General features: G+C 42.4%; 121 protein-coding genes, 1 tRNA gene, 2 pseudogenes, 1 CRISPR repeat array and 1 riboswitch (1 of these 126 only partly in view). Of the genes and pseudogenes, 67 read left to right on the plus strand and 57 right to left on the minus strand.

Going from position 1 to position 111,810, the window contains the following annotated elements; all coding sequences use genetic code 11:
- A pseudogene (locus NF859_RS08625) lies at positions 1-134 on the plus strand (IS6 family transposase); the annotation flags it as partial.
- Here NF859_RS08625 and NF859_RS08630 read toward each other — a convergent pair.
- The 4 genes from NF859_RS08630 to NF859_RS08645 all read right to left on the minus strand — a co-directional run bounded on the left by NF859_RS08630 (position 131) and on the right by NF859_RS08645 (position 3,173).
- A complete protein-coding gene (locus NF859_RS08630; RefSeq protein WP_252743886.1) occupies positions 131-292 on the minus strand; it encodes a hypothetical protein in 162 nt (53 codons plus the stop codon). The pseudogene NF859_RS08625 and the gene NF859_RS08630 overlap by 4 nt on opposite strands.
- Before the next feature lie 117 nt (positions 293-409).
- Positions 410-1,534, minus strand: a complete 1,125-nt coding sequence (locus NF859_RS08635) for a cation:proton antiporter (RefSeq protein WP_252743887.1) — start codon at positions 1,532-1,534, stop codon at positions 410-412.
- Between the two features lies 1 nt (position 1,535).
- Entirely contained in the window at positions 1,536-2,678 is a 1,143-nt protein-coding gene (locus tag NF859_RS08640) for a cation:proton antiporter (protein ID WP_252743888.1), read from the minus strand.
- A gap of 18 nt (positions 2,679-2,696) precedes the next feature.
- Positions 2,697-3,173 (minus strand): CBS domain-containing protein, encoded by a 477-nt coding sequence (locus NF859_RS08645; RefSeq protein ID WP_087036512.1) that lies wholly within the window; start codon positions 3,171-3,173, stop codon positions 2,697-2,699.
- Between the two features lie 263 nt (positions 3,174-3,436).
- Between NF859_RS08645 and NF859_RS08650 the strand changes: the two genes are divergently transcribed.
- Together NF859_RS08650 and ttuA are read left to right on the plus strand one after the other, a co-directional pair.
- Complete coding sequence (locus tag NF859_RS08650) at positions 3,437-4,891, plus strand: NAD(P)/FAD-dependent oxidoreductase (RefSeq protein ID WP_252743889.1); 1,455 nt, start codon at positions 3,437-3,439, stop codon at positions 4,889-4,891.
- 47 nt (positions 4,892-4,938) lie between these two features.
- The gene (ttuA, locus tag NF859_RS08655) at positions 4,939-5,871 is read left to right on the plus strand and encodes a tRNA-5-methyluridine(54) 2-sulfurtransferase (RefSeq protein WP_252743890.1); all 933 of its coding nucleotides are present in this window, start codon (positions 4,939-4,941) and stop codon (positions 5,869-5,871) included.
- Between the two features lie 52 nt (positions 5,872-5,923).
- Here ttuA and jtg read toward each other — a convergent pair whose 3' ends face one another.
- The 3 genes from jtg to NF859_RS08670 all read right to left on the minus strand — a co-directional run bounded on the left by jtg (position 5,924) and on the right by NF859_RS08670 (position 9,296).
- The gene (jtg, locus tag NF859_RS08660; RefSeq protein WP_252743891.1) at positions 5,924-7,903 is read right to left on the minus strand and encodes a 4-alpha-glucanotransferase; all 1,980 of its coding nucleotides are present in this window, start codon (positions 7,901-7,903) and stop codon (positions 5,924-5,926) included.
- 102 nt (positions 7,904-8,005) lie between these two features.
- Positions 8,006-8,626: a diacylglycerol/polyprenol kinase family protein gene (locus NF859_RS08665; RefSeq protein WP_252743892.1), complete on the minus strand. Its 621-nt coding sequence runs from the start codon at positions 8,624-8,626 to the stop codon at positions 8,006-8,008.
- Entirely contained in the window at positions 8,604-9,296 is a 693-nt protein-coding gene (locus NF859_RS08670) for an HAD family hydrolase (RefSeq protein ID WP_252743893.1), read from the minus strand. The genes NF859_RS08665 and NF859_RS08670 overlap by 23 nt, the downstream gene beginning before the upstream one ends.
- A 77-nt stretch (positions 9,297-9,373) precedes the next feature.
- Between NF859_RS08670 and NF859_RS08675 the strand changes: the two genes are divergently transcribed.
- From NF859_RS08675 to mfnA, 3 genes are read left to right on the plus strand one after another with little or no spacing between them, the layout of a single operon-like run.
- A complete protein-coding gene (locus NF859_RS08675; RefSeq protein ID WP_252743894.1) occupies positions 9,374-9,619 on the plus strand; it encodes a TIGR00304 family membrane protein in 246 nt (81 codons plus the stop codon).
- A gap of 1 nt (position 9,620) precedes the next feature.
- Positions 9,621-10,799, plus strand: coding sequence for a cation:proton antiporter (locus tag NF859_RS08680; protein WP_252743895.1), 1,179 nt, complete (start codon positions 9,621-9,623; stop codon positions 10,797-10,799).
- A gap of 44 nt (positions 10,800-10,843) precedes the next feature.
- Entirely contained in the window at positions 10,844-12,001 is a 1,158-nt protein-coding gene (mfnA, locus tag NF859_RS08685; protein ID WP_252743896.1) for a tyrosine decarboxylase MfnA, read from the plus strand.
- A 39-nt stretch (positions 12,002-12,040) separates the two neighbouring features.
- On the opposite strand, the gene NF859_RS08690 is transcribed toward mfnA, so the two are convergent.
- From NF859_RS08690 to NF859_RS08730, 9 genes are all read right to left on the minus strand, one after another.
- Positions 12,041-12,205 carry a hypothetical protein gene (locus NF859_RS08690; protein WP_252743897.1) on the minus strand — a complete coding sequence of 55 codons (165 nt, stop codon included), beginning with the start codon at positions 12,203-12,205 and terminating at the stop codon, positions 12,041-12,043.
- A 205-nt stretch (positions 12,206-12,410) separates the two neighbouring features.
- Positions 12,411-13,667: a CRISPR direct-repeat array (repeat unit 30 nt; unit sequence CTTTCAATTCTTTTAAAGTCTTATTGGAAC).
- A gap of 474 nt (positions 13,668-14,141) precedes the next feature.
- Complete coding sequence (locus NF859_RS08695) at positions 14,142-15,482, minus strand: bifunctional hydroxymethylpyrimidine kinase/phosphomethylpyrimidine kinase (RefSeq protein WP_252743898.1); 1,341 nt, start codon at positions 15,480-15,482, stop codon at positions 14,142-14,144.
- A complete protein-coding gene (thiW, locus tag NF859_RS08700; RefSeq protein WP_252743899.1) occupies positions 15,479-15,964 on the minus strand; it encodes an energy coupling factor transporter S component ThiW in 486 nt (161 codons plus the stop codon). The genes NF859_RS08695 and thiW overlap by 4 nt, the downstream gene beginning before the upstream one ends.
- A complete protein-coding gene (thiE, locus tag NF859_RS08705) occupies positions 15,961-16,584 on the minus strand; it encodes a thiamine phosphate synthase (protein WP_252743900.1) in 624 nt (207 codons plus the stop codon). The genes thiW and thiE overlap by 4 nt, the downstream gene beginning before the upstream one ends.
- Positions 16,574-17,374 (minus strand): hydroxyethylthiazole kinase, encoded by an 801-nt coding sequence (gene thiM / locus NF859_RS08710; RefSeq protein ID WP_252743901.1) that lies wholly within the window; start codon positions 17,372-17,374, stop codon positions 16,574-16,576. Before thiM ends, thiE begins: the two co-directional genes overlap by 11 nt.
- Before the next feature lie 5 nt (positions 17,375-17,379).
- Entirely contained in the window at positions 17,380-18,657 is a 1,278-nt protein-coding gene (gene cytX, locus NF859_RS08715; RefSeq protein WP_252743902.1) for a putative hydroxymethylpyrimidine transporter CytX, read from the minus strand.
- Between the two features lie 125 nt (positions 18,658-18,782).
- A complete protein-coding gene (locus tag NF859_RS08720) occupies positions 18,783-19,784 on the minus strand; it encodes a TIGR01177 family methyltransferase (protein ID WP_252743903.1) in 1,002 nt (333 codons plus the stop codon).
- A gap of 24 nt (positions 19,785-19,808) precedes the next feature.
- Positions 19,809-21,050, minus strand: a complete 1,242-nt coding sequence (locus NF859_RS08725; protein WP_252743904.1) for an MFS transporter — start codon at positions 21,048-21,050, stop codon at positions 19,809-19,811.
- Positions 21,051-21,062: 12 nt separating this feature from the next.
- Positions 21,063-21,803, minus strand: coding sequence for an ATPase (locus NF859_RS08730; protein WP_252743905.1), 741 nt, complete (start codon positions 21,801-21,803; stop codon positions 21,063-21,065).
- Positions 21,804-21,934: 131 nt separating this feature from the next.
- On the opposite strand from NF859_RS08730, the gene NF859_RS08735 reads away from it, so the two are divergent.
- From NF859_RS08735 to NF859_RS08805, 15 genes are all read left to right on the plus strand, one after another.
- Positions 21,935-22,612 carry an ACT domain-containing protein gene (locus NF859_RS08735; RefSeq protein ID WP_252743906.1) on the plus strand — a complete coding sequence of 226 codons (678 nt, stop codon included), beginning with the start codon at positions 21,935-21,937 and terminating at the stop codon, positions 22,610-22,612.
- Between the two features lie 78 nt (positions 22,613-22,690).
- Positions 22,691-23,941 carry an argininosuccinate synthase gene (locus NF859_RS08740; protein WP_353936096.1) on the plus strand — a complete coding sequence of 417 codons (1,251 nt, stop codon included), beginning with the start codon at positions 22,691-22,693 and terminating at the stop codon, positions 23,939-23,941.
- Between the two features lie 8 nt (positions 23,942-23,949).
- A complete protein-coding gene (gene argH / locus NF859_RS08745; RefSeq protein WP_252743907.1) occupies positions 23,950-25,320 on the plus strand; it encodes an argininosuccinate lyase in 1,371 nt (456 codons plus the stop codon).
- On the plus strand, positions 25,317-26,438 hold the full coding sequence (carA, locus tag NF859_RS08750) for a glutamine-hydrolyzing carbamoyl-phosphate synthase small subunit (RefSeq protein ID WP_252743908.1): 1,122 nt from the start codon (positions 25,317-25,319) through the stop codon (positions 26,436-26,438). The genes argH and carA overlap by 4 nt, the downstream gene beginning before the upstream one ends.
- On the plus strand, positions 26,419-29,601 hold the full coding sequence (gene carB, locus NF859_RS08755) for a carbamoyl-phosphate synthase (glutamine-hydrolyzing) large subunit (protein ID WP_252743909.1): 3,183 nt from the start codon (positions 26,419-26,421) through the stop codon (positions 29,599-29,601). The genes carA and carB overlap by 20 nt, the downstream gene beginning before the upstream one ends.
- Positions 29,602-29,851: 250 nt before the next feature.
- A complete protein-coding gene (gene lysS / locus NF859_RS08760; protein ID WP_252744040.1) occupies positions 29,852-30,940 on the plus strand; it encodes a homocitrate synthase in 1,089 nt (362 codons plus the stop codon).
- Positions 30,937-32,091, plus strand: a complete 1,155-nt coding sequence (locus NF859_RS08765) for a 3-isopropylmalate dehydratase large subunit (protein ID WP_252743910.1) — start codon at positions 30,937-30,939, stop codon at positions 32,089-32,091. The genes lysS and NF859_RS08765 overlap by 4 nt, the downstream gene beginning before the upstream one ends.
- The gene (locus NF859_RS08770) at positions 32,088-32,567 is read left to right on the plus strand and encodes a 3-isopropylmalate dehydratase small subunit (protein ID WP_252743911.1); all 480 of its coding nucleotides are present in this window, start codon (positions 32,088-32,090) and stop codon (positions 32,565-32,567) included. The genes NF859_RS08765 and NF859_RS08770 overlap by 4 nt, the downstream gene beginning before the upstream one ends.
- The gene (locus NF859_RS08775) at positions 32,555-33,598 is read left to right on the plus strand and encodes an isocitrate/isopropylmalate family dehydrogenase (protein ID WP_252743912.1); all 1,044 of its coding nucleotides are present in this window, start codon (positions 32,555-32,557) and stop codon (positions 33,596-33,598) included. Before NF859_RS08770 ends, NF859_RS08775 begins: the two co-directional genes overlap by 13 nt.
- Before the next feature lie 93 nt (positions 33,599-33,691).
- A complete protein-coding gene (gene lysW / locus NF859_RS08780; protein WP_252743913.1) occupies positions 33,692-33,853 on the plus strand; it encodes a lysine biosynthesis protein LysW in 162 nt (53 codons plus the stop codon).
- A 33-nt stretch (positions 33,854-33,886) separates the two neighbouring features.
- On the plus strand, positions 33,887-34,708 hold the full coding sequence (lysX, locus tag NF859_RS08785) for a lysine biosynthesis protein LysX (protein ID WP_252743914.1): 822 nt from the start codon (positions 33,887-33,889) through the stop codon (positions 34,706-34,708).
- Complete coding sequence (gene argC, locus NF859_RS08790) at positions 34,705-35,697, plus strand: N-acetyl-gamma-glutamyl-phosphate reductase (protein ID WP_252743915.1); 993 nt, start codon at positions 34,705-34,707, stop codon at positions 35,695-35,697. Before lysX ends, argC begins: the two co-directional genes overlap by 4 nt.
- A gap of 14 nt (positions 35,698-35,711) precedes the next feature.
- Positions 35,712-36,440 (plus strand): [LysW]-aminoadipate/[LysW]-glutamate kinase, encoded by a 729-nt coding sequence (locus NF859_RS08795; RefSeq protein ID WP_252743916.1) that lies wholly within the window; start codon positions 35,712-35,714, stop codon positions 36,438-36,440.
- A 5-nt stretch (positions 36,441-36,445) separates the two neighbouring features.
- On the plus strand, positions 36,446-37,534 hold the full coding sequence (locus NF859_RS08800) for an acetylornithine/succinylornithine family transaminase (protein WP_252744041.1): 1,089 nt from the start codon (positions 36,446-36,448) through the stop codon (positions 37,532-37,534).
- Positions 37,521-38,504, plus strand: coding sequence for a [LysW]-lysine hydrolase (locus NF859_RS08805; protein WP_252743917.1), 984 nt, complete (start codon positions 37,521-37,523; stop codon positions 38,502-38,504). Before NF859_RS08800 ends, NF859_RS08805 begins: the two co-directional genes overlap by 14 nt.
- On the opposite strand, the gene NF859_RS08810 is transcribed toward NF859_RS08805, so the two are convergent.
- Genes NF859_RS08810 through NF859_RS08855 form a run of 10 tightly spaced genes read right to left on the minus strand, consistent with a single transcriptional unit; the run spans position 38,490 to position 46,026 of the window.
- Positions 38,490-39,215: an HAD family hydrolase gene (locus tag NF859_RS08810; RefSeq protein WP_252743918.1), complete on the minus strand. Its 726-nt coding sequence runs from the start codon at positions 39,213-39,215 to the stop codon at positions 38,490-38,492. The genes NF859_RS08805 and NF859_RS08810 overlap by 15 nt on opposite strands.
- On the minus strand, positions 39,199-40,215 hold the full coding sequence (hisC, locus tag NF859_RS08815; RefSeq protein ID WP_252743919.1) for a histidinol-phosphate transaminase: 1,017 nt from the start codon (positions 40,213-40,215) through the stop codon (positions 39,199-39,201). Before hisC ends, NF859_RS08810 begins: the two co-directional genes overlap by 17 nt.
- Positions 40,212-40,838: a bifunctional phosphoribosyl-AMP cyclohydrolase/phosphoribosyl-ATP diphosphatase HisIE gene (gene hisIE, locus NF859_RS08820; RefSeq protein WP_252743920.1), complete on the minus strand. Its 627-nt coding sequence runs from the start codon at positions 40,836-40,838 to the stop codon at positions 40,212-40,214. The genes hisC and hisIE overlap by 4 nt, the downstream gene beginning before the upstream one ends.
- 6 nt (positions 40,839-40,844) lie before the next feature.
- Positions 40,845-41,600, minus strand: coding sequence for an imidazole glycerol phosphate synthase subunit HisF (gene hisF / locus NF859_RS08825; protein ID WP_252743921.1), 756 nt, complete (start codon positions 41,598-41,600; stop codon positions 40,845-40,847).
- A complete protein-coding gene (gene hisA, locus NF859_RS08830) occupies positions 41,594-42,283 on the minus strand; it encodes a 1-(5-phosphoribosyl)-5-((5-phosphoribosylamino)methylideneamino)imidazole-4-carboxamide isomerase (RefSeq protein ID WP_252743922.1) in 690 nt (229 codons plus the stop codon). Before hisA ends, hisF begins: the two co-directional genes overlap by 7 nt.
- Before the next feature lies 1 nt (position 42,284).
- Complete coding sequence (gene hisH / locus NF859_RS08835) at positions 42,285-42,869, minus strand: imidazole glycerol phosphate synthase subunit HisH (protein WP_252744042.1); 585 nt, start codon at positions 42,867-42,869, stop codon at positions 42,285-42,287.
- A complete protein-coding gene (gene hisB, locus NF859_RS08840; RefSeq protein ID WP_252743923.1) occupies positions 42,866-43,402 on the minus strand; it encodes an imidazoleglycerol-phosphate dehydratase HisB in 537 nt (178 codons plus the stop codon). Before hisB ends, hisH begins: the two co-directional genes overlap by 4 nt.
- Complete coding sequence (hisD, locus tag NF859_RS08845) at positions 43,399-44,532, minus strand: histidinol dehydrogenase (protein ID WP_252743924.1); 1,134 nt, start codon at positions 44,530-44,532, stop codon at positions 43,399-43,401. The genes hisB and hisD overlap by 4 nt, the downstream gene beginning before the upstream one ends.
- A complete protein-coding gene (gene hisG / locus NF859_RS08850) occupies positions 44,522-45,139 on the minus strand; it encodes an ATP phosphoribosyltransferase (protein ID WP_252743925.1) in 618 nt (205 codons plus the stop codon). Before hisG ends, hisD begins: the two co-directional genes overlap by 11 nt.
- On the minus strand, positions 45,136-46,026 hold the full coding sequence (locus tag NF859_RS08855) for an ATP phosphoribosyltransferase regulatory subunit (RefSeq protein WP_252743926.1): 891 nt from the start codon (positions 46,024-46,026) through the stop codon (positions 45,136-45,138). The genes hisG and NF859_RS08855 overlap by 4 nt, the downstream gene beginning before the upstream one ends.
- A gap of 299 nt (positions 46,027-46,325) precedes the next feature.
- On the opposite strand from NF859_RS08855, the gene NF859_RS08860 reads away from it, so the two are divergent.
- Complete coding sequence (locus tag NF859_RS08860) at positions 46,326-47,081, plus strand: molybdopterin-binding protein (protein WP_252744043.1); 756 nt, start codon at positions 46,326-46,328, stop codon at positions 47,079-47,081.
- Here the strand turns inward: NF859_RS08860 and pyk are convergent.
- The gene (gene pyk, locus NF859_RS08865) at positions 47,078-48,505 is read right to left on the minus strand and encodes a pyruvate kinase (protein WP_252744044.1); all 1,428 of its coding nucleotides are present in this window, start codon (positions 48,503-48,505) and stop codon (positions 47,078-47,080) included. The two genes, NF859_RS08860 and pyk, sit on opposite strands and share 4 nt — an antisense overlap.
- Before the next feature lie 89 nt (positions 48,506-48,594).
- Here pyk and NF859_RS08870 point away from each other — a divergent pair, with 89 nt between their 5' ends.
- A complete protein-coding gene (locus tag NF859_RS08870) occupies positions 48,595-48,795 on the plus strand; it encodes a TIGR04140 family protein (RefSeq protein ID WP_252743927.1) in 201 nt (66 codons plus the stop codon).
- On the opposite strand, the gene NF859_RS08875 is transcribed toward NF859_RS08870, so the two are convergent.
- Together NF859_RS08875 and NF859_RS08880 are read right to left on the minus strand one after the other, a co-directional pair.
- Positions 48,779-48,958 (minus strand): hypothetical protein, encoded by a 180-nt coding sequence (locus tag NF859_RS08875; protein ID WP_252743928.1) that lies wholly within the window; start codon positions 48,956-48,958, stop codon positions 48,779-48,781. The genes NF859_RS08870 and NF859_RS08875 overlap by 17 nt on opposite strands.
- A 119-nt stretch (positions 48,959-49,077) precedes the next feature.
- Positions 49,078-50,130: a radical SAM protein gene (locus NF859_RS08880; protein WP_252743929.1), complete on the minus strand. Its 1,053-nt coding sequence runs from the start codon at positions 50,128-50,130 to the stop codon at positions 49,078-49,080.
- A gap of 261 nt (positions 50,131-50,391) precedes the next feature.
- On the opposite strand from NF859_RS08880, the gene for reads away from it, so the two are divergent.
- Together for and NF859_RS08890 are read left to right on the plus strand one after the other, a co-directional pair.
- The gene (gene for, locus NF859_RS08885) at positions 50,392-52,257 is read left to right on the plus strand and encodes a tungsten-containing formaldehyde ferredoxin oxidoreductase (RefSeq protein WP_252743930.1); all 1,866 of its coding nucleotides are present in this window, start codon (positions 50,392-50,394) and stop codon (positions 52,255-52,257) included.
- A gap of 58 nt (positions 52,258-52,315) precedes the next feature.
- Entirely contained in the window at positions 52,316-52,546 is a 231-nt protein-coding gene (locus NF859_RS08890) for a MoaD/ThiS family protein (protein ID WP_252744045.1), read from the plus strand.
- On the opposite strand, the gene NF859_RS08895 is transcribed toward NF859_RS08890, so the two are convergent.
- From NF859_RS08895 to NF859_RS08905, 3 genes are read right to left on the minus strand one after another with little or no spacing between them, the layout of a single operon-like run.
- On the minus strand, positions 52,533-52,874 hold the full coding sequence (locus tag NF859_RS08895; RefSeq protein ID WP_353936095.1) for a fumarate hydratase: 342 nt from the start codon (positions 52,872-52,874) through the stop codon (positions 52,533-52,535). The two genes, NF859_RS08890 and NF859_RS08895, sit on opposite strands and share 14 nt — an antisense overlap.
- Positions 52,875-52,883: 9 nt before the next feature.
- Positions 52,884-53,534: a glycosyltransferase family 2 protein gene (locus NF859_RS08900; RefSeq protein ID WP_252743931.1), complete on the minus strand. Its 651-nt coding sequence runs from the start codon at positions 53,532-53,534 to the stop codon at positions 52,884-52,886.
- The gene (locus NF859_RS08905) at positions 53,512-54,162 is read right to left on the minus strand and encodes a zinc metalloprotease (RefSeq protein ID WP_252743932.1); all 651 of its coding nucleotides are present in this window, start codon (positions 54,160-54,162) and stop codon (positions 53,512-53,514) included. Before NF859_RS08905 ends, NF859_RS08900 begins: the two co-directional genes overlap by 23 nt.
- 67 nt (positions 54,163-54,229) lie before the next feature.
- Positions 54,230-54,306: riboswitch (Fluoride riboswitch) on the plus strand.
- Positions 54,307-54,329: 23 nt separating this feature from the next.
- Between NF859_RS08905 and NF859_RS08910 the strand changes: the two genes are divergently transcribed.
- The 9 genes from NF859_RS08910 to coaBC all read left to right on the plus strand — a co-directional run bounded on the left by NF859_RS08910 (position 54,330) and on the right by coaBC (position 59,621).
- Entirely contained in the window at positions 54,330-55,175 is an 846-nt protein-coding gene (locus NF859_RS08910) for a prenyltransferase/squalene oxidase repeat-containing protein (RefSeq protein WP_252743933.1), read from the plus strand.
- A gap of 23 nt (positions 55,176-55,198) precedes the next feature.
- Positions 55,199-55,927, plus strand: a complete 729-nt coding sequence (locus NF859_RS08915) for a DUF6062 family protein (protein WP_252743934.1) — start codon at positions 55,199-55,201, stop codon at positions 55,925-55,927.
- 38 nt (positions 55,928-55,965) lie between these two features.
- On the plus strand, positions 55,966-56,187 hold the full coding sequence (locus NF859_RS08920; RefSeq protein ID WP_252743935.1) for a hypothetical protein: 222 nt from the start codon (positions 55,966-55,968) through the stop codon (positions 56,185-56,187).
- On the plus strand, positions 56,184-56,585 hold the full coding sequence (locus NF859_RS08925) for a hypothetical protein (protein ID WP_252743936.1): 402 nt from the start codon (positions 56,184-56,186) through the stop codon (positions 56,583-56,585). The genes NF859_RS08920 and NF859_RS08925 overlap by 4 nt, the downstream gene beginning before the upstream one ends.
- A 4-nt stretch (positions 56,586-56,589) precedes the next feature.
- Positions 56,590-56,934 (plus strand): hypothetical protein, encoded by a 345-nt coding sequence (locus NF859_RS08930; RefSeq protein ID WP_252743937.1) that lies wholly within the window; start codon positions 56,590-56,592, stop codon positions 56,932-56,934.
- Positions 56,931-57,302, plus strand: coding sequence for a fluoride efflux transporter CrcB (crcB, locus tag NF859_RS08935; RefSeq protein WP_252743938.1), 372 nt, complete (start codon positions 56,931-56,933; stop codon positions 57,300-57,302). The genes NF859_RS08930 and crcB overlap by 4 nt, the downstream gene beginning before the upstream one ends.
- A gap of 4 nt (positions 57,303-57,306) precedes the next feature.
- Positions 57,307-57,687 carry a DUF190 domain-containing protein gene (locus NF859_RS08940; RefSeq protein ID WP_087036546.1) on the plus strand — a complete coding sequence of 127 codons (381 nt, stop codon included), beginning with the start codon at positions 57,307-57,309 and terminating at the stop codon, positions 57,685-57,687.
- 95 nt (positions 57,688-57,782) lie between these two features.
- Complete coding sequence (locus NF859_RS08945) at positions 57,783-58,355, plus strand: DUF835 domain-containing protein (RefSeq protein ID WP_252743939.1); 573 nt, start codon at positions 57,783-57,785, stop codon at positions 58,353-58,355.
- Between the two features lie 48 nt (positions 58,356-58,403).
- Positions 58,404-59,621, plus strand: a complete 1,218-nt coding sequence (coaBC, locus tag NF859_RS08950; RefSeq protein ID WP_252744046.1) for a bifunctional phosphopantothenoylcysteine decarboxylase/phosphopantothenate--cysteine ligase CoaBC — start codon at positions 58,404-58,406, stop codon at positions 59,619-59,621.
- Here coaBC and NF859_RS08955 read toward each other — a convergent pair.
- The 3 genes from NF859_RS08955 to NF859_RS08965 are packed head-to-tail and all read right to left on the minus strand — an operon-like array spanning position 59,613 to position 61,957.
- Complete coding sequence (locus tag NF859_RS08955) at positions 59,613-60,302, minus strand: hypothetical protein (RefSeq protein WP_252743940.1); 690 nt, start codon at positions 60,300-60,302, stop codon at positions 59,613-59,615. The genes coaBC and NF859_RS08955 overlap by 9 nt on opposite strands.
- A 1-nt stretch (position 60,303) precedes the next feature.
- Complete coding sequence (locus NF859_RS08960; protein WP_252743941.1) at positions 60,304-60,603, minus strand: NitrOD5 domain-containing protein; 300 nt, start codon at positions 60,601-60,603, stop codon at positions 60,304-60,306.
- Positions 60,596-61,957 (minus strand): DUF7125 family protein, encoded by a 1,362-nt coding sequence (locus NF859_RS08965; protein ID WP_252743942.1) that lies wholly within the window; start codon positions 61,955-61,957, stop codon positions 60,596-60,598. The genes NF859_RS08960 and NF859_RS08965 overlap by 8 nt, the downstream gene beginning before the upstream one ends.
- 126 nt (positions 61,958-62,083) lie before the next feature.
- On the opposite strand from NF859_RS08965, the gene NF859_RS08970 reads away from it, so the two are divergent.
- Entirely contained in the window at positions 62,084-62,842 is a 759-nt protein-coding gene (locus NF859_RS08970; RefSeq protein ID WP_252743943.1) for a hypothetical protein, read from the plus strand.
- Between the two features lie 65 nt (positions 62,843-62,907).
- Positions 62,908-63,585 carry an aspartate/glutamate racemase family protein gene (locus NF859_RS08975; RefSeq protein ID WP_252743944.1) on the plus strand — a complete coding sequence of 226 codons (678 nt, stop codon included), beginning with the start codon at positions 62,908-62,910 and terminating at the stop codon, positions 63,583-63,585.
- Position 63,586: 1 nt separating this feature from the next.
- Here the strand turns inward: NF859_RS08975 and NF859_RS08980 are convergent, their stop codons facing one another.
- The gene (locus tag NF859_RS08980; RefSeq protein WP_252743945.1) at positions 63,587-64,414 is read right to left on the minus strand and encodes a translation initiation factor eIF-2B alpha/beta/delta subunit family protein; all 828 of its coding nucleotides are present in this window, start codon (positions 64,412-64,414) and stop codon (positions 63,587-63,589) included.
- Positions 64,415-64,536: 122 nt separating this feature from the next.
- Between NF859_RS08980 and NF859_RS08985 the strand changes: the two genes are divergently transcribed.
- Complete coding sequence (locus NF859_RS08985; protein ID WP_252743946.1) at positions 64,537-65,220, plus strand: TBP-interacting protein; 684 nt, start codon at positions 64,537-64,539, stop codon at positions 65,218-65,220.
- 50 nt (positions 65,221-65,270) lie between these two features.
- Here NF859_RS08985 and NF859_RS08990 read toward each other — a convergent pair whose 3' ends face one another.
- Positions 65,271-67,145 carry a threonine--tRNA ligase gene (locus NF859_RS08990; protein ID WP_252743947.1) on the minus strand — a complete coding sequence of 625 codons (1,875 nt, stop codon included), beginning with the start codon at positions 67,143-67,145 and terminating at the stop codon, positions 65,271-65,273.
- Between the two features lie 122 nt (positions 67,146-67,267).
- Between NF859_RS08990 and NF859_RS08995 the strand changes: the two genes are divergently transcribed.
- From NF859_RS08995 to NF859_RS09010, 4 genes are read left to right on the plus strand one after another with little or no spacing between them, the layout of a single operon-like run.
- Positions 67,268-67,867, plus strand: coding sequence for an exosome complex RNA-binding protein Csl4 (locus tag NF859_RS08995; RefSeq protein WP_004066829.1), 600 nt, complete (start codon positions 67,268-67,270; stop codon positions 67,865-67,867).
- Positions 67,868-67,877: 10 nt separating this feature from the next.
- Positions 67,878-68,507 (plus strand): DUF2067 family protein, encoded by a 630-nt coding sequence (locus tag NF859_RS09000; protein ID WP_252743948.1) that lies wholly within the window; start codon positions 67,878-67,880, stop codon positions 68,505-68,507.
- Entirely contained in the window at positions 68,497-68,784 is a 288-nt protein-coding gene (locus NF859_RS09005) for a DNA-directed RNA polymerase subunit L (protein ID WP_252743949.1), read from the plus strand. Before NF859_RS09000 ends, NF859_RS09005 begins: the two co-directional genes overlap by 11 nt.
- Before the next feature lie 29 nt (positions 68,785-68,813).
- A complete protein-coding gene (locus NF859_RS09010; protein WP_252743950.1) occupies positions 68,814-69,200 on the plus strand; it encodes a ribonuclease III family protein in 387 nt (128 codons plus the stop codon).
- On the opposite strand, the gene NF859_RS09015 is transcribed toward NF859_RS09010, so the two are convergent.
- Positions 69,197-70,003 carry a sugar phosphate isomerase/epimerase family protein gene (locus tag NF859_RS09015; protein WP_252743951.1) on the minus strand — a complete coding sequence of 269 codons (807 nt, stop codon included), beginning with the start codon at positions 70,001-70,003 and terminating at the stop codon, positions 69,197-69,199. The genes NF859_RS09010 and NF859_RS09015 overlap by 4 nt on opposite strands.
- Before the next feature lie 87 nt (positions 70,004-70,090).
- Between NF859_RS09015 and sppA the strand changes: the two genes are divergently transcribed.
- Genes sppA through NF859_RS09030 form a run of 3 tightly spaced genes read left to right on the plus strand, consistent with a single transcriptional unit; the run spans position 70,091 to position 72,565 of the window.
- Positions 70,091-71,095 carry a signal peptide peptidase SppA gene (sppA, locus tag NF859_RS09020; RefSeq protein ID WP_252743952.1) on the plus strand — a complete coding sequence of 335 codons (1,005 nt, stop codon included), beginning with the start codon at positions 70,091-70,093 and terminating at the stop codon, positions 71,093-71,095.
- A gap of 5 nt (positions 71,096-71,100) precedes the next feature.
- Positions 71,101-71,571 (plus strand): PH1570 family protein, encoded by a 471-nt coding sequence (locus NF859_RS09025; RefSeq protein WP_252743953.1) that lies wholly within the window; start codon positions 71,101-71,103, stop codon positions 71,569-71,571.
- Positions 71,572-71,575: 4 nt separating this feature from the next.
- Entirely contained in the window at positions 71,576-72,565 is a 990-nt protein-coding gene (locus tag NF859_RS09030; protein ID WP_252743954.1) for an AI-2E family transporter, read from the plus strand.
- Here NF859_RS09030 and NF859_RS09035 read toward each other — a convergent pair.
- A complete protein-coding gene (locus tag NF859_RS09035; protein ID WP_087036566.1) occupies positions 72,562-72,909 on the minus strand; it encodes a DUF4870 domain-containing protein in 348 nt (115 codons plus the stop codon). The genes NF859_RS09030 and NF859_RS09035 overlap by 4 nt on opposite strands.
- Positions 72,910-73,112: 203 nt before the next feature.
- Between NF859_RS09035 and NF859_RS09040 the strand changes: the two genes are divergently transcribed.
- The 4 genes from NF859_RS09040 to NF859_RS09055 all read left to right on the plus strand — a co-directional run bounded on the left by NF859_RS09040 (position 73,113) and on the right by NF859_RS09055 (position 76,993).
- Positions 73,113-73,355 carry a FeoA family protein gene (locus tag NF859_RS09040; protein ID WP_143592347.1) on the plus strand — a complete coding sequence of 81 codons (243 nt, stop codon included), beginning with the start codon at positions 73,113-73,115 and terminating at the stop codon, positions 73,353-73,355.
- The gene (gene feoB, locus NF859_RS09045; RefSeq protein ID WP_252743955.1) at positions 73,355-75,400 is read left to right on the plus strand and encodes a ferrous iron transport protein B; all 2,046 of its coding nucleotides are present in this window, start codon (positions 73,355-73,357) and stop codon (positions 75,398-75,400) included. Before NF859_RS09040 ends, feoB begins: the two co-directional genes overlap by 1 nt.
- 12 nt (positions 75,401-75,412) lie before the next feature.
- Positions 75,413-75,670, plus strand: a complete 258-nt coding sequence (locus tag NF859_RS09050) for a helix-turn-helix domain-containing protein (protein ID WP_252743956.1) — start codon at positions 75,413-75,415, stop codon at positions 75,668-75,670.
- Between the two features lie 81 nt (positions 75,671-75,751).
- Positions 75,752-76,993, plus strand: coding sequence for a nucleotidyltransferase family protein (locus NF859_RS09055; RefSeq protein WP_252743957.1), 1,242 nt, complete (start codon positions 75,752-75,754; stop codon positions 76,991-76,993).
- A gap of 15 nt (positions 76,994-77,008) precedes the next feature.
- Here NF859_RS09055 and NF859_RS09060 read toward each other — a convergent pair whose 3' ends face one another.
- A complete protein-coding gene (locus tag NF859_RS09060; RefSeq protein ID WP_252743958.1) occupies positions 77,009-77,806 on the minus strand; it encodes a DNA integrity scanning protein DisA nucleotide-binding domain protein in 798 nt (265 codons plus the stop codon).
- Positions 77,807-77,939: 133 nt separating this feature from the next.
- Here NF859_RS09060 and NF859_RS09065 point away from each other — a divergent pair, with 133 nt between their 5' ends.
- Genes NF859_RS09065 through cyaB form a run of 3 tightly spaced genes read left to right on the plus strand, consistent with a single transcriptional unit; the run spans position 77,940 to position 79,468 of the window.
- The gene (locus NF859_RS09065; RefSeq protein WP_252743959.1) at positions 77,940-78,473 is read left to right on the plus strand and encodes a UbiX family flavin prenyltransferase; all 534 of its coding nucleotides are present in this window, start codon (positions 77,940-77,942) and stop codon (positions 78,471-78,473) included.
- 1 nt (position 78,474) lies between these two features.
- A complete protein-coding gene (locus NF859_RS09070; protein ID WP_087036574.1) occupies positions 78,475-78,957 on the plus strand; it encodes an Lrp/AsnC family transcriptional regulator in 483 nt (160 codons plus the stop codon).
- A gap of 1 nt (position 78,958) precedes the next feature.
- On the plus strand, positions 78,959-79,468 hold the full coding sequence (cyaB, locus tag NF859_RS09075; RefSeq protein WP_252743960.1) for a class IV adenylate cyclase: 510 nt from the start codon (positions 78,959-78,961) through the stop codon (positions 79,466-79,468).
- Here the strand turns inward: cyaB and NF859_RS09080 are convergent.
- Positions 79,461-80,654, minus strand: coding sequence for a redox-regulated ATPase YchF (locus tag NF859_RS09080; protein WP_252743961.1), 1,194 nt, complete (start codon positions 80,652-80,654; stop codon positions 79,461-79,463). The two genes, cyaB and NF859_RS09080, sit on opposite strands and share 8 nt — an antisense overlap.
- A 9-nt stretch (positions 80,655-80,663) precedes the next feature.
- A complete protein-coding gene (locus NF859_RS09085; RefSeq protein ID WP_252743962.1) occupies positions 80,664-81,716 on the minus strand; it encodes an aminopeptidase in 1,053 nt (350 codons plus the stop codon).
- Between the two features lie 128 nt (positions 81,717-81,844).
- Between NF859_RS09085 and NF859_RS09090 the strand changes: the two genes are divergently transcribed.
- From NF859_RS09090 to NF859_RS09105, 4 genes are read left to right on the plus strand one after another with little or no spacing between them, the layout of a single operon-like run.
- Complete coding sequence (locus tag NF859_RS09090) at positions 81,845-82,075, plus strand: LSm family protein (protein WP_004066855.1); 231 nt, start codon at positions 81,845-81,847, stop codon at positions 82,073-82,075.
- 17 nt (positions 82,076-82,092) lie between these two features.
- Entirely contained in the window at positions 82,093-82,281 is a 189-nt protein-coding gene (locus NF859_RS09095) for a 50S ribosomal protein L37e (protein ID WP_004066857.1), read from the plus strand.
- Between the two features lie 54 nt (positions 82,282-82,335).
- On the plus strand, positions 82,336-83,340 hold the full coding sequence (locus NF859_RS09100; RefSeq protein ID WP_252743963.1) for an ABC transporter substrate-binding protein: 1,005 nt from the start codon (positions 82,336-82,338) through the stop codon (positions 83,338-83,340).
- Between the two features lie 60 nt (positions 83,341-83,400).
- On the plus strand, positions 83,401-84,765 hold the full coding sequence (locus tag NF859_RS09105; RefSeq protein WP_252743964.1) for an MATE family efflux transporter: 1,365 nt from the start codon (positions 83,401-83,403) through the stop codon (positions 84,763-84,765).
- Here NF859_RS09105 and NF859_RS09110 read toward each other — a convergent pair whose 3' ends face one another.
- Entirely contained in the window at positions 84,766-85,902 is a 1,137-nt protein-coding gene (locus tag NF859_RS09110) for a tRNA (guanine(10)-N(2))-dimethyltransferase (RefSeq protein WP_252743965.1), read from the minus strand.
- A 31-nt stretch (positions 85,903-85,933) separates the two neighbouring features.
- Entirely contained in the window at positions 85,934-86,197 is a 264-nt protein-coding gene (locus NF859_RS09115; protein ID WP_004066865.1) for a 50S ribosomal protein L35ae, read from the minus strand.
- Between the two features lie 124 nt (positions 86,198-86,321).
- Here NF859_RS09115 and NF859_RS09120 point away from each other — a divergent pair.
- A pseudogene (locus tag NF859_RS09120) lies at positions 86,322-87,024 on the plus strand (IS6 family transposase).
- 56 nt (positions 87,025-87,080) lie between these two features.
- Positions 87,081-88,274: an ADP-ribosylglycohydrolase family protein gene (locus tag NF859_RS09125; RefSeq protein WP_252743966.1), complete on the plus strand. Its 1,194-nt coding sequence runs from the start codon at positions 87,081-87,083 to the stop codon at positions 88,272-88,274.
- Positions 88,275-88,305: 31 nt separating this feature from the next.
- Here the strand turns inward: NF859_RS09125 and NF859_RS09130 are convergent, their stop codons facing one another.
- The 3 genes from NF859_RS09130 to NF859_RS09140 all read right to left on the minus strand — a co-directional run bounded on the left by NF859_RS09130 (position 88,306) and on the right by NF859_RS09140 (position 92,575).
- A complete protein-coding gene (locus NF859_RS09130; RefSeq protein WP_252743967.1) occupies positions 88,306-88,935 on the minus strand; it encodes a hypothetical protein in 630 nt (209 codons plus the stop codon).
- A gap of 24 nt (positions 88,936-88,959) precedes the next feature.
- Positions 88,960-91,965, minus strand: coding sequence for a transglutaminase-like domain-containing protein (locus tag NF859_RS10720; protein WP_252743968.1), 3,006 nt, complete (start codon positions 91,963-91,965; stop codon positions 88,960-88,962).
- 533 nt (positions 91,966-92,498) lie between these two features.
- Positions 92,499-92,575: transfer RNA gene (locus NF859_RS09140), tRNA-Phe, on the minus strand.
- Positions 92,576-92,719: 144 nt separating this feature from the next.
- On the opposite strand from NF859_RS09140, the gene NF859_RS09145 reads away from it, so the two are divergent.
- Both NF859_RS09145 and NF859_RS09150 read left to right on the plus strand, forming a co-directional pair.
- Entirely contained in the window at positions 92,720-93,229 is a 510-nt protein-coding gene (locus NF859_RS09145; protein ID WP_252743969.1) for an Hsp20/alpha crystallin family protein, read from the plus strand.
- A gap of 78 nt (positions 93,230-93,307) precedes the next feature.
- Positions 93,308-95,740, plus strand: a complete 2,433-nt coding sequence (locus NF859_RS09150) for a CDC48 family AAA ATPase (protein WP_252743970.1) — start codon at positions 93,308-93,310, stop codon at positions 95,738-95,740.
- Positions 95,741-95,774: 34 nt separating this feature from the next.
- On the opposite strand, the gene NF859_RS09155 is transcribed toward NF859_RS09150, so the two are convergent.
- Together NF859_RS09155 and pfpI are read right to left on the minus strand one after the other, a co-directional pair.
- Positions 95,775-96,470, minus strand: a complete 696-nt coding sequence (locus tag NF859_RS09155; protein ID WP_252743971.1) for a DUF257 family protein — start codon at positions 96,468-96,470, stop codon at positions 95,775-95,777.
- Positions 96,471-96,861: 391 nt separating this feature from the next.
- Positions 96,862-97,362, minus strand: a complete 501-nt coding sequence (gene pfpI / locus NF859_RS09160) for a deglycase PfpI (RefSeq protein ID WP_004068134.1) — start codon at positions 97,360-97,362, stop codon at positions 96,862-96,864.
- Positions 97,363-97,508: 146 nt separating this feature from the next.
- On the opposite strand from pfpI, the gene NF859_RS09165 reads away from it, so the two are divergent.
- Together NF859_RS09165 and NF859_RS09170 are read left to right on the plus strand one after the other, a co-directional pair.
- The gene (locus tag NF859_RS09165; protein WP_004068133.1) at positions 97,509-97,925 is read left to right on the plus strand and encodes a YhbY family RNA-binding protein; all 417 of its coding nucleotides are present in this window, start codon (positions 97,509-97,511) and stop codon (positions 97,923-97,925) included.
- A gap of 3 nt (positions 97,926-97,928) precedes the next feature.
- Entirely contained in the window at positions 97,929-98,381 is a 453-nt protein-coding gene (locus tag NF859_RS09170; protein WP_004068132.1) for a 30S ribosomal protein S19e, read from the plus strand.
- A gap of 99 nt (positions 98,382-98,480) precedes the next feature.
- Here the strand turns inward: NF859_RS09170 and NF859_RS09175 are convergent, their stop codons facing one another.
- The 4 genes from NF859_RS09175 to NF859_RS09190 are packed head-to-tail and all read right to left on the minus strand — an operon-like array spanning position 98,481 to position 101,490.
- The gene (locus NF859_RS09175) at positions 98,481-99,275 is read right to left on the minus strand and encodes an ABC transporter permease (protein ID WP_252743972.1); all 795 of its coding nucleotides are present in this window, start codon (positions 99,273-99,275) and stop codon (positions 98,481-98,483) included.
- Complete coding sequence (locus NF859_RS09180) at positions 99,259-100,230, minus strand: ABC transporter ATP-binding protein (RefSeq protein WP_252743973.1); 972 nt, start codon at positions 100,228-100,230, stop codon at positions 99,259-99,261. Before NF859_RS09180 ends, NF859_RS09175 begins: the two co-directional genes overlap by 17 nt.
- The gene (locus NF859_RS10725; RefSeq protein ID WP_353936097.1) at positions 100,217-101,338 is read right to left on the minus strand and encodes a radical SAM/SPASM domain-containing protein; all 1,122 of its coding nucleotides are present in this window, start codon (positions 101,336-101,338) and stop codon (positions 100,217-100,219) included. Before NF859_RS10725 ends, NF859_RS09180 begins: the two co-directional genes overlap by 14 nt.
- On the minus strand, positions 101,305-101,490 hold the full coding sequence (locus NF859_RS09190; RefSeq protein ID WP_252743974.1) for an immunoglobulin domain-containing protein: 186 nt from the start codon (positions 101,488-101,490) through the stop codon (positions 101,305-101,307). Before NF859_RS09190 ends, NF859_RS10725 begins: the two co-directional genes overlap by 34 nt.
- Positions 101,491-102,244: 754 nt before the next feature.
- On the opposite strand from NF859_RS09190, the gene NF859_RS09195 reads away from it, so the two are divergent.
- Genes NF859_RS09195 through NF859_RS09205 form a run of 3 tightly spaced genes read left to right on the plus strand, consistent with a single transcriptional unit; the run spans position 102,245 to position 103,808 of the window.
- On the plus strand, positions 102,245-102,583 hold the full coding sequence (locus NF859_RS09195) for a DNA-binding protein (protein ID WP_004068130.1): 339 nt from the start codon (positions 102,245-102,247) through the stop codon (positions 102,581-102,583).
- Positions 102,546-102,860, plus strand: a complete 315-nt coding sequence (locus NF859_RS09200; RefSeq protein WP_048874612.1) for a hypothetical protein — start codon at positions 102,546-102,548, stop codon at positions 102,858-102,860. Before NF859_RS09195 ends, NF859_RS09200 begins: the two co-directional genes overlap by 38 nt.
- 48 nt (positions 102,861-102,908) lie before the next feature.
- Entirely contained in the window at positions 102,909-103,808 is a 900-nt protein-coding gene (locus NF859_RS09205; protein WP_087036594.1) for a transcription initiation factor IIB, read from the plus strand.
- Between the two features lie 24 nt (positions 103,809-103,832).
- Here NF859_RS09205 and fen read toward each other — a convergent pair whose 3' ends face one another.
- A complete protein-coding gene (gene fen / locus NF859_RS09210) occupies positions 103,833-104,855 on the minus strand; it encodes a flap endonuclease-1 (protein ID WP_252743975.1) in 1,023 nt (340 codons plus the stop codon).
- Entirely contained in the window at positions 104,855-105,274 is a 420-nt protein-coding gene (locus NF859_RS09215) for a phosphate-starvation-inducible PsiE family protein (protein WP_252743976.1), read from the minus strand. Before NF859_RS09215 ends, fen begins: the two co-directional genes overlap by 1 nt.
- A gap of 270 nt (positions 105,275-105,544) precedes the next feature.
- Between NF859_RS09215 and acs the strand changes: the two genes are divergently transcribed.
- Positions 105,545-106,933, plus strand: coding sequence for an acetate--CoA ligase alpha subunit (acs, locus tag NF859_RS09220; RefSeq protein ID WP_252743977.1), 1,389 nt, complete (start codon positions 105,545-105,547; stop codon positions 106,931-106,933).
- 40 nt (positions 106,934-106,973) lie between these two features.
- Here acs and rgy read toward each other — a convergent pair whose 3' ends face one another.
- The gene (rgy, locus tag NF859_RS09225; protein WP_252743978.1) at positions 106,974-110,618 is read right to left on the minus strand and encodes a reverse gyrase; all 3,645 of its coding nucleotides are present in this window, start codon (positions 110,616-110,618) and stop codon (positions 106,974-106,976) included.
- Between the two features lie 77 nt (positions 110,619-110,695).
- Here rgy and NF859_RS09230 point away from each other — a divergent pair, with 77 nt between their 5' ends.
- Positions 110,696-111,067 carry a hypothetical protein gene (locus NF859_RS09230; protein WP_252744048.1) on the plus strand — a complete coding sequence of 124 codons (372 nt, stop codon included), beginning with the start codon at positions 110,696-110,698 and terminating at the stop codon, positions 111,065-111,067.
- Here the strand turns inward: NF859_RS09230 and NF859_RS09235 are convergent.
- Positions 111,036-111,575, minus strand: coding sequence for an SWIM zinc finger family protein (locus NF859_RS09235; RefSeq protein WP_252743979.1), 540 nt, complete (start codon positions 111,573-111,575; stop codon positions 111,036-111,038). The two genes, NF859_RS09230 and NF859_RS09235, sit on opposite strands and share 32 nt — an antisense overlap.
- A 117-nt stretch (positions 111,576-111,692) precedes the next feature.
- On the opposite strand from NF859_RS09235, the gene infB reads away from it, so the two are divergent.
- Positions 111,693-111,810: the beginning of a translation initiation factor IF-2 gene (gene infB, locus NF859_RS09240; protein ID WP_252743980.1), read on the plus strand. Its footprint extends 1,676 nt past the window's final position; only the first 118 of its 1,794 coding nucleotides appear in the window; it begins with the start codon at positions 111,693-111,695; its stop codon lies beyond the right edge, outside the window.

The raw sequence follows: 111,810 nt of genomic DNA on the forward strand, positions 1-111,810 counted from the left end.
ACTGGAAAAGAGTTCATAGGTTTGTTTTTCTGTTTGCTTTTTGGTATAATTTTGTCAGAATTCATTCTAGGTTTGGTGGACCTCCGGGTGATGTTACTGAATGGCTTCAGGAGGTGATACCCCAGTTATCCTAACAGTATCCCTTTCGCTTTAGAAAACTCCCGCCATCTTTGTAAAATTTATTAAGGCTCTCGTAAATGAAGTTATTTATCCTCTCCTTATCTCCTATAAGCACTACCAAATCTATCAGCTTTCCTTTTGATATCTCCTCTTTAACGAGCACATATACCATAAAATTCACCTAATAACTTTTTGGTCCTTACTCTATTGTGTAGTTTCTTCAAATATAAATAATTTTCTTTTGAATTTTTAAGGGAATTGGTTTATTGGCTTTCACAAGTCTAATTGATCATCGCTTATACGCCCATTTTAGCAAAGGAGGTGTTGATATAGTTGTTACAAATACCATGAATATTGCTATGGTCAATGCCTCCGGCCCAATAACTCCACTTGAAAGTGCTATAGTCAGCATAGCGAGCTCAACTCCAAGCCTCGGGATCATTCCAATGCCAATTCTCAAAGATGCTTTAAGATCAAAGCCCGCCAAATATGCCCCCATGCCGCATCCTGCTACTTTGCTTGCTATTGCCATAGCAGTGTAGAGAACTGCAAAGAAGCTTGCGTGGAGTATGTAGCTTAGTTCGATTCTCATACCAACTTCAACAAAGAAGAGAGGTATGAACAAAGAATAGCCCAAAATACTTACATGATCCTCAACCTGTTTTCTGTAGCTTGTCTGTCCTATGGTGAGTCCCACCATATACGCCCCTAGGATAGAAGCTAGGTTTAGATGTTCAGCCATATACGCAAAGAGTATCAAAAACACAATCGCAAATGCCGTTGTTGACTCGGGCAAATCTATGCGTGAGATTCTCTTAAAAGCCTTTTCCGCAAATATGGGGCCAAGGTAAAGGAATATCGCCAGAAAACCGCTGACTTCTATAATAATCTCCATAATAGTTCTGTAGTCTATGCTGCCTTCACGTAAGAGTGAGATAATCACAGTAAGAACGAGAATCCCAAGGACGTCATCAACAACCGCAGCTGCCAAGATAGTTGTACCCTCTTTCGTTCTAAGCCTTCTAAGTTCCATTAAGACCCTTACAGTTATGCTAACGCTTGTTGGGGTCATTATTGCACCGTAAAGCAAAGCCTCATGAAACTCTACAAATGGATATGCCGCTAGGAACCCTAATATGAATGCAAAGAGAACTCCAACTCCAGCAACAAAGATGCTTGGCTTTCCGACTCGTCTAAATTCTTGCAGATCACTTTCTATACCCGCAAGGAATAGAAGTAAGAGGACTCCAAGGTTTGAAAACTCTCTAATTATCTCGTTGCTCTCCGCAAAAACCCCTATAATCAGCCCGCCAAGAATCTGACCGAGAACAACTGGTTGCCCAAGTTTTTCAAATACCCATCCGAGGAGCTTTGCGGTAGCCAACATCAGTGCCAACATAATGAGCGTTTCCATGCTACTCCCTCGAGAACACCCACTTCAAGAGTGGGGGAGTTATAAACGTTGTCAATATAACCATCGTAACTGGAATCGAGAATATTCCTTTGTCAAAAACACCCTCGGTAAGGGCAACGTTAGCCATAATCAGTGCAACCTCCATTCTTGGAATCATTCCGACTCCAACTCTGAGGGCCTCTTTAGGTTTAAACTTGGCTATTAATGCGCCTACTCCACATCCTATGATCTTTCCTATTATGGCAATTATTGAATACAGAATTGCAAACATTCCTGCATGCAGGAGAATCCCGATGTCAGTTTTTATTCCGATTCCCACAAGAAAAACAGGAACGAAGAGAGAGTACGAGAGGGTTATCATTCTATCGCTTATTCTCTTTGCCTCATCTGTTTGTGCTATCAATACCCCCGCCAAATACGCCCCAGTTATCCCTGCTATCCTGAACTGCTCGGCTATATATGCAAAAATAAGGGTTAAGGCAAGGGCGAATGCCGTTAAGGTTTCCGGTAAATCGATCCTTTCTGAAAGTAACAGAACTTCCTTAACAACAGGTCTTCCAACAAGCCAGCTCACTATAAAGAACACTGCTATCTCACCAACTAAAATTCCCAAGTCTTCTATGTAAACATGTCCCTTCCTGTGCATGGCAATTAGGGTTGTGAGTACTATAATCCCAAGGACATCATCAACGACAGCACTAGCTAAAATGGCTGTTCCTTCCTTTGTGCGGAGCCTTTTCATTTCCATCAATATACTTGCGGTTAACCCAACACTTGTAGCTGTTAAAACCCCACCTAGGAACAGAGCTTCAGTTCTTCCATATCCGAACCATTCTGATAGGTAATAACCCATCACAAAAGGAACAATAACACCGCCGAGGGCGATAAGAAAAGCAGGCACCCCAACGCTCTTGAATTCTTCAACATCTGTTTCAAGGCCAGCAAGAAAGAGTAGCAAAACCACTCCCATCTCGCTTATTAAGTGAACCCCTTCCGAATAACTCACTATGTTTAGAATAGAGGGACCAATAAGCATTCCTCCAATAAGCTGGCCAAGAGCCCCCGGCATTTTGACTTTCGTTGCCAAATATCCAAACAGTTTAGCAACTATCAGGATCACTGCGAGTTCAAGGAACACGTCCATGCTTTCATCTCCCGCTGATTAAAGCGCAACAATCCTAATAAGTCGGATTATGTCCTTAACTTCCAGCAAGCCATGAACTTTTTTCTTATCGTCTATGACTGGCAGATGATGCTTCCCAGTCTCCGTCATGAGCTTAATAGCGTGCCCAAGGTTGTCATCTACATGAATGGTTATGGGCTTCGTCACCATTATGTCCTCTACCCTGGAGGCGCGGGTTAAAGTGTATTTTTTCAGCAGGCCTAGACCAACGACTGAATATCTTCTCGGTGTTGTAAAAAAGTGCAGAAGGTCTTTCATCGTTATAAACCCTAGGAGTTTCCCATCTTCGTCAACAACTACTGCAGAAGTTTCTTCGCTTGTGAACCTGCCGATTAGAACTGTTAGAGGATCCTCAGGATGAACTGTTAAAAATTCTCTGTCCATAACAAGCTTGACCGGAACTTTAGAGATGTACCTGATGTTGTGGCTTAGTTCCTCTTTTCTTTGAAGCATCATATGGCGCTTTTTACCGACGATTATTGATATCTTTTTATTTTTCGCGTCTTTGGGTTTGCTTGGGAAAGGGTCGTTCACATTTACCCCCTATAATTTTTGTTCACTTTCCACTTAAAATTTTCTCCTAGCTGTAAAGCAGAATCTCTCCACGTGGTTGATATATACATATACAAAGCAAAAATCCAGAGGGAAAAAGCTCTTCTTAACCTTGTATCAGGCAAAAGTTTATAAAGTGGTTATACCCAAATATCGGTAAGGGAAATATGAATTTTGATGAAAGGTTTGATGTTGTTATAATAGGTGCAGGTCCAGCAGGCCTTTTTGCGGCTTACGAGCTTGCAGAAAAAAGCGATTTGAAAATTGCAATTTTTGATGAAGGTGGAGACATAGACCAGAGAACATGCCCAATGGACGAACTCGGCTACTGCATTGAGTGCAAGCCCTGTCATATAATGAGCGGTGTCGGAGGAGCTGGCGGCCTTAGTGATGGAACAATAAATCTAAGACCTGATATTGGAGGAAACTTGACTGACCTTACAAAAGATGAAAACTATTCTTGGCAGCTTGTATGGGAAGTCGACCAGATTTTCATAAGGCATGGTGCGCCCAAGGGAGTTTACAAGGGGAATGAAGACGAAATCAGGGAATGGGAAAGAAGAGCCGCTCAGGCAGGGGTAAAATTCATACCAATAATTCAACGCCATATCGGCTCGGATCATACAAAAGAAGTCATAAAAAGCATTAAAGACTACTTAGAAGCCAAAGGAGTGAAATTTGTCTTATGGACAAAGGTTGAGAAGTTTAGGAAGGGAGAAATCACAGCGAAGAAGGGAAGGGACAAATTCACGGTAAAGTCCAAATACATAATAGTCGCTCCCGGTAGGGGAGGGGCGGAGTGGTTCCATGATGTTGCCCAAAAAATTGGACTAAAAGCCAGACACGGCCCAATAGATGTGGGTGTTAGGGTGGAAGTACCTGCCATAATAATGGAGCCCATAACAAGGATAAACCACGACCCGAAGTTCCACATATACACAGACACATACGATGATTTTGTAAGGACTTTTTGCACCAATCCAAACGGCTTTGTTGTCGAAGAAAAATATGACGGCTACGTTGGTGTAAACGGCCACTCCATGAGGGACAAAAAGAGCAACAATACAAACTTTGCGTTTCTCACAAGGATAGAGCTAACCGAGCCGGTTGAGGATACAACAGCATACGGCAAAAGCATAGCCCAGCTTGCCACGACCATTGGAGGGGGGAGGCCAATACTCCAAAGACTCGGAGACTTGAGAAGGGGGAGAAGGAGCACATGGGGCAGAATTAGGAAGAGTGACGTTGAGCCGACACTGAAGCATGTAACGCCCGGAGATATAGCAATGGCATTGCCCCACAGAGTTGTGACAAACATAATTGAGGGACTTGAGAAGCTTGATAAGGTAATCCCCGGTGTTGCGAGCGACCACACCTTGCTCTACGCACCGGAGATAAAGTACTATGCAATGCAGGTTGAGGTTAATGAGCTCCTTGAAACCAGCATAGAGAACATATTCGCAGCAGGGGATGGGGCTGGGTTGAGCAGGGATATAGTTAATGCGGCAGCCACGGGCATTTTGGCAGCGAGAGGAATATTGATCAAGGAGGGCTTATACACGGAGAAGGACTTCAAAAAACCGGGCAACTGGAAGAAAGTTGTTGAAAGTTTGGAGGCATGAAGGCAAAGATTTAAATTTATCCCTCTTTTTCTCATTTTGGTGAGAGGATGAGGTGCAAGGTTTGTGGAGAGAGGGCGTTTATAAAACTCCATTATCCGAAAATGTATCTTTGCGCTGATCACTTTGTGGAATATTTTGAGAGGAAAGTCAAGAGGACAATTGAGAAATACAAACTGCTCAGGCCGTATGAAAAAGTTCTTGTGGTCATTAGCGGAGGGAAAGACTCTGCCGTTACAGCTTACGTTCTAAAGAAGCTCGGCTACAATGTGGAATGCCTCCATATAAACCTTGGCATAGGGGAATACTCGGAAAAAAGCGAAAAATATGCAAGAGAGCAGTGTAAGCTTATAGGGGCTCCGCTTCACGTGATTAACGTCAGGGAACTTCTCGGAAAGGGCATTGGCGAGGTAAGGACTAGGAGACCAACCTGCTCTTACTGCGGCCTTACGAAGAGGTATCTCTTCAACAAGTTTGCCTACGACAACGGCTTTGATGTCATTGCAACGGGGCATAACCTGGATGATGAGGCGAGCTTTATCTTCTCCAACCTCATGAACTGGAACACAGAGTATCTGGCAAAGCAGGGACCTCTTTTACCGGGGGAGGGGAAGTTTGTAAGAAAGGTCAAGCCCCTTTACGAGCTCACCGAGAGGGAAGTAGTGGCTTATGCCCTTGCAGTCGGATTGGAGTATATAATCGATGAATGCCCCCACGCAAGAGGGGCTACAACAATAGAGTACAAGCAAATTTTAAATGAGCTTGAAGAAAAAAGGCCTGGTACTAAGATAAACTTCGTCAAGGGCTACCTGAGGAAAAGACACTTATTTGAGGCTGAGCTTAAGGAGATAGAGCTCAAGGAATGCAAGGTCTGTGGAATGCCCACCCAGGGGGAAAAATGCTCATTCTGCAGATTCTGGGGCTTGGAAGAGCCTATCAACCTTAGGATAGTAAATACCGATGAAGAAACTTTCGGGCCCTGAGGGGGGTGATGAGGGCCTTCCTATCTGAGGAATAAAGTTAAAAAAGAGAGATTCAGAGCTCCCTAAACTTTATTGTGAACTCTAATTCCTTTTCTATTGGGAAGAGCATGGTATAGCTTACTCCCTGCTGTATGAAGTCCCATCCAGCCTCACTCTGGCTGAGCGTTTTTATCGGGAACTTCCAAATTTTTGCTTCTCTATCGAGTTCTATCCTAACTTTTCCTATGCCGTATGGGTCATTCACTTCAAACTCTTTTGTCCCAAACTCTTCTGGCTTTTCCATGACGCTGTGTACTGCTAGGTTAATCTCAACTCCGAAAAGGGCTTTATATGGTTTTTCAAGCGAGACTCTGTATTTTGCAATGAAGCCGTCTTCCGTTAGCTCTATCTTCTTCTCCACTCTTGCAGGAATCTTCTCTTCTGGATAAACTCCTCCTTCGCGCCACAGCTTTACTCCGTTTTCTATCATTTCATACTCGTAGGGCTGATTTACAAAGTCACCGAGCTCGCGATACTTTACAAGGCGATAGTTGTCGAGGGTTTCCTCTGGTTTGATGAAGTGGTCTTGTAGGATAGCCCTCAGCTGCCAGTCATAGGCAAGCTCCCTCCTTATCTCTTCTGGAATTTGCTTTCCAAGCTCGTGTATGCTTGCAACACCTTCTTCGCTTTCCTCTTCTGGCGTAGCGGCTTCTGGAACTTCATGGTAGTGTTCCCATCTTCTCGGAAGAACATCATTGTAGTTCACGGCCTTTCTCTTGGAGCTTAGTTCAAAAATGCTGCCCCCATAATGGGGCTTTATCGTGGCAATAAATCCATCGTTTTCAACCATAATCTCCGCTCTTCCATCAAAATCAACATCAAGGATTTTGTTTTCTGGCTTTAGGTATCTTTGGGCTTTTATTATGTTCTCCCACACAGTTCTTCTCAAGTGAGGCAGATAAATTCCTCCAAAGACGCCGTGCCAATATGCGTCATTGCACTGTGCTTTGAGAATGTATTTTCTAGCTTCGGGGTTATCTCTCACGGCTTTGCTTACCATGAGCATTCTTTTGTGCATAAAGTTACTCTCCGGATATTTGAAGAAGAAGTTCTTCCATATACCGCCCCTGACAAAGACGCGGTACTTTTCAAACTTCCCCTCTTCCTTTAGCTGTTCTACAAACTCAACAAACAGCTTTGCCTGCTTTGCCGGTAGAGACCATTCGCTCATCTCAAAGTATGATGCTATTGGGAGGTACACAAGTCCTCTTGGAGTGAACTTACTTAAATACTCGCTGTAAGTCATGAGGTTAATCTTTTCGTTGCTTGTAATTGTGTCAAAGAACTCTCTAAGCCATCCTTTTTCATAGACCCATTCATAAGTGCCCGGCCATACTCCGAACTTTTCGCCGTCGTCATGGAACACAGCTACCTTTGAGGGATCATCACTTGCAAGACTCTCTAAATATTCGATGGTCTTCTTAACCGGACGGAAGGGTATCAAATAGCGCAATTTTTCATCTATTGGGAACACTGTTATGACTTCTCCACCGTCTTCCGTATAGTACGGCCAGAAGAGTTCTTCTTTGCTCAATCCAGCACTCATGAAGTGATAATCATCAACGACTACGTACTCTATTCCAGCCTCTCTAAGCGACTTTACCAGTTCCGGCTGCCATACCCTCTCTGTAAGCCACACGCCTTTTGCATCATAGCCGAGCTTTCTTGTGTAATCCTTCAGCATCTCTATCTGAACCAATCTGTCTTCTTTTGGAATGGCCGCTAATACTGGTTCATAAAATCCCGCCACAACGATCTCAAGTTGCCCCCTTTTTATGAGGGATCTAAGAAGATCAAGATAATCTGGTTTGTTTTCTTCAATCCATTCCAAAAGCGGTCCACTAAAGTGAACGTTTACTTTCATCTCTGGGAATTCCTCTAAAATCTCCATAAAAGGCCTGTAAGAGCGGTTATACGCTTCCTCAAACACCCAGCCAAAGTTACCCAGGGGCTGATGATTGTGAATGCCAAATATGAAGTTTATTCTTTCCATTCCTGCACCTCCATAAATCGTTATCACTAAGAGTGATAGTGGGAAAGATATATAAATATTTTATGCTCTCGTATCACTCCTGGTGAATATATTTGCACATTCTCAAAAGACAACCCTTCTGAACAAGTATATTGCAAACGCTACGGCGAGTTGGTTTGAAAAGTTGTCATCTGGGGGCAACTCATAAAATTCTGCCAGCATTCCCGCTAAGGCCCCTATAAAAGCATGAGGAAGGTCTATTAAAAGAAAGAGTATCAAGAAAGCGCTTAAAAAGTAGGCCAAGCTTCCTTCTACGCTTTTTCCGTTTTTAAACCTGTGTTTTCCAAAGGGTTTGCCCACTATCGCTGCAATGGCATCTCCAAGTGTTGCCACCGTTATGGCACCTATGGCTATATCCCTGGGGAAAAAGCAGACTATTATTAATGCTGCAGCTGTGAAGTATATGTGTGCCCCAATCGAGTGCCTCTCATGTTCTCTTGAAATTGCGTCCAGTTCTCGCTCTACGAGAGCTATTACTTCATCTCTGACATAAATCCCGAGTTTTCTCTTTACCTTGTCTCTTAGCTCTTCAACTATCCTAAAAGGTTCCAAGATTAGAAAGACTATTAATGCAAATGCGACAAATCCTATTGCTGCTTTTTGCCCAAATATCAAGTAGATCAATGGGACAGTAAGCCCAGTGAGGTGTAATGCTTTTCTCTTAAGTTCGCTTTTTATGCTCATTCTTTATCACCTCTAATGCCTCTCTGAGATCCTTAACTACATAATCGGCATGCTTTGGCAAGAGTGACTTGAAATAGCCTCTCCTTACGAGAATCGTCGTTGCGCCTATCTCTTTCCCTCCCCTCATGTCTGTATCGTCTCTGTCCCCCACCACATAGATTTCATTCTCCTTGGGGAACCTTTTCTTTGCAAGTATAAAATTATATGGTTCAAGCTTGCTGTGTCCTGTTTCTCCACTTATTATGAGGTGATCAAAGTATTGCTTCAAGTTGAGGTACTCCAGCTTCTTTCTCTGCCACTCAGAGGAAGAATCCGTTACTAAAACAACCTTCGCGTTCATCTCTTTTAAACCCTTTAAAAACTCAACGGCATCGGGATAAAGCTTTAAATTCGAGAAAAATGTTCTATCAACAAGTTCAAACATCTCTCTAAGATCATCTTCCGAGATTTTTTGATAGATCCTCTCCATAAAGTTCTCAACGAGTTCATCTAAATCAAGTAGATGCAGCTCTCTTGACTGCTCCAGCTCTTTGTATCTCTGGGTAAGGATGTATAGGAGTGCCCTGAACTTTCTTTTTCTAATTAAATGGGGTAAGAGCCTTAGAACGCTCCATCTTGCGGCTTCCCATGTGTTGCAGAGGGTATCATCAAGATCAACAATCACAAGCATAAGCTAACTTCCCTCCCCTTTTAATAACTTTAGCGTTAAAGCTTAAAAACTCTAAGCGTAGTTTTCCATGAGGGGCCATGAAGGGAGAGTTACTTTTACTGGCAGGGATGGGATTAATATTCATAGGTTTCATGCTGATATTCATAGGAACTTTAATGGCGGCATCATATGGGGAAGCTGATGTTGAGAGTGGGGGAGTGATAATGATTGGCCCCATCCCGATAGTCTTTGGAACGAGCAGAGGGGCCACCTTGGCAATGATACTCGCAATCTTTCTAATGCTCTTGTGGATAATAGGAGCTTTGCTGAGTAGGAGGGTATGAAGTGGAGTACATCCTCGACCTTTCCATTCTTCTGGTCTTTGCAAAGACGTTGGAGTGGCTTTTCGAAAAGAAAGAAATCCACCCTATAATTGCCCATATACTTACTGGAATGATACTTGGACCGTTTCTTCTCAACGTTATCTCTCCTTCCGAGCCGTTAAAAGTTCTATCCGAGTTTGGCCTTTTGATGATGATGCTTTATATGGGTCTCACGAGCAACTTTTCATCAATTGCCTCCAACAAAGCAAAAGCAATTTCAGTAGCTGGTTTAGGTGTTGCATTTTCATTCCTTTTTGGCTTTTCAACGGTTTACTTCTTTGGAAAGGGCTTAGCTGCTGCTATCTTTGTGGGAGTGACTTTGGGGAATACCGCAATTGAGGTGACAAGCGGGGTATTGCTGAAATCGAGGGTTAGGAAGGAAATCTCATCAATATTGATGGGAGCCGCCTTTGCCGATGACATAATGGCCGTTTATTTAATTGGTATAATAACAGCAATGACAAAAGGCGAGCTTGCACTCTTTCCCCTTGTTATCTTGACGATTAAAATAGCCATATTCATAGCAGCGGTTCTCTTGCTTTCAGAATACATTTTCAAGCGTTCTGCGAGGTTTTACAGTATATTGAGGAACCTCAATATATTCTTTACCTTCACGATAATTCTTACGTTTCTCTTGGCAATAGTGGCGGAAAGAGTTGGCTTGCACCAGATAATCGGCGCTTATCTTGCAGGTTTAACAATAAGCAGGCTCAGGGAAAGGAGGGATCCGCTTGTACTAAGCAAGATAAAGCTTAACGAACTCATTGGAGACCTGCAGGTGGTCCTTACAGAGTTCTTCATACCCCTATTCTTCATTTATGTGGGGTTAATGTTTAATCCATCCCTCAGTGAGCTCAGCATTGCTTTGATAGTCCTTCTTTACCTGGCTGCGGTTTTAGGAAAGCTTCTTGGCTGTGGATTGGGAATGAAGATGTTTGGATTCGATTGGAAATCAGCGACGCTGGTTGGCATTGGTATGGGTGGAAGAGGTAGCTTGGAGCTTGCCATATTAAAGTTCGGGATTGAAGAAGGCCTAATAGACCAGAGCCTCTTTGCCACTGTTGTCATAGTCTCGATGCTAACAGCCATAACCACTCCCCAGTTCTTCAGGCTTTATTTATCCCACATAAGAGGCGAGTAACAAAAGCTTAAATGCTATGCCGATAAGTCTAGACTGGTGGGAGCATGATTCCAAAGGAAGGGATGAGCGAAGAGGAAGTACTTGCTGAACTTGAGGAGAGGCTCAAAATCGACTTGACTTTTAATTCAGGTAAGATTTTAGGATCAATGTGCACTTACCCTCATCCGCTTGCTCAAAAGATAATTCAAAAATATATAGACAGAAACTTAGGCGATCCTGGACTGCACAAAGGGAGCAAGAAGATTGAGGAAGAAGCTGTTCAGATGCTTGGAGAACTTTTGCACCTGAAGAAAGCCTATGGCAACATAGTAAGCGGTGGTACCGAGGCGAATATCTTGGCCGTTAGGGCTTTTCGCAATATATCTGATGTTGAGAATCCCGAATTAATTCTCCCAAAAAGCGCCCACTTCTCTTTTCTAAAGGCGAGTGATCTGCTGAGGGTAAAACTGGTTTGGGCTGAGCTTAATGAGGACTATTCTGTTAATGTTAAAGATGTTGAGAGCAAGATAACCGACAGCACTGTTGGGATAGTTGGAATTGCCGGTACAACCGGGTTAGGTGTTGTGGATGACATCCCTGCTCTTTCAGATATTGCCGTAGATTACGGGATTCCCCTTCACGTTGATGCAGCCTTTGGTGGGTTTGTGATACCCTTCGCAAAAGCTCTAGGTTATGAGTTGCCAGATTTTGATTTCAAGCTCAAAGGTGTACAGAGCGTTACCATAGACCCACATAAAATGGGCATGGCTCCAATTCCAGCTGGTGGGATAGTTTTTAGGAGGAAAAAGTACATGGATGCTATAAATGTTCTAGCGCCATACCTAGCAGGCGGGCAAATATTTCAAGCTACAATAACTGGCACTAGGCCTGGAGCTAATGCAATAGCCGTTTGGGCTCTCTTAAAGCATCTGGGCTTTGAAGGATATAAGAGAGTCGTTAAGGAAGCTATGGAAAATGCATACTGGTTTGCAGAGCAGATAAAGGCTCTAGATGGGGTGTACCTAATAAGGGAGCCAATGTTGAATATAGTTTCCTTCGGCTCCAAGAAGCTTAAGAAACTTGAGGGGGAACTTAAAGCTAGAGGATGGGGAATAAGTGCCCATAGAGGGTACATAAGAATCGTTATGATGCCCCACGTAAAGAGAGAGCACCTTGAGGAGTTTCTAAAGGATCTGAGGGAAATTCTGAGAAAGGTTCTCTAGTTTTGTGTTTTTGTTATTTTTCAAAAATTAAAAAAAGTCTCAAATCCAGCACTGGTGCTCGGGTTTAGTTGTACTATAAAACCTCACAAATTCTCCATGTTCTTTTATCTCGTAAAACCCTTCTGGCAAGTCTTGAAGTAGCTCCTCTAAATTTTCACCCGTCCCAATAATTTCGCCGGTAGACAAGTTCATAAGCTCGTACATTTTGACTACCTCAACTATGAATATTCATCGACAGAATATAAATTTTACGGAATATTTTTCGTCTATATTGGGTATTAACAAGAAATTTTTCCCAATTCATGTGACAAACATTCAAGGTGCGCAGCAGAAGATTGCAGCAAAAGAGCTTTTTGAAGTCTTATTGGAACATGGTATTCTCGTGTTGTTGATGAGCTAAAGAAAATTTCTTTCAATTCTTTTAAAGTCTTATTGGAACAGGCGTGGGGAGTGGTGAGGTTTTTCCTTTTCTTTTTCTTTCAATTCTTTTAAAGTCTTATTGGAACGACGAGTTTGACAACTTTCACTTTAAAGTCCTCAACTTTCAATTCTTTTAAAGTCTTATTGGAACCAAGTGAATACAACGAGTTCAGAAAAATCTTTGATGTTCTTTCAATTCTTTTAAAGTCTTATTGGAACAAGCCCTCAATATCCCTCGCAACAATCACCTCATCCTTCTTTCAATTCTTTTAAAGTCTTATTGGAACGAAAATGAGCGTATTTATCCTGATGAATACAAGCAATTGATAAACTTTCAATTCTTTTAAAGTCTTATTGGAACGGAGTTGGAGAATGATGAAGAATTAACGAAAGTGATACTTTCAATTCTTTTAAAGTCTTATTGGAACCGTTCACTTCCCTTGGGGTTACGCCACTACTCATCCTATCTTTCAATTCTTTTAAAGTCTTATTGGAACATGCTGTGTTTAGTGTGAAACAAATAGATGTGCTCACCTTTCAATTCTTTTAAAGTCTTATTGGAACTAACAATAAATCTTAATGTGAATTGTGAAACTACTAAGTTACTTTCAATTCTTTTAAAGTCTTATTGGAACCGGATGAAATATTTCCCCAGGATGCTACAGGTTTTCAACTTTCAATTCTTTTAAAGTCTTATTGGAACCTAGTTTTGCTATTTGTTGGCTCATTTTTGCTATTTCTCTTTCAATTCTTTTAAAGTCTTATTGGAACTAACCACCAGCCGAACCCAAAAAGATAGTTATAAAGCTCTTTCAATTCTTTTAAAGTCTTATTGGAACGCAACTTTAGTAGTCGAGAGCGGGACTTTTAAGAATGCTTTCAATTCTTTTAAAGTCTTATTGGAACTTATAGAGGAGCGTGATGGCGATGGTTGAAGAGGTTGTCTTTCAATTCTTTTAAAGTCTTATTGGAACGAAGCCTAGGTTTGATATTCTCCCAGAGCTAGACTATTCTTTCAATTCTTTTAAAGTCTTATTGGAACCCGCTTAGAGTACTTACCTCTACAATATCGTACCCGCTCTTTCAATTCTTTTAAAGTCTTATTGGAACCTGTACATGAAAGTCTCAAGCGTATCGATGGAAAAATGCTTTCAATTCTTTTAAAGTCTTATTGGAACACTCGGTTTTTGTTGAGGTATCACATCCTCCTTCGCTACTTTCAATTCTTTTAAAGTCTTATTGGAACAGGGGCGAATTTTCCTCTAAACTCCCTATAAAGTACCTAAAGGGTTTAAATCTTATAAGCTTTTCCTCAAAGGGCCAATAAAACAACCATAAGAAAGCTCGAATCCAAGCCACTAGAAAAGACTTTAAAGCACTCACTCGCCTGAACTTACCACTTTTCTTTCATGCACAAAAATGTTCACAAGACTTCCAGAGACAAAATAAAAGCCAAAATCAAAAACAAGTACATAAAACATCTTTAAATTCAAAAAGGTTAAATTTCCACGAGGAGAGAGCATTAAAGAAGTGTTAGGGATTCCCAGTTCAAAATTCCGAAAAAATTTCGTTACAAAAACCTCAAAATTTTGTAACTCTTCGTCTGATAGTAACTTTTAGTTACTAAAGACTTCCAGAGCAACCTTAGAGCCTTAACATCAAAACTGGCCCACCAGAAGAAAGAAAATCCAAAAAAGGAAAAGCTAAACGTGATACAAGACTATTCGATAAGCATTTTGAGTTTTCTCAATACAACCTCTGGGCTCTCTCCAAATATTAGGATCATTGCCTCTTTGCCCCAGTCTCCGAGATGGTAAATTATGTCGGGCTTGCCGTTTATCCTTTCAATGGCAGTTCTTATTCCCCAGGGAATGGTGCCTCCTTCTTGGGCTTTTATCTCCTCTGGCTCCTCCCTTCTATCGTAGAAAGATACTCTAAGTCCCAAGTTAGAAGCTTTTTTAATCAGCTCTTCGCTGTATTTTAAGTTTAGCACACTTCTGGTTTCGGGGAAGAAGTTCATATAGGTTAAAATAGCCCTTGCCAGATGATCAGAGGCTCCAAATTCCACTCCTCCTACCGGCTTTACAGCACTTCCAAACTTTACTATCCTTCCTTTGACTCCGGCAACATCATCTTTGCTCCTTGCATACAGCCTGGGCAGTGCGTAGACAAAGTTCATGCCCACCTCCGGAACGTGTTGAGGAAGATTTTCAATCGCTACAAGTTCCTTAATGGCATTTCTTAGGGACTCATAAACTCTCCATTTTTCAGCTGGAATTTCTATCCAGGCATTCTGATTAACGGGACAGTGCCCATGACCTATTTTTGCTCCATAATAAATTCCCATTGTGATGAATTCCTTCGCTATTCTAACGGCTTCTTCGAGCTCCTTTCCTTTGGCTAAATTTGCCGCTATTGCTGCAGAGAAAGAACATCCGGTACCATGGGTGCAACCATCAACAAACGGTGCTCTGTATTCCTTGAACTCGCCGTTAAAATAAAACACATCCACAGCTTCACTTAATCCTAGATGTCCTCCTTTAACTATTGCGCCCTCCGCCCCTAGTTCTTCCACTATGATTTTTGCGGCTTTTCTTGCATCTTCAAGGTTTTCAATCCGTATTCCGCTCAGCTTTTCAGCTTCTGGCTTGTTGGGAGTTACAACCTTTGCAAGGGGAATTATCTTCTCAATCAAAGCGTCCATTGCGTCTTCCCTTAACAAGGGCGCTCCACTTTTGGCTATCATTACCGGATCTACCACGAGGGGAAAGCTGTATTTTTTTACCGTTTTTGCAACGGCTTTAATAATCTCAGCATTGCTCAGCATTCCGGTCTTTGCGGCATCAACTCCAATATCATCGGCAACTGCCTCTATTTGCTTTGCAACAACTTCTGGATCAACATCGTGGATTGCCCTTACTTCTTGAGTGTTTTGAGCTGTTACTGAGGTAATTGCAACCAAACCGTGAACACCAAAAGCAGAGAAGGTTTTCAAATCTGCCTCTATTCCGGCTCCCCCTCCACTATCACTGCCGGCAATTGTTAAAGCTTTTCTAATCATTCTATCACCTCCATCTTTCTTAGGGCTTTGAGGGTTAGAAAACCAAGAGTCGTTCCAACAAGGGTGCTGGGAGCAAAGGCTATCCAAAACCACACAACACCTTTATGGACGTTTATAATGGGTCCAAAGAGAAGGGAGCTTAGGGTTCCTCCTATAAAAACAGTTGCAAAGGGCTCGCTAAATGCTGCCCAGTCCTTTTTTACTATTTTATACACCAAACCAACAGTAAAAGCTCCTGGAATTCCACCAGGAATTGAGAATATCGTGCCCACTCCTAGGGACATTCTCAGTATCCCTATGAAAAGTGCCGTTAAAGAGGCCCACCAGGGGCCTAACAGGACTCCCGTTATTACGTTTATAAAGTGCTGGAAAGGAGCGACTTTTGTTGGACCAACTGGAAAAGAAATCGTGCCCAGAATTACTCCCAATGCCGTGAAAATGCCTACATAAGCGAGCTTTTGTGTCTTTGTTTCAGCCTTCATCTGATAACCTCCTCTATAATCTTTCTCATTCTTTCAGTGGCTTCTCTTACGTTTTCTGCCCCCATTATTGCAGATATCACAGCAATCCCATCTACTCCGGCTTTGAGGACTTCCCGGACGTTTTCATGGTTTATGCCCCCTATTGCCACCACGGGAATTTTTACCGACTCCACTATTCTCTTAAGACCATCTATGCCAATAATCTTAACATCTTTCTTTGTAGGAGTAGGAAAGACAGAACCTGCCCCCAAATAGTCTGCCCCCTCCTTTTCTGCTTGCAGGGCTTCTTCCAGACTGTAGACGGAGGCACCTATGATTAGATTGGGTGCTATCTCTTTAGCAATTGAGATGGGCATGTCTTCAGAACCCAGTTGAACTCCATCTGCGTTTGTTGCTAAAGCCACATCTAACCTATCATCCACAAAGTAGAGAGCATCGTATTCCTCTGTGAGCTTCCTTATTTCCTTACCGATCTCTATCATTTCTCTTGTTGAGGCATTTTTTATCCTCAGTTGAATGGAGGTTGCGCCACCCTCTAATGCCTCTTTGACGCTTTCTACCTCTGGTCTTAGCCTCCTATCAGTGATGACATAAAGCTTCAGCTTTTTTCTAAGGTTCAATTTCCCTCACCTTAGCTCTCTCTTTTATGAGCGCTCCATCAATCCTGTAGAGCCAGTCGTAGAGCTTCATGTGAAAGCTTCCCGGATACGGGGATTCTTCAAAGGCTTTCTCTGCGGCAATTTCAAAGGTTGTTAGTCCTGCTATAGATGCTTTCAAGGGTTCTTCAACCGCTAAAAACGCCCCTATTATCGCAGTAGCCATGCATCCAGTTCCCGTCACCCTTCCGAGCATGGGGGTTCCGTTTTCTATAGCGTAAGTTCTCTTGCCATCGCTTACGTAATCCACAGCACCAGTGACTGCTGTCACTGTGTTGAATTCTTCAGCCGCTTTCTCCGCTAAGTCCTTTGCAGCTTCTTTATCATAAACTGCTGAATCTACACCCCTAGTTTTGCCGTGTTCACCTAAAAGAGCTGCTATCTCCCCAAAGTTGCCCCTGACTACGCTTATATCTCCTACCTCCAACAGTTTTAGAGAGGTCTTTGTTCTCAGCTTTGTTGCCCCGGCACCAACGGGATCAAGGATTACAGGCTTTTTGAGCTCCTTGGCTATCTCAACGGCTTTAAACATTGAGTATATCTTATGCTCATCGAGGGTTCCAATGTTTATAACCAGCGCGTCTGCTAGGGCTATCATCTCTTCAAGTTCCTCTATTGCATGGGCCATTACTGGAGATGCTCCTATAGCTAAGAGGGCGTTTGCAGTGGTGTTCATAACGACGTAGTTGGTTATATTGTGCACTAAAGGTTTCTTTTCTCTAAGCTTTTCCAAATCTTTACTAATCCATTCCATTTCTTTCACCTCCCAAACAAATAATACAAAGCACTTACAAGGAGGAATGTTGGGATACTAGAGCCAAGTCTGAAGCCGAGTTCACTTAAAACTGGAATGTGGAGTCCAAAGAGACCTTCTACAGCCAAACCCATGTAGAACGCAAACCCTATCGCCCAGATTATTATTGCCTTTAAGTTGTATCCAGCAAATGGACCGTTTTCATCAAGCAGTTCCTCTGGGACATAGGTTTTCCTTACAAGGAAGTAGTCAGTTACCATTATTGCCGCTAAAGACACAAATGCCCCGCCTATAAGTAGTAGAAAACTTTCATACTGTTCCATTGGGAAAACAAGGGCTAATAGAGTTCCAAGGAAACCAACTAAGAGTACCTGTTTCTTTGCATCTGCTTTAGGTGAGATGTTCTTGTAGGTTATTGCCGCTGAATAGACGTCGAGGAATGTTGTGGTGACCGTAGAGAAGATGACTATCAGCATAGCTGGAATTCCAATGCCGTAAGCTGCTATGATTCCGATTGGATCTCCTTCACCAATTGCCATGTTGGTTAGTGCTCCAACAAAGTAAAACAGGCTTGAGGATATGAAGTAACCTAAATATGTCCCCCAGAAGGCCGAGCTTTTATCCTTGGCAAACCTTGAGTAATCCGCTATTAACGGTGCCCATGAAAGGGGCATCGCTATTACCAGATCTAGGGCAAGCATAATGCCTATTTCTCCAGTTCCGGGTTTGGAAAGGAGCTCCTCTAGAGAAAATCTCTTGAGTGTAACGTATGTGAGCCACAGGCTTAATGCAAGTAAAAGCAAGGCTGCCATTTTTTCAAGCTTTTCCCAGTTCTTTGGCCCTATATACGTCCATCCAGTAACGAGGATGCCTAAGAGGATTACCCAGAGGGCATAGCTTTCAAAACCGAAGACTTTTGACACTGCGTTCATTGCGTTTGCTCCAACTATGAGCATTATTGCCGTCCACCCTATAAGCTGGAGGTAGTTCAAGACCGATGGTAGAATCGAACCTTTAATCCCCAAGGGGGTTCTTGAGAGCACCATAGTTGGCAGCCCTGTTTCCTCACCTTCGAGAGCTATTAGGCCCATTACTGTATTTCCAAGAACGTGTCCGATGATTATTACCAGTATCGCCATGCCAAGTGAAAGTGCTGGAGTTAGCAATGCCCCTGCCCAGAATTCTGCAATGCTTATTCCTGCTCCGAACCATATTGCAAAGATCGTCAAGAGGGTAAACGTCCTTTTACTCTTCTCTACAGGTCTTATATCGTACCCTTCCATGTTTCCACCTCTAGCTTTTAAATCTTCCAAGCGTTTTATAACTTTTTTGTTGAAATTTAAAACCAAGTTGTAAAAGCAAAAAAGAAGAAAAAGAAGAATATGTGGCGGATTTCACGAAAGATGCTTCAGGTGCGCATAACGTAAAAATATCTATCCAGAGAAGAGTGAACTCTCTGGTAGTATTTTTCCAAAACTTCAAACCCAATTTTCTCAGCTACTCTCTCTGCATTAAACTGAGCAGGAAACGCTATGCTTAAGTAGCCGTCAAGAACCTCATATATGCTTGATAAGGCTTTTTCATACAGTTCCTCTCTTTTTCTCCCACCGAGAGTGGCAGAGCTCCCATAGGGTGGATCTGTCGCAACGGTCTCAAAAGTTTTATCAGGAAAGAGCTCTCTAAGTTTCGTAGCGTCTCCTTGCTTTAAAACGTAGTTTTTGACTCCATAATGTTCCAGATTCCTTTTAGCGCCTTCAACCATGTCTCTCCTCAGATCAACTCCATAGACTTTTAGACCCATAAGACCCGCTTCGATAAGGATTCCACCAGTGCCCATAAAAGGATCAAGAACTTCTTTTTTTGCCCTTGCCAGATTAACCATTGCTCTTGCTACTCTTGGAGGCAAAGCTATAGGTTTGTAAAACGGCCTTTGATCAGCTTTTCGTTCATTAAACGACTTTGCTTTAAAAAATCTCTCTCTAATCCCAACCCAAAGCTTTTTCCCACAGTAAACTCTGATTAATGTTTCGGGAGAGCTTAGGTTAACTTTGAACCCTCTTTTTGATATTATTGCCCCCAATTTCCTCTCAACGTTCTCTACTAAATGGGAACAGTTTACCATTGTCTCTCTATCTACTTTAAAAGTTCCCCTGATGTAGTTTTCCCATTTGACATTTTCTGCTTTTGAATACAGCTCCTCTAAGCTTTTAGCAGAGAACAAAAGCTCGCCGTATTCATGTGCTAAGCCAAGTCTGTTGAGGAAGGGAAACGCCTTTTTATCCCCTTTAAGGGCAAGAAAAAGGTAATCTCTTTCTATGATCCTAAACTCTGGACTAGCCATTTCTAGCAACGCCCTAACTTCACCTTGAGCCATCTCTGGAAGATTCCCAAGTATCTCGACGTAGAGCATGTAGACATCTTCTTTTAAGGGCTTTTAAGATTTTGGAATGAGAATTAGAATGAGTGCCAGAGTGAGTGGTATTAACGAAGAGAGGAAGTTAATTTTAAAGCTTATTCCACTTAGATAGCCTCCTATTAAAGGCCCAACAACCCATCCAATGCTCATCATCGTATTTAGCATTCCCATAGCCTGTGCCCTTATCTTATCTTCTGTGTTTAATGCCACATAAGAAGATGAGGCACTAATAAAGGCCGACCATTTTATTCCTGAAAGGATGGAGAGGACTATCATTGGATAAATGGTTGCGATTATGCCATATCCGTAGAACACTATCATGTAGCCCACTAGTGATAAAATGAAGATCTTTTTTGCGCCTTTTTTATCAATGGCTTTCCCTATGAAGGGGGCACCTAATGCTGCTGCCAGAGAGTCAACACCAAAGAGAATTCCAACCCATTGACTCCCAAATCTTTCTTCAAAGTATACAGAGAGCACGGAGTAAACTTGACCAGATGCTACCATTGCAAACAAAACAGACAAGTAAAAGATGCCCAGTTTGCCCTTTAAAAGATTCTTAAAAGCGTTGCCCTCGAAAATAACCCTCTCGCTCTCTCTGCTTTCTTGCGGAATTATTAATCGTTTGGAACGTGAAGGTTGATGGGGAGTTTCCTCTATGAGCATCACAATTCCGGCTGAAACAATTGATATTACAGCTGATATTACAAAAGCGCTTTTGATGCCAAGGAGTTTGACTATCCCACTCCCTAGAAAGTTGCCCAGCATGTACCCTATATTTTCAATGAAGTTAAAGAAACCAAAGGTCGAGCCCACCTTTTCCAGAACCGAAAGCTCGGAAATAAAGGCCGTATGAGCGGGGAAAAGTGAAGAGCCTAAAACTCCCTGAAGAATTCTTATCCCAAGGAGCATGGATGGCGTTGTGGCAAATATTACAAAAAGGTACGCAACACCTGAAGAGAATATTCCAAACGCTATGAACGGCTTTCTTCTTCCAGTTCTATCGGAGAGATATCCAAAAGGATACTGGGCTATGCTAGAGGTTAAATTGAAAGCAACGCTCAAAAGCCCGACAAGAAAAAGCGACCCTCCTAGAATTTTCATGTACACCCCGAGGTATGGAAAGGCTATTCCCCAGCTTACATTTGCCAAGAACATTGAAATTGCAAGAAGAAGGAGGTTTCTTTTTCTCTTTTTTCTTATGGAGATTTTTGCAGTGCGCTCTCTAATGATTTGAAGCAGAGAACGTTCCCGCTTCATGTTCTTACCTCCTCAATTTTTGAGGATGTCTCTGATGAGGGCATTTGCTATCTCTTTGTCTATCGCTCCCGCCCTGAGCTCCCTCAATACCCTCTGAATACCAAAGCGTTTTAAAATCGGCGCACTTTTGGTGGCGTTCTTCCACAGAGGACACCCAAAGCCCAATGCGTATTTTCTGCCAAGTATGCTTATTGCTTCCCTTTTATCGAGGGCTAAAAAGGCTGGAAGGTTCAGCTTTATTAGGTCTCCCTCTTTATAAATTGAAATACTTCCAAAGCTGAGCAGATCTCCGGAGGCTACTATTTTTATTCCATTTTTTCTCGCATAGTTCTTAATCGCTTCCATTATCATTGAATGGCATTTTCCACAGATTGGAGCCCTTTTCTTTATTTGAGAGCTTATGACTTCGGCATAGTTTGGAACTTCAACAAAAACTGCCCCATACCCCTGGGCTCTTAGGAGTATTACATCCCTCATTTGGGGGAGTCTTACCATTACCGGAACTACATCGAACCCTGCCCACCTAAGGATTAAAAACGATGCCGTACTGTCACTACCCATTGAAAAAGCCAAAGCAATTTTTTCTTTGATTTTATCTCTATTAAATTCCTTTCCGTAAAGTCTGTAATAAACGAGGGCTTTTAATCTCTCGTAAGCTTCTTCACTAATCTCTCCCCTAACCCGCTCGAGGGCTTCAAGGCTTTGGTGTAAACGATAGGACTTAACAAAGTCGTCTTTTACTGCTTTTATCATCGTGAATGGGTTTAGGGATATGCTTTTAAAGGATTTCTATACGGGGGAACTTTCGCTTAAAACATCACTAATATGTGCCAAAAAGAAAAAGATTATATAAACTGAAACACTCAATTTTCCTTGGTGAGAACATGGCTGAGGAAAAAGCTAGTATCACCAAGATTGTAAGAGACATCGTATCTTCGAGGCCTGCTATCAAAGAGTGCCTAATTTTGGACATAGTAAATTACAGCGCCCTTGCAAGGCTAATCGTCAAGGAGCTTGAGGAAAAAGGGATAAAGACCTCTGTTGGAGCTGTTAAAATGGCATTAATACGAATTGGGGAAGAAACTAAGGGAGAAAGAACATTTTTTGAGGAGAAAATTAGAAAAGTGATAGCAAAAACCGTCATAGAACTGCAGTCTGACCTAACCGTGATAACCTTTAAAAAAGCACCTTTTTTGAACAGGATTGCTCAAACATTTAAAATAATGGAAAATGCCAGATTTTTCCAGCTCACTCAAGGTGTTGAGACATTCACACTGGTTATCTCAAGTGAAGATGCAGAGGACGTTATTAAAATAATTGGAAACCCCGCTATAGTAGATTTAATCGAAGGGCAAACGGCAATAATCCTAATAAGCCCGGATGATATCATTGAAACACCAGGTTTCGTGGCTTTCGTTACATCAGTTCTCTCTTCGGCTGGGATAAACATCACCCAGGTAATCTCATGCCATAAAGACACAATATTTGTGTTGGATAGAAAAGACGCTCCCAAGGCATATCAAGTTCTTGAAGAGCTGATTCTAAAGATGAGGAGAAGGTAGCAACTCACTTTTCGTTGCATTTGCAACATCTTTTGTATATTTTGAAATATAAGTTACAAAAAATATATAAGCTGTTCTATTCATCTTCGCTTGGTGATTTACGTGAGAGTTGTTTTAGCGTACTCTGGAGGTTTGGATACATCGGTTATCCTTAAGCTGATGCAGGAAAAGCTGAACGCCGAGGTGATAACAGTTACAGTAGATGTTGGGCAAAAGGACGATTTCGAAAAAATTGAAGAGAAAGCCCTGAAATTGGGAGCAGTAAAGCACTATACAATCGACGCAAAGGAAGAGTTTGCCAAGAACTACCTAACTAAGGCTATCAAATTTAATGCCCTTTACGAGGACGCTTATCCACTGGCTACAGCACTTGCAAGGCCGTTAATAGCGGAAAAGATTGTTGAAATAGCTAAAAAAGAAAACGCAGATGCAGTAGCCCACGGTTGCACGGGAAAAGGAAACGATCAAGTAAGGTTTGACCTAGCGGTTAAGGCGCTTTACCCCGAAATTCAGATTGTCGCTCCTGTAAGGGAATGGGGACTAACTAGGGATTGGGAAATGGAATATGCAAAGAAAAATGGAATTCCAGTTAAAGAGAAGATTTACAGCATTGACGAAAATCTTTGGGGCAGGAGTATAGAGGGAGGAATACTGGAAGATCCATCCGAAGAGCCTCCAGAAGAAGTTTTTGAGTGGACTCTTTCACCAGAAAAGTCCCCAGAAAAGCCTGAATATGTGACTATTGAGTTCGAAGAAGGAATTCCAGTGGCATTAAACGGAAAAGAAATGGGTCTCGTTGAACTTATAGAAACTTTAAATCTCTTAGCTGGAAAACACGGTGTTGGCAGGATAGACCACATTGAGGACAGGACAGTTGGGATAAAGAGTAGGGAAGTCTATGAAGCCCCAGCTGCTGTGACCTTAATCAAGGCTCACAAAGACCTTGAAAAGTTTGTTCTTACTAAGTGGGTTCTTGAGTTCAAAGAAATAGTAGACTCCAAGTGGGCTTGGCTTGTTTACAATGGCCTCTGGTTTGAGCCTCTAAGGGAAGCACTTGATGCCTTTGTTGATGCAGTAGAGAAAAATGTTAGTGGTACTGTTAAATTGAAGCTCTACAATGGAAACGCCATTGTTGTTGGAAGGGAGTCACAAAACGCATTATATGACCTTGACTTGGCAACGTATGAGAAATCCAAATACGATCAAAAGCGTGCCATAGGGTTTATCGAGCTCTTTGGAATGCAGAGCGTTTTGGCATACAGTACAGCAAGCAAACATAAGCTAAAGGATTTTGAGAGCAAGAAGGCAGCGGAAAAAGTTGCTAGTTAGGTGGTGCTATGTACAGGAAAAATCTGCTTGGCGATATAGATCCGGGTATTCTTTCCTACATCTCTTCAATGAAGGAGGATAAAGAACTGGTTGAGGAAGTTATTGAGAGCCTAATAGCTCATGTGAAGACTCTGCTCTGCCAAGGTGTCGTACCCCAAGAAAAAGGAGAGAGAATATTGAAGGAATTACAAAGCCTTCTCAAAAACCCCTCGGTGTTGTTTGAAATTGAAGCTGAGGACATCCATGAAGCTATTGAAATTTACCTTAAAGAAAAGTTGAAAGAAGATGAAGGATATTTGGCGCTGGGAAAAAGCAGAAATGACCATGTAGCTTCCGCATTAAGGCTAAAGGCGAAAAAACTTCTAATTGAACAGATAATGAGCCTGATAACTTTTAGGGAAGTACTCTTGGAAAAGGCTAAAGCCCATTTAACCACAGTAATGCCCGCGTTCACCCATCTACAACCAGCACAGCCCTCAACTTTTGCCCACTATCTCTGCTACATAGAGGAAACATTATCAACATACACGAAAGCCCTCTTCTTCGCACTTGAGGTGGTTGATGCTTCACCTCTTGGTGCAGGAGCCGTGGGGGGAACAAGCGTACCTTTGGACAGGAAAAAGCTTGCAGAAGGTTTTTTCGGGGGAATTGTCTTCAACACCATAAACGCAACGAGCAACAGGGATTTCTTGGGAATAGTATGTTCGATTAACGTGAATCTTTCAGTATTCCTTTCAAGAATAGCGGAGGATATGGTGGTCTTTTCAACACCTCAGTTTAACTACTTCAAATTCCCGAGTGAGCATTTAGCAACGAGCAGCATGATGCCTCAAAAGAAGAACCCCGTTACTATGGAGATAGCTAGGGCTTGGGGAGCTGAGAGCATAGGCCATCTCGTGGCATTGCTAACTATCTTGAAAGGTTTGCCAACAGGGTATAATTTGGACATGCAGGAAGCAAACAAGCATGCCTTAAAGATACTAAAAGGAACCCTCACCACCATCAGGATTTTTGTCGATCTTTTCGCTAAAATCGAAGTCAATAATGAGAACTTGCTGAGGGATGCTAGGGTATTTCCCATTTTAGCTACAGACATTGCCGAAAAGATTGCTTTGGAGAGTGGAAGACCGTATAGGGAAGTTTATGGAGAGATAGCAAGGCTCGTGAGGGACTCAAAAAGTACTGAGGAATTCTACAACAAGGTTCGGGAAAAATACGGCATCAAAGTAAGCTTGAAGGAGGGTATTAAAAAACCTGTTGTGGGTTCCCCAAATCCCGAGAAAACCAAAGAGTACATAGGTATTGCAGAAAAAATTATTGAAGATGATTTAAATAAGATAAATGGCTTGCTAAAAGCAATAGAGGGGGATTTTGAGTGAAAGCTTACTTGCTGTTGCAGGATGGAACCATTATAGAGGGTAAAGGTTTTGGAGCTGAAGGGGTTAAGTTTGGGGAAGTTGTTTTCACGACGTCAATGGTTGGTTATCCGGAATCACTAACAGATCCATCTTACAAAGGGCAGATTCTGGTTATGACATATCCATTAATCGGAAACTATGGTGTTCCGAGCAAGAAAATCAAGGAAAACGGAATTCCGGTTCACTATGAATCTGATAAGATTCAAGTTGAAGGATACGTAGTTTCAAAGCTCATGCGGCCAAGCCATTGGGCAAGTGAAATGAGCCTTGAAAAGTGGCTTAAGAAGGAAGGAGTCCCGGGCATAGAAGGGGTGGATACAAGGGCTCTGGTAAAGAAGATTCGAGAGACGGGGGTTATGATGGGAGCCTTGGCGGTGGGTAACTACGAAAAGGAAGAACTTGGAGAGATAATGGAGAAGCTCAGGAGGGTAAATTACGATAAAATGAACTTTGTTGAGGAAGTTACTCCAAAAAAACCAATAATCCACGAACCTAAAGACTATGAAAAAACCGTTGTTGTCATTGACTGCGGGATTAAGTACGGCATACTTAGGGAGCTCTTAAAAAGGAAGTTCAAAGTTATTAGGGTGCCATGCACTTATGATCCCATCCAAGCCTTTGAAGAGTTCGATGCTGAAGGAATACTTCTAAGCAATGGTCCAGGGAATCCATCTGTTTTAGAGGGGTTAATAGCAAAAGCAGAGGCAATAATTGAATACAGCGTGCCCACACTTGGAATATGTTTAGGCAGTCAGATACTGGCCTTGGCTGATGGAGGAGAGATTTACAAGCTTAAATATGGCCATAGGGGGATTAACAAGCCCGTAAAAGATCTAAAAACTAGAAAAGCCTTTGTTACGACTCAAAACCACGGCTACGCTGTAAAGCCCGATAGCTTAAACGAATTTAAGGTGTGGATGATTAATCTAGATGACGGAAGCGTTGAGGGTATTTATCATCCCAATAAGCCTATTATTGCAACTCAGTTCCATCCAGAGGCTTCTCCTGGACCTCTGGACTCTACGTGGGTTTTCGATCTCTTCTCAAAGCTAATTAAAGGTGATTCTCATGGTATCTAAGGTTTTGGTTCTAGGCTCGGGGGCAATAAAAATCGGCGAGGCAGCTGAATTCGACTATAGCGGCAGTCAAGCACTCAAGGCCCTTAGGGAGGAGGGTATTGAGACTATCTTAATCAATCCTAACGTTGCTACAATCCAGACAAGCCATGAACTCGCTGATAAGGTTTATCTCCTGCCGTTAGATGTCAAATTTGTTGAAGAAGTAATAAGGAAGGAGAAACCGGACGGTATCTTGCTAGGATTTGGAGGGCAGAGTGCTCTATCTTTAGGTGTGAAGCTCCATGAGGCTGGTATACTGCAGAAATACGGGGTTGAAGTTCTTGGGACACCTGTGGGAGGCATAGAAAAGGCATTAGATAGGGAAAAGTTCAGAGAAACCATGGTAAAGGCAGGTCTTCCCGTACCACCTAGTGGAGCAGCTAAGAGCATTGAGGAGGCCATTGAAATAGCGGAAAAAATTGGCTTTCCTGTTATTGTTAGGGTGAGCTTTAATCTTGGAGGAAGGGGCTCCTTTATTGCTTGGAACGGAAGGGAATTTGAGAACTACATAATGAGGGCCTTTGCTCAAAGTGAAATAGGCGAAGTATTAGTCGAAAAGTACCTTCACCACTGGAAGGAAATAGAATTCGAAGTTGTGAGGGATAAAAACGGGAACACCATTGCAGTTGCATGCTTGGAGAATGTTGATCCAATGGGAATTCACACTGGTGAATCAATCGTCGTGGCTCCATCTCAAACCCTAACAAACAAGGAGTATCAAATTCTGAGGGATACCGCAATAAAGGTAGCTGAAGCCATAAGTCTTGTGGGTGAGTGCAACGTTCAGCTGGCTTTAAATCCAAATTCTGAGGAATTTTACGTTATAGAGACAAACCCAAGGATGAGTCGTTCATCTGCGTTGGCAAGCAAGGCAACTGGCTATCCCTTAGCGTACATTGCTGCAAAACTCGCCTTAGGGTATACCTTGGATGAACTCCTGAACGGTGTAACTAAAGCCACTACCGCAGCATTTGAGCCGAGCTTGGACTATGTGGTCGTTAAAATACCCCGGTGGGATTTGGAGAAGTTTGACGGCATAAATAAAAGGTTAGGCTCTGAAATGAAGAGTATTGGCGAGGTAATGGCAATAGGAAGAAACCTGCACGAGGCTTTCCAGAAGGCAATTAGAATGGTAGGTATTGGAGACGAGCTTATTGGGGATTATTATGAGGAGAAAGAACCCCTGGGAGATGTCATGGATAAGATAAAAAATCATCGACCTTATATACTCATGCACATAGCTAAGGCACTAAAGCTTGGGGCGACAGCTGATGAAATTCACACTCTAACTGGGATAGACCGCTTTTACCTTTACATAATTGAAGACCTAGTTAGGATAGCAGAGGAGCTAAAAGCCAATCCGACTGAGGAGCTCATAAAGGAGGCCAAAAAGCTCGGCTTCAGTGATAAACAAATAAAGAAGCTAGTCAGCAAAAAGCTAAAGGATTTCAAGAAGCCGAAAATATTCGTAAAACAGATTGATACTCTCGCCGGTGAATTCCCTGCAAAAACGAACTATCTCTATATGACTTATGATGCTCAAGAAAACGATATCCTTCCCGGGGAAAAACCAAAAATCTTAGTCTTAGGTGCTGGGGTGTTTAGAATAGGTGTCTCCGTCGAGTTTGACTGGGCAGTGGTTAACTTTGCAAACGCAGCTAAGAGGAGGGATTATGAGGTAATAGTTCTTAACTACAACCCAGAGACAGTTTCAACCGATTGGGACATTAATGACAAGCTATACTTTGAAGAGATAACGCTCGAGAGGATTATGGACATCTACGCTTTTGAAAAGCCCAAGGGGGTTGTAGCGTTTGCCGGAGGTCAACTTGCTAACTCACTTGCTAAACCCCTTGAGCAGAGCGGGGTTAAGCTTCTGGGGACAAGAGGAACGAACGTAGATATAGCTGAAAACAGGGCAAAGTTTTCTAAACTCTTGGAAGAGCTGGGAATAAAGCAGCCTGCCTGGACAATTGCCAAGAGCGTTAAGGACGTCTTAAAGTTTGCTGAAGAAGTTGGGTATCCGATCATAGTGAGGCCTAGCTACGTTCTAAGCGGAACCGCAATGAAAGTTGCCTATAATGAGGATGAGCTCAGGGCATATCTCTCATTGGCGACGAAAGTGTCTCCAGAGCATCCGGTTGTTATCTCGAAGTTCTTCGATGCTATAGAGGCAGAGATAGATGGGGTCTCAGATGGAAAAAGGGTCATTGGGATTACCTTAGAGCACATAGAGAAAGCAGGGATACATAGCGGGGATTCTACGATGGTAACGCCTTATCGCTATTTAAAGCCCCATCAAGTCGAAAAAATGCAGGAAATAGCCTTAGAACTCGCCATGGCCTTGGGCATTAAGGGCCCATTTAACATACAGTTCCTAGTTAACGACGACGTTTACGTATTGGAACTAAACCTAAGGACGAGCAGGTCGATGCCCTTCTCGAGCAAAGCAAGGGGCATAAACCTAATGGAACTGGCAGCTCAAGCAGTTTTTGACGGAAAGCTCTCTATTGGAGAGGATTATAAATACTATGAAATACCAGCAAAAGCGTTTGCCGTCAAGAGCCCTCAATTCTCGTGGTCTCAGCTTCAAAACGCCTATCCCTTCCTAGGCCCAGAGATGCGCTCTACCGGGGAAGTGGCTGCTCTTGGTAGTGAATTCGAGGATGCACTGCTCAAAAGCTGGCTTTCAGCAAAGCCGAACAAAATGCTCGAAAAGAGTGTGCTGGTTTACGGCTATGGGAAAGAAAAAGACAAGCTGAGTGAAGCTGCTAAAACCCTTAGCTCTCTGGGATACGAAGTATTAACGCTTGAAAGCACTTTAGACATCGAAAAGTCAATAAATGAAGAGAAAGCCGTAGAACTAATGAAAGGCGGCAAGATTGACTTGGTAATGACCTCGGGCTATGCAAAAGACAAGGACTATAAAATTAGGAGGACTGCAGTTGATTTAAACGTTCCAATTGTCTTGGATGCAAACTTGGCTTACGAGCTTTCAAAAGCCTTTGCTTGGGCTAAAGAGAACGACTTTGAGATAAGAGAACTGGGTGAATACTATGGAAAAGTAAGGACGGAAGATACACTGGAACATGTAAAACAGGTAATTCAAGCTTTTGAACTTTGAGTGCCTCTTAGTATTTTTAGTTGTTCTGTTCTTGTTTGGCTTTTGACATTTATCAATTCTCATCTTTTTGTTTCGTAACCTCTCCTTTCAATATCAGAAATTTTTTCGGAAATTTTCGAAAATAATATAAAAATTTTTGCAAAAACATAAGATATCTAAAAGCTTATTCGAGAATGTCGGCATTTTTCCGAAAAATTTATATACCCTTTACCAAACCTATACTCGGTGGTGCCTATTAAGAAGGGTTCAAATTTTAGATTCTACTCTAAGAGAAGGAGAGCAATCAGCAGGAGTCAACTTTAATCCAGAGCAGAGATTGAGGATAGCGGTAGCCTTAGATGAGTTTGGAGTCGATTTTATAGAAGTTGGGCACCCTGCGGTAAGCCAAGACGTGATGGAAGGCATAAGGGCCATAGCAAGCCAGGGACTAAAAGCAAACCTCTTGGCACACTCGAGGGCGATGAAAAGAGATATAGACCTTGTTCTGGATACAGAGGTGGACTGGATAGGAATTTTCTTGTGTGTCTCTAATTCATGCCTGCAAAAGCGATTTAACATAACCCTCGAGCAGGCACTGGAGAGAATTGAGAACACCGTTCTTTACGCCAAGGATCATGGGTTGAAGGTACGCCTTACTCCCGAAGACACCACAAGAACGGAATGGCAGAATCTCGAAAGGGTGCTTAGGCTAGCAAAAGAGATAAACGTTGATAGAGTAAGTGTTGCAGATACAAGTGGAAGTGCTCATCCGCTCTACTTCTATGAGCTCGTTAGGAGAGTAGTTGACTTCGGCATTCCAACAAACCTTCACTGCCACAACGACTTGGGATTAGCTCTAGCAAATGCAATAATGGGAATTGAAGCAGGAGCAACGCTTGTGGATGCTACCATAAATGGGATCGGAGAAAGGACAGGAATAGTAGATTTAGCCCAGATTTCGACCATTCTCTATCACCACTACGGAGTACGCCGCTATAGGCTCGACATGCTCTACGAGCTAAGTCAGTTGATTCAGGAAATCACAGGGATCAGAGTGCAGAACAATTATCCCATAGTTGGCAGAAATGCCTTTATACACAAAGCCGGTTTGCACGTGTCCGCAGTAATCAAAGACCCATTATTTTACGAATTTCTACCGGCAGAACTCTTTGGAAGAAAAAGGGAAATCTACTTGGACAAATACGCAGGAAAAGACTCAATAAGGTTCTACTTGAGGCAGACGGGCATTGAGGATGATAAGCTTGCTGAGAAATTGCTTGGCCTCCTAAAAACCTCACAAGAGCCTTTTACAGTGGAAAGACTCTTTGAAGAGGCAAGAAAAATGAGGGGAATCGAATGACGATAGTGGAAGAGCTGTTAAATGCAAGGGCGGGAGAAACGGTAGTTAGAGAAGTTGACCTAGTATACGCCCACGATGGCACGATGCCCCTTATCATTGAATCCTTCAAAAAAATGTTTACAAGGGTGAAAAAGCCCAATAGGACTTTTATTTTCTTTGATCACGTTTACCCAGCACCAACAACAAAAGTGGCAAACCTGCAGAGGGAAATAAGGGAATTCGCAAGAGAACAGGGGATTAGAGTACTTGAAGGTTATGGCATCTCCCACCAGGTTGTTCCAGAAGAAGGCCTTCTGGATGGGGCAAAGATAGTTATTGGAGCGGACTCCCACACACCAACTTTAGGCGCCTTCGGGGTTTTTGCGATCGGAATGGGGGCGACAGATACAGCTATAGCGCTAGGATTGGGCAAAACGTGGCTGAAAGTTCCAAAAAGCGTTAGGGTGAACTTGGAGGGAACACTCTCAAAATACACAATGGCAATGGACGCTATGCTTCACGTAATTGGACTGCTACGTGACGTAGATATGAACTACAAAGCCTTGGAGTTCTTTGGGGGTTTCGGACTTTCAGTTGACGAAAGAATGACCATAACGAACTTTAGTGTAGAGACGAATGCAAAAACTGCTGTTTTTGATAACGACACATTTGTTGGAGACGGCGAATACGTAAAGGAGATCACAATAGAACTCGACCAGATTGAGCCATTGGTGGCTCTACCCCACCATCCAGGGAACACAGAGAGAGCTAACAGAGTTAGAAGAAAAATTGATCAGGTGTTCATAGGCTCATGCACAAATGGAAGGCTTGAACACCTTAGAAAAGTGGCAGAGGTTCTCAAAGGCGAGCAAGTTAGTGTCAGAACGTTCGTAAGCCCCGCATCAAGGAGGGTCTATTTCCAGATGATACGAGAAGGAATTCTAGAGACGCTCATGGAGGCGGGAGTTACAGTTCTTCCTCCTGGCTGCGGACCATGCTTGGGAAGACACATGGGAGTTGCTGGAGATGGGGAGGTTATTCTAAGTACCACTAACAGGAACTTCAGAGGGAGGATGGGCTCTCCAAATGCTGAGATATACCTCGCCAGTCCTCTTACTGCGGCAGTAAGTGCGATTTATGGGGAAATAACGAATCCGGAGGATGCACTATGAGGGTATGGAAATTTGGGGATAACATCTCCACGGACGAAATAACTCCGGGAAGATATAACCTCACTAAAGACCCGCAAGAGCTTGCAAAAATAGCATTCATAGAAGTTAGGCCGGAGTTTTCCCAAAACGTCAAACCGGGCGATGTAATAGTCGCGGGGAGGAACTTTGGAATTGGCTCTTCCAGAGAGTCAGCTGCTTTGGCCCTAAAGGCCTCTGGGATAAGTGGGATTATAGCGAAGTCCTTTGGAAGAATATTTTACAGAAATTGCATTAATCTAGGTATCCCTCTCCTGATCGGGGACACAGAGTGGCTGAACGATGGAGATGAAATCGAGGTAGACTGGAGAAGCGGGATCGTAAGAAAAGACGATGAATCGAGAAGATTTGAGCCGTTAGATGACTTCCTATTTGCAATAGTTATGGAAGGCGGGATAATAAATTACGTGAGGGGGAGGGATGACTTGTGCATAGAGTAGCGGTAATCAAAGGAGACGGCATTGGCATTGAAGTAACAGAGGCTGCGATGAAAGTCATAGAGGCTGTAACCGACAGGATAGAATTTGTCGAGTTCGAAGGAGGATTTAGAGTATTTGAAAGATACGGAGTTCCAATAAGGGGGGAGGATATAGAAGAGATAAGAAAAATGGACGCTGTACTGTTCGGAGCAACAACGACTCCATTCAACGTTCCAAACTATAAAAGTCTGATTCTAACACTTAGAAAAGAACTAGGGCTCTATGCTAACCTCAGAATAATCCCAGACCTGTGGAATGGCAGGGAGATTTATGTAGTTAGAGAAAACAGCGAAGGCCTTTACTCAGGGATGTTCAGAGCAACGGAGGATAGGGTTATTGATTTCAGAATTATAACGGAGGAAGGTTCAAGGAGAATAGCGAGATTTGCGGTTGAGCTGGCAAAGAATAAAGAAAGCTTCATTACCCTTGTTCATAAAGCCAACGTTCTCATGGGAGATCGCTTTTTCAGGAAGACAGTTATCAGAGAGGCCGAAAAAGAGGGAATTGACGTTAGGGAAAGGCTCGTGGATTCCTTTACAATCGACCTCGTTAGAAACCCATGGAACCATGGGATAATCCTAACAGAGAACCTCTTCGGGGACATTCTCTCAGACTTGGCAGCTATTCATGCGAGAAGCATTGGGGTTATCCCTTCGGGGAACTATGGAATTGACATCGCCCTATTCGAACCCATTCACGGCTCTGCACCAGACATAGCTGGGAAGGGAATAGCGAATCCCATTGGCGCTATCTTAAGCGGTGCCATGCTTCTGGACTATCTGGGCCTAGATGGTTGGAAAATCTGGAATGCCGTGAGAAGTTACGTGAAAGTAGGTAGTCTAACACCTGATTTGGGGGGAGTTGCTATGACAAGGGATGTTGTTGAAGGAGTTATCGAGGAAATTGAGTCTGAAATTGATCCTCTGGAATGGGATGAAGTTTGGACTGATGAGATAAGGATAAGTTTTATTCCGACTATGTTCACGAAATAATGTTGTATTTGCAACATAATTTGAGAATTTAGAAATGAATATTACAAAAAGAATTTAAATCTTTCCAAATGTTAGACAACGGAGGTGTTTGGAATGGTAGAGTGTCCGGTTTGTGGTATGGAAATTGAAGTTGAGGGGGTAGAGTTACACGAGATAGTGGAGTGCTCAACATGCGGCTCAGAGCTTGAGGTAGTTAGCACAGACCCTCTGATACTTGAAGAACTTCCAGAAGTTGAGGAAGACTGGGGAGAGTAATCCTTCGTTTATTTTCTTTTTGGAGGTAAGACAATGAAAATCGGCATAACGTACACCATAATGCGACAAGAAGAAAAAATGCTTAGAGAGAGTGCGAAAGAATTTGGAGAGGTTCTAATGTTGCCCGATAGGGAAACAATATTCCCAGAAATCTTTGATCTAGACGTAGTGATAATAAGAAATGTTAGCCATTTCAAAGCCCTGTACATGGCGAAGCTCTTTGAAGAGGCAGGGATTATAACGGTCAATCCATTTAACATAATACTCGAAGCAGGTGACAAGCTCTTTGCTACTTTGAAGCTCAGCAAAAAAGTTCCCGTTCCAAAGTGGGCAGCTGCATTCGACAAAGAAAGTGCTCTTAAAGCCGTAGAAAAACTCGGTTATCCAGTAGTTACAAAACCGGTTTTTGGAAGCTGGGGGAGGATGGTAAGCAAGATAAACGATAGAGATGCGGCTGAGGCCGTCATAGAGCACAAATCATGGATGGGAAACCCGCTCCATAAGGTTTACTACATCCAAGAATACGTGGAAAAGCCAGGGAGGGACATTAGAAGCCACGTTATTGGTGGGGAATTTGTAACTGCAATATACCGCTATTCGGATCATTGGGTCACCAACACCGCCAGAGGCGGAAAGGCAATCCCGTGTGATGATGAGGAGGTTAAGGAAATTTCCATCAAGGCATGGGAAGCATTCGGTGAAGGCGCCCTTGCGATAGATATTTTTGAAAGCGAGAGAGGTCTGCTAGTAAATGAAGTTAATCCCGCTATGGAGTTCAAAAACGTCGTTAGGGTTACAGGGGTTAATGTTGCCCAAAAAATCGTTGAGTATGCGGTTGAGGTGGCTAAAAAATGATTAAAGCAGCAGTTGTTGGTGCAAGCGGTTATATCGGTGGGGAACTTGTCAGACTCTTAGCAATGCACCCCGAGGTTGAAATAGTAGCAATAACTTCACGAAAACATGCCGGAAAAAAAGTTCATAAAGTTCACCCAAATCTCAGAGGTTTAAATTTGCGCTTTACGGATAAATACAACTTCGATGCGGATGTTATATTTTTAGCAGTTCCTCACGGAGAATCCATGAAGATCATTAACGAATTCCTTGGGGGTGCGAAAATAATTGACCTGAGTGCAGATTTTAGAGTACGTCCGGATCTTTACAGGAAGTACTACGGGGAGCACATGCTCCCAGAGCTTATAGATGAGTTCGTTTACGGGTTGCCTGAGATTCACAGAGAAGAGATCAAAAAAGCTGAGCTGATAGCGAATCCAGGTTGCAATGCTACTGCAGCTATCCTGGCTTTATATCCGTTTAAGGGGTATGTTGACGAGGCAATAGTAGATTTAAAAGTCAGCTCAAGTGCCGGGGGAAGAAGGGAAAATGTCGCAAGCATTCATCCCGAAAGATCCCACGTGGTTAGGGTTTACAAACCGTTCCACCATAGGCATGAAGCCGAGGTAATCCAGGAAACTAATGTAAAAGCTCAATTCACGGTTCACTCCGTTGACTTGGTAAGGGGACTTTTAGCAACAATTCACTTCAAGATGGATACAAGCGAAAAAGAACTCTACAGGAGGTTTTTCCGCTATCTAGGGGAGCCGTTCATAAGAATTGTTAAAGAGAGAGGGGGAATGCAGAGGTTGCCCGATCCAAAGTATGTAATAGGGAGCAATCTCGTAGACATAGGTTTTGTTTATGACGAAGAGAACCAGAGGGTTATACTATTTTCCGCGTTAGACAATCTGATCAAAGGCGGTGCCGGGCAGGCTGTACAAAACATGAACATAGCTTTTGGGTTGGACGAAACAATGGGGCTGAACTATCTGCCAGTGTATCCCATTTGAAAAGGTGAAGAGAAATGAGGGTCGTTAAAATCGGAGGTGCAGTTTTGGATAACCTTGAGCGCTTTGAGAGTGCCATTGTGGGCGACGTAATAGCTCACGGCGGCTCGGATTACGTTAATGAGCTTTCTGAAAAAATGGGGATAGAAGTTACATGGCTTAAAAGTCCTTCTGGGGTGGAATTTAGGTACACCCCAAAGGAGGTCATAGAAGTTTACCTCATGGCCATAATGAAGGCCAATAAAAGGATAGTTTCTTTCCTTCAGAGTCAGGGGATTAACGCTGTGGGGGTAAGTGGGCTTGATTTGGGCCTCATAAAAGCCGAAAGGAAAAAACTTGTTAAGGCTATAATTAACGGAAAAAAAGTTGCTATAAGGGATGATTATTCGGGTATCATTAAAGAGGTTAATGTCGAGGCCTTAAAAGAGCTCATTAGAATCGGAGTTCCTGTTATAGCCCCAATAGCAATGAGTGAAACCTTCGAGCCTTTAAATATAGATGGGGATAAGCTCGCTTATGAAGTAGCTCTAAGCCTAAAGGCAGAGGAGCTTGTGTTTTTGACTGATACAGCGTTCTTAGTTAATGGGGAGATAGTTAGGAGCATTAAGACTAACAAAATTGAAGAGTTCATGCCGTTTGCAGGAGGAGGGATGAAGAGAAAACTGCTAATGGCTAAAAAATCTGTCGAGAGCGGTATTAAAAGAGTGATCATTCAGGGATTTAACGGCAGGACGGTGATTGAATGAAGGAGATGAGCCTTTACAAAAAGAGGCTGAAACTTGTTAGGGGAAAGGGAGTATACGTCTGGGACGAAGAGGGGAATAGATACCTTGACGCTATAGCAGGAATTGGTGTGGCAATACTAGGTCACTCAAACGAAAGGTTGGCAAGTATAATAGCAGAGCAGATGGAGAAGCTTGTGGTTGCAGGTCCAATGTTCAATCACGAGGAAAAAGAAGAAGCCCTCGAGGAGCTTTCAAGGTTTGTCAGTTTTGAGTATGCATACTTCGGAAACTCCGGCACGGAAGCAGTTGAAGCGGCTTTGAAGTTTGCGCGCTTTTACACCGGCAAGAAAGAAATAATTGCGATGACGAAAGCATTTCACGGGAGGACATTTGGCTCTCTAAGTGCGACCTGGAAGAAAAAATATAGAGAAGGCTTTGGACCGCTCGTACCGGGGTTTAAACACATACCTTTCAACAACGTTGAAGCCGCAAAAGAAGCAATAACAAAAGAGACTGCTGCGGTGATAGTTGAGCCGATTCAAGGGGAAGGAGGTATTGTGCCGGCTAAAGAAGAATTTATTAAGACTTTGAGAGACCTAACAGAAGAAAATGATGCATTGCTTATAGTGGACGAAGTTCAAAGTGCTTTTAGAACCGGGAAGTTCCTTGCAATTGAGCACTATAACGTCCAGCCCGATATGGTCACTATGGGTAAAGGACTTGCGAACGGCATCCCAATAGGAGTAACGCTGACTAACTTTGATGTGCCTAGAGGAAAGCATGGCTCAACTTTCGGGGGAAATCCTCTGGCGTGTAAAGCAATGGCGACAACATTGAGAATCCTAAGGGAGGAGAAGCTCATAGAAAAGGCTTCAGAAAAGAGTATAACTGTGACTGGGGATAAAGTAATAATGACAAGGGGCAAGGGGTTAATGCTTGGAATTCTCTTGAGAGAGAGCGCGGGGAAATACGTAGAAATGCTTCAGGGAAAAGGCTTACTTGTAAACACTGCTGGAAGCAGAGTAATCAGGCTTTTGCCTCCATTAATAATCACAAAAGAGCAGATGCTCTGGGTTAAAGAGACCATAGAGGGTGCTTTGAATGGAAATCAGTGAAGAAGAAAAAATTGAATTCCTAAGAGAACTTGTGAGCATCTACAGCCCAAGCGGAGAAGAGGAAAAAGTTGCAAAATTTTTATTAGAGTCATTTGAAAGCTTCGGCGTCGAGGCGTACATTGACGAAGTGGGGAATGTTATAGCTGAAAAAAGTGGGAAGGGTAAGAGAATACTCTTGGCAGGACATATGGATACTGTTAGGGGGTATATCCCCATTAGAATAGAGGACAACTACCTATGGGGGAGGGGGAGCGTTGATGCTAAAGGTCCATTGGCGGCTTTCTTTTTTGCCTTTCTCGAAAGCGATGCAAATCTAATCTTTGCAGGTTTGGTGGACGAAGAGAGATACTCTCTCGGAGCTAAAAATTTGGAAATTCCAAAGCCAGACTTCATAATTATCGGAGAACCCAGCGGATTTGAAGGTGTTACAATTGGATATAGGGGAAGTTTGACCATGAAGTTCGTTGAAAAAGTAGAGAAGTTCCATGGAAGTCTAAGCTCAAAAGGTGCCGCAGAAAAATTGATTGACACATGGCTGGAGCTTAGCAAGGACTTTGGCGAAGGCTTTGATAATCCCAGCGGGAGAATCTTGACGTTTAACGCTTACGAGAGGGATTTTGACTTTTATGGAGAGATGATTGTGAATATAAGAACACCACCTAATTACGAGCCTTCAATTAAAGGTGAGATTCTGGATTTCGTACCTGCCTATGAGGTATCTCCTCGTAGTTTATTAGTCCGGGCTTTTGTTAGGGCCATACGAAAAAATGGTGCAAAGCCAAGATTGAAGAGAAAATTGGGGACGGCGGACATGAATATCCTTGCTCCTAAATTTGGAGTTGATGCCGTTGCCTATGGACCGGGAGATTCAAGATTGGATCATACTCCTTACGAACGTTTGAACTTGGAGGAATACATAGCGAGCATAAAAATATTAGAAACAGCATTAGGGGAGCTAGCGAATATCTAAAAGCCTCTCTATAGCTTCATTTACATCTCTAACATCTTGTCCTACCATAAGAAAGTCAAAGTCTTTTCCATATGTTTTCTTGTAATTCTCTACTAAAAGGCCGTCGTTTACTGTGTCACCAATGTAAATTCCTTCTTCACCTTTTGGTAGATGCCATAGACTTCTTGGATCTGGTTTGGTGTAGAGCTCTCTTGTTACAGCATTTTCAAAACGAAAATCGAGTATTGTCTCTGCTAACCTAAGCTCTAACGCACTTCTCCCTGTTACAACTCCAATCTTAAATCGCTCACTAGCTTTTTCTAAAAGTTCTTTCCTTACTATTGGTTTCTCCTTCTTCCAGAGCCCTTCAAACTCAAAGACTCTATTCTCATACATTTCACCGAGATAGAATGTGTTAAAAACTCTCTCGATGCTTTTTGGGTCTATCATAATTCCAAAAGTTTCTCTGACCCATTCTATGCCAGTTCCTGCTGGAAAGTCTTGCACGAATTTTCTTAGATCCCCGGTTAATGCACCGATTATTAGAGCTTCACTGACTTTAAAGTCGTCTCCAAAAGCTCCTTTTTTCCGGAGATTCCTTATTAACTCTAATTCTACCTCAATGTTTTTTCCAAAAAATTTTAGGAAGTGCTCGGCAGTGAATTTAGTTGCTAAGTCGTAGCTTTCCCTCACATCAATTAAAACACCATCGATGTCAAATATTAGCCACATCAAGGAACTCCTCCAGCGCTTTTATTAGCTCTTCATTCTCTTCCTTTCTACCCACGGTAACTCTTATGTGCCCCTGAAGTCTTCCCTCAAGTTTTCTTACTACAATCCCCCTTTCAAGCAAGAATTCGTAAGCATTAAGTCTCATCAAAAGGAAGTTCGCGTCGCTTGGATATGCATACTCCTTAAATTTTTTATAGAGTCTTTCGCGTTCTCTAACTATGTATTTTACTCTCTCTTCGATCACATTGTAATGATCCAGCATCACCATTGCTGCTATCATGCTTAAGGAGTTTACACCAAACGGTGGCTTTATTCTGTACAGTGCGTCAATAATTTCTGTATCGGCTAGCAGATAACCTAACCTTATTCCTGCCAGGCCAAAGGCCTTTGAAAAAGTCCGGAGGATTAGTAGATTATTGTACTCATCCAATAGATCGACGCAGTTTTCCTTTGAAAACTCTGCATACGCTTCATCTATAACAACGGGGGCTCCACTGTCGAGGACTTTCAAAATTTCTTCTCTTGGCTGACTGTTCCCAGTAGGATTGTTCGGGGAGGTTATGAAAATAATACTTGCTTTTTTGGCTTTTTTCGCGATCTCCTCGCCGTTTATTAGAAACTGTTCGTTGAGGGGTACCTCAACAATTGGAATCCCCTCCAGCTTTGCATAAAAGTAGTACATGCCGAATGTGGGAGGGGTAGTGATTATGTAATCCCCCTCAAAAATTTTTATTAAATAGTCCAAGAGTTCATCGCTCCCATTGCCTACAGCGACATTCCTCGGGCTGAGTCCATAAAATTCTGCAATTTTTTCTCTAAGGGGCATTGACGTTATGTGGGGATAGCGGTTAAAAGGAGTTTTTCTAAGCTTCTCGAAGATCTCATCCTTTATTTCATCTGGTAGGTCAAATGGATTTTCATTTTTATCGAGCCAGATTCTGTAGTTTCCTTCAATCACTTTGTATGGTTTGAAAGTTTTAACCATCTCTCTAATCTTCATTTCCTACGCCTCCTCAGCTCGTTCATCACTTCTCCCAAGCTTATTTCATTGTAGGCAAGTAAAACAAGTAAATGATAAAGTAAATCGGCTGTTTCATAGATTATATTCTCTCTTTTATCGGCTACTAAAACTTCTATAGCCTCTTCCCCGAACTTTTTGTATATCTTCTCTTTTCCTTCTTTAAATAACAAGGAAGTGTAGGATTTCTCTTTTGGAGCCTTCTTGCGTTCTTTTATGAGCTCCTCAAGTTCTCTTAGGATCGTGAGAGAATAATCTATCTCTTTCTCAGTTTTTTCGGGTTCACCAAGTTTACGATAGAAGCATGAGTAGTTCCCTGTGTGACATGCAACGCCAACTTGCTCAACAATTAAGAGTAAAGCATCGTTATCGCAGTCTATTCTTACCTCTCGTACTTTTTGAACGTTTCCGCTAATCTCACCTTTCATTCGAATCCTTTTCTGACTTCTTGAATAGTAGTGGGCGTATCCTGTCTTAATTGTCTTTTCCAAGGCTTCTTTGTTCATATATGCTAATGTTAATACTTCTCCTTTAGTGTCTTGGACGATTACTGGGACAACGCCGTTGTTCTTTTTCCAATCAACTTTTTCGAGAAGTCTCTTCATTTTCCATCACTCTAGTCTTATAGGAATGCCCTTTTTGGCAAGGTACTCTTTTAGTTCTCTAACAGTGTATTTCTCATAGTGGAATATTGATGCGGCTAAAGCAGCACTTGCGCCGATTTTAAATGCCTCGTAAAAGTGCTCTGGTTTTCCTGCTCCACCAGAAGCGATAACAGGTATATCAACGGCATCAACAATGGCCTTAGTTAATGGAATGTCAAAGCCCTGTTGAGTCCCATCTGTGTCCATACTCGTGAGTAGGATTTCACCGGCCCCGAAATTTTCGACTTCCTTTGCCCACTTTATAGCATCAATTCCCCTCGGCTTTCTTCCACCGTGTGTGTGGACTTCCCAGTATTTACCGTTCCACTTTGCATCAATCGCTATAACTAAATTTGCAGAACCAACGATCCTTGCAGCCTCTTCTATGAGCATTGGGTTGTCAACAGCGGCAGTATTAAGAAAAACCTTATCTGCTCCATTTTTGATGATCTCCTTAATCTCATCGACGCTTTTAATTCCACCACCTACAGTAAAGGGAACATAAATTTCTTCAGCTATGCTCTTAACTAGCTCCAAAAGAATTTTCCTCTTTTCAAACGAAGCTGTAATATCCAAAAAGACTATCTCATCTATTCCCTCTTCTTCATACCTCTTGGCAAGTTCTATTGGATCGCCTGCATCCCTAATGTTCTTGAATTTTATCCCCTTGACAACTCTACCATTTTTTATATCTAATGCGGCTATAACTCTTTTAGCTAACATTTTAAAGCCTCCAGCACCTCTTGTAATTTAATTTTGCCTTCATAAAGGGCCTTTCCGATAATTACGCCCGAAAATCCTGTGCCTTTAAGTTTCAAAATATCATCTATGCTTGAAACCCCTCCAGCGTATATGAACTCTTCTTTCCCCCAAAATCGTTTTATGTTCCCTATCCCAGTTAAAGTGCCGTCTTTTTCAGTCGCTGTGTAGATAAATCTGTCAATGTAATCCTTGAGCATCTCATACGCTTCTTCGACTTTTAATGAACTCTCCTCCACCCATCCCTTCAAAACGATTTTTCCACCTCTTGCGTCTAAACTAACGGTTATACCATCGAAATCTCGAACTACTTTTTCCAAAAATTCCGTGTCAAAGGCTTTAGTGCCGATTATAACGTTCTCAACTCCAATCTTGTAAGCTTTTGCAATGCTTTCATAACTCCTGAAGCCGCCTCCAATTTGAACTTTCATACCGGTTTTATCTATTATTTCCTTAACAACGTCGAGATTTTGTGGGTTCCCTGTAAAAGCCCCATCTAAGTCGACAATATGTATTTTGTCAACATAATTCGCAAATCTTTCGGCAATCTCTACGGGATTGCCATAAACTTTTACATTCTCCTTTCTTCCTTTGTAAAGGCGGACGGCCTTTCCGCTCATGATGTCAATAGCAGGGTATACCTCCATATCAAAGCCTCCTGAAGTTTCTCAAAAGCTTTAGGCCAACTTTGCCTGATTTCTCTGGATGGAACTGAACACCAAAGACGTTATCTCTCCAGACTGCTGATGGGAAAACTATCTCCCTTCCTTTCGATTGATAATCTGTAACGCCGGTAACTATGTCTCTGTTCTCGGGATTTGCATAGTAAGAGTGGACAAAGTAAAAGTAAGCTCCATCCTTTATTCCCTCAAACAGGGGACAATCTTTTTTCTGCCACACCTGGTTCCAGCCGATGTGCGGTGTTCTAACTCCTCTAAACCTCACAATGTTACCTTTGAATATCCCCAACCCCTTTCCTTCACTCTCTTCGCTCCACTCAAAGAGTAACTGGAGTCCAAGACATATCCCGAGGAATGGCTTCCCTTCGTTTATACCATCTATGATAGCTCCCCGTAGTGGCTCAAGCTTCTCCATCACTGCTCCAAAATTTCCAACACCGGGGAGGACTATTTTCTCGGCCTTCTCTATCTCGTAGGGATCGTTTGTTATTTTCCCACCCAAGGCCTTTCTCACGTTGGCTAAGTTTCCTATGCCAAGATCAATTATTGTTATCGTCTTAACACCCCTTTTGTGCTCTTTAAGCGCTTGCTCTGACTCAGGGCCTGCTTTAGAGCAACTCCCAGTCCCTTAAAGGTCGCTTCTATTATATGGTGGGCATTAATTCCGCTCAATTGCTTCACATGTATTGTGGCACCAAGAGTCCTCGCTAGGGCCCAAAGAAACTCCCTCACTAAGGTTAGCTCAAAGCCCTCTTCATTTTCCTTGAGATCAAGTTCAAGATTGAGGTATGGTCTTGAAATATCAACTGCAATGAGAACTAATGCATCATCCATTGGCATTATTGCGTTCCCAAAGCGTGTTATCTTTTTGTTTCTGATCTTCTCTCTAAGTTCTTCCCCCAACACTATGCCTAAATCCTCCCACAAGTGGTGTCTTAAATCATAAGTGGCCCTGATGTTGACGTTCTCTTCCATGTAAAAGAATAAAGCGGTGAGGAGGTGGTCGAATACCCTGTCTCCAGTGTTTATGCTTCCTTCAATGCCAATCTCTACGGTTATGTCAGTTTCTCGTGTTTTTCGTTTCATTTTCTTACCTCCATTGATTTCTTGTGCATTTCAAGGCCCTCAATTTCAGCTAGACGAATTCCCAAGTATCTCTCCCTCAAGAACTCCTCTCTGCTGACGTATGCTAAGCTAATCTTTTTCATGAAATCCATCACTGTTAAAACTCCACTAAACCTTGCTGTTCCTCCAGTTGGTAAGACGTGGTTAACTCCAAGGAAATAATCTGCTGCCGGCACGGGGGTGTATTCTCCCAAATATATGGCTCCCGCATTTTCTATCAGCTCTACCAGCTTCATAGGCTCCTTTGTGAGTATCTCTAAGTGCTCTGGAGCTATTTCGTTGGCTTTTTTGGCGCATTCTTCTAGGCTCTCACATAGAACAACTTCAATTCCTTCCACATTACAGTATTCTGCGAGCTCTTTTGAAGTTGTCAAAAGCCAGGCTTTCGAGTCTTTTCCGTGTTCAAGTTGGGAAAGTAGATCATACAACACATACTCTTTCTTTGCGGTTTCGTCTGCTATGACAGCTATTTCCGATGGCCCAGCTAAGCTATCTATCCCTACAATACCAAAAACTTGCCTCTTTGCTTCATTTACGAACTTGTTGCCCGGACCGAAGATTTTATCTACCTTCTTCATGCCGATTCCATAAGCCATTGCCCCAATCGCTTGAATGCCTCCAAGCTTGTAAACCTCTTTAATATCAAGAATCTCTGCGATGTATAGCACATAAGGATCAACTTTGCCATCTTTAGGCGGTGTTGTAACGACTATCTCTTTAACTCCGGCTATCTTTGCCGGCACACCAATCATCATAAGCGTTGAAGGTAATGGCTTTCCTCCTGGAACATAGATTCCTATTCTCCTGATAGGTCTATAAATTATCCCGTAAATTGATGCATTTCTTATGTAAAGCTCGTCCTTTTCTTTTTGTCTTGCGTGATACTCCCAAATTCTTTCTATTATGCGCTTAATGATCTCTTTATCCCTCTCTGGAATTTGCTTTTCTGCCTCGTCAAATTCCTCTTCACTTACACGAAATTCTCCATCGTATCCATCGAACTTTTTTGAATATTCTCTAACAGCTTCAACGCCTCTTTCCCTGATATCTCTTAAGATCTCGGCTACGTAGCTTTCTAATTCAAGATCCATTTTTAATGACCTCCTTAATTTTTAAAACAAGCTTGTTAACCTCCTCAAACTTTGTTTTTTGTGATATTCTGTTAACCAAAAGGAGAGCAGAAACATCCATAATCTTCTCTATCTCGATCAGGTTATTTGCTTTCAATGTATTGCCTGTCTCAACAATATCAACAATAGCATCTGCAATCCCGATTCTTGGGGCGAGCTCAATACTTCCGTGGAGCTTTATCACTTCGACTTCAATTCCTTTTTTCTCGAAGAATCTTTTCGTGAGATTTGGGTATTTGGTGGCGATTCTGAACCCGTCCATTTCCTCAACATCAACTACGTTGTCTTTAGGCATTGCCAAACTTAAGCGACACTTTCCAAAAGGTAGTTCAAGTGGAACGAGCACGTCACTTCCCCTCTCTTCAACCACGTCGCTTCCAGCTATACCTACATCTATCCCATGTTCCACATATACTGGAACATCGAAAGATCTAGCTAAAAGAAGTTCATATCCGCCATTTTTTACTATTAGTTCTCTGTTTTTTGGTGTTTCTAGTCTAATTCCGGCTTTTTTCAAAATTTCAAGTGAACCACTAAGCAATCGGCCTTTAGGAAGAACAAATCTCATTCTTCCACCTCCACTGGGACGCCAAGCTTAACGAGCCTTCTTGCAAGTCTGTACGCTTTCTGGAGATCTCCACCAATCTTTTTTCTGCTCTTCTCGAGTTTCCCTCCGGCAAGTTTTGAAAGCGCGCTCAGGTCAAAAGCAAATCCAAAGGCACTAGTTCCTTTGAAGATGTACTCTCCTCCCCCACCTAGGGGCTTGCCGAGCTTAGATGAATAAACTTCAAAGATTATGTCGCTGTAGTAGGGTAGAGGTCTTATTGTTCCGAAGTCTATGAAGATCCTTTCATCGTCAATTATCTCGATGATTTTGTTGAGCTTCTCATATTCGCAACTTTTTCCTCTGAAATTAAATAAACGCCAGAGTTCTTCTTTTTTCTTCTTGTTTATGGGGAGTTTTTCAATGATTTCAAAATTTCTACTTGTTAGGGCCTTGAATACTTCTGTTTCAAATTCTTCAATCCCTTTAATGGCATTCTTCCACATTCCCAAACTGCCAACATCAATGTAAAAATCTTCAATCCCGAGTGCTTCGAGGGATGTTATAACCGTTAGCAGAACCTCCACCGCCATTTTTGTGATGTCTCCTCCAATGTACTCAACACCGGCCTGCCATTCCCCTTTAACGCCTCCATCTAGAACCTCGCTGATGTAATAAAGCTTAAGCTTTTTGGGAGCTTTCAGATTCACCAGAATCTGCGACGTCAAATCGGGTTTTATAATGTAAAATTCATTGTTGTATGAGAACTTTGTGCCTTTCCTGAGTTCTCTATTGAATTCCTCTATTGTTGGCAGGAATATCTCCTTATACCCCCAAAGCTCAAATGTCCTCCTTAAATACTTGGCAATATTCGCTAGTCTCTCTGATTCGGAAAATATATCCTTCCTCACAATAGCCCCTCCAAAAGCTTTTGGTTTAAAATCTCTTCAGCTAATTGATATTGGAGTACACACTTTCCAGAATAGTCAATGATGATGGTAGTAAGTCACCAGAACAGCAATAGAAGATACACTCTCCCAGGGTTGTATCATTTTTTCACTTTTGGTTCTTAATATCTCTAAGCTCTTCATTTTTTACCACCTTGATTGCTGATATTTTCATGCTTTATAAATCTTATGGCGAAAAACTTTCGGTGCTATCAAGAGAAAGATTAAATCCTCGGAAACACAATTGAACTATGGTGGTGAAGATGTTTGCTGAGATAATCACCATAGGAGATGAACTGCTGACCGGCAACACCGTTGACAGCAACTCCGCGTTTATAGCTCAAAAGCTCACGGAAAGGGGATATTGGGTAAAGAGAATAACAACCGTTGGGGATGATGTTGAGGACATAAAAAGCGTGATCAGAGAGGCTCTCTCCCGAAAGCCAGAAGTCTTGATAATAGCTGGGGGGTTAGGTCCAACACACGACGATGTTACGATGATTGCAGTTGCCAAAGCTCTTGGCGTTGAATTGGAATTAAGGGAAGATGCCCTCAGGAGAATTGAGGAATTTTACTTGGATCTCTATAAGAAGGGCTTTATAGATGATCCGGAAATTAATGAGGCACGTAAAAAGATGGCGTACCTACCAAAGGGAGCCGAGATGCTCAACAACCCCGTTGGGGCTGCTCCAGGCGCTTTTTTGAGTTATGAAAACACAAAAATATTTGTCCTCCCCGGAATGCCAAGAGAAATGAAGGCAATGCTTGAAAACGAAGTGCTTCCCAGACTTGGAAGGAGAGTGTTCATTCAAAAAAAGCTTCTAGCAGAGATAACAGACGAATCGAAGCTTGCTCCAATATTAAATGAAACGTTGAGCAAGTTCAGGATAAAGATACACTCATCTCCAAAGGGCTTTGGGAAATACATTGGAATAATTCTCTTTGGAGAATCAGAGGAGGAAATTGAAAGAGCAAAGAAATTCATGGAGGAAAAGGGAATAAGGTTTGAAGAGGTTTAAGGGATTTGGAAGATACGCATTGTATTTGTCCCCACGGTCTTTCCTATTGGTCTTCCCTCTGTTAAAAGCACTGTATCATCTTCTTTGACTATTCCCAATCCCTTTACCAGCATTATTATGTCCTTTTCGTTAAAGTTCTCCTCCATGCAGAATGAATAAACGCCATAGGAAAAGGCTAAGTTGTTGCAGACCCTCTCACTGCTTGAAAAAGCTAAAATCCACTGTTTCGGTTTGAAGCGGGATATTAGCCTTGGAGTTAGCCCGGTCCTTGTGGGGGTTAGGATGTATTTTATGTCTATGGCACAAAGAGCATCTATAACACTACGTGTTATCGCTTCTTTTATAGTGCTTCTTTTTGGTAACGAGTCAATCCAAGCGCGCAATCTGGAATAACCTAGGGATTCCCTATACTCCTCCGTTGTCTTAGCTATCTTTGCCATCATTTCCACCGCTTCAACGGGATACTTTCCTATGGCAGTCTCTTCAGAGAGCATCACCGCATCAGTTCCGTCGAGTATCGCATTCGCGACATCTGTTACCTCTGCCCTTTTGGGTATCCGTTCGGTGGTCATTGAGACGAGCATTTGGGTGGCAGTTATTACCGGCTTTGCTGCTAAATTGGTCTTTTTTATAAGCTGTTTCTGCATTATAGGGAGCTTTTCAATCGGCATTTCAACGCCAAGATCGCCCCTCGCTATCATTATTCCATCAGCAGCGTTTAGAATTTCATCGAAGTTCCTCACAGCGTCAGGTCTCTCTATTTTCGCAATCACGAAGAGATCTGCATTTTTCTTTTCAAGAAAGCTCTTTACTTTGAGCACATCATAAACCGAACCTACAAAAGATAGACCTATAGCATCTACCCCATGTTCAATTGCGAACTCTATTATCTCAAAGTCCCTTGGAGTTATTGCCTCTATCGGGAGATTCGCTTTTGGAATGTTTATCCCCTTATGGGAGAACAGTATCCCCCCGTTCACTACAACACATTCGACCTCATTTTCTCTGACTTCCTCAACCCTCAGCATTATGTAGCCGTCGCTCAGGTATATGGTATCACCTTTTGAAACCAGCTTTGGTAAGTCTTTAAACTCAACTGGAATAGTTGTTTCGTCACCTTCGACGTCTCTCGTCGTAAGCACAACTTTATCTCCCTTTCTTAGGGTTACGGAGTCCCCTTTTATCTTTCCCACTCGCATTTTTAATCCTGGCAAATCCCCTAAAATTGCAACTCTCCTTTCCAATTTCTCGGCGACATCTCTCACTGTCTCAATGGTCTTTGCGTGCTCTTCAAGGGTTCCATGGGAGAAGTTTATCCTCGCAACACTCATTCCAGCTTTTATCATCTTTTTTATGGTCTCTTTTTGCTTAGAAGCCGGCCCTATCGTGGCAATTATCTTTGTCTTATGAGAGGGAAGCTCCATTTCTCTCACCATTTTCTTTTTCCATCTGGGATTAATTAAGTTTTCTGGAATTCGAAAGATATTTTAAAGCCATCCTCTTAACTTTCTTCATGAGAAGAAAACTGATAACCGTAATTCCTCCCGAGGAGATACTTAAAATCAAGGAGAGCTCCAAGGCAAGGGTTGATATAAAAATCCGAGAAGCTGAGGCCTATTTTGGAATGCCCAGATGGGAGATAATCATTGATGGAAGCAACGAGGAAATCGAGAAGTTCATGAACGTCTTGATGAAGTCTAGGGCGGGAGGTTAGTAAAGCTCTCCAATTTTTCGTTTTCCTCAAGTTCTTTCTCCTTTTTCTTTAGGTATTGGGAGTACCAGCGGGTATAGATGCGAAAGATTAGATAAATCACTATCACGCTTAGTATTGCTCCTATAAGCTGTTTATCTGTAACTTCTCTCAGCGGAATGGGCATTTATTTCCCCCTTTTCGTTCCAAATATTCTTCTAAGAGTGTTTTCAAGCCGAAGAGAATGAAAAACAGCAGAAAAAGAATCAAAACCCATTTTGTGGAAACTCCAGATGTAACCTGCATTTATCCCACCAGTGCGTTCTTTAATCCGAATTCTTTCACCAGTTCAGCCGCTTTAAGCATCTCATCGTTTGTGAGCCTTCTATCAATTTCGGGATATTCATGAGCCCTGTACTCTGGACGGTATTGGAACATTACATTGACCCTAACATTCCTGCCGAGATTTTCGCTTATCCACTCTAAAATTGGCCTTGTGCAGCACTCTAAATGACCCGGCATTACAAGATGCCTTATCAAAAACTCGGCTTTGTAGTGTTTTTTAGCTAGTAAAAAGTTCCTTGTAACTGTTTCCCAGTATCTGGGAGCTTTTGAGTATTTAAGTGCATCTTCATCGTTGCCCCATTTGAAGTCCCCAAGATAAACATCGACAATCCCATCCAAAAGTTTCATGCTTTTTTCGCTCATGTACATGTTGGAATTCCACACTACCGGAATCGGAACTTTGACATACTTTAGAGTCTCAAGGATAAAAGGAAGGTTTGGAGTTGGCTCGCCACCAACGAAGTTAACGTTCTTCGCCCCCTCAGCATAGGCTACCGCTATCTTAACGGCCATCTCCTTGGGAGAATACCTCAAGCCTACGCGGTATTGGCTTATGTCCCAGTTCTGACAGAAGACGCACCTAAAGTTGCACCCGGAAAAGAAGACTGTATAAGACGGCACGAGCTCTGGCTCCTCCCCTATGTGGAGAAAATCACTCGCCACTAAACTTTCTTTCACTCTGCAGTAGCCGATCTCTTCAAATCTATTTGCGTGGCATTTGAACTCGCACAGCTCACAGCTTTCAAGCATTTTATACGCTATCAGGGCTTTTAAATCGAGGAGGCTCTTTTTGGGATTCTCTTTTAAATCGTTCTCTCTCAACTTTCCCATGCCTTCTTCGTGTGTTTCCCACAGACTCTCAAGATCCTCATCTTCTCCGAAATTAACCTCTACCTGCTTTGAATAGAAGAAATTTGGCTTTTCTTCTCCGCTTAAGATTGAAAAGTAATGGGGTAATGCATCTTTTGCTCGTTTAACTTCATCGAGTTCTACCCGCCTAAACCACATGACCATCGATTAATAATAGCACATGAACTATTAAAAGTTTAAACCTCTCCGAATGTAGCCCTGAAATACTTCCTTTGTTGAATGATTAATCTTCGATAGCATCTCCCTTTTCTCAAAGATTCTTCGAAAGACTATGCTAAACAAAAAAGCTTATTTAAGCAATAGTCGTTAAATAAGGCTGTTTTCTTGGTTTACGTCAATTAAACTATTTTATGAACCCAAAACCTTTATTAAAATTCAAGCATTAATGAACTTTGGTGATCTTCTATGAAAGGTTGGTGGGGAAGAATCCTAAGGGTTGATTTAACCAACAACAAAGTCTGGGTGCAGGAATATTCTCCGGAAGTTGCAAAGAATTTTATTGGTGGTAGAGGTCTAGCAGCCTGGATTCTTTGGAATGAAGCAAAGAACGTAGATCCTCTTGGGCCAGAAAACAAGTTAGTTTTTGCAAGTGGTCCATTTAACGGTCTCCCAACACCAAGCGGTGGAAAGATGGTTATAGCTGCCAAGAGCCCCCTGACCGGTGGTTATGGCGATGGTAACCTCGGAACAATGGCCACCGTGCATTTAAGAAAAGCCGGCTATGATGCCCTTGTCGTTGAAGGAAAGGCCAAAAAGCCCGTCTATCTCTACATCGAGGACGACAACGTGAGCATTCTCAGTGCCGAGGGTCTCTGGGGCAAAACTACCTTTGAGACAGAAAAAGAGCTCAAGGAGATACACGGTAAGAACGTGGGTGTTCTGAGCATAGGCCCCGGTGGAGAGAACCTCGTTAAATATGCCGTTGTTATCTCCCAAGAAGGAAGGGCAGCTGGAAGGCCCGGTATGGGTGCGGTAATGGGTAGTAAGAAGCTCAAGGCGGTTGTCATTAAGGGTACCAAAGAAATCCCAGTTGCTGACAAGGAGAAGCTTAGGAAGCTTTCACAAGAGGCTTATAATGCAATTCGCGACTCTCCCGGTTATCCGTTCTGGCACAGACAGGGAACAATGGCCGCTGTGGAATGGACGAATGAGAACTCTGCATTACCAACAAGGAACTTCAGCGACGGAAGCTTTGAGTTTGCCCGTTCAATAGACGGTTACACAATGGAAGGAATGAAGGTCAACCAGAGAGGTTGCCCATACTGTAACATGCCTTGTGGAAACGTGGTTCTTGATGCAGAAGGTAGAGAAAGTGAACTTGACTATGAAAACGTTGCTTTGCTAGGTTCAAATCTCGGCATAGGAAAGCTTAACGAGGTCTCAGTTCTCAACAGAATTGCAGATGAGATGGGGCTTGACACGATTTCGCTTGGAGTTTCAATATCCTATGTGATGGAAGCTAAGGAGAAGGGCATAATAAAAGATGACGATGCTCCAGAATTTGGCGATTTCAAGAAGGCCAAGCAACTTGCCTTAGACATCGCCTATAGAAGAGGAGAGCTCGGAAACTTTGCCGCTGAGGGTGTCAAAGCAATGAGCGAGAAGCTCGGTGCAAAGGACTTTGCAATGCACGTAAAAGGTCTTGAGGTCAGCGGTTATAACTGTTACATCTACCCGGCAATGGCTTTGGCGTATGGAACGAGCGCAATCGGTGCCCACCACAAGGAAGCATGGGTTATTGCATGGGAGATCGGTACAGCACCAATTGAAGGTGAAAAGGCCCAGAAGGTTGAGTACAAGATAACCTATGACCCAGAGAAGGCTGCAAAAGTTATTGAGCTCCAGAGACTTAGAGGTGGTCTCTTCGAGATGCTCACTGCCTGTAGATTGCCATGGGTTGAAGTTGGCCTAAGCTTGGACTACTATCCAAAGCTTCTCGAAGCAATCACCGGTGTTAAGTACACCTGGGACGACCTCTACAAGGCAGCCGATAGGGTTTATGCTCTCATGAGGGCATACTGGGTTAGGGAATTCAACGGCAACTGGAGCAGAGAAATGGACTATCCACCAGAGAGATGGTTCAAAGAAGGCCTTAAGAGCGGCCCATACAAAGGCCAGCACTTGAAGAAGGACAAGTACGATGCTCTACTTTCAGAATACTACAAGCTCAGAGGCTGGGACGAGAGGGGTATTCCAAAGAAAGAGACACTCAAGGAACTTGACCTTGAGTTCGTCATCCCAGAGCTTGAGAAGGTTACGAAGCTCGAGTGAGCTTTCCTTTTTCAGTAAATTTTTAATTTTCCAAGGCTCATTTCTAATGGTGATGCACATGGTGAAAATCAGGCTTATGGGGGCTTTTGCTCATCTTGCCAAAGCTAGAGAGCTTGAGGTAAAGCTCGACAGACCCAAGACAGTGAATGAGATACTTAGAGAGCTAATCCCGAGGTATGACGAATTCCATGATAAGATAATCTTCATTAACGGCAAGCCTGCAAAGGGAGATGCAGTAGTTGAGGAAGGGGATGAGATAAAAGTTATGCCCGTTCTCAGCGGGGGTTAGAGTATAAGGAGTTCCCAAAAGCGTCTATTCCCACTATAAGCGGAATTTCCTTCGTTGCTTTTTCCAGAGCTGAATTTATAGCCTCTTCTATTTCTCTTAGGTACGGGCTTTCGATTCCAGCCTCTACGAAGAAAGTCACCGTCCCGGTGTCTTGGCATACTGGGATCCCCTCTCGCTTTCCGATTTCAACGGCTTTTAAAATGTTTTCAAGGTTGAACTTTGCAGTTGGGTTATCCTCCTTTTCGTAGGCCTCTCGCAAGGATTTAACAACGTCGTCGGGAATTTTCGTGACAGCAAGCTTTATCGCTTCAAATATTGCTCTCTCCATATACTCACCTCAGTACTTGATAAGGGAGTGGATGAACCTCAAAACGTCTTCAAACCTGAAATGGCCCGTCTCAACCCCATAGATTCTCTCCACCGGGACTTCCTTAACCCTCGCTCCCATTTTCACGGCTTTTATTAAAACCTCCGTCTCAACTTCATATCTTTTGCTCTCTATTCCCGGTAGGAATTCCCTTTTGATGGCTCTAAATCCGCTTTGAGTGTCCCTCACATCAATACCCAGCTTGAGCTTTATTAAGCCAGTGCTCAGAAAGTTGCTTATCTTTCTTATAAGCGGTCTTTTTCCTTGTGCCTTTATCAGCCGAGAGCCTATAACAAAGTCTGCCTCTCCCCTCAAAATCGGATAGAGGAGCTTCTCAATTTCCTCTGGATTATGCTGACCATCTGCATCCATAAAAACCACAATGTCTCCGCTTACATTCTTGATCCCTTCTCTCATTGCCACTCCTTTGCCTTGATTTTCCTCAAGTCGGATTACCTTTGCTCCATAACTTTTTGCGACCTCTGAAGTGTTGTCTCTGCTCCCATCGTCCACAACAATAACCTCATCAACGAACTCCGGGATTTTTGAGAGAACCTTTCCAATTCTTTTTGCCTCATTGTAAGCTGGAATAACAATGCTAATCCGTTTTCCCTCTAACATTTCTTTTCAGCTCCAAAAAGCACTTCTCACAGAAATCGTCCCTTCTTAAGTCCCATTCGGCAATGACCTTTGGGGGATTCATAACGCAGTCCTCTTGACAGTGATTTAATCCGAAAGCGTGCCCTATTTCGTGTAAAATCCCTTTGAAAAGTCTATCCTCAAAAAGTTTCTTGTTTTCAGATTCAAAAGGTTTTATTGAAAGAACCATGACCTTTAGTTCGTGGAAATCCTGCTGAATCCCCAAAAATTTCTCATAAAAATCTAGGTAGGGATTTCTCGAAACTATGGGGAAGTTCACTATTCCGAATATCTTGTTCATGGTAACCTCTTCTTCGGAACTATTGTTCTTTTCCGCCCTTGCCTTCTTCTTCTCAAAAAGCTCTTCTTGAGCATGTATAAGTTTCGCATGCAAAAGTTCGGTAATTCCCTCCAGGGGGTACCCCTTAACACTCCCACCATCCGTGTGGATATTAACGAGATAACCGGGGCCCAATTCAACTTCTCCAAGATAAACAAGCCTTATTGGAAGGTTTTTTGATTTAAAATAGTTGTTAACTCTCCTGTAAGCTCCGGCGATCACCTTTTCGTTGAATGTGTTGCCAACGTGGACGAATCCAACAAGCTCCATGTCTCACCACTCGCTTGCTTATTATTTTATCTTTCCAAAAGAAAAGCTTATAAAATTACCTAAGAATTTGCCTTTGGGCGATGGCGTCCGCCCGGGGCTTCGAGCCCGAACCGCCCGCTAAGGGCTGATGACGCCTGTTCTCCGCTAAAACTTTAGGAGGCGGTAGAATGGGCTCGAAGCTAGAGAACTATGTAGATCTTAGGTCAGTTTTAAAGTATATTGAAGATAGAAGGCACGAAGACGGTGGCTATTGCTTTGTTTCCCTGCTAAATGAGACAAACGTAAATGACACCTACTATGCGGTTAAAATCTATGATTTGCTGGACATTGAAATTCCAGAGAAAGAAAAAACCGTAGAGTTCCTCTATAATTCACTAAAACCCCAACAGGCTGTTGTCGCAATAGCTATGGCAATTGAAGGGCTCGCAATTCTAGGGGCAAAAGACCTCGCAAAAGAAGGACTTTCACTGGTCTTTGAGAAATATAAACCCCTTGAAGGCAAATTTGCCGTTGGTCTTGGGGGGAGCGAAGAATTCGGAACTGCAACACCACTTGAAGCAACCTACTGGGTGCTTAGGGCTTTTAAAGCAATAGATTACAAAGTTTCTTCTGAGGAGAGAAGAAAGATAAGGGACTTCATTGAAAGCTTTAGAAAAGGGGACGGGTATGGAGTAACGCAGGCAACAACAACCATGACTTATCAAGCGATCTTTTCACTCAATGCACTGGGATATCCAATTCCAAAGACGAGACACTTCCACAGGTGCGAAGTTTACGGTGGCTTTACTGAGGTACCTTACTCTCTTCCGCCTTACCTGGAGCCGACATTCTATGCGGTTAGGGGCTTGAGGCTTATTAACGAAAAACCTCGGTACATAGAACCTCACATAAGGTTCATAAGAGCCCTTCAAAATCCCAATGGGGGCTTTAGAAGGAGTCTTGAGATGGGGATTTCAAACTTCCAGAACACCTACAGAGCTTTGAGGACACTTGATGATCTTCTGAACTTTTAATTACTTTTTTAGAGGCGGGAATAATGGACATTATAGGCGTATACCTCAAAGAAGCTCTTGGCAGGGCTGGCTGTCCTGTATGCTACTTGTTGGACAAATATGAAAAGAGCTCCATAGAGACCATTCTCTACGAGCATGTAAATGATCCCTTCGTTAGAGAAAAATTTGCAGAAAGCCTTGGTCTCTGTCCATATCATGCATGGAAGCTAAAGGAGATTGCATCATCAAATCCACTTTATGGAGGACTTGGAATAGCTGTAATATATGAACATATGCTCTCATTGTATCTTAAAAGCTTACAGAAGGGGGAGAAGATTGAAGAGAAAGAATGCTATCTCTGTAAGGCTGTAAAGGAGAAGGAGCACGATGTTGTAGAAACATTTGCAGAGCGTTTGAATGAACTTCTCGAGGATTATAAAAATTCGGAGGCAGTCTTGTGTAAAAGACATTATGAGCTAATTAATTCCCTTCTTGGAGAGGATACTTCCCTGATTGAGTCTTTAAGAGAGATTCAAATTGAAAAACTTGAGGGCATCAGGGAAAAAATGAGAAAGTTCATTGAGAAGTTTGACTACCGCTCTAGGGAAGCGCCCACTCAAAAGGAAGCCTTAGCAGTCCTACTGGCTATTGAGAGCTTGAAAGGCCTTCCGCTAGGGGTAAACTTCGTAAAAAGAGAGAAGACGGGGCATTTTTGGAGGGATTTTAGTTGGCCGTGGAGATTAGAATTTCAAAGGAAGAATTCAAAAAGATAAAACGGCAAAAAGAAGATGTACAGAAAAGATTTTACCAGTTGGACAAACTCGAAGCAACTTTGGAAGCCCTTCAGTTCAAGTTCCTAAGTGAGAAAAAAGAGCACCTTGCGAAAAGACTGGAAGAAATTGAGGAACATTATGAGCAGTTGCTGCTTTTTATTGAACGGGCCAGATCCGATAAGGAAGTGATGATGAAACTAAGGGAAATGATAAGTAGAGAAAACAAAGAGCTCAGAAAAGAGTTGGAGGAAAAAGCATGAGAATCATTTTAACTGCAGGCAATAAGTGGAGAAGGGTAGTTCTTGAGATTCCAGATGATGTATTTAAGAAAATTCAGCACTATAGTGAGAAGTACGGGTTCAGAGTGGAAGAGAGCATCAAGATAATTTTGAGAGGAGATTTTCTAGAAGAGCCCGAAGGAGATATAGAGAAGCTCAAAGAGGAGGTTAACCAGCTCCAGCAGAAACTTTATGAGATTGAAGGAAAATGGGCATCGCTGAAGTTCACTTCTTATGGGATTGCTGCAGACAATAAAAATCTGGCAATACAGCTTTCCGGGCTGATAGCTGAAAATAAAAGACTCAGGAAAGTTCTAAGAAGAGAAGAAAAGGACTACACGTCGATAGAAAAGCTCATCCGTTACTACCTAGGGTTGTGAGATAATGGAGAAGCTTAAACGTGATGTGCACATGCTCTATGAAAAGTACAAGGAGATAATAGCCGATCAGAAAAAGCTTTTAAATGCGCTTAGTGAGCTAACTGGGAAGAGTTTTGAAGCTCTGACAGAGCTTTACTTGGATATTGACGAAAGCGACGAGTTGAGATTAAGAGCATTGTTTGCCTCACTCGTTTACAAAATACACGAAGCATGGAACGCTAATCGGATGATTTCAATGCAGATAATGGGTTACAATGCAGATAGAAAGTTGAGAGGGGAAAAGACTATTGGGGAAGACATAGAATGCCTTGTGGATAAATACTTAGGAATAGGAGGCAGGAAAAAATGAACACTAAAATCCTCTTGGCAGTTGGCGTTGGGGGAATGCTGGGAGCAATAATACGCTATGGCGTTGCAGGCTTACTCCCAGTTTACAAAGATTTTCCCGTAGGAACTCTATTGGTGAACAGCATAGCCAGCTTTCTGCTTGGTTATTTATATGGACTAATCTTCTTCGGTTATGAGGTTTCTCCCAACTGGAGGGCTTTCTTTGGAACTGGATTCTGCGGTGGCTTGAGCACATTCTCGACTTTTTCATACGAGACTTTCAGCCTTTTAAGGGAAAGGGAGCATTTTCTTGCCCTCCTAAACATCTCGGCAAACGTTATAATGACTATAAGCTTAGTGTTTTTGGGATTCCTTCTTGCAAGGAGGTGAAAGGATGGTAGAGATTGAACACTGGAATACTCTGAGAATGAAAATTTACATAGGGGAAAGCGATACCTGGCATGGAAGACCACTTTATAAGGCAATAGTAGAAAAACTGAGGGAGATGGGACTTGCTGGGGCAACTGTTTATAGGGGTATCTACGGTTTTGGAAAAAAGAGCAAGGTTCACTCAAGTGATGTTCTGAGGCTCTCCACGGATCTGCCGATAATAATTGAGGCCGTGGACAGGGGGCACATGATAGAGAGGGCTATAAACGAGATAAAGCCAATGATAAAGGACGGCATGATAACGGTTGAGCCTGTTATAGTTGTGTGGGTGGGGACAAGAGAAGAAATAAAGAAGTTCGAAGAAGATGCTGTGAGGGAAGAGTAGGTTTGTGCATCGTTTTAATTCTTGTTACTAATCCAGTTCATTAAAAATTTATTAACAACAATTTTATAAAGCTCTTTACCGTAACTAAAGCCGCCATGATGAGCATTAATTTTGCAATGTTATTTGTTGCGAAAGATGTCATCGGGGAGGACACTTACCTTGTTCTTTTCTATATTCCGTTTGCTTTTGGAATACTGAAGAACTTTCTTGAGATTTTCGTTTCTAAGGATAAGCAAAAGGTGAGTGATAAGCAGCTTCCTCCTGGTGCATACCTCTATCCTTCGCTTGACATTGATCACCTCGTCACTGAGGTTCTTAGAGATAGGAAGCCGGTAGCAGTCGTTAGAAATCCTCACCTTTTCGAGAAGTATGAGCTCCCCTTTGTGTGGTTGAGCAAAGTGAGAAAAGAGAATGCAGTCAGCCCAACTCACCTTGAAAAGATTCTTCACTGGGCGGTGACGACAGTTACAAGCGAAGATGCCTTGATTATTGATGGAATTGAATACCTTATCCTGGAGAACGGGTTTGAGCCTGTTTTTAGATTCCTCGTTAATTTGAAAGATCAAATTCTCCTTAAAAACTCGGTTCTTGTCCTTGTAGTTGATGAAAGAGCCCTAGAAGAAAAGCATGCTTTTCTCCTGCAGAGGGAGTTTAAAAAGATCCTCTAAAACAGCAACCTTAAATATTCTCCCTTCCAAACTTTCTCGGTGAGTGAAATGCTTCATCACGTAAAGCTTATATATGCAACAAAGAGCCGGAAACTTGTTGGAAAGAAGATAGTACTCGCCATACCGGGAAGCATAGCGGCTGTGGAGTGTGTCAAGCTTGCGAGAGAGCTCATAAGGCATGGAGCTGAAGTTCATGCGGTTATGAGTGAAAATGCTCAGAAGATAATTCATCCTTATGCCATGGAGTTTGCCACAGGCAACAAGGTTATCACGGAGATCACGGGTTTTGTTGAACATGTTGAGCTTGCTGGAGAGCATGAGAACAAGGCAGATTTAGTTTTGGTATGCCCCGCAACAGCCAACACTATTTCAAAAATAGCCTGCGGAATTGACGATACTCCCGTCACTACAGTAGTAACAACTGCCTTTGCCCATACACCAATAATGATTGCTCCAGCAATGCACTCGACAATGTACGATCATCCAATAGTTAAGGAGAACATAGAGAAGCTCAAAAAGCTTGGAGTCGAGTTTATCGGGCCGAGATTTGAAGAGGGAAAAGCCAAGGTAGCAAGCATCGATGAGATTGTTTATCGCGTGATTAAAAAGCTCCACAAGAAGGATCTTGTTGGGAAAAGAGTTCTCGTAACTGCTGGGGCAACGAGAGAATACATCGACCCGATAAGGTTTATTACAAACCGGAGCAGTGGAAAGATGGGGGTGGCTATTGCTGAAGAGGCTGATTTTAGAGGAGCTGAAGTGACCCTCATAAAAACCAAAGGAAGTGTGCCAAGTTTTGTGGAGAATCAGATTGAAGTTGAAACCGTTGAAGAGATGCTTGAAGCTATAGAGAAAGAACTTTCAAGTAAAAAATACGATGTTGTGGTTTTAGCAGCAGCTGTTAGCGACTTCACCCCTAAGGAGAAAGCGAGGAAGAAGATAAAGAGCGGTCAGTCCTTAGTTCTCGAGCTCGTCCCAACGCCGAAGATAATCCAGAGGGTCAAGGAAATCCAACCTGATGTCTTTTTGGTGGGTTTCAAAGCGGAATACGGTGTTAGTGAAGAAGAGCTAATCGAGCAGGCAAGGAAGCAAATAGAAAAGGCGAAGAGCGATGTGGTAATAGCTAACAGGGGAGAGGTTGCCTTCGAGAGTGAAGTGAACGAAGTCTACTGGGTAACCAAAGAAGGTTATGAGAAATTCCCACTAATGAGCAAAAAGGAGCTGGCAGAGAAGATATGGGACAAGATTGTAGGGAGTTTAGAGTAGATCAGGCTCTGAAGTTGCTGGCAAGAAAACAATCCTGTTGGGAGTGATTGTATAATACCATGACCTCAGGTTGTACTCGACGAAGGCACTTCTAATTACTGTGAGCTTTCTTTTAATTTCATTTTCTTTAACCTCTATTCCAAACTTGAAGAGGTTAAGGGAGAAACTGTTTACTATTTCCACGATGTTTTCTGGGAATATTTTGACATTGAAGGTTATAAGGATGTTATTGTTTTTACCCTTCGAGAGAACCCTAATGAGTGCTGGAATGATTACGACAAGCTCATCGGGATATTTGACTCCGTAGAGATCGAGACCCAAAACAAGGAATAGAGTATTGCTTTTTGTGCCCAAATTTGACCTAGTTCTGCCTACAATAATCTCAGCATCCTTTGTTTTGATGAGAAGATTTGGATTTAGTTCCTCTTCAAGAAATGGATTCACAGATATTAGGTATGCATCTTTAAAGACCTCGTTAGCATCTTTGTACACCGACTTCAGGTACTTTAAGACGGAAACATATGCATCTTGAAAAGAGATTACTACAAGCTCCTCGTACTCCCCTCTCAGTCTCTTTATTAAGTGGTAAAGCACGCTCTCGATATCGCTGCCTATCTCATAGTTAAGGAGCGTTGGAGTTACCCTTTTTGATGCTGCAGTCATTAGCTCTAAAGGGTCCATTCTATTCACCGTAAATCTTGCGTATCTGTTCCACTAATTCTTCTAAAGAATTGACTTCTCCTTCCTCTCCAAGACGCCCTTTGAGTTTGTTTATGATTACCATTTCCAGTAATCTAGCACTGTACTCACCAAAAAGCTTTGAAACAGCATCTTTGAATTCTTTTGGATTCTCATATGCTACCTCAAGACCTTTATTCAAAGTCGCCCTAAGGTGGGCCTCTAAAACCGACTCCAGCCCCGGAGCTACCTCCCTAAGGGCTGCAGAAATTGCTTTAGCCAAAATTTCTTCACCTTTATTCATAAATCTCAACCCCCTTATCGGTGATCTCATATCTGTGTATTTTTCTTGAATGATTTGATCCTCTCGCTTTTACAATTGCCATTTTCCGCTCTATGTTCCCGTTTCTTACTTGGTACTTGAGCCCTATTATAACATCAACCATGGTGCTCGCTCCCGTAAATGGCACAACCTCAAAGCTGGTCTCTTCATTTAACGTGAAGTAAGTGGTTACTCTGTTTGCTTTCGTCAGTAAATTAAGATACCTGATCATTTTTGCAAGTTCTTTCTCTTCCATATGCTGCCTCAATGCGGTTAAGCTGTCTATCACCAACACTTCTGGTTTGAGCTTTTCTATTATCTCCCTAATTTTTAGGAAGGTATATACGGGGGTTTTGCTTTCTGGAATCCAAGTAAAGATTTTGAGATTATTAGTTAGGGCTTCGTCTATTGGCATACCGTAGTTTTTGGCTGCCCTTATTATCTGGTCTATTGGTTCCTCAAAGGCAAGGTATACTGCCTTTCTTCCCTGTAATGCATTGGCTATAGCAAAGTGCAGAGAGAAAGTGGTTTTTCCAGTTCCCGTCATGCCAACAAGTAGTACATTTGCCCCCTTGTATATTCCTCCATCGAGCATTTCATCGAGCTTTTCTATCCCAGTTGTAATCTTCTCTACCGTGTACTCCATCTCTTCTCTCTTGAGCTCGGGAACTGCTAAGAATTCAATTCCATTCTGGGTTATCACGTACTCATACTGTGGCTTTTCGACGCTTCTTCTTCTCATTTTTGGGATTTCCATTATCCTTCTTGTAACTTCCCCAAAGGACTCATAGCGGAGTATAACAACCCCATCAACGACGAATTCCTCAACGCCATATCCTATTTTTTCGGTTCCTATTGGTTTTTCGGCAATTAGAAGGGCTGTTGAGTTGTAAGCTTTTATAAATCTCCCAAGCATCGTGTGAAGGAATACTCTTGTTCTCTCGATACCTAAGACCTGAGCGAAGACACTTATAGGGTCAATAACAATCCTTTTTGGTTGAAACTTCACTATTTCATTCATTAAAAGTTCTATCTCGTTTTCTATGGTCTCCTCGCTTACAGTAACAAGGTCTACAAATTTAAACAGCCCCTTATTTTCGAGTTCTTCGAAATCCATCCCAAATTGTCTCATTGATTCATAGAACTCGCTCTTGGTTTCTGCAAGTGAGATATAGACTCCTTTCTCTCCAAATTTCTTGGCACCGTTGTATATGAAAGTTGCTGAGAATATAGTCTTCCCTGCTCCTGGCTCTCCGGCAACCAAGACTAAAGAGCCATCCGGAAAGCCGTCTTTGAGGATATGCTCATCAAAATATTCAATTCCCGTTCTGCTCATTTCTACCCACCAATGAACTTTTTTCCCAAAATATTTAAGCGTTTCTTTAGAGGTGCGTATTGTGCGAAAATTTTTTAAAGATTAAGTAATAGTAACATAATGTTATTATAAGTATGGGTGAGAGAGATGGCTCCAAAGAGCGAACGTGGAGTTGTGGGAAGTATTTTTCGCGAGAGCATACCTAACGGATCCATCTTAACCATAGTGTACGACGCTTACTCATCTGCATGGATGCTGAGCTTTGCAATACTTAAAAAAGAACTTTGGAGGAGCTTTGGAATAATATCCAACTACAACTTTCCATTTCAAGGTTTGTGCAGGGCTGCAAAGCAGGTTGGCTTGGATATTGAGAAGGAGCTCTTAAATAGTAACCTTGCCGTTATAGATGTTTTTGGCTCGAAGTACAATGTTAGGTATGAAAAGAGAAACGTGTTCTACCTCGATTCCGTCTCGCCTGAGCTCATAAATCCAAAGATAGATTTGATATACGCAGAGAACATCAAGCCCATGATAAAAGGCAGGAGAGTTATAAGGCTTATCAACACCCTTGATGGCGCTGCTTTAATGCTTGGGGAAATGGAAACACTTAAGCTGTTAAACCAAACAATTGCCCAAAGATCTAAGGACATGCCGGATTCAATTCTCATATTACCGATAAATAAGGACGTTGTCTCGCAGAAATTTATCGGATGGGTTGCGGGAGTTAGCGACTACGTTATAATAGCCTCTACGAAGCTCGATGAAAGCGTTGAGGAGAAGATGTACCTTGTGAAATCTCCGGAAGAGGGCTTCACTTCCACGGTTTATCACCTGTGGATTACCGAGGAGAAAAGCCCCGAAAGGTTGAAAGTGAGAAAGATAGGAGACGGCAAGCCTCAGGAGTAGATAGTGGAATTCTTTTTCACAAAAACCTTCATAAGCTTCTGCTCTATTTTTTGCTTGGTGGTGCTATGAAGAAGATTGGAATAATAGGTGGCACAAGTCCAGAATCTACCCTCTACTACTACAAAAAATACATTGAGATTTCAAGGGAGAAGTTCGAGCCCTATTTCTTTCCGGAGCTGATAATCTACTCCATAAACTTCAAGGACTTCAAAGACAACCCCGATGGATGGGAAGGCAGAAAGAGAATTCTGATAAATGCCGCAAAGGCTCTTGAAAAGGCAGGTGCAGAGGTTATTGGAATCTCTGCAAACACTCCACACATTGTTTTTCCAGAAGTTAAGAAAGAGATAAACGCTGAAATGGTAAGCATAATCGACGCAGTCGCTGAAGAAGCAAAAAGGAGAAACCTCAAGCGGCTCCTTCTCTTGGGAACAAAAACCACGATGACAATGCCCTTTTACAAAAACGCTTTGGAGGAGAAGGGATTTGAGGTAATCGTTCCGGGAGAAGAGGAAATCGAAGAAATCAACAGGATAATCTTTGAGGAGCTGATGTTTGAAAACTTCAGAAGCAAAGGATGGCTCATTGAGCTAATTGAAAAGTACGCAAAAGGCAAAAACATTGAAGGCGTTATACTCGGCTGCACTGAGCTTCCCCTTGCAATAAAGCCGGGGGATGTGAGTGTTGAAGTTTTGGATAGTGCTGAAATTCACATGAGGGCTTTGATAGAGGCTGCTCTCTGACTTAAATTTCTTTTGGCGGTACGAGAATGCCGAGTTCTGTGATTATTCCCCTTATGTATTTCCAAGGTGTTGCATCGAAAAGGTAGTTCCTTATTATTGTGTGGTTTCTCTTGAACTTCCTCTCAGTAATCTTAACATCTTCAGCTTTTGCCTCTGGATGTATTTTAAAGCTCTCCGCCGCTACGTAGAAGGGAACTCCATTGTCATGGCAGGCAAGTGCAAGCAGGTAAGTTCCTGCTTTGTTAAAAACGTACCCGTCTTTGGTTATGTTGTCAGCTCCAACCAAGGCTAAAGTTGCTTTCTTTGCAAAAAGTCCTAGCTGAGCGTCTGTTATAACCTCAAAAGGTATCTCAAGTTCTTCAAGCTTTTTGGCAAGGAATAATCCTTCATAATCTGGTTCGCTCTCGGTTAAGATTACCTTGAAGCTCTTCCCCTTCTCCTTGGCTTTCTTTAATATCTCAAAAACTGTCGAGGAATAAGAGTGAGTGATTATTACTTCATTCTGATCTATCAGCTCACTTCCAATGTTCCCGATTTCTCGCTTTGCCTCTTCACTCAGCTTTATGAACTCCTCTGCTTTTGCCTTAATGAACTCTGGATCTGCGGTTATTGGCATGAACCTCACCAGATTGTATAGGGATGCCATGGTGGGGTTCACGTTGAGGATTTCAACTCCGAGTTCCTTGAGCTTTTCAACCAACTCTTCCCCTTCAAACCTCTCCGCGAGCAGTATGTAAGCCTTAGCTCCCATTTTTGCCAGATATGACGCTCCATGGATTTTTTCTTCACTCATTTCTTTTAGGAGCTCTTCTATTTCTTCGGGAAGCATTGTACCACTCCACTTTCCTTTTTTCTTTAAGCTTTAAAAGATTTTTTCGCCTTTGCAACCCTTTTTAAATTTTTCCGAGAAGACTTATTAATCCTAAGGTTGAGGTTCTAACGGTGGTGTGAATGAAATACAGCGAGCTAAGTGACAGGGTGAAGGGAGTTTACTCAAGAATAAGGATGCTTGATGATTACCATTGGGACATTTATGAAGACAAAATAGTGGGCTACCACAGAAAGAGCAGACTCCCAGTTAGGATAAAACTCGCGGAAAGTAAAGAAGAAGCTGAGAAATTAAGCGAAGAGAAAGAGGAGTATGGGATAGACATTGCAGTTCTTCCCGATAATGGAACTTTTTACATAAAGAACGGCACTTTCATACTTTCGGATAGATTTTTAAAAGCTACGTTAATGGATATTCACGACCATATCGTCTGGGGAGGATTTAAAGTCGTCGAGAGGGATGGAAAGCTCGTTCAAGAAGATTTTTACGAATATCTGGGCGGACTTTTAGTTAGGCATTTGAAGAACAACATGATGAACGGTCAGGATTACGTTTTCTGGCAGTTCTACAAGTGTGAAAAATGTGGAAAATACGTCGATATAGAGAGCGTCCCCGAACATCTAGCTAAACACGGGATTAGTGTTGCAGAAAAAGACAGCGAAGAGTACGAGATATTCGAGCTGAACTTCCTTGAAGGAAAAGTATTCAACAAATTTGGAGAGGAAGTCCCACAAAGCAAGTTTGCCCCAGAATCACAGGCTTTCCTGAAGGAAATGCTTGGTGAGCCAAAAGCTCAAGAAGAGTGAATCTTTTCTTTTCTCTTCTTAACTTGAAAATAAAGTTAATAGAAGAGGAATCATCCTCTGAACCTCGGCCTCATGCTTACAAGCAGCGGCAATGGCCTTGGTTTGTAGGGGAACCCTTCTGTTTTCTGCTTTATCTCTTTTATTAAGTCTTCAATGTGCATCTCATACTGTCCGCCTTCTCTTTTTCTGACGGTGATTACTCCCATTCTCTTTTCGTTTTCACCGACGACAACTATGTAGGGTATCCATTCTTTCTCTGCTTCCCTTATCTTTTTGTTAAGTCTTTCATTTCTATCGTCGACATCGGCTCTTATCTTTGCCCCTTCGAGCTTTCCAGCAACGTAGAGGGCATAATCGAGGTACTTATCGCTAACGGGGATAACTCTAACCTGAATTGGACTTAGCCAGAGCGGATACATGGGCTTTTTGCCTTGCTTTATGAGCTTTGCTTGCTTTTCAAGTATAGCGTACATCACTCTCTCTATTGCCCCACTCGGCGAGCAGTGGAGGATTAGTGGATACTTTTCTTCCCCGTTCTCGTCGTAGTATGTTATTCCAAATCTTTGGGCGTTTTCCACATCTATCTGCACCGTACTTAGGGCAGCAGCCTTGTCGAGGTTATCGACGAAGTTGAACTCGAACTTGAGGATGAAGTAGAAGAACCTTTGCTTCCACATCTCGATTAAGACGGGCTTTCCGATTATCCTTGCGAGCTCTACTATGAAGTCCTTGTTTTCATTCCAGAAGTCTTCTGTGAATCTTATTGCCACTTCATAATCTTCCGGAGTTAATCCAACTCCCTTGAGGACTTCCATACTGAGCTTATACTGCTTCTTGAACTCTTCCATTGCCTGCTGTAGGTCTTTAGCTACCGTGTGCATATCGGGCATTGTAAATGCCCTAAGCCTTCTCAGGCCAGAGAGCTCACCGCGTTTTTCTCTTCTAAATGAATACCTCGTGAGTTCATACATTCTAAGCGGCAGGTGGCGATAGCTGATTGTGGCGTCCTTCTTTATGAGGAACTGACCAAAACAGGCTGCAAATCTGAGGAAGAACTTCTTATCACCGCTTTTTACTATGTACTGCCTTGCTGGAAATCTGTTGAGGTACTTCTCAAGGGCTGGGTGCTCGAAGTCATACATAATTGGCGTTTCAACTTCCATTGCTCCATATTCAATAACCTTTTCCGTTACATAGTTCTCAAGAAGGGACTTTATGAGCCTTCCCTTTGGATAGTAGCGGAGGTTTCCAGGGTCGCTGCCTTCCTCATAGTCCACAAGCTCCTGTTCGAGCATTATCTTAACGTGAGGAGGTTCTTCCGTTGCGACTCTGCTCTTGCTTATCTCATAGTTTGCAAACTTTCTGAGGTTTTCATAGCCAGAGAAGTCAAACTTGTCCACCTCGATGAGCTCTCCCTCTGGTGTGAGGATGTACCAGTAGCTGACGAGCTCCTCTTCTTTCTTGAGGGCCTCTGGTACCTCTTCCTCCTTCTTTGCTTCACCCGGTATAATTGTCCTTGAAAGCTCCGCGAGGGGGTGACCCTTACAGCTGAGCTTGAATGCCTTGTAATAGCCAAAAGGTGCTCTCTTAACGTTGTAACCCTTCTCTTTAAGCTTTTCTTCGATCTCCTTGAGTATCTTTAATGCAATGTCTGGAGAACCAAGCTCGCTACTTAGATGGGCGAAGGGATAAACGAAAATGTTCTTTGTTTTTACCTGAGAAGCAACGTCCTCTATCTCTTTAACAGCCTTTTCAACAACTTCCTTCGGGTTTTGCTCATCTACCTTCTCCACGCTTATAAAGGCAGCAAGAACCTCTTCAAGCCTGCCTTTTTTCTGTTCTTCGCTTATCTCCTCGGGTTTTTTTAGGGCTTTATCCTTTACCTCATACTCGAGGTAGTCACTGTGTATCAGGAGCATTCTCATTTATATCACCACCTCATTCTACTTGGCAAAACTACATAAAAGTTGCCATCAACCTTTTTATAGCCTTTCCTCATCCATAAACTTAAAAGTTCAGAATAGCTAAGTTTAGTGGTGGTGAGTGGATGGATAAAAAAGAAAAGAAAAGGGTAAAAGATGGAGATATAGTTCTTCCAGGGGATTATCTTGGGGTTATCGAGGAGTTTCTTCCTGGTGAGGGTATAATAGAGGAGAATGGAGAGCTGTATGCGGCAAGAGCTGGAAGAGTAAGGATAAACCCCGAAAAGATTGAAATATCCGTGGAGCCATTAACAGATACTCCACCCCTCCCACAGGTGGGGGATGTTGTAATAGCGAGGGTTATTGAAGTAAAACCACAAGCCGCCATAGTTCAGCTGCTTAGAATTGAGGGTAGAAAGGGGTACAGAGAGATAGCAACGTCAAAACTTGCTGGAATACATATCTCTCAAGTTAGGGATGGATATGTGGAGTCAATGAGCAACGAGTTCAAAATCGGAGACATTGTTAGGGCGAGGGTATTAACGAATGAGAAGAGCCCTATACAGCTCACCACAAAGGGTTCTGATTTGGGAGTAGTCTATGCCCTCTGTTCTTCATGCAGGACTCCTCTAGTGAGGAGGGGAAACGTGCTCATATGTCCAAAATGCGGGAGAACAGAGACAAGAAAGCTTTCAACATACTATAGAAAGCTGAAGCTGGAGTAAGGTGTAGAAAATGAAAGCCAAGAAGGTTATGGTTATTCACGTTAAAGATGACATTGAAAAGGAGGAACTCATGAAAGAGCTGCAGAAACTCGAACTTCCCGCCTTTATTTACGTTCATGGCAAATTAAACTCCCTTAAAATAAACATCCAAGGAACCAAGGACGAGATAAGAGAAGCCATGCAGAAGGTCAGGGACATTCATCAGAGGGTACGCTCTCGCTTGTATCCAGACAGGAGGGGATTTTACCAATACAATATTGATGATATCTTCAGAGAAGCTGGAACTAGTGTTTCGGTTCCTATTCTTTTAAAGACCCTTGAGCTTCTTGGGGAAAAGGCTGAGCTTAGGGACAATAGACTTATAAGCTCCCTTCCGTGGAATGAGATTGTAGAACTAACTAAAAAACTCGGGGAAGCATTAAGCGAGGTAGCTTTACAGACCACAAGGCAAATAAGGGAAGTTGTGCTGCCTGTAGCTATAGCTTTTGAACTTGAGCCGGAGGAGGTTTTGGATATAGCCCTTGAACTGGGGGTTGCGGAGTATAAGGAGGATAAATTTAAATATGAACTCATCAAGAATAAGGAGCAAGCCCTGGAGATAATGTTGAAAAAACTAACAGGTGAGGAAAATGAAGATTGAAGTCATAAAGCGTGAAGAGAACCTGCTCGAATTTTATCTTGTGGGGGAAGATCACACATTTGCAAACTTACTCAATGAAGTGCTTCATGAAAACAAACACGTCACATTTGCTGCATACACCATAGAGCACCCAGTTCTCATGGCAAGAAAGCCGAGGTTCAGAGTTGCCACCGATGGAAAAATAACCCCCGAAAAGGCTTTAGAAGAAGCTGCTCAGAAGATCTTTGATAGGGCAAAAGAGGTCCTTGAGGCTTGGGAGAAGGCGATAAAGGAGTAACCTCCTTTTTAATTTTGAGAGGGTAAAGAATGGAGTATTCCATGGACTTTAACGATAAGAATCTCTCAAAGTTTGGGGATTCGCTTGTTAATTTTATCTTTTCTCTCGCCTTAAGTGAGTACCTTGGCTATCCCAGTGCTGGGAGAGTACCCAATGCATCACTGAGCATTGCCCTTGAGAAGGCCAAGCTCTTAAGTTATGTGCCACCAAGAACAGACAAACACGGAAGAGGTGATATTGCCGAGGCAATTTTAGCCTACGCTTGGCTTGAGAAGAAAATAACCATAGATGAAGCTGTATCAATTCTCAAGCGGAATTTTACTCCAGATGTTCTCCACCCTTCTAGAAAGAAAGAAGTGATTGGCAATGCTTTTGGAGAGCTTTTAAAGATAATAAAAGAGAGACTAGGGCTTTAAATGCTGGTGAGGATTTCTATCAATCCCCTCTTTGAGGGAAGCTTTGCGAAAGTGTCGGGATCTTTGACTTTGAGCAATAACGGCACATCACCGAAAAGCTTTAGCACTTTTCCGAAGGGGATTTTTCCTTCTCCAGGCATCAGGTGAAGGTCTCCAACGCCGTATGCCAGGGCATCCTCTGGCTCTACCTGTGGGAAGAGCTTTCCGAAGTTATCGTGAATCATAAGGATTATCGTCTTATCTGTACCGAGCTTTACATCTTCCAAGAATCTGCTTTCGTCTCCTTGAGCACTTAAAAAAGCATGCCCTAAATCAAGGGCAAAGCCTACGTTTTCTCTATTAACGCTTTCAACAACATAGAGAGTGTCTTTAACGCTGTAGGTGTTTTCGAGGGCAATCTTAATTCCAAAGTTCTCTGCCATTTCAGCCAGCTGTTGAAGGGCTTCTATCTCTAGATCAAGCCTTCCAGTGCGGCCGCTTTGCATGACCACTATCTTTGAGCCGAGCTTTATTGCTACATCCATTATTGCTTTGGCTACCTTGAAATGTCTGGTGTAGTATACGCTGTCTCTCAAATTCACTGAGGTGGGCATTCTAATTGTGTAGTTTATTCCAACTCCCCTTAGAGCATTTTCTATTGAGCGCAAGTTCTTTTCTATTACCTGTCCGTTTTTTATTAAGCCAAGTGTATGGGGGAATATCTGGACAAAATCATAATCTTTAATCTTCAGCTCTGCCAAAACTGAGGGCAGACCCTTCCCTTTGTTCACAAAATGGGGATAAACACTTACTCCTATCTCCATGTCTTACACCTTTTTCTGCTTTTGCTAGAGATTATGGAAACACCAAATTTAAAAGTTTCCAAAGCCATTTCACTTTAGGTGATTCTGATGGAGAGAGAAATATGGAAGTATCTCAGCTTTATCCTCACGCTCCTTCTAGCGTTAGCAACGGTTGCGGGAGTTCTTCTTTATACTCAAAACGCTGAACTGCAGAGAGCTCTTCAAGAGAAGAATTTTACGGTGGTTTACAACGAAACGGTAAAGGAGGTAGAGAGCAACGCCACGTTAGCCCTTCAAGCAAAAATAGAAGAGTTGCAAAGGGAAATTGAATATCTCAAAAGCCAGATGAGAGGAAATGTGAGCGAAGAAACCAATGTAACCGTGGCAATACTTCCCATTATGGGCCCAATTGATGAAACCACCGCTTTGGATGTAATTTCCAAAATTAGAGAGATAAGAAAAGATGACAACATCAAAGGGGTTGTTCTGTGGATTGAAAGTCCCGGAGGTTATGTAGGGCCGGTTATAACCATTTACAAAGAGCTGAAAAAACTATCGTATGAAAAGCCGATAGTTGCTTATACCGGAGGCATGGCTGCTTCAGGAGGTTATTTCCTTGCGTGTGCCGCTGATAAGATAATAGCCGATCCCCTTGCCGAGGTTGGGAGCATTGGCGTTCTTTACGTCCACTATAACCTGGAGCAAAACTACGCTCAAAACGGCATCAAGGTGAATGTGTTCAAGACGGGTAAATACAAAGACATGGGTGCGGAGTGGAGAGACCTCACGGATGAGGAAAGAGAGATGATAAAGAGGACAATAAATACATACTTTGAGTATTTCCTCCAAGTTGTTAGCGAGGGAAGAAAGCTCGACATGAACACGACGAAGAAATACGGTGACGGAAGGGTGTGGTTTGCAAGCGATGTTAAGGGCACTCTGATTGACGACACCGGTGACCTGGACTATGCAATAAAAATCCTTGAAGGCATTATCGGCGTAAAGAGTGCAAATGTTGTGCTTTATGATGCCCAAAAGACAGACTTTGGTATTTATGAGAGCTCTTCACTCTATATGCCTCCCAATTACATCGCCTCCTATATACGGAGGTGATGCGGATGCAGTGTGAAGAGCACCTTGAGGTGTTTGAGAACGGCTTTGAAGACGGAAAATTTAACCTGAGAATTGAATACTACGGGGGAGATGCGAGAAAAGTTTTGCTGTCTATCATCTATGAGCTTTATCAGCCTATATATGGCAGCGAATACGTGTATCCCTTTGAATGTGCCAAGGAGTTTTGGAGAATCTTTATGGATTACAGTGAAGTTGTTCCAGAAGAGCTTAGATTGAGCAAGCCCAAGTTCATTAACCAGGCTTTGATTGATAGGGCGGAGAGTCTACTAAAGGAGATAGAGGCTCCAGAGGATGTGAAAGGCCTTATTGACATCAAGAGTGCAGAGATATACAAGCTAAAGGATGGGCTTTTGATCGTTGGGAAAAATTTCTTGCTTGATGAAGCTAGAAAAACCCTGTTTGTATTTAACAAACCACAGGCTAAGGATTTAATCCTCAAATACCTTAGGAGATGATTGCATGAAGACTGAGCACATCGTCTGGATTGCCGTCTCTCTTATAATTCTTTTCATTGTATGGAAAACCGTGGAACCTCTTATTACCCCGATAATTTTTGCCTTAACGGTCGCATACATTCTTCATCCCCTCCATGAAAGGCTTGCAAAGAAGCTTGATACAAAAAAGTCTGCCATATTGCTATCGGCTTTGATGACCTTGCTGTTGATTGGGTTTATATTTGGCATAGTGTTATGGTTTAGGGATGTGACCAGATCGTTGGTAATCTACATAAACGAAGCACTCAACTGGTTTTTGTCCTTAAACCTTCCCCCAGATATAGGACAATCGGCTGCGATTTTGATTGAAAGGGTTTCGGAGAAGATGAGCGAATACCTTCTCAACTACACCTTATCCATACCCAAGTTACTTCTTCAAGCCGTTGTTTTCATAGCAGTCTTTTATGGAATACTCGTCCACTCCAGGGCTTTGTCTGAAGAGCTTTACGCATTACTGCCCGAGGAGAGGAGAGATTTGGGTGTGGAGCTAATAGAAAAGGGAAAAGAGACGTTAAATGCTATTTTGAGGACTTGGCTTATGCTGAGCATCTTTAAAGGCTTTCTGCTAACCTTGGGCTTTTATGTCTTTGGAGTGACGAACCTTAGTGGGGCAATCGCAGCTGGAATATTCTGTATTATCCTTGAGCTCCTACCCGTTATCGGAGGCTGGATAGTGTGGATAGCTGGGGCAATATACCTATTTACTCAAGGAAATATCTTTGCGGGAATTATGCTCTCAGTATATGGTGTAATTTTGATCTCTCCTGGTCCAGACATCACAATTAGGCCAAAACTTGTTGCGGAAGGTGCAAAAATAAATCCTGCCCTTGCGCTGGTGGGAATATTTGGTGGAATAATGGGCTTTGGGATAAAAGGACTGATAATTGGGCCGGTAGCTCTGGGCTTGCTTTCAACACTGCTAGAAGAGTGGAAAGAACAAAAACGGGAAGGCTAAATATTAAAGCTCTTTACTTGCTTTTCCGCTATTTCTCCCACTATTGGGAACTTGTAGTATTCGCCTTGGTAGGCTTTTACCATGCCGAGTATCCACAGTATAAGCCCAATCAGTGTTACCAGTGAGCCCAGTATCCAGCCAAAAAACGGAATGGCTCCAAATATTATGTCAATTACTGTTATCGCAAGGAACGTAATTGTTGACTGCATTGCATGAAATCTCACAAAATCGCTCTCCTTTTCAAGCAGGAGAAAGAGTATCCCCGTCAGCCATCCAAGAAGATATGCAAGAGCCCCTTCCACATTTTCATCAAGTCCAAGTGATGTTTTCTTTTCTTCTTCCATTTCATGTCCTCCTTTGAAATTATTCCAGTAGTATTTTGTATTTTGTCCTTAAATACTTTGCTTTTTTATATGTAATAATAGCACCCTTAAAAGAGCATACTAGAACCATTTCTCTTTGATGTTCAAACTTTTCTGGAGTTTTAGACCCACCAAATCTTTTTAAGGCAGTCTATATATCTCATAAACGAAATTAGGTTTACCTAATGGTGATGCTCATGTATGTGCGGTTAACTCAGATGCGCGAGGGAGAGAAAGGTATTGTGGTTGACATCCAAGGGGGGCATAGGGCTAGGCAGAGGCTCTTGGGGATGGGAATAGCCCCCGGAACAAAGATTTTTGTGGTCAAATCAGGCAACCCGGGGCCTTATATAATCGCTATTGGAAATACCCGCATAGCTCTGGGAAAAGGTGTGGCAGAGAAGATCATAGTTAGGAGGGAGCTTTGATGAGCTCTTGTTGCAGTGTTGAAAAAGTTCCCGAAGAAAGGAAACATGGTCTAAAAGTCGTTGCATTAGCGGGCAATCCAAATGTAGGGAAAACTACGATCTTCAATGCCCTAACTGGTCTTAGACAGCATGTGGGGAACTGGCCTGGAGTAACGGTTGAAAAGAAAGAAGGGATAATGAAATACCGCGAAAAGGAGTTTTTGGTAGTAGATCTCCCGGGGACGTATTCTCTTACCGCAAATTCTATAGACGAACTCATTGCGAGAAATTTTATTCTCAGTGGGAATGCGGATGTTATTGTGGATATAGTCGATGCCTCCTGTCTTATGAGGAACCTCTTTTTGACGATGGAGATATTCGAGATGGGGGTCAAAAACGTTGTCATTGCCTTAAATAAGATCGATATCGCAAGAAAAAGGGGAGTTCGCTTTGATGTTAAGAAAATGGAAAAGGTTCTTGGGGTTCCGGTAGTTCCAACAAATGCCAAAGAGGGTGAGGGACTGGAAGAATTGAAAAGAACTATAGTCAACATGGCTGAGGGGAGAATAACTGCAAATCCCATAACCCCCGTGTACGAGGAACCGATAGAAAGGGAGATAGAGCACATCTCCAACCTTTTGAGAGAAACTCCGTTGGAGGAGATGTACAACATTAGATGGCTGGCAATAAAGCTCCTCACCAGAGACCAAGAGGTAATAAAGCTCGTTTTGAACTACCTCGGCCCGGGAAAAATGGATGAAATACTTAAGCATATAAGCGAGCTGGAGGTTTACTATAAGCGCTCCCTTGACATTGTAATAGCAAATCAAAAGTACGAGTTTATAGATCGGCTTATGCATCAATTCGTCACTCACTTTGGAGAGGTCAAAGAAACTTTCAGCGACCAGATAGATAGAATTCTCACTCACCCAGTTTACGGACTCTTGGGGCTTTTGGGAGTATTCTACGTTCTGTTCAAGTTTGTGTTCACAATAGGCACTCCCATGCAGGAGTTCCTGGACAATGCTTTTGCGTCATTTGGTGAATTTGTTGCGCCATTTATAGGTAATGAAACTGCGAGGGGTCTTATTGTTGATGGGATCATAGGCGGTGTTGGCTCAGTGTTAAGCTTTTTCCCATTGGTGTTCTTGCTGTTTATTGCAATGTCAATTCTTGAAGACAGCGGGTATATGGCTAGAGCGGCTGTCGTCATGGAAAGGATAATGAGAAAGTTTGGTCTTCCAGGAAAGAGCTTTATCCCGATGGTTTTGGCATTTGGATGCAACGTTCCAGCTATAATGGCAACAAGAACGTTAGAAGATGAAAGGGACAGAATATTAACCATGCTAATAAATCCACTCGTACCCTGCAGTGCAAGGATGGTCGTTATAACTTTCCTAGCCGGGGCATTCTTTAGCGACCATAAAGCCCTTGTAGCAGTGGGCATATATGCAATTTCCCTCTTTCTCGCTCTACTTTCGGCTCTAATCCTTGGGAAATTTGTTGTTAAAGGAGAGGAGAGCCCGTTCGTAATAGAACTTCCCGAGTATTCTCTTCCGTCATGGAAAGTCGCGGTAGTGCATTCATGGGAGAGAAGCAAGGAATTTCTAAGGAAAGCTGGTACAGTAATTTTACTTGGCTCTGTGGCAATATGGTATCTAAGCACTTATCCTGAACCCATAGGTAGCGGTTTGAGTTATGCAGAAAAGCTTGGAAAAGTTTTTGAGCCTTTTACACTGCTTATGGGTCTTGACTGGAAAGCTGCGGTAAGTTTGATCTTTGGGATAATAGCCAAGGAGAATGTTATTGCAACATATGGCATAATATACGGTATAGGAGAAAGCGAAGAGGCTCTCATATCGCTGATGCAGAGTGCTATGACTCCCCTACAGGCATTTGTCTTAGCATTGGTAACCACTTTATATATTCCCTGTATAGCCACAATAGGGGCAATAAGAGCCGAAGGAGGGAATAAGTGGGCTTTGGTAGCCTCTCTCTACAACCTTTTGCTTGCGAGCTTAGTTGGCATACTCGTTTACAACATTGGTCTCTTGCTTGGGTTTTGATGGGTGAAGCAGATGGGGAAACTCGATGATGTGCTGGAACTGATAAAGAATGGAGCAAGAACACCCAAAGAAATAGCTGAGAGGCTAGATCTTACGGTTGATGAGGTTGAAGGGATCATAAAAATCCTAGAAAGCCTGGGCTACGTGGAAAAAGTCGAGATGGGCTCTTCGTGCCAGAGCTGTCCTCTAAAGAAAATTTGTCCGGGCAGTTGTGTCGTGTTTAAAGGCACTCTCTATGAGCTCAAGAAGGATGACAAGAAGAATACATAGGCTGAAAATCTGTTCATTGAGGGAATATTTAATCCACGTAAAATATTTAAGGCGAGAGCCTAATGTATTATTGGTGATACTATGAAAGCGGTTATTCTTGCTGGTGGTTTTGGAACAAGATTAAGGCCACTCTCTTCAACTAGACCAAAGCCCATGATCCCGGTTCTTGGCAAGCCAAATCTTCAGTACATACTCGAAAACTTGGAGAAGATAAAGGAGATCGACGAGGTTATCCTTTCAGTACACTACATGAGAGGAGAAATTAGGGAATTTATAGAGGACAAGATGAGCGATTATCCAAAGGATATTAGGTTTGTCAATGATCCAATGCCCTTAGAAACAGGAGGAGCCCTTAAGAACATTGAAGAGTTTGTAGGTGAGGAGTTCCTAGTTATTTACGGAGACGTCTTTACTAACTTCAACTTTGAGGAGCTCATAAAAGCACACAGAGAAAACGAGGGGCTTGTAACGGTAGCACTTACAAAGGTCTATGATCCAGAGAAATACGGTGTCGTCGTTACAGACGAAGAAGGAAAGATAATTGATTTTGAAGAAAAGCCTCTAAAGCCTAAGAGCAACATAGTAGATGCTGGAATTTACATGGTCAACAAAGAAGTTTTGAAAGAGATACCCAAAGGAAAAGAGACATACTTTGAGAGGGAAGTCCTCCCAAGACTTGTAAGCCAGGGACAGGTTTATGGATACATGATGCCAAGAGAAAACTACTGGGTCGACTTGGGAACCCCAGAAGATTTATTCTATGCTCACCAAGTTGCGCTAGATGAGATAGCTAAAAACAATGGCTATTATACAGTAAAAGAAGGAGCTGAAGTGCCAGAGGACGTTGAGATACAAGGTCCGGTGTACATTGACAGAGGTGTCAAAATAGGACATGGAGTCAAAATCAAGGCCTACACTTACATAGGACCAAACACTATTATAGAGGACAAGGCATACCTCAAGAGGTCAATACTCCTGGGACACGATATAATAAGGGAGAGAAGTGAGCTGAAGGACTCAATTCTTGGAGAAGGTGTCGTAGTTGGCAGAAATGTTATCCTAAAAGAGAACGCAGTAATTGGAGACTACGCAAGAATTCACGACAATCTCGTAATATACGGTGCGAAAGTACTCCCATGGAAGAAAGTTGAAGAGTACGAGGCGTATCTAAAGATAAAGCTTGACCCGACTAAGGTAAGGCCAGAACTTACTCCAGAAAGGTGTCCTCTCGGATTACCGGAGTGTATATACTCAAAGTTCAAGGCAATAGCAGCAGAAAAGCCACCATGTGATGAGTGTATAGAAAACCAATGGCTCTTCTGACCCCTTATTCTTTATTTAATGCAGTCTTGGGTTGTACTCGAAGATTATCTTTCCATCTTTGAAAACTCGCACTATCCCACTCTCTGAGACCGTTATTGCTATCGCTTTAGTAACTTTTGAAATTCCTGCTGCTGCCAGGTGTCTACTCCCTAATCCGGAGGGAATGTTCACACTTACTTTCTTAAAATCAATATCCAAATACCTTCCTGCGCATAATACTCTACCCGACTTGCTTATAACAAAAGCTCCATCTAAAAAGGCAAATTCCTTTATGATCTCTTTACTCCCCTTATCAAAGATGTTTATCTTGTATCCCTTAAAGGGATTTGGCACCATCTGATGGGAATGCTTGATAACGTTTTGTGTATCTCCTATTACGAATATTGTCCCTATTGGCTTTCCTTCTCTGCCCTCAAGGCTAAGCTCTATGGCAAGCTCAAGAACTTCTTGGAAAATGTGTTCAATTTGGGAGAAAAACTCATCTTCGACCTCTACTGCTTTTTTAGCTTTTCTAATGCCCAACGTGGATGGGGTCACGTATATGAACGTTTCCCCCTCTTTGATTATTCCCTCAGCTATCATAAAGCTCGAAGCTAAATTTACGAGATTTTTGGTTCCCATTGAGAGGGGAAGGGGAAGGGTTTTAAGGTTATGTTGTTTGCTTGTTTCTCTCCCCACTAGAAGGATTGGTATGTTCACTTTGAGAGGCTTTTTTAGTTCTATGCCAATGACAACTAAGGCTTTAATGTCCAAGAGCCTTGTGAGCTCCAGGGCTTTTTTGAGAAGAACCTCTGCGTAGTCATTTCCCTTCATCTTCACACCTGAGTGTAAATATGGGCAACTTAACCTTATAAACATTGTTTCGAAAAGCAATGCATCCGTTATGAAATTCACACAAAGTATTTTAAGTACCTAAATGTAAAAGTACTCAAAACGGTGAAGAGTTATGAGAATTGTGGTTGCTATTACTGGGGCGAGTGGAGTTATTTATGGGATTCGATTAGTTGAGGTTCTAAAAGAGTTGGGGCATGAGGTTGTTAGCGTTGCTTCGGAGACGGCTTTGAAGGTTATAAAATATGAAGTGGGAGTTGACTTTAAGCCTGATTTCAGAGAGAATGATCTCTTTGCACCAATAGCCTCTGGTTCTTATGGGTTTGATGCCCTTGTTGTGGCTCCGTGTTCAATGAAAACACTGAGTGCTATAGCTAATGGGTATGCTGATAACCTTATTACGAGGGCTGCAGATGTTGCTCTAAAAGAACGAAGGAAGGTAGTATTGCTGATAAGAGAGACCCCTTTAAACTTGGTGCATATCCAAAACATGTTAAAGGTTACCCAAGCAGGGGCTATTGTTATGCCAGCATCTCCAGGTTATTACCATAAGCCTAAAAATTTAGACGACATCGTTAATTTTATAATTGGAAAAATTCTAGATATTCTCAGCATACCCCATAATTTGTACAGGCGATGGGGTGAGTAGGATGATATATTTGGATGATTTAGATAGAGCGATTTTAAAGGTGCTCAAGGAAGATGCTCGGGTAACAATTTCCGAGATTAGTGAGAGGCTGGGTAAGCCAGAGTCCACCATACACTTCAGAATAAAGAAGCTCATTGAGAGGGGAGTTATAGAAAAATACACGATAGTCCTAGGTGAAGTCGCAAGGCCTAAGGAGGTTGCCTTTATAGTCTTAGGAATAGAAAAACCAGTTATAGAAGAGTTCCTAGGCAGATACCTCGAGTATGTATCAAAAAACTTGGCAAATCTCCCCAATGTCCTCTTGGTGGCAAAAACTGAGGATGAGAGGATAGTGGCTCTCGTTGGAGCAGAAACAAAAAAGGAGTTGAATGAGTTCATTGAGGAAAATATAAAAAGCATACCGAGCGTACGGGAGATTGTAGTTTATCCAATAGAAGAGTTCAAGAAGGGAGAGGAAATTAAGGGATTGCTTCTAGGGATTTAGGATGGAAGTTGAAGTGAAATTCAAAGTCCTCTTCGATGAAATAAAGGAGAAGATAGAGAGACTAGGGGCTGAACTGGTTAGAGAGGAAGTTCAGGAGGATCTCTATTTTGATATTCCTCTCCCCAACCTTCTTCGCATTAGGCGTATTGTAAATACAGGTGAAGTAATCTTGGGATACAAGGAGATCAAAGACCAAAGAAACGAGGAGTTTGATGAAATAGAGGTAGAAGTGAAGGATTTTGACAAAACTAGGGAGATTTTAAAGCGTTTAGGATTTAAAGAGGATATATGGGTTAAGAAACACCGGCATGTATACAGGCTTGGCAACGTTACTTTTGAGCTAAACCGGGTCGAGGGGCTTGGGGATTTTCTGGATATAGAGGTCATAAGCGATAACGTGGAAGATGCTAAAAAGGAGATATGGAAAGTTGCGAGGAGACTTGGACTAAAGGAGGAAGATGTCGAGCCAAGGCTTTACCAGGAGCTTATAAAAGAAAAAGGATCTACCTAGCGGTGGCAACTATCTTTATGATGTCGTTGAACTGAAGCTCGTAGTCTTCTCCCACCCTTCTGTGGGTTTTGGCATTGATGGCATAAAGGAAGGTCCTTCCCAAATCGGTGTGCACTTTAAACGCAAGGTCTCTCGGCGTTGAGCCCTTCTTCATTAAGAACACATGCGGCAGAACGTTTCCAAATTGATCTGTTAGCTTGTGCTCATCCTCCACGGGATAAACTGGAATTAGCTGAAGGAGCTCAAAAACTGCTCTGTTTATCACCTCTTGAACTCCTGTTGAGCCAAATCTGTTGAGCACTTTTTCTCTAATTAGCTCCAACCCGTGCTTTTGCTTTTCGTTCAAAGGCTTTAAGACCTTGAAATCCCCCGATCCTGGAATGTAGTCAATGTAGCCTGCTTTAGCAGCTTTTCTGAGTGTTAGCTCGGCAGCGGCTGATGTCGGCACTACGATGTATCCCCTTTTCTCACCTTCTCTTATTAATCGCTTTATCTGCTCATCATCGGCAGCGTCGGCTTTGTTTGCGGCTATGATTATGGGCTTGTTTATCTTCCTGAGCTCTCGCACAAAGTTAAACAACTCCTCATCGCTCCATTTCGTTGGATCATCGCTTAAATTTACCCTGTGCATAGCATCGAGTACGTCATCTTCGCTAACCCCAATTCCAGTAAGCTGCTCAGCTATTGCCTTAGAAAGCTTTAAACCCTGCATTTTTATTCTCTTGGCGAACTTCTCCCAGTTTTTTCTTAGAATTCCATATATCCAGTAGTCTATTTCTTTCTCCAAAAATTCTATATCCTCGACGGGATCATGGTAATCAGTTGGTTGTCCTTCGGCATCGGTTTTTCCAGTTGCATCAACCACATGTATTAAAGCGGATGCCATCCTTAAGTCGTCTAAGAACTTGTTCCCCAAACCCCTTCCTTCATGAGCTCCGGGCACTAATCCAGCAACGTCTATCATCTTTATTGGAATTAGGGCAATTCCGTCTTTGTACTGGTAGTTCTGTGGATTTGGGGTGCAGTTGAGCTCTTTGCATGGATGCTCCGCGGTTGCGTAGCTAACTCCTATGTTGGCTTCTATTGTTGTGAAAGGATAATTCGCTATTTGCACATCTACAAGCGTGGCAGCGGCGAAAAACGTGGACTTCCCCACGTTTGGTTTTCCTACAACCCCAATTTCCATGCTATCACCTCAGAGTATTGTGAATTCTCCCTTTTTCATAATGATCTCTCCGTCAACCTCTACACTTGGATACCAAACCAGACAGTCGTAATGGTTCAAAGCTGGAGCATCGTTGTCGTAATTTGCTCCTATGGCTATGTGTATTGTCTTTCTGATCTTCTCATCTTCTAGAAGCTTCCCCGACATCTGGGCTTTGGGGTTAAGACCTATACCGAGTTCCCCAAGATGCCAGGCGTTTTTTGCGTATTCCTCCTTTCCCATTTCAAGCGCCATTTTTTCGGCTTTTCTTATTGCCTCCTCAAGCTTCCTTGCATCTTCTCCTCCTTCAATCTTTGTGACAAAGCCGTTCTTAACATAAACCTTAACCGGCTCTTTTGGAATAATGCTCTCTCCTCCAAGGCTTAAGGTGCCATCGAAAACAATTACACCCTCACTTTTGCCAACTGCCGGAGAGATAAAAACTTCCCCTGCGGGAAGATTTCCGCCTTTTCCGGGCTTTCTAAAGTCTCCATCGTCTTTTAGTGGCCTTCTGCCTTCAATGTTTATCCACAGGTCTGTTCCCTTTTCGCTTGTTATGTGAACCTCTTTCCCTCTTTTCAGAACCTCAGCCAGTATCTCCGCCTCTTCCCTAAGTTTTTCATAATCTATTGGAACACTGCGGAGGTACATTTCCTTAGTTATCCCGGGACTCCAGAAGGCTCTTATCCTTTTGTCTCCCCTCAGCAGTTTCTCAAAAATATGGGTGTATTTTTTATTGTCCCTTCCGATATATCCAATATTAATACCGTAAGGATCTTTTCCAAGCTTTTTTTCACTTATGGATACCACAATATCCGGCTCTGATTTTATGGCCTCTATAACGGCTCTCTCTGCATAGTCTAGAGTTCCTTTTGGGCTCTGCACTATTATTGCTGGCTTTGCCTCGAACTCCCTGGCAGCTTCAAAGAGGCTCAAAGATATTTCAAGAGGCTCTCCAGGGTTGGTTATTATTAAAATTTCTTCTCCCTTTTCAACTCCTAAGACCTGCTCCATGACCGTTCTTGATACATCGATTAGCTTCATTTTTTCACCCTCACTCTCTTTTGCTTCTCCCCTTAATTAGACTTATGCTCAAGAAGGGAAAGAGTTATAAAGCAAGCTTCCCGTTATCACTGTGAACTCTATCTTTGATTATTTAGGAGGGAAGAAAAATGGCGGAAAGACCACTCGATGTTATACACAAGTCACTTGATAAGGAAGTTTTGGTGATCCTCAAGAGAGGAGCCGAGTTTAGAGGAAGACTCATCGGTTATGATATCCACCTGAACGTTGTTCTGGCTGATGCCCAGCTTATTGAAGATGGTGAGCCAAAGAAGAATTATGGCAAGATCGTTATTAGAGGGGACAATGTGTTGGCTATCTCCCCGGTTGAGATAGAATGAGCGAGAGGTGAGGCTTCGTGGGAAGTGGAACAGCTCCTCATGGAAAAAGAAACAGAACTCCCACTCACATAAAGTGCAGAAGATGCGGGAGAAAAGCCTTCAACGTTAGAAAAGGCTACTGTGCAGCTTGCGGTTTTGGAAGAAGCAGGCGACTAAGGAAATACAGCTGGAGTCACAAGTGGAAGAAGGCAAAGAACGTCCTCTGATTTTCTTTCTTTTTGGAGATAAATTATAAAAGTACTGCATTCTTATCCTTTCTCATGAGTGCTAAAGATGATATTTTGGAGTATCTTAGGGAAAAATCCCATGAAGGGGCACTTCAAAGTGAACTCTACGAACTCGGTTACTCCAGATCCACAATAGCCGAGGCCATTGAGAGCTTGGAATCTGAAAAAATGATTGTAAGAAGAGAGATAGGAAAAAAAGCCTATAGGATATGGCTTGTTGAAGAAGCACCATTTCCTATTAAGGGACTTCTCAGGCTTGGGGTGTTAAAGGCCGCTGAGTATCCCCATGCCCTTTTGACAGCCAAAGATCTCGAAAAAAAGCACGATGTTAGGGTAATCGTTTACAGCAGCGCCTTGGAGCTTACGAATGCTTTAGCATTGGGCAAAGTTGATCTGGCATGTTCCCCACTAGTGACCCAAGTACTTTTTGGACTTTTGACCAAGAGTTTGAAAATCGCTGCAGGCTGTGGTTTCGGAGGAAGCGGGCTTGTGGTTAGGAAAGAACTCAAAGAGGGGATAACCATAGGCTCGTCCGAGCTATCCACGATGGAAACGATGCTGAAGCTCTTTCTGGAAAAGCACGATCTCATTGGCAAGGTGAACGTGGTCTACTTCAAGAAGCCGGAGGAGATTATGAAATCATTTCTGGAAGGGGAGATCGATGGTCTGAGCATATGGGAGCCCTATCTGAGCAAGCTGGAGAAGAAAGGGTTTAAGGTGTATAGGTACACGGAAAAATTTGGGTTATTCCCCTGCTGTACTTTGGGGGTAAATCGAGAGTTTCTAAAAACTAACGGGGAGATCTTCAAAGAATTTATGGAATTGTACAAGGAGAACACCGAAAGGTTAGAAGAAAGGAAGGAAGAAGCTTTGGAGATAATGGTTAGCCTCTTTGGATTTGGCAAAGAAGAAGCAAAAGCGGGGCTAAAAGGATTTGTTTTTAATTACAGATTGAGCGAAGAGCAGATAGAAGCAGCCCTGGAGCGTTTTGGTCTTAAGGTCTTCAACCTTGATTCCCTTCTAGCAAAAGATTTTTAACCCCCTATGCTTCTTTTTATTCTGTCTCTAACCGTTAAGACAACAATCTAAGTGAGCACCATGGACGGCGAACTAAGAAAAAAGCTATGGGCACTAGCATGGCCTGCTATCCTCGCTAATATAGGTCAAACACTGGTAAACCTAGTGGATATGATAATGGTAGGACAGCTCGGCTCTTTGGCCATAGCAAGCGTTGGCCTTGGAGGACAGTTTTCTTGGTTTATGATGCCACTCATGTTTGCAATCTCTACTGGAACTCTTGCACTGGTTGCCAGATTTGTTGGGGCTAAGGACATTGAGACCGCTGAGAAGGTGCTTGAGCAGAGCATATATCTGGCATTTATAATGAGCATTCCGGTGATGCTGTTCGGTCTTTTCTTTGGAGATGATGCGTTGAGAATAATGGGTGCGAGTGAAGAGGTTGTGAGACTTGGGTACTCGTACATACGTGTCTTCTTTCTGTTTTATCCTGTAAATTTTATGGCATTTGCTGCTTTTAGTGCCCTTAGAGGTGCTGGAGATACAAAAACCCCAATGAAGCTGAGCCTCCTGACCAACGGGGCAAACGTTTTCTTAAACTACGGTTTAATATTCGGGCATTTTGGTCTTCCAAGACTTGAGGTCGTTGGAGCGGCGTTAGCTTCAGGCTTGTCAATTCTCATTGCCTTTATAGTGGGGTTGGTTCTCTTTCTAAAGGGTTCTCTCGTTTTAAAGTTTAGACCATCGTTTAAACCTGAATTCGAAACCATAAAGAGAATCTTAAGAATAGGGATCCCTGCAACCATTGAGAGAATTATATTCAGCTTTTACAACTTCCTCTACATTAGTATAGTCACGCGTTTTGGTACCATAGCACTAGCAGCCCATCAAGTTGGACTTAGGGTGGAGAGCATTGCTTATATGCCAGCTTTTGGGTTTAACGTTGCTGCATCGGCTTTGGTTGGCCAGAGCCTTGGAGAAGGAAATCCAGAAAAGGCTGAAAAAGTAGTCTATGAGGCATTAAAAATGGTCTCTGTGTTTATGGGGGTCATGGCGATAATTTTGGTGGTCTTTCCCAAATACCTTGTCATGCCGTTTGTCACAAAGAGCGACCCGAACTATGCTGAAGTTCTTAGGCTCGCAAGCATTTATCTCATAATAGTGGGAATAAGTGAGATTCCCCTTGGATGGACTTTCGTCCTCAGCGGTGCCCTAAGAGGTGCTGGAGACACGAAGAGCCCGATGTACGTAACGGCAATAAGCAAGCTCTTGTTTAGAATAATACCCTCCTACATTCTAGGTTTTGGAGTCTCCTTCTGGATAATCCACATTAGGGGGATGGGTGTTATTGCGGCATGGCTTGCGATGACCTTAGAGACGTTCACAACAGCGCTCTTCTTCTGGTGGATATTCAAGAGAGGAAAATGGAAGTACATAAAGGTTTAGCTACTGAAGGGCTTTTAATGCCTCCAGAACCTCTTCAAAAGGAGCGTCGGTTTTTATTGCCGTGGGAGAAAAGTGCGTTCTACTAACCCTATATCCCTTTTCTTGGAGCATAGCTGCTATATCTGAAAGCTTTCTCACCTCAAGGGAGTTTCTCCTTGCCAGAGCGTGGATATCGTAGAAAAAGGGCACATCGAGCTCTTCAACAACAACGTTCAAAAATTTGGAGACTTTCTTTTTCTCAGCCAGTTCGCCTTTATCCTCGGCGTTCATCTTTTCCACGATTTTCTGGTTCTTAAGGGGGCCAAGCCACAGCGGTCCGAAGGCATCCGGTTTACTTGGCAGAAAAGCCCTCTCAACTTCAAACTTTCCCGTCTTTGTATCGAAGTAGAGATATCCAAGGTTTTTGAGGGCTTTATCTCCTTCCTTTGCACCATCTTTTAGCCTTAAGAACGCTCTGAAGTAGTGGTCTTTATAATAGGCAAAGAGAACTTCAATGCCAAGATCGTATTTTGCCGTATACCTGACAACAGTCCCAATTAGAATCCTCAAACCGCTTTCGTGGCATAATTCTCCCCTTACTGGCTTTGCATTATACTTTCGCAGACATGCCTTTGGATGAGCTCCGCAAAGGGGAGCTGTGTCTGTTGCCGTCAGTGCAAGGACCCCTTTTCTCTTTACACTCCTAAGGGAAGAATCTAGGAACTCCATTGGAGAGCCAAAAGGATCGAGGTCAAGGAAGTCGAAGTACCTGAACTTTTCGGCCATTAAAAGGTTTGCATCTTTGTTTGTGGCTATTAACGTTTTTTTGTCCCTTAAAGTTGCGGATCTCTCATTAATCTCTAGTTCTCCTTCAAAATTGAGCTTTAAATTCTCAATTATCAGCTTAAACGCCTCGGGATTTATATCGTTGAGCCAGATTTCATCCGCTTCGGTTTCCAAGGCGTATCTTATTCCCCTAATACCGGTGGCGGATAAAGCTTCCAAAACCCTCTCTGCTTTTACAACCTTTAGGAGAAGAACACTCAAGTCTCTGTTAAGTGCCATGACTGGATTATAAAATACGGGAGCGTCGTAAATACGCTCTGCTTTAGGCACAAGAATCTCAGCCTTTCCTTCCTTAATTTTGGTAAGCTCCATTAAGTTGCCTCCAAAAAAGAGGAAAGAGGGTTCACTTTATTTCAACATAATCTCCTAGGGCTTGGCCGGGCAAAGGTCTCTCGAACCTTACCTTTACTTCCCCTCTTGTGCCGTGGGTTCTTGTAATCTTGCCAACAAGGAGCTTTCCGCTTGGGCTCTTCCATATTACCTTCTTCCCTATTAGCCCTGATGCCTGCTCTCTGCTGTCAATTCCGATAGGTTTGATAATCATGTGGTTGTTGTGCTGGTTCTCTTTACTTCTCATGTAGCTCAATACGATGCCCTTCATTATCATCACCGGAACTCACTATGGAATGAGACTTTTAAATTTTTATGTTTCCGCCCAGGATACTGTTAGGATAAGCTGTGGGGTGTCAGGTTTAAGTTACTGGCAGTACTTCAGAAAAAGAAGGGGGAACATGAAGTCTGAAACCATTATTTACTGGATGGTTTCAGTCTTAAAACCTTTTCGCCGAAACAGAATCCCACCAGAAAAGAAAATCAGGGCAATAAACCTGTACCTACACGGCCTAAGCTACAGACAAACCGCCAGAATCCTCGGAATCAGCCACACAACCGTCTGGGAAGCCGTTCAGAAAATAGCAGAAGCGGTTTACCACCCAAAAATCCTCGCAGTCAAAAAAACAGCGAAACTTCATCGCAGTTGACGAAACAGTAATAAAAATCAACGGGAGGAAAAGATTCCTCTGGGCGGCGATTGACGTTGAGAGCAAGGAGGTTTTGGCAGTCTGGATTACGACTGTTAGAAACTGGTGGGTTGCCAGGGATTTCATTCTGGTTGTTTTAAAGTCCTGTGAAGGGCAGCCTGTCTTTCTGGTTGACAGGGCGAGCTGGTATAAGTCTGCTTTTAAGAGTCTGGGGTTGGGTTATCTGCATGTGACTTTCGGGCCGAGGAATAGTGTTGAGCGCTGGTTTAGGACTGTTAAGGAAAGAACAAAGCGTTTCTGGAATAATTTCAGGAGTGAGGACTGGAGGAGGGTTCATAGGTTTGTTTTTCTGTTTGCCTTCTGGTATAATTTTGTCAGAATTCATTCTAGGTTTGGTAGGCCTCCGGGTGATGTTACTGAATGGCTTCAGGAGGTGATGCCCCAATTATCCTAACAGTATCCAAAATCATTTATAAAAACACAGTTTATTATGTTTTAGGTGAAGTTTGAATGTCAAGAAATCTTTATGACTTAGAAAAACTGCTGAATGAGTGTAAAACCAACTCGTGCATAATGAACATTCTATTTGATGCCGGACTGCTTAAAATAGAGCAGTCTAAATTCTTTTATAAAGATCCCGATCCGATCGAGCCTGTTTATTTAAAAAAAGTCGAAGGAATGCTAATTGGAACCGCAATTGGAGATGCACTCGGATCCTCTGTCGAAGGCACGATCCCTAGAAATAGAATAGCAGAATTAAAAGGATATCCCCCACGAGCGCACATTACGGATGACACCCAGTTAACGTTCTGGACTCTTGAAGTATTTTTAAAGCATAATTGGTTAAATCCAAAAGCCTTAGCCGATCGCTATACAAAAGAGAGGATAATCGGGATAGGAAGAACTGTTAAATATTTCATCAAGAACTACAAAGACCTTAAAGTCCCTTGGTATCTGGCAGGTGGGAAAAGCGCCGGAAACGGTGCTCTTATGAAGCTCTCTCCTGTCGTCATTCCTCACTTACTAGAACCCTCTAAAGAATTATGGAGCGATGCAGTGATTACGACATATCTAATATACCAAGATAAGCTCGCAATTTCATCTGCAGTTGCATTCACTAACTTGTTATGGAAGCTTATGAAAATTAACCGACCACCAGAACCAGAATGGTGGCTAGAAGAGTATGTGAGAGTAGCTAGGGAACTAGAGGGGGATAATTCCCTATACAAGCCACGTAGTGGAAGGATTACCTATACAGGTTCCGCTTGGTATTTTATTGAGAAGATTTTAACAAAGGCTTTAAATGAAGGGTGGAGTCTGTATGATTTAAATAAAACAGTTGGATCTGGCGCTTATTTGTTGGAAACAATTCCTATGGTGTTATATACTCTAATGTGCTATAGTGAAAATCCGTTTGAAGCTCTTGTAAACGCTGTAACTTATAGTAAGGACAGTGACACAATTGGAGCGATAGTTGGTTACTTGCTAGGAGCACTTTATGGTGTGAGAGCATTTCCAAGGCATTTGCTAGAGCCGGCTATTAAAGGAGAACTATTGCCAACTACTTTTTTGGAATTAGTTCGGAAAACGGAGGATTATTTGCTCGCAAAAGAAAAGGAAGTATATGGCTCAAATGCAATTGTGACTACTGAAGATACTGTAGTATACCGACCACAAAAGTCCTTTCTAAAAACTCTCTTCTAAAGAGCCACTAAGTTTCTGCTATTTTCAAGGTTTACCATGTTTTGTATACATAACCCACTTTTAAGCTATTTCCGTACACTATTAGTGAGACTGAGGATATCAAAGTTAGAAACCATCCATAACTCATTTTGAGGGTATATACCCCTTCCATAAAGCCAATTTTTCCTAAAGGCACTCCAGTAATAATCGCAAATACTGGATAATCATATCCTATTATTTTTAACGTGTTATAAACTCCATACAAGTAGTACAAGCTCGTTAGGACGCCTAAAATTCCAAGTCCAATCAATATCTTTCTAGTCTTCCTCTTTTCGTACGGCTTGGTGAATCCTAAAATTAATCCAGTTAAAGCTAAAATAGCCGGGAGCATCGATAAGTAGAACACATTCGTTCCATAATTAAGTACAAATGCTCTTATAAATTGTTCCATGTTATCAGAGGGAACTTTCTTTCCTGAAAATCTTATTATGAGTTCTGAGAACGAGTAGCTTTCCCTCCAGCTACCTTCTATTGTATTTAGACTGTAAACCACTTTGTGAGTGTATATGTCGGTAGTTAGCAATCCTCCAGTGACCCTATCGATTATTGTTGACCAAGGCATCATGACTATGGAAAGGAGTAGTAACCCACACAAAACTACCTGTCCAGTTCTATACCTCATTTCAATCACCCTCCAGCAGTTTGCTTATTTTTTGGCGAGATTTAGTATTATTTTTAGTGAATCCCCTTCCTGCTCTAATTTGACCCAAAATCTGTTGAACCTCTGCAAATCATATTTAAGCCTTAAATCGTCGGTAAAGGATGTAAATAAGTATTCTACAAATTGCTCATGGAATACTGGATTGTAGAAATCTGCATAATGAGGAAACTCCATTCTCCAAGTTACCCCGTCAGAGTATCCTACAGGCAAATATGATCTTTTATCAAGATTGGCAATATTGGTATCAAGAATCAAATTGTGGTAATGTTCCTTAAACATCCGTTTTAAATCTTCGGATATCTTGGTTATATCTACAAAGCTAAATTTGTAATCCCTTTGTTTAAAGTCCTCCGCTGAAAGAGTTTCAACTTTCTCAACTAAAACACCACTCCTATCCTTTTTGACCTCATAAATCGTGGCATTTGAAATGAACAACCTCTCGCCGAGAGTTTCCTGCCTATAAGTTGACAAATCGGTATAGTATGTCCCCAAATCCATTACTGGTGGGTGTTGGTCTAAAATAAAGTATTCTCCGTTGATTTTTATTGCAGTGGCTGTATGTCCTGTCTCAGAGTTTTCAAAGTTTATATCAAACACGTAAACTGGAGAATAACCCATTTCTAATAAGAGTGCAGTAGTTAAGATTGTATAATCACTGCAGACGCCTTTTCCCCTTTGAATAGTTTCATACGGAGTCTGGATCTCCGTGCCTTCCCCTCCAGTGACTTCCTTTATTCTCCCATCTGGATATTTCCATATTATAGGAGCTGGGAGGGAAGCCTTGTAATAGTCATATTCTATGTTTTTGTCAAGCCATTCTAGGATATTCCACGCGCTTTCCTGTATGGTCTCTCCCTTCAATTGATTGGCTAGGTTGGAGATTCTTGAAAGCTCTTCTTCAGTTAGAGCACATTTTAGAGCATCTTCAAAAATATACCTCCAATAACCATTAGAACAGTAAGATTCAGAAGTTATTGGGAGTGTTTGTGTATATGTCTGAGTTGGTATGTATGTTTGTGTTAAGGTGCTTGTGTAGGGAGTTTGGGAAAGTTCAAACACTTTTACATCGTCATAATATACTTTAACTCCTGCATGGTCGGAAATAAGAACTATTGCATTTATATTCTCAACATCGGGAGAATATGCTGTTACGTCTTTAGCAATAAGTTTTCCATTAAGGTACACTGAGAAAGTCTTAGTACTCCTATCTAAAATTACCTTAAGGTGATACCACGTTTTAGGCATCCACTTGGCAACAGGTGTGGAACCAACGATGACTTTTCCATTTGATTGGAAGTAAACTCCTGCATAGTACCTCCCCCAAGCGTCTAGTTCCTTATTCCAGAATAACACTCTTGCAACCATTTTTTGGTCATGTGTACCATACTCCTCGATGTAAATCTTAGTTTCAAAGCCTATAACCTCTGAAGAGGAGTAAAACATGCGTTCTGCAACTGCAGACCACCCTGATATACCCCATAGCTGGAGTGATTTGTCTCCAGAGAAGGAAACTGTATTGGTCACTATTTGATACTCTCTTCCCTTGCCGGACCAGACGAGTCTCCATTTATCACCAGAGGGGAATTCACCAATAGGGTATTTTTCAAAATCCTCCAAAAATAATGTATTTTCCGTTGGAATGTATGTAGGAGGAGTGCTTGTAGCTGTAGTTTGAGTATAACTACCAATGTTATCAAAACTTCCTTGCGAGTACAAATAGCCAACCAATATCAATAATAGTATTACAACCCCTACGGCTATATACTTCCCTTTGGACTTCTGTTTTTTCCTACCTGGCTTTTCTTGTCTCTTATTTGCTTGCCTGGAGAGCTTTGTAATATCCTCATTTATCTTTTGTTTTTCGTCTTTTTTAGGCAACGGTTCTCCTCTCTCGACAGCTGAATGTTTTATATTTGGGGATCTTATGGAAGGTGTGCTCTTCGGAGTAGAAGTGCTCCCCAGGTATAGATCTTCTGGTATTATAATCCACCGCTCCCCATCTCTAATCTCAAATCTAATTGATGGTGAACGTGGGATTACTTTTTTGATTGTTGACGTCTCTATGTAGATCTCTTTGGGAGTGACATAAACACTACCCCAATCCTTAAGTCGCTTTTTGACATTTATAATCACATTGTCGTACCGAGTATAATTTTTAGGAAACCATGTTCCTGAAACTCTAATTTCTTTAGGGGAGCTGGATTTCCCTATACCATATAAGCTTGTATTTTTCCAATCATATTCCTGCCAGAACTTTTGAGTGTAAGGGTAACAGGGATGACCATCTTCTCTGTGCCACTCCTTGTCCAAGAAGTCTCTCAAATCTTTATGATTAATCCACAACTCTTGATATTTCTGAAATGTTAATACCAAAGAAGGTCTAATATGCTTTTCACAAAACCATTCTCCACAATATGGACATTGATAAAGCTTTTTCTTACTCTTATCTCCATCATAAACAGCACACCTAGAGCAAACACCAAAATCTAGGGACTCCTCTTCTTTTAACTTACCTGGTTTTGTTTGACTTTTTGGCATTTCTTGAGGCTTTTCCATTTGAAGAGGTTTACTCTTTTCTACGTCGAACATAAAATTTGAGAATACCTCTACTTTTCCGGTTAAATACTTCTCAATTTTTTGTCCAAGGAGGATAAAGTTGGTTTTTATCTCTTCAGCTATGGGGAGCATCTCTCTTTGGTTATAGAGTCGGGTGTATACATATTTTATAGCTCGCATATAATCGTATAGAATTTCTTCTGATACTTCGGATAAGTTCTTGTTATAGTACTTGTGCCACAATTCGTTTCTCCAGTCTTCCAAAAACTTCGCCATTACTTCGGGAGTAGTGTACTCCTTAACGTCAAGGCTCCAGTCCTTATAATGTACAACAGAATTATCATGGAGTGTTGCTATTATGGAATTCAAAATAGGGTTGATGATTCTGGTAATGAGGTAGTGGAGGTCTTTAGAAGGTTGGGGTGGATTTTCCACAGTTTCCACCTATTATAGAAAAATATCTATGTCGACGTATATTAAGTTTTTGGGAACTGATGACGAAATTTTCGAAAGAAGTTTGTGATTTTTGCGTAAGTTTTGATTAGTTAGATCCGATGATTGATCCAGCTTCTAGGTTCAAATGCAATGCAAGTTCCAAAAAGTTGATTATTGAAAGATTAAATATAATTTGGTGATTCCTGTGGATGTGAGGTCGACTTCTGGAGGAGTTTTGTTAAGGTTAACGTATAACCTTAGGCTCTCTTATTGCTGGTGAGAGTTAAAAATCATTTTTTCACCATTCTACTCGGTGATTCACCGTTATAGTGAAAACTTCATCCGGTGATTAATCATAATTTTCACCCTTTTAACCACTGTTTAATTGAGATATGATCACGTGTCGGCACTTGTGATCACAGAGTGAAATGGTGAAATTACTAATTCGTTCAGGCTGAAGTGTGGTAGAACTGAGTGGCAAAAATCAAGTTTGAATAAGTTTTCGGCTGTTTAAACTGTCAGAAACGAAGAAGTGGTGGGGCGAGGGGGATTTGAACCCCCGACACCCGGATCTTCAGTCCGGCGCTCTCCCAGGCTGAGCTACCGCCCCGCACTCAAACTATAGAAGGTTAAACCCGCTTTATAAATCTTGCGGTGAGGTTAATCTTACCCTTTTATACTAAAATCGAAAAGTTTATAAAGGATTATCATTTTAATAACTATTGGTAACCAAAAGTGGTGGGAGGTGAGGGAAATGGCAAGAAGATGGTGGAGAAGAGACATATGGGACCCCTTTGACATAATGAGAGAGATTCAGGAAGAGATCGATGAGATATTCAATGAATTCTTCAGGGGTCCCAGACTCTGGAGCTACAGAAGATTCGGCGAGCCAAGGGAAGAGTTTGAAATGAAAAGCGAGGGCGTATGGAGAGAGCCATTCGTTGACATCTTTGACACCGGTGAAGAGTTCGTTATTACCGCTGAGCTTCCAGGAGTCAGAAAAGAGGACATCAAAGTAAGGGTAACCAGTGATACAATCTACATCGAAGCCCAGGTCAAGAGAGAACAAGAACTTGAGAGAGAGGGCGCAGTAAGGATAGAGAGATACTACAGCGGCTACAGAAGGGTTATCAGATTGCCAGAGGAAGTCATCCCAGAGAAGGCAAAGGCCAAGTACAACAATGGTGTCCTTGAGATAAGGGTTCCCAAGAAGCACCCGACAAAGAAGGAAGAAAAAGAAGGATTTGAGGTTAAGATTGAGTGATCTCTTTCGTTATTTTTTGAATTTTTGCTTAAATAAGTGATATCACGATCATCTGCTAAAAATATGGAGGTGGTGTAAATGGCAGAAAAGAGAGAAATCAAGCTTAAAGTTGCTTCCGCTTACCAAAGGGATGTTGGTAGGGGGATTGTTAGGATTGATAGAAGTGCAATGAGAAAAATTGGCGTTCAACCTGGTGACATAGTGGAGATTATCGGTACCAAAAACACAGCCGCAGTGGTTTGGCCCGCATATCCAGAGGACGAGGGGCTTGACATAATTAGAATGGACGGTACAATAAGAAAGAACGCCGGCGTTGGTCTTGGAGATGAGGTGACCATAAGAAAGGCAGAGGTCAAAGAAGCACAGAGAGTTGTTTTAGCTCCTACAGAACCCATTAGATTTGGTCAAGACTTTGTCGACTGGCTTCACTCAAGGCTAGTTGGTAGACCAGTGGTTAGGGGAGACTACATTAGAATAGGCGTTCTTGGACAAGAGCTTACTTTCGTTGTTACGGCAACTACACCTTCTGGAGTAGTGCAAATAACGGAGTTTACCGAGTTCACGATCTCAGAGAAGCCCGTAAAGGAGGTCGCAAAGACACCAGCCTTAGGAGTTACCTATGAAGACATTGGTGGTCTCAAGGATGTTATACAGAAAATCAGAGAAATGATTGAGCTTCCACTCAAGCACCCAGAAGTCTTTGAAAAGCTCGGTATTGAGCCGCCTAAGGGTGTTTTGCTTTATGGTCCTCCGGGGACTGGTAAGACTCTCCTGGCCAAGGCTGTGGCTAATGAGGCTAATGCTCACTTCATAGCAATTAACGGTCCAGAAATCATGAGCAAGTACTACGGAGAAAGCGAAGAAAGACTCAGAGAAGTCTTTAAGGAGGCGGAAGAAAATGCTCCGAGCATAATCTTCATTGACGAGATTGACGCAATAGCTCCAAAGAGAGAAGAGGTTAGTGGAGAAGTCGAGAAGAGAGTTGTCGCTCAGTTGCTTACCCTAATGGACGGCTTAAAGAGCAGAGGCAAGGTAATAGTCATTGGTGCAACCAACAGGCCGGATGCAGTAGATCCAGCTCTTAGAAGGCCTGGTAGGTTTGATAGGGAGATTGAGGTTGGTGTTCCAGACAAGCAGGGAAGAAAGGAAATCCTCCAAATCCACACAAGAGGAATGCCAATTGAACCTGACTTCAGGAAAGGAGACGTTAAGAGAATCCTTGAGGAGCTTAAGCAGGACGATAGGTTCAGAGAATCTGCTGAGAGAGCCCTTAAGAAGATAGACAAAACTCCCGACAAGGATGAGGACATTAAGAGATTACTCAACGAGATTGACGAGAGGCTCTATGAAGAAGTTAGGCATCGTTTGATTGACCTTCTCCTTGAGGAGCTTGCTGAGAAGACCCATGGGTTCGTGGGGGCTGATTTAGCAGCATTAGCGAGAGAAGCGGCAATGGCTGCGTTAAGAAGACTCATTGAGGAGGGCAAGATAGACTTCGAGGCAGAGAGCATTCCGAAGGAGGTACTTGAAGAGCTCAAGGTAACCAGAAGGGACTTCTATGAAGCTCTAAAGATGGTTGAGCCCTCAGCTCTAAGAGAAGTACTCTTAGAGGTTCCCAACGTTAGGTGGGAAGACATTGGAGGCCTTGAGAACGTTAAGCAAGAACTGAGGGAAGCAGTGGAGTGGCCCCTCAAGTATCCTGAGGCGTTTATGGCTATGGGAATCACTCCACCGAAGGGAATCCTCCTATATGGTCCCCCAGGAACTGGTAAGACCCTGCTAGCTAAGGCAGTGGCAACAGAGAGCGAGGCTAACTTCATTGGCATCAGAGGGCCAGAAGTTCTTAGCAAGTGGGTCGGTGAGAGCGAGAAGAACATAAGGGAGATCTTTAGGAAGGCAAGACAAGCTGCACCAACAGTGATATTCATTGACGAGATTGACGCAATAGCCCCAAGAAGAGGTACAGACGTTAATAGAGTTACAGATAGGCTTATTAACCAGCTGCTCACGGAGATGGATGGCATTGAAGAGAACAGCGGTGTTGTGGTCATTGCCGCTACAAACAGACCTGACATCCTTGATCCAGCTTTACTCAGGCCGGGGCGCTTTGATAGGCTCATCTTAGTTCCAGCTCCGGATGAAAAGGCAAGGCTTGAGATCTTCAAAGTCCACACAAGGAACGTTCCGCTGGCAGAGGACGTTAGCTTGGAGGAGCTAGCAAAGAGAACCGAAGGATACACAGGTGCTGACATTGAAGCAGTTGTGAGAGAGGCGGCATTAAATGCCATGAGAAGGGCGATAGCAGGAGGCATTATCAAGCCCGGTACAAGGGCAAGCGAGATTAGGCAGAAAGTCAAAGTTACAATGAAAGACTTTGAGGAAGCGCTCAAGAAGGTCGGCCCAAGTGTTAGCAAGGAGACGATAGAGTACTACAAGAAAATAGAGGAAATGTTCAGCAAAGGCAGAGCTGAATTAACTAGAGGGGAGAACAGAGACAGGGGAGTCCTCTGATCCCCTTTGATATTTTAATTTTCTGATTTTTAATTCACGTTCTCAGTTCATCCTGCAGTTTTTGGGCATTCACTTTGATTTCTTGCCCGTACTCATCAAAATCAACGGATTTTTCTATCCTAAGGATTAGCTGCCCTTCTTTTAGTTCTAGCTTTAAAACCCGAGGGAATATCTCCTCAAGCTTTAAAACTGTCTTTGGGTTAAGCACGGATGAATTTAGGAACACAATCCCCTTGCTAGCTTTGTCTCCCATCATACTAGCAAATCCTGCAAGCATTAAGGCATTAAGCTCCCAGATGTTATCTTCGTAGAGTTGCAACAGTGAATCTATCCCCACTATTAGCTTGACATATCTGCCGAGCTTTTCTTCGACTCTGCGGAGGGCATCCCGATAGTGTCGTATCCACACTGGAGCATCTTGAGAAATTTCAACTCTCTCTACTAGACTTGTAATCTTCCCAACGTGGCGCACTCCTCCTAGTTTAATCACCGGAATATCATCCAGTATGCTCGTATCAATCCCGGCACTTGCTAAATGCATTCTAAGGAGGTAGTACTTATCAAGCACGTCTATAACTACAAACGGAACATCGCTTTCCTTCAGTTGGTTGATCATAACGTAAAAAAGTAGATGTGTGGGATCACTGGAACTGTGCTCCACTATTACATATTCTCCCCATTTTAGGCTTTTCAAGTAATTCCATACAGAGGTCTCAAATTCTTCTTTCATATTCAACCACCATACCTATTATTTGGATTCTTCATATTTTAGGGAAGCTGTGGAACCTCTAAGCTCCATAGAGTTCCATAACTTCCCACTAGTGTATCTAATCTATTTACTTGTTTCTAATTAATGAAAAACTCCTATTTAAGCTTTTTTTATGAAATCGTTTTGTTTAGTTTCTGTTTGTTCAAAAGTCTCCAATTTCTCAAATTTGCTTCTTATCTAGGAGCCAATATTGTTTTTGAGAGTTTATCAACGTTTATAGAAAGCTCTGCAAGGTGTTCACCAAAAATTCGAACTTAAAATCTACCTTTATTAATCAAGATTCTTTTTCAAAACATGCCAAACGGAATTGCTATTTGTAAGTTTAAACCTAAAAAGAAAAGTGAAGGAACATTCACTTCAAAAGCTTTACAAATTCTCTCATCCATGCGTATAAATCCCCGGGATGTCTTGAACTTACCCAGTTGCCATCAACGACAACTTCCTTGTCAATGTACTCTGCACCCGCGTTTATGAGGTCGTCTTTTATTGTGACAACACACGTTCCTTTTCTTCCCTTTAAGACTCCTGCAGAGATTAGTATCTGCGGGCCGTGGCATATTGTCGCTACTGGCTTTCCAGCCTCGAACATCTTTTTAGCTATCTCAACGGCCTTTGGGTTTATCCTAACTATCTCTGGAGCTCTTCCACCGGGCAATACGAGTGCATCAAACTCATCTGGATCTACTTCGTCAAACAGCAGGTCAACCTTTACAGAGTAGCCGTGCTTTCCGGTTATGGTGTCCTTCTTGTTGCTTGCCACGTATACCTCATGTCCTTCCTCTTTTATGCGATGGAGGGGATATATTAACTCCAAATCCTCAAATCCATCCGCACTTAAAAACAGCACTTTCATTGCAATCACCAATATAACGTTAAGACCAAAACTTAATAAGGGTTTTTGGTCAAAGGTGTGCAATACCTTAAGCAAGGTTTAAAAAGGGCCTCTCCTAAAAAACTTCGCGTCCATGAGTAAGGGCGAGATTACTTGAGGTGAGAGAGATGGAAAAGCGCTTACCTGGAAAGGTGAGAAGAGCTATAAGGGCTAAATATTACGATATTGAACCTAAAGCGTGGGTTGGTAAGAGAGGGTTAGATGATAGCGTCATTGACGAGATCAATACTCAGCTTAAGAAAGACGGGATATTAAAAGTTGAAATAAAAAAAGGTGCTTTAATATCAACCCAGATGGACAGAAAAGCGATAGCAGAAAAAGTTGCGGAGCTTACAGATAGTGAACTTATTGACGTGAGGGGCAAAAGGTTTATATTGTTCCGTCCCAGAGAGGGATGGGAAAAGTATTTAAAGAAGCTCAAGCTTAAGGAACTCTCGAAAGAGAGACGGGAGGAAAAACCCGTTAAGAAAGTCAAGCTCGACATTGCTCAATTTAGGAAAAAGTTCAAGAAAGGGAGGGAGTGAAGAATGGCAACAGTTTATGACGTTCCCGGTGATTTACTCGTTGAGAGGGTAGCTCAAAAATTGAAAGAGATTCCCGAAATAAAGCCACCTGAGTGGGCACCCTTCGTTAAAACCGGCAGGCATAAGGAGAGACTCCCAGAGCAAGACGATTGGTGGTATTATAGAGTGGCTTCAGTCTTCAGAAAGATATACATTGACGGGCCAGTTGGTATTGAAAGGCTAAGGACTTGGTACGGTGGAAGGAAGAACAGAGGACACGCTCCAGAGCACTTCTACAAGGGAAGCGGAAGCATAATTAGGAAAGCCCTTCAGCAGCTTGAAGCGGCAGGGTTTGTCACAAAGGTACCTGGAGAGGGAAGGGTAGTTACACCAAAGGGAAGGAGCTTCCTTGACAAGGCAGCTACAGAGCTCAAGAAGGAGCTCGAAGAGGTAATCCCAGAGCTTAAGAAGTACTGAATGTAAACTCTTATTTCCTTTTCTCTAAAATATCTCATTGGTGTCTGCTTGTTAGAGTTATATCGGTTCAAAGCTTTATAAAAATAAAAGTGAAAAGGCTTACTTCTCCAGTGCTCTTGTAAAGCCTCTCAGCCCAAGCAATAGGGCTATGAATGTCAAACTCGTAAGGTATGCTAGTGATGTGACAACTACGGATGAAGAAAGAGGGATTCTGTAAATAAGGCTTCTAGTAATGTTTGATGTATGTGTCATCGGGTTTACTGAAACTACTAAACTGAGCAACTTGTTACCCTCGAATACCTCCTTTGGATAGAATACCGTGGAAAGGAACATCATGGGAAGCATTATTATTCCAGATATTGCCATTGGAAGGTTAGGGTTCCGCCCCTTAGACAACAGCCATATCATAAGGCTCGAAAGTATTACAACGAGGGTGGAATTGACCAAAAAACTTTTGATAAAGTTCAATGGTGTCAAAGAAACATCCTCTGAGACTATAACAACGAGAAGCGATAATGTTGCCATGGCAACAAATGCCCTTAAGCAAGCTCCTAAAATCTTAGCAATAAACAGAATTGACCTTGAAATCGGGAGTGTGAAAAGAGTTTCTAAGCCCCCATAGAAACGATCTTGAATGAATGTTGTCGCTCCTCTGAACCCCTGATTTATACCCACTAAAGTTAATACTCCCGGGAACATAAATGCAAGGTATGAGATTTCCACCCCGCCAATGTTTATTCCTCCTATGAGCTTCTCCATTAGGGGGCCAAAAATTAGAACATATATTACTGGTTCAAACATTGTTCCCAGCCAGAATTCCAGGTCTATGCCAACCTTAGTTTCTCTTGACATGGCAACTCGAAAAGATGAAAGTAATTCACTGAGTTTCGCCATCCACTTCACCTCCAACGTCTATTATATTCAGGTAGACATCTTCAAAGTTCAGGGTAGTGGCAAATATTTCAATTACCTCCAGCTCTTGGGAGATTGTTGCTTGAAGAACCTCGTTTAGGGGGTTATCCAAAGAGCTCAGCTGTACTTCAAAGGAATTTGCACTAATTGGGTTAACACCTTTAACATCCTCAAGCTCCATAAGGGTTCTCTTCAACCTTTCAAAATCCCCTATTGGGTTCCTTGTGACTACCCTCAGAGTCTTTCCAAACCTTTCTTTTAGCTCTGAAGGGGCCCCTTGGGCAACTATCCTTCCGCGATTTATAATTAACACCTCATCTGCTAGGTACTCCACTTCATACAGATCGTGACTTGTTAAAAGAACAGTCATCCCTTTTTCTTTAACCATCTCTTCAATCAGCTTCCATGTTTCCCTCTTGCTTTTTGGATCAATCCCTGCTGTAGGTTCATCGAGAAATACCAGGGGAGTATTACTCAAAAGCACGCACGCCAGCTGGATTCTTCTTTTAAGTCCTGTACTTAGCTGAAATGGTTTTTTGTAGGCATGCTCTTTGAGGTTAAAGGTCTTGAGAGCATAATCACAGCGTTGTCTTGCTTCTCTTTTGCTAAGTCCTCTAAACCGGAAATAGTATATTATGTAGTCCCTAACCGATAGAGCCGGCGAAAGGTCCGGTTCTTGGGTCATGTAAGCTATTCTTTTTCTAACCTGGTTTGGATTCTCAATGACATCTATTCCATCCACCAGTATTCTTCCGCTGTCTGGCCGATAGATTGTGGCTATCATTCTTAAAGTGGTGGTTTTTCCCGCTCCGTTTGGCCCAAGTATTCCAAAAACACGACCTTTCTTGACTTTGAAACTGATATTGTCAACCGCCACGACTTCTCCATTAGAGCTGGGAAATTTTTTTGTTACATTCATTACTTCAACTATTCCCATTATTTACCCTCCTTTTAGACATTGGACATCTAGGATCGGGTTTTTTAATATCTCCTGCAATTGTGAGCACTGTGGCTGGGCACTTGGCACATACAAAACCACAATAGGTACAAGGTTCATTTTTAGGCCACATTAGTCGGAATTCCCATAAAACTTCACTTTTATGCCAAACTTCCACAAGACTATCCTCATATAGGTTCCCTGCAATATACTTGGAGGATCCATCTGCTATTTGAATAAGGGTGCATGGAGTTATATTCCCCTCAGCATCTATTGTCACCTGGACAACTCCAGCAGAACACAGGTAATACGCCCTCTTTTTAGCAGGTTTTCTTAAAGCGGGTGGGAAATAGCCCAAATCATCACCAAATTCTATACCCTTTATACCCGAACTTTCCCACCATTTGTAGACGTCCTCCCTCATCTTCACGAATTCTTCAGGTGAAGGGAACAAATTGACGCGAGATCTTGCATTACCAACAGGATATTCCATTTTAACAGCCCATGCTCTTATTGGTAAATCTCTAATTTGATTTAGCAGAGCAGGAATATAATGGTATGTGTCTAAAGAAACTGTTGTTTGAATTTGAGGTTTCCAGCCTAACTCTGCTAGTTTCTTGATATTCTCTATAATTTTTTCAAATATCCCCCTTCCTCTAATTTTTTCATGTATTTCTTTTGGTCCATCTATGCTTATAGTTACTAGGAAGCTCTTTTTCTTTTTGTTAGCGTATTTTTCAAGATACTGGGGGAGATTTGTTGTTCCATTTGTAACTATATGGGCATATATTTTACTTTTATGGATGATTTCCAGAATTTTCTCAAAATCTGGATGTAAAGTAGGCTCGCCTCCACCAATAGCGAGCTGATAACATCCTAACTTCTCCATATCCCATATTAACTTTTGGATAACATCTACAGAGAGAGTTGTGGGATTCTCTCTGGTACCAACATAACAATGCCTGCATTTCAGATTACACCTATGTGTGATCTCAACAGCTATAGCACCTGGTGGGAAGAACTTGGGATTATTTGAATCATAGGGAAGGACAATCTTATGATCTATAAGGTCCTCTATAAACTTTTTTGTTCTTGGGTTTCTATAGATATTGGTTCTCTTCTGATAATTTTAATAAACATTTCTGTTCCTTCTTTGTCAAGCCCTAATTCCTTATCGGGCATATATATTATTGCTTTGTTATTTTTAAGCTCCCAGACTAATTGTGGATTTGGAAGAAACAATTTCCTTTTATCTTCCAATAATTTCACCCCCTTAATGGAAAAAAGATGAACAAAAAGTATAAATCCAAAACAACAAATCATGTCAATTTAATTACGGATTGGGTGCATACCATACAAAATGCACACACAAATGGTAGTTCTTCTGTGTTGCCTTTGTATTCTGAATACTTTCGTTCCTTAAAATATATAATCCCTGCCATGGCATCACCCCCAATATTAATTGATACTAATACTAATTAAAATTTAATATTTTTAAGTTTTTTTAAAACAATAAGTTTGCAATGATAAGTTAGCAACGTTAAGTACTACATCTAATTATTTGAAAAATTACTTAATTATAAAATAATTATAACACAAGACCTAAGGAGAAATGTGGAGATGAAACTGATAGGTATTTTTACTTTTTTAGTTTGTTCGTTTTAGGAAGTACTTCAAGCATGGCATATCCCCCTCAGCTAAAACTACAAACGCATTGCCTGCAAATCTAGCTAATTCTGATTTTAGTAAGCTCACAAAGAGATTACTCTCAGGAAAACCGATTTATTTTCATGGAAAGGAAGCTCCAAAAAACGCTCAGAGATTCCAGAAATTGATCAAGATTGGTGTTCATAATAAAAATTTTAGAATATGCCTGACGATAGGTTCTAACATTTTATATTGAGATGCTCCAATTTGATACTCAAAACTCACGTTAGGGCATTTTATTTTTGCAATCTCTGCAATAACTTTTTAACTGCCATATCATAAATTCACTCGGCGGGGTGAGAGAAAAATGGCTGAGGACATAGAGGAGATTAGAAAGAAAAAACTTTTGGAGCTTCAGAAGAGACTTGCAGAGCAGCAGAAAGAGGAAGAAGAAAGGGTAAGGCAGGAGATGGAATTAGAAGCTCAGCTAAATGCTATAATGAAGCAAATTCTCACACCCGAGGCGAGGGAAAGGCTTGCGAGGGTTAAGCTTGTGAGGCCCGAGCTTGCGAGACAAGTAGAGTTGATTCTCGTTCAGTTATACCAAGCAGGCCAGATAACCGAGAGAATCACGGATGAAAAACTTAAAAAGATTTTGGCTCAAATAGATGCCAGAACGAGAAGAGAATTTAGGATTAAATGGTGACAAAAACGTGAAAATTAAAGACGTCATCAGGATACTAAATGAAAAGGGCGAGGTTAGTTTGGATATCTGGAAGCCATTATCGGCAAGAAAGAGTAGTGATGGAACCCTTGATATTCTTTACCGCAACCTTGTTGTTGGAAGTGAGAAAGATCCAGTTTTCCTTTGGGTGTATGTCAACGTCCTTGAAGACGATGTCAGAGTGCTTGAGAAGATCACCTTTAAAAAAGAGCATGTAAACTGGATAACAAATTCAATATCAAAGTTTGGAAAAACTTAAGATTTATATATGGGGATTGACAAGTTTACTGACCGTGGGGGTGTAATTGTGACTAAGCATAGGGTTTGCCCAGTTTGCGGTTCCGATAAGTTTGTTTATGACCCCGAAAGGGGAGAAGTAATCTGTGCAAATTGTGGTTTTGTAATTCAGGAGAACATGATTGATATGGGTCCCGAGTGGAGAGCATTTGATGCTTCTCAGAGGGAAAAGCGTTCTAGGACTGGCGCGCCCGAGAGCATTCTGCTGCACGATAAGGGCCTTTCGACGGATATTGGTTACGACAGGAATGTTAAGGGTTTGATGAGGGAGAAAATTTATCGTCTCAGGAAGTGGCAGAGCAGGTTAAGGGTTAGTGATGCCGCCGAGAGAAACCTTGCTTTTGCCTTGAGTGAGCTTGACAGACTTGGTGCGAGGTTAAACCTTCCAAAACACGTTGAGGAGGAAGCTGCAAGGCTTTACAGAGAGGCTGTTAGAAAGGGGCTTATTAGGGGAAGGTCGATTGAGAGCGTTATTGCGGCTTGTGTTTACGCTGCATGCAGGCTCTTGAAGATTCCGAGGACTCTTGATGAGATTGCCGATATTGCCAAGGTTGACAAGAAAGAAATTGGCAGGAGCTTCAGGTTCATTGCGAGGAATTTGAACTTAACTCCCAAGAAGCTCTTCGTTAAGCCGACGGATTATGTGAACAAGTTTGCCGATGAGCTCGGCTTAAGTGAGAGGACGAGGAGAAGGGCTATAGAGCTCCTTGAGAAGGCTTACGAGATGGGCTTGACGAGTGGTAAAAGCCCTGCTGGCCTTGTTGCTGCCGCATTGTACATTGCCGGTCTCCTGGAGGGCGAGAAGAGGACTCAAAGGGAAGTCGCCGAAGTTGCAAGAGTAACAGAAGTCACAGTAAGAAACAGATACAAAGAAATGGTAGAAAAACTAGGGCTAAAGCTCCCGCTTTGAGTATATTTTCTGGAAATCCGCTTTTCACTTTTTAAACCAGCTATCCAGCGTAAACTGTTTCCCGGCCTTTACTGCTTTTTTAAGCCTTTCTAAGCCGTTTTTAACTCTTTCTTCACTGAAATCATGCTCATCACAGAGAAACTTTAATATTCCTTCTTCATCGGGCATTTTCCATTCGAGCTTGTATTCGTCTGTTGTCGGCGGGTTTAGGAAGAACTCCTTTATTGCATAGAGATCAACGTCGCTCATTTTTTGGTACTTTGCCAGAGGATCTTTGGAGTATTTGACTATTTCAAGGGCCTTTTTTGGTCCAATCCCTTTTATGCCTCCAGGATTGTAGTCCGTTCCCACGAGAATTGCAAGTTCTATCAGCTTTTCCCTCGTTATCTTAAGCTCCTTTAACACCTCTTCAAGAACTATGAGCTCCGGTTTAACTTCCACGTAAATATCCTTCCCAGGAAGCTTTCTCTTTCCAGTTATGGTGAGGTTTCTCACTAGCCTTGGTGTTCCAAAGAGGAGCGAATCGTAGTCCTGGCTCGCCGAAGCCCAAACGTGCCCTTTAGATGCCATATAAGCTGCCTGCGCTTCACCTTCGCTGGGAGCCTGCACCCATGGGATGCCCATAAGCTCCAAAAGCTTCTTAGCATCCTCGATAAGCATCTCATTTACTTTGCTCGCCCGCTGTGCATATTTCTTTGCCTCTTCTAAGTCTCCCCTTGCTAGGGCTTCCTCCCATTTTTCCTGCGCTTCCTCCCTAGCCTCAGCTCTTTTTTCAAGCTCTTTTTTCTTGAACTCTGGAGGCTTCCCATCGAATACATACGCAGGCTTTATTCCCGCTTCCATTAGGTTTATAGTCCTGTAAAAAAGCCCTGAAAGATGGGACGTTATTCTTCCCTTGGAATCCATTAAAGGAGTCCCATCTCGTTGCCTTATTGTTGAGAGAAACTGGTAAATAGCGTTAAATGCATCTATCGCAACTTTTCTCCCATTTAAATTTTCAAGCTCAAGCTCTTTTCTTGGTAAAAGCTCACCAATCTGGACTCCCATTACTCACCACCTATCCTAATGTATAGGTGACCAAGTATAAAAAGCAATCCACCGACGGCAAAGAGCTTTAAGGCATCGAGCTCCTTAAAATCCGAGGCAACGATGAGCTTTTGGACAAGTGCAACAATTCCAACCTCAAGAATGTGAGATATGCTCACGCGGTGCTGCCTTAAATAGATTATCAAGATTCTGTAGGTTTCTATTAGGATAATAGTCACTAGTATGTTCGCAATCAGAAGTTTTGGGTCGCTGACCTTGTAAGTTAGCTTAAAGTTGAGGTAGATGGAGTATAGGGTGAGGTATAGTATGAAGAACAGGAACACCATAACAACTGTATCAAAGGAAATCTCTAAGGCTTTCCTGAAAAGTTTGTGAATTTGGGTATATTGGGCTGTTTTTTCATCTTCAATCCTCGTCATTTCTATCAGCCTACCGGTGTGTTCATCACCCTCTCAGGGAGGGGAAGGGTCATCACCATTTTCTATTTTCTCTTTGTGACTTTAAAGCATTGCTCCTTTAGCATCTTTGGGTAGATACGACAACTGCAGGATGCATGATCATTCTTCAATTATCGTTCAAAACCATTGGTTCCTTTAACAAACGCCGATATCCAAGTCGTCAAATGAATAAGAGAAAAGTTATAACTCCTCTTTCGCATTAACCTTTGTAAAGTTCATGAGGTGAAGGAAATGAGCATAGAGGCACTTTTCAAACCAAAGAGCGTTGCCGTTATAGGCGCTTCTGGTAAGCCTGGGAAGATAGGATACGCTATCATGAAGAACCTTGTCGATTACGGCTACGAGGGCAAAATCTACGCAGTTAACGTTAAGGGTGGGGAGATAGAGATCAGCGGAAGAAAGTTCCCAGTATACAAGAGCATCCTCGATGTCCCGGATGAAGTAGACATGGCAGTTATAGTTGTTCCAGCTAAGTTTGTCCCACAGGTTGTAGAGGAATGTGGAAAGAAGGGAGTAAAAGTACTTCCGATTATCAGCTCGGGTTTTGGAGAACTTGGTGAGGAAGGAAAGAAAGTTGAGCAGCAACTAGTTGAGACAGCCCACAAGTACGGAATGAGGATACTCGGTCCAAACATCTTCGGTGTTGTTTACACCCCAGCCAAGCTTAACGCAACCTTTGGTCCGACAGATGTAATGCCCGGAAAGCTTGCACTTGTCTCTCAAAGCGGTGCCCTCGGAATAGCCCTTATGGGATGGACAATACTTGAGAAGGTCGGTCTTTCGGCTGTTGTTAGCATTGGAAACAAGAGCGATCTTGACGATGCAGACATGCTTGAGTACTTTGAGACCGACGAAAACACGGGGGCAATCTTAATCTACATGGAAGGTGTGAAGGACGGAAGAAGATTCATGGAAGTCGCGAAGAGAGTTTCAATGAAGAAGCCGATTATAGTTATCAAAGCTGGAAGGAGCGAGAGGGGAGCCAAGGCTGCTGCATCTCATACGGGTTCACTTGCTGGTGCAGATAGCATTTATACAGCCGCATTCAAGCAGAGCGGTGTTTTAAGAGCATTAACAATTGGCGAGGCTTTCGACTGGGCAAGAACCCTTTCAAACCTTCCAGAGCCCGAGGGAGATAACGTTGTAATCCTCACAAACGGTGGTGGAATAGGCGTTATGGCCACTGACGCTGCTGAGGAAGAAGGATTGAAGCTCTATGACAACCTTGAGGAGCTTAAGATCTTTGCAAACCACATGCCACCCTTTGGAAGCTATAAGAATCCAGTGGACTTAACGGGTATGGCCGGAGCTGAGGCCTACGAAGGTGCAGTTAGAGACGCATTAGCCCATCCAGAGATGCATGCCATAGCAGTCCTCTACTGCCAGACAGCTGTTCTTGATCCAAGAGACCTCGCAAAGATAGTCATCAAGGAATATGAGGCAAGCGGAAGGAAGAAGCCAATAGTGGTTGCCATAGTCGGTGGCGTTGAGGCTAAAGAAGCAATTGACATGCTCAACGAGAACGGCATCCCAGCGTACCCAGAGCCCGAAAGGGCTATTAAGTCACTTGCGGCTTTATACAGATGGCACAACTGGAAAATGAAGCATAAGAAAGAGTGATTTCCTTCTCTTCTTTTTCATTAATTATGAAAAAGAGAGATTAGGCAATGTACTTTCTTATCTCCTCGTACATATCGTTCAGCACTTCTTGGTAATCTACCTTGTTTTCCTCCACAAGATCCATGAGCTCTTCCAGCTGTCTGGTTCTTTCCTCACTCACAAGCTCCTTGTATTTTGTGATTAGGTAGTGGTAAACCTTCGTGCCTAGTTCTGTTGGCACTAACTTCTTCCTTCCCTTCGTTTCGATAACGTAGTGCCTGTCTAAGAGAGTTTTGACTATCTTTGCATACGTAGAAGGCCTACCGATTTTGCGCTCCTTCATTAGGGCAATTATGTCTCCTTGAGTAAACAGGGGTACTTTTGGAGCCCTCCATTTCTTGATGTCCTTAACCTTAATCCTCTGTCCTTTTTCAAGTTTGGGAAGCTGTCTTAGTGGAGGGTTCCTAAGTCTTGTCCATCCATCGAAGAGTATCTCCACGTAACCTTCTATTTCCGCTTTTGCTACCTTTGCATCAATAACTGCCTTTTCATAAAGTATTTTTGCCGCTTTCATTTGGGAGGTCATAAAGCGCTTGAATATCATATCATAGAGCCTGAAGTGGTCTCTCGTTAGACCCCTTGCAAGGGTTATTATTCCATCCCTCAGCAACTGCATGAGTCTTCCAGTGTCTATGGGTCTTGTAGGTCTTATACACTCGTGTGCTCCCTCTTCACCCCACTTCCTCGGAGCAAAGTAATCTTCACCGACCTCTTCGGTAATGTATTCCTTGGCAACTTCAATACCAACGTTGCTCACATGGGTGGAATCTGTTCTTATGTAAGTTACTAGACCGAGTTCGAAGAGGTCTTGGGCGAGTCTCATAGTGTAGTCGGTTGAAAATCCTAGGAATCTTGAGGCATCCTGGAGCATTGTATCGGTGGTATACGGTGGGAGGGGATTTAGGTCTCTCTCTTCCAGCTGGACTTCTTCCACGATAACTTCTTGAACTTCTTCCTTAACTCCCTCCAGTGTCACTTCCAAGTCGTTTTCGAGTGTCAGCCTCATGAAATCGGTTTCACTTTCCACGAATTCTCTGTATCTCTCTATGACCCAGCCTAGAACGGGGGTTTGGACTCTTCCAGCTGAAAGGTAAGTGTTCTCAAAAACCTCCCAGAGCTTCTGGCTAAGCTCAAATCCTATCCACCTGTCTTCTATTCTCCTCACAAGCTGGGCATTTACCCTTGCCTCGTTTACGTCTCTTGCCTCTTTAAGGGCCTTTAGAATAGCGGGCCTCGTAACCTCATGGAACTCTATCCTCTTTATGGTTGGAGTATACGGAGAGAGGACGTTTCTTATGTCCCATGCAATCTTTTCACCCTCAACATCGGGATCCGTTCCAATCAGTATTTCATCAACTTCCTGAGCAATTTCCCTCATTGCAATCACATTTTCGAGGGCATCCCTCACGTCTCTTGAACCACATCTGGGACATACTCCTTTCTTTTCCCAGTCCACAAATTGATGCCCGCACTCTCTACAGCGCTTTAAGGTATCGTAAACCGGGATAAAGTAGAGCTTTCCGTCGTTTTCCTTTATTAAAACTCCATGGTAACCTTCGTTTGTAACGAGATCGAACATATGCCCTCCGCTTGCCAGTATGGTGAGCATTAGTTCTCCTATGCTTACTTCATACGCTACCAAATCACCAATACGCCTCTTGCTTGGCTGTCCAAAGAAACTCGCAATAGTTCTGGCTTTGTTTGGCGATTCTACTATCATAAGGGCAGATTTTACAAGGTCTTTTGTCTTCTCTGCTATTTTACCCTCCATGATGAGCCTGACTTTCTCCCTATCAGCGTCAATCTCTTTCAGCAACTCCTCCAAATTGAGCTCATTGAAGGGCTTCATATCAAACTCCGCAAAGCGCCAGCGCATCTGCCTCTTCAAGCCATTGAAAACCTTCTCATTGTCCACTATCACAACGCTGAGTCCCTTTGTAATACCTCCAGCAAAAAGTCTCGAAGTTCTTCCTGTGGCCTGTATGTACGTCCTCACGTCGGGAATCTCTATGTACCACTTTCCCTCCTCTTTCTTGAGGCTCACAAAAGGATCTTCTTCTATTCTTTTTAGGACTTCGGGCTTCTTTAATACGTTTCTAAGGAACTCAACGGCTTCCTTAAAAACTTCAAGAACGTGATTTGAGAACCCTTCTAGGGGTAGCCCTTCTGCTAGTGCTTCCTCTATTTTTAAGATTTCAAACTGCGGGATATTTCTTATGAGCCTCCTTAGCCTAGCGTACAGCTTTTCGGCGTTTCTCCTATCCTCATTTTCAAGGAATTCCATGACCTCACTCATCAGTCCTAAAACCCTGTATATAGTAGGCTGTTCGAGGTCTATACTGAACCGGAACTTTGGAACTCCAGTAAATATGGCATATCTTATTAGATGGGGCAGATCTAATCCTCTAACAATAGAGCCATAATATGTAGCAACCCCTATTAGGTAATCAACCTCTCCCTTCTCGAATCTTTCAAGCCCCTTTTTGTTCCTTGCCGAGACTAACTCCACCTTAAATCCTAAATCTTGCAGGTAATTCGTTAGTTTCTCTGCATACGCTATTCCCTGGTCAATTGGGACGAATATGAGTCCTCCCGAGCCTAAAGTTTTTAACAGCTCTTTGACGTGCTCCTCTATTGGCTTTTCGGGGAAGATATAGCTGTCCACGACGTTTCTCAACGCAGATCTGCCGCTTCCCACCTCGAAATCCAAAAGCTCACGGTAAAGCTTTATTCTATCTCCTCTAGCACTTCCAGTGGCGGAAGCTACGATTAGAACTCCAATTTTGTTTTCTCGCTTAAACTTTCTAATCTCCCTCTCAACTGTGTTTATCTGCTTGTTCAGCTCTTTTAGCTTTTCATTTTTGTCCTTACTGTTACCGTTAAGGTATTTTGCCATCTGCTTTTTGAGTTTTATAATCTCCCAAGCCTTCTGAATGATCTCTTCGGTAAAACCGAGGAGAATAAGGGAGCGGTCTATGTTCTTTGAGGCTTTGAGGAATGCATCAACATCATCCACAAATATAAAATCGAACCTCTTATCCTTTAAGAGATCAAAATTCCTTGCTAAATACTGTGCAGAGGTTATAAGGATGTCAAAATCTCCATTCTGGATTTTTTGGAGCATTTCTTCCTTCTCTTTTTTCTTCATGTTCCCGTGGTAGTAAGCTAAGTTAACGCTTACCCCGGCTTTTTCTGCAAATGTCTGGACTCTCTTGATTGTTTGAATTACCAGAGGTGTTGTCGGCAAAATTATATATGATTTCTTACCCTTTTTTGCATAGTAAATCGACATGAAAGCCCCAAAAACGCTTTTTCCCATTCCAGTAGGGGCGATTATAGAGAAGCTTTTTCCCCTCACTAAACGCTTAACCCAAGTTTTTTGGGCGCTCCAAAACGTGAAGCCGGTAGCTTTCTTGAAAAGCTCTTCAGCCTCATTCAACTTTTTCTCAAGAGAATATAGCTCTTCCCAGTGTTTTAAAGTTCCTCTGAGCTTTAGGGCATCCCTAATTCCTTTTATCAGATCAAAATATACTTCGGCTTTTATTTCCTCATCCAAGCAGACCTCACAAGGATGCTTCTTGTATAAACGTAAATCACTTATCCTGTCCTCACAGTTAGGACACATGCCCCTGTATATGGCCTTCATATTACCACCTTCCAATGCTCTTTTAGGGGATGCAAACTTTATAAGGCTTTTTTTGAAGGCCTTTTTCGGTGGAGCATATGATAGTGGAAAAACTCAAACTCACTGCAGAGCTCAATGAACAAGAGTACAAAAAGGTAGGGGAGATAGTGGAAAAGCTGAGGGGGAAATTCCCAAACGTTATGGTGAGGCAGTACAAAACACAGAAAAAATTAACTTTTCTTGATGTAGAGCTTGCCGAGAGACTTAATTTTGACATAATTCTTGGGAAGAGAAAGGGCTATTTCGTCTCAGTTGAGATGGAGGGCACTAAGGCAAAATATGCCTTTCAAATAATGAAAGCCATTTTAGATGAAGCTGGGATTAGCTATAGCCTTACCCTCGATGGGAATAAGGTATATGATTCTTTAAGGAGAAAGCTCAAAGAGAGCACCCTTCTAGAGTTTCTTTGACTTCCCTTCCCAGCTCTCCGGTTAAATTGTAGTCTGGGAAAAGCCTCTCGAATTCTTTAAAAATTTCCAATATTTGGAAACCTTTTTCTTTAGACGGAGTAAGGCTGAACAGCTTCAAGGCTTCTCTCAAGAGTCTGGCCACTTCACTACCGCTTTCATCGTTGTTTATTTGATATTGAAGCTCCTTTAAAATAATCTCCAGTCCCAATTCCGGATTCTCATGGAACAGATATCTCTTTAAAGCTGCCTCTGGAAAAAACTCTGAGACTGGCTCATGGCTTTCTATGTAGAATCCCTCTTCAAAGACTATTATTGTGGCAGCGGCATGCTTGCAGTCTTTTCCCTGTGGACAGGTGCACCTGCTGGAGTTCTTTTCCAAGTCAACTTCCACATAATATGGATAAGTGCCCAAAACCTTGGAAAACAGCTTTTCTTTGTATTTTAAAACCCATAAAACCTTTCCTTTCTTGTAGTAGCTCTTACCCTTTTGCATTGTCTTCTTCTCCATGATAACCACTAAATGTGGTAAGCATGAGGATTTTTAAGATTAATCCCTAACCTTTAAAAAGCGGGCGTTTTAGTTAATCCCGTAACGCTCATCAAAAGTTTTGTGGAGTGTGAGAGTATGAAAAAAATTAGACAGCCAATTATAGCGGTTCTTGGACACGTAGATCATGGTAAGACCACGATGCTTGATAGAATACGTAATACCCGCGTAGCTGAGAAAGAAGCGGGTGGAATTA

This window comes from Thermococcus alcaliphilus (assembly GCF_024054535.1).
Taxonomy (GTDB): domain Archaea; phylum Methanobacteriota_B; class Thermococci; order Thermococcales; family Thermococcaceae; genus Thermococcus_A; species Thermococcus_A alcaliphilus.

Excerpts from the sequence above, each read along its gene's own strand:
- NF859_RS08630 (WP_252743886.1), bottom strand. The coding sequence starts at position 292 with ATGGTATATGTGCTCGTTAAAGAGGAGATATCAAAAGGAAAGCTGATA.
- NF859_RS08635 (WP_252743887.1), bottom strand. The coding sequence starts at position 1,534 with ATGGAAACGCTCATTATGTTGGCACTGATGTTGGCTACCGCAAAGCTC.
- NF859_RS08640 (WP_252743888.1), bottom strand. The coding sequence starts at position 2,678 with ATGGACGTGTTCCTTGAACTCGCAGTGATCCTGATAGTTGCTAAACTG.
- NF859_RS08645 (WP_087036512.1), bottom strand. The coding sequence starts at position 3,173 with ATGATGCTTCAAAGAAAAGAGGAACTAAGCCACAACATCAGGTACATC.
- NF859_RS08650 (WP_252743889.1), top strand. The coding sequence starts at position 3,437 with ATGAATTTTGATGAAAGGTTTGATGTTGTTATAATAGGTGCAGGTCCA.
- ttuA (WP_252743890.1), top strand. The coding sequence starts at position 4,939 with ATGAGGTGCAAGGTTTGTGGAGAGAGGGCGTTTATAAAACTCCATTAT.
- jtg (WP_252743891.1), bottom strand. The coding sequence starts at position 7,903 with ATGGAAAGAATAAACTTCATATTTGGCATTCACAATCATCAGCCCCTG.
- NF859_RS08665 (WP_252743892.1), bottom strand. The coding sequence starts at position 8,626 with ATGAGCATAAAAAGCGAACTTAAGAGAAAAGCATTACACCTCACTGGG.
- NF859_RS08670 (WP_252743893.1), bottom strand. The coding sequence starts at position 9,296 with ATGCTTGTGATTGTTGATCTTGATGATACCCTCTGCAACACATGGGAA.
- NF859_RS08675 (WP_252743894.1), top strand. The coding sequence starts at position 9,374 with ATGAAGGGAGAGTTACTTTTACTGGCAGGGATGGGATTAATATTCATA.
- mfnA (WP_252743896.1), top strand. The coding sequence starts at position 10,844 with ATGATTCCAAAGGAAGGGATGAGCGAAGAGGAAGTACTTGCTGAACTT.
- NF859_RS08690 (WP_252743897.1), bottom strand. The coding sequence starts at position 12,205 with ATGTACGAGCTTATGAACTTGTCTACCGGCGAAATTATTGGGACGGGT.
- NF859_RS08695 (WP_252743898.1), bottom strand. The coding sequence starts at position 15,482 with ATGATTAGAAAAGCTTTAACAATTGCCGGCAGTGATAGTGGAGGGGGA.
- thiW (WP_252743899.1), bottom strand. The coding sequence starts at position 15,964 with ATGAAGGCTGAAACAAAGACACAAAAGCTCGCTTATGTAGGCATTTTC.
- thiM (WP_252743901.1), bottom strand. The coding sequence starts at position 17,374 with ATGGAATGGATTAGTAAAGATTTGGAAAAGCTTAGAGAAAAGAAACCT.
- cytX (WP_252743902.1), bottom strand. The coding sequence starts at position 18,657 with ATGGAAGGGTACGATATAAGACCTGTAGAGAAGAGTAAAAGGACGTTT.
- NF859_RS08720 (WP_252743903.1), bottom strand. The coding sequence starts at position 19,784 with ATGCTCTACGTCGAGATACTTGGGAATCTTCCAGAGATGGCTCAAGGT.
- NF859_RS08725 (WP_252743904.1), bottom strand. The coding sequence starts at position 21,050 with ATGAAGCGGGAACGTTCTCTGCTTCAAATCATTAGAGAGCGCACTGCA.
- NF859_RS08730 (WP_252743905.1), bottom strand. The coding sequence starts at position 21,803 with ATGATAAAAGCAGTAAAAGACGACTTTGTTAAGTCCTATCGTTTACAC.
- NF859_RS08735 (WP_252743906.1), top strand. The coding sequence starts at position 21,935 with ATGGCTGAGGAAAAAGCTAGTATCACCAAGATTGTAAGAGACATCGTA.
- argH (WP_252743907.1), top strand. The coding sequence starts at position 23,950 with ATGTACAGGAAAAATCTGCTTGGCGATATAGATCCGGGTATTCTTTCC.
- NF859_RS08765 (WP_252743910.1), top strand. The coding sequence starts at position 30,937 with ATGACGATAGTGGAAGAGCTGTTAAATGCAAGGGCGGGAGAAACGGTA.
- NF859_RS08770 (WP_252743911.1), top strand. The coding sequence starts at position 32,088 with ATGAGGGTATGGAAATTTGGGGATAACATCTCCACGGACGAAATAACT.
- lysW (WP_252743913.1), top strand. The coding sequence starts at position 33,692 with ATGGTAGAGTGTCCGGTTTGTGGTATGGAAATTGAAGTTGAGGGGGTA.
- lysX (WP_252743914.1), top strand. The coding sequence starts at position 33,887 with ATGAAAATCGGCATAACGTACACCATAATGCGACAAGAAGAAAAAATG.
- argC (WP_252743915.1), top strand. The coding sequence starts at position 34,705 with ATGATTAAAGCAGCAGTTGTTGGTGCAAGCGGTTATATCGGTGGGGAA.
- NF859_RS08795 (WP_252743916.1), top strand. The coding sequence starts at position 35,712 with ATGAGGGTCGTTAAAATCGGAGGTGCAGTTTTGGATAACCTTGAGCGC.
- NF859_RS08800 (WP_252744041.1), top strand. The coding sequence starts at position 36,446 with ATGAGCCTTTACAAAAAGAGGCTGAAACTTGTTAGGGGAAAGGGAGTA.
- NF859_RS08805 (WP_252743917.1), top strand. The coding sequence starts at position 37,521 with ATGGAAATCAGTGAAGAAGAAAAAATTGAATTCCTAAGAGAACTTGTG.
- NF859_RS08810 (WP_252743918.1), bottom strand. The coding sequence starts at position 39,215 with ATGTGGCTAATATTTGACATCGATGGTGTTTTAATTGATGTGAGGGAA.
- hisC (WP_252743919.1), bottom strand. The coding sequence starts at position 40,215 with ATGAAGATTAGAGAGATGGTTAAAACTTTCAAACCATACAAAGTGATT.
- hisIE (WP_252743920.1), bottom strand. The coding sequence starts at position 40,838 with ATGAAGAGACTTCTCGAAAAAGTTGATTGGAAAAAGAACAACGGCGTT.
- hisF (WP_252743921.1), bottom strand. The coding sequence starts at position 41,600 with ATGTTAGCTAAAAGAGTTATAGCCGCATTAGATATAAAAAATGGTAGA.
- hisA (WP_252743922.1), bottom strand. The coding sequence starts at position 42,283 with ATGGAGGTATACCCTGCTATTGACATCATGAGCGGAAAGGCCGTCCGC.
- hisB (WP_252743923.1), bottom strand. The coding sequence starts at position 43,402 with ATGAAACGAAAAACACGAGAAACTGACATAACCGTAGAGATTGGCATT.
- hisD (WP_252743924.1), bottom strand. The coding sequence starts at position 44,532 with ATGGATCTTGAATTAGAAAGCTACGTAGCCGAGATCTTAAGAGATATC.
- hisG (WP_252743925.1), bottom strand. The coding sequence starts at position 45,139 with ATGAGATTTGTTCTTCCTAAAGGCCGATTGCTTAGTGGTTCACTTGAA.
- NF859_RS08860 (WP_252744043.1), top strand. The coding sequence starts at position 46,326 with ATGTTTGCTGAGATAATCACCATAGGAGATGAACTGCTGACCGGCAAC.
- pyk (WP_252744044.1), bottom strand. The coding sequence starts at position 48,505 with ATGGAGCTTCCCTCTCATAAGACAAAGATAATTGCCACGATAGGGCCG.
- NF859_RS08870 (WP_252743927.1), top strand. The coding sequence starts at position 48,595 with ATGAGAAGAAAACTGATAACCGTAATTCCTCCCGAGGAGATACTTAAA.
- NF859_RS08875 (WP_252743928.1), bottom strand. The coding sequence starts at position 48,958 with ATGCCCATTCCGCTGAGAGAAGTTACAGATAAACAGCTTATAGGAGCA.
- NF859_RS08880 (WP_252743929.1), bottom strand. The coding sequence starts at position 50,130 with ATGGTCATGTGGTTTAGGCGGGTAGAACTCGATGAAGTTAAACGAGCA.
- for (WP_252743930.1), top strand. The coding sequence starts at position 50,392 with ATGAAAGGTTGGTGGGGAAGAATCCTAAGGGTTGATTTAACCAACAAC.
- NF859_RS08890 (WP_252744045.1), top strand. The coding sequence starts at position 52,316 with ATGGTGAAAATCAGGCTTATGGGGGCTTTTGCTCATCTTGCCAAAGCT.
- NF859_RS08895 (WP_353936095.1), bottom strand. The coding sequence starts at position 52,874 with ATGGAGAGAGCAATATTTGAAGCGATAAAGCTTGCTGTCACGAAAATT.
- NF859_RS08900 (WP_252743931.1), bottom strand. The coding sequence starts at position 53,534 with ATGTTAGAGGGAAAACGGATTAGCATTGTTATTCCAGCTTACAATGAG.
- NF859_RS08905 (WP_252743932.1), bottom strand. The coding sequence starts at position 54,162 with ATGGAGCTTGTTGGATTCGTCCACGTTGGCAACACATTCAACGAAAAG.
- NF859_RS08910 (WP_252743933.1), top strand. The coding sequence starts at position 54,330 with ATGGGCTCGAAGCTAGAGAACTATGTAGATCTTAGGTCAGTTTTAAAG.
- NF859_RS08915 (WP_252743934.1), top strand. The coding sequence starts at position 55,199 with ATGGACATTATAGGCGTATACCTCAAAGAAGCTCTTGGCAGGGCTGGC.
- NF859_RS08925 (WP_252743936.1), top strand. The coding sequence starts at position 56,184 with ATGAGAATCATTTTAACTGCAGGCAATAAGTGGAGAAGGGTAGTTCTT.
- NF859_RS08930 (WP_252743937.1), top strand. The coding sequence starts at position 56,590 with ATGGAGAAGCTTAAACGTGATGTGCACATGCTCTATGAAAAGTACAAG.
- crcB (WP_252743938.1), top strand. The coding sequence starts at position 56,931 with ATGAACACTAAAATCCTCTTGGCAGTTGGCGTTGGGGGAATGCTGGGA.
- NF859_RS08940 (WP_087036546.1), top strand. The coding sequence starts at position 57,307 with ATGGTAGAGATTGAACACTGGAATACTCTGAGAATGAAAATTTACATA.
- NF859_RS08945 (WP_252743939.1), top strand. The coding sequence starts at position 57,783 with ATGATGAGCATTAATTTTGCAATGTTATTTGTTGCGAAAGATGTCATC.
- coaBC (WP_252744046.1), top strand. The coding sequence starts at position 58,404 with ATGCTTCATCACGTAAAGCTTATATATGCAACAAAGAGCCGGAAACTT.
- NF859_RS08955 (WP_252743940.1), bottom strand. The coding sequence starts at position 60,302 with ATGGACCCTTTAGAGCTAATGACTGCAGCATCAAAAAGGGTAACTCCA.
- NF859_RS08960 (WP_252743941.1), bottom strand. The coding sequence starts at position 60,603 with ATGAATAAAGGTGAAGAAATTTTGGCTAAAGCAATTTCTGCAGCCCTT.
- NF859_RS08965 (WP_252743942.1), bottom strand. The coding sequence starts at position 61,957 with ATGAGCAGAACGGGAATTGAATATTTTGATGAGCATATCCTCAAAGAC.
- NF859_RS08970 (WP_252743943.1), top strand. The coding sequence starts at position 62,084 with ATGGCTCCAAAGAGCGAACGTGGAGTTGTGGGAAGTATTTTTCGCGAG.
- NF859_RS08975 (WP_252743944.1), top strand. The coding sequence starts at position 62,908 with ATGAAGAAGATTGGAATAATAGGTGGCACAAGTCCAGAATCTACCCTC.
- NF859_RS08980 (WP_252743945.1), bottom strand. The coding sequence starts at position 64,414 with ATGCTTCCCGAAGAAATAGAAGAGCTCCTAAAAGAAATGAGTGAAGAA.
- NF859_RS08985 (WP_252743946.1), top strand. The coding sequence starts at position 64,537 with ATGAAATACAGCGAGCTAAGTGACAGGGTGAAGGGAGTTTACTCAAGA.
- NF859_RS08990 (WP_252743947.1), bottom strand. The coding sequence starts at position 67,145 with ATGAGAATGCTCCTGATACACAGTGACTACCTCGAGTATGAGGTAAAG.
- NF859_RS08995 (WP_004066829.1), top strand. The coding sequence starts at position 67,268 with ATGGATAAAAAAGAAAAGAAAAGGGTAAAAGATGGAGATATAGTTCTT.
- NF859_RS09000 (WP_252743948.1), top strand. The coding sequence starts at position 67,878 with ATGAAAGCCAAGAAGGTTATGGTTATTCACGTTAAAGATGACATTGAA.
- NF859_RS09005 (WP_252743949.1), top strand. The coding sequence starts at position 68,497 with ATGAAGATTGAAGTCATAAAGCGTGAAGAGAACCTGCTCGAATTTTAT.
- NF859_RS09010 (WP_252743950.1), top strand. The coding sequence starts at position 68,814 with ATGGAGTATTCCATGGACTTTAACGATAAGAATCTCTCAAAGTTTGGG.
- NF859_RS09015 (WP_252743951.1), bottom strand. The coding sequence starts at position 70,003 with ATGGAGATAGGAGTAAGTGTTTATCCCCATTTTGTGAACAAAGGGAAG.
- sppA (WP_252743952.1), top strand. The coding sequence starts at position 70,091 with ATGGAGAGAGAAATATGGAAGTATCTCAGCTTTATCCTCACGCTCCTT.
- NF859_RS09025 (WP_252743953.1), top strand. The coding sequence starts at position 71,101 with ATGCAGTGTGAAGAGCACCTTGAGGTGTTTGAGAACGGCTTTGAAGAC.
- NF859_RS09030 (WP_252743954.1), top strand. The coding sequence starts at position 71,576 with ATGAAGACTGAGCACATCGTCTGGATTGCCGTCTCTCTTATAATTCTT.
- NF859_RS09035 (WP_087036566.1), bottom strand. The coding sequence starts at position 72,909 with ATGGAAGAAGAAAAGAAAACATCACTTGGACTTGATGAAAATGTGGAA.
- NF859_RS09040 (WP_143592347.1), top strand. The coding sequence starts at position 73,113 with ATGGTGATGCTCATGTATGTGCGGTTAACTCAGATGCGCGAGGGAGAG.
- feoB (WP_252743955.1), top strand. The coding sequence starts at position 73,355 with ATGAGCTCTTGTTGCAGTGTTGAAAAAGTTCCCGAAGAAAGGAAACAT.
- NF859_RS09050 (WP_252743956.1), top strand. The coding sequence starts at position 75,413 with ATGGGGAAACTCGATGATGTGCTGGAACTGATAAAGAATGGAGCAAGA.
- NF859_RS09055 (WP_252743957.1), top strand. The coding sequence starts at position 75,752 with ATGAAAGCGGTTATTCTTGCTGGTGGTTTTGGAACAAGATTAAGGCCA.
- NF859_RS09060 (WP_252743958.1), bottom strand. The coding sequence starts at position 77,806 with ATGAAGGGAAATGACTACGCAGAGGTTCTTCTCAAAAAAGCCCTGGAG.
- NF859_RS09065 (WP_252743959.1), top strand. The coding sequence starts at position 77,940 with ATGAGAATTGTGGTTGCTATTACTGGGGCGAGTGGAGTTATTTATGGG.
- NF859_RS09070 (WP_087036574.1), top strand. The coding sequence starts at position 78,475 with ATGATATATTTGGATGATTTAGATAGAGCGATTTTAAAGGTGCTCAAG.
- cyaB (WP_252743960.1), top strand. The coding sequence starts at position 78,959 with ATGGAAGTTGAAGTGAAATTCAAAGTCCTCTTCGATGAAATAAAGGAG.
- NF859_RS09080 (WP_252743961.1), bottom strand. The coding sequence starts at position 80,654 with ATGGAAATTGGGGTTGTAGGAAAACCAAACGTGGGGAAGTCCACGTTT.
- NF859_RS09085 (WP_252743962.1), bottom strand. The coding sequence starts at position 81,716 with ATGAAGCTAATCGATGTATCAAGAACGGTCATGGAGCAGGTCTTAGGA.
- NF859_RS09090 (WP_004066855.1), top strand. The coding sequence starts at position 81,845 with ATGGCGGAAAGACCACTCGATGTTATACACAAGTCACTTGATAAGGAA.
- NF859_RS09100 (WP_252743963.1), top strand. The coding sequence starts at position 82,336 with ATGAGTGCTAAAGATGATATTTTGGAGTATCTTAGGGAAAAATCCCAT.
- NF859_RS09105 (WP_252743964.1), top strand. The coding sequence starts at position 83,401 with ATGGACGGCGAACTAAGAAAAAAGCTATGGGCACTAGCATGGCCTGCT.
- NF859_RS09110 (WP_252743965.1), bottom strand. The coding sequence starts at position 85,902 with ATGGAGCTTACCAAAATTAAGGAAGGAAAGGCTGAGATTCTTGTGCCT.
- NF859_RS09115 (WP_004066865.1), bottom strand. The coding sequence starts at position 86,197 with ATGATAATGAAGGGCATCGTATTGAGCTACATGAGAAGTAAAGAGAAC.
- NF859_RS09125 (WP_252743966.1), top strand. The coding sequence starts at position 87,081 with ATGTCAAGAAATCTTTATGACTTAGAAAAACTGCTGAATGAGTGTAAA.
- NF859_RS09130 (WP_252743967.1), bottom strand. The coding sequence starts at position 88,935 with ATGAGGTATAGAACTGGACAGGTAGTTTTGTGTGGGTTACTACTCCTT.
- NF859_RS09145 (WP_252743969.1), top strand. The coding sequence starts at position 92,720 with ATGGCAAGAAGATGGTGGAGAAGAGACATATGGGACCCCTTTGACATA.
- NF859_RS09150 (WP_252743970.1), top strand. The coding sequence starts at position 93,308 with ATGGCAGAAAAGAGAGAAATCAAGCTTAAAGTTGCTTCCGCTTACCAA.
- NF859_RS09155 (WP_252743971.1), bottom strand. The coding sequence starts at position 96,470 with ATGAAAGAAGAATTTGAGACCTCTGTATGGAATTACTTGAAAAGCCTA.
- pfpI (WP_004068134.1), bottom strand. The coding sequence starts at position 97,362 with ATGAAAGTGCTGTTTTTAAGTGCGGATGGATTTGAGGATTTGGAGTTA.
- NF859_RS09165 (WP_004068133.1), top strand. The coding sequence starts at position 97,509 with ATGGAAAAGCGCTTACCTGGAAAGGTGAGAAGAGCTATAAGGGCTAAA.
- NF859_RS09170 (WP_004068132.1), top strand. The coding sequence starts at position 97,929 with ATGGCAACAGTTTATGACGTTCCCGGTGATTTACTCGTTGAGAGGGTA.
- NF859_RS09175 (WP_252743972.1), bottom strand. The coding sequence starts at position 99,275 with ATGGCGAAACTCAGTGAATTACTTTCATCTTTTCGAGTTGCCATGTCA.
- NF859_RS09180 (WP_252743973.1), bottom strand. The coding sequence starts at position 100,230 with ATGGGAATAGTTGAAGTAATGAATGTAACAAAAAAATTTCCCAGCTCT.
- NF859_RS09195 (WP_004068130.1), top strand. The coding sequence starts at position 102,245 with ATGGCTGAGGACATAGAGGAGATTAGAAAGAAAAAACTTTTGGAGCTT.
- NF859_RS09200 (WP_048874612.1), top strand. The coding sequence starts at position 102,546 with ATGCCAGAACGAGAAGAGAATTTAGGATTAAATGGTGACAAAAACGTG.
- fen (WP_252743975.1), bottom strand. The coding sequence starts at position 104,855 with ATGGGAGTCCAGATTGGTGAGCTTTTACCAAGAAAAGAGCTTGAGCTT.
- NF859_RS09215 (WP_252743976.1), bottom strand. The coding sequence starts at position 105,274 with ATGACGAGGATTGAAGATGAAAAAACAGCCCAATATACCCAAATTCAC.
- acs (WP_252743977.1), top strand. The coding sequence starts at position 105,545 with ATGAGCATAGAGGCACTTTTCAAACCAAAGAGCGTTGCCGTTATAGGC.
- rgy (WP_252743978.1), bottom strand. The coding sequence starts at position 110,618 with ATGAAGGCCATATACAGGGGCATGTGTCCTAACTGTGAGGACAGGATA.
- NF859_RS09230 (WP_252744048.1), top strand. The coding sequence starts at position 110,696 with ATGATAGTGGAAAAACTCAAACTCACTGCAGAGCTCAATGAACAAGAG.
- NF859_RS09235 (WP_252743979.1), bottom strand. The coding sequence starts at position 111,575 with ATGGAGAAGAAGACAATGCAAAAGGGTAAGAGCTACTACAAGAAAGGA.